Annotated in this window: 92 protein-coding genes (1 of these 92 running past the window's edge); 44 read left to right on the top strand and 48 right to left on the bottom strand. The window is 64.2% G+C overall.

Features of this window, described 5'->3' with window-relative positions; all coding sequences use genetic code 11:
- Window positions 1-698, bottom strand: partial view of an MFS transporter gene (locus VXJ37_RS04730; protein WP_331321914.1) — the 5' portion only. 745 nt of this gene lie to the left of the window's left edge; the window shows 698 of its 1,443 coding nt (coding positions 1-698); its start codon is at window positions 696-698; the stop codon falls past the left edge of the window.
- 155 nt (window positions 699-853) lie between these two features.
- Here VXJ37_RS04730 and VXJ37_RS04725 point away from each other — a divergent pair, with 155 nt between their 5' ends.
- The 3 genes from VXJ37_RS04725 (at window position 854) to VXJ37_RS04715 (ending at window position 3,219) form a co-directional block, all read left to right on the top strand.
- On the top strand, window positions 854-1,723 hold the full coding sequence (locus tag VXJ37_RS04725) for a ribokinase (RefSeq protein WP_331321913.1): 870 nt from the start codon (window positions 854-856) through the stop codon (window positions 1,721-1,723).
- A 5-nt stretch (window positions 1,724-1,728) separates the two neighbouring features.
- Entirely contained in the window at window positions 1,729-2,214 is a 486-nt protein-coding gene (locus tag VXJ37_RS04720) for a GNAT family N-acetyltransferase (protein ID WP_440589778.1), read from the top strand.
- Between the two features lie 162 nt (window positions 2,215-2,376).
- Window positions 2,377-3,219, top strand: coding sequence for a hypothetical protein (locus tag VXJ37_RS04715; RefSeq protein ID WP_331321911.1), 843 nt, complete (start codon window positions 2,377-2,379; stop codon window positions 3,217-3,219).
- A 784-nt stretch (window positions 3,220-4,003) separates the two neighbouring features.
- Here the strand turns inward: VXJ37_RS04715 and VXJ37_RS04710 are convergent.
- Complete coding sequence (locus tag VXJ37_RS04710) at window positions 4,004-10,453, bottom strand: DUF3320 domain-containing protein (RefSeq protein WP_331321910.1); 6,450 nt, start codon at window positions 10,451-10,453, stop codon at window positions 4,004-4,006.
- A 560-nt stretch (window positions 10,454-11,013) separates the two neighbouring features.
- Here VXJ37_RS04710 and VXJ37_RS04705 point away from each other — a divergent pair.
- The 10 genes from VXJ37_RS04705 to VXJ37_RS04660 all read left to right on the top strand — a co-directional run bounded on the left by VXJ37_RS04705 (window position 11,014) and on the right by VXJ37_RS04660 (window position 27,173).
- A complete protein-coding gene (locus tag VXJ37_RS04705) occupies window positions 11,014-11,583 on the top strand; it encodes a hypothetical protein (RefSeq protein WP_331321909.1) in 570 nt (189 codons plus the stop codon).
- A 152-nt stretch (window positions 11,584-11,735) separates the two neighbouring features.
- On the top strand, window positions 11,736-13,793 hold the full coding sequence (locus tag VXJ37_RS04700; RefSeq protein WP_331321908.1) for a type I restriction-modification system subunit M: 2,058 nt from the start codon (window positions 11,736-11,738) through the stop codon (window positions 13,791-13,793).
- Window positions 13,790-15,109: a restriction endonuclease subunit S gene (locus VXJ37_RS04695; protein WP_331321907.1), complete on the top strand. Its 1,320-nt coding sequence runs from the start codon at window positions 13,790-13,792 to the stop codon at window positions 15,107-15,109. Before VXJ37_RS04700 ends, VXJ37_RS04695 begins: the two co-directional genes overlap by 4 nt.
- Before the next feature lie 2 nt (window positions 15,110-15,111).
- Complete coding sequence (locus VXJ37_RS04690; RefSeq protein WP_331321906.1) at window positions 15,112-16,044, top strand: restriction endonuclease; 933 nt, start codon at window positions 15,112-15,114, stop codon at window positions 16,042-16,044.
- A 10-nt stretch (window positions 16,045-16,054) separates the two neighbouring features.
- On the top strand, window positions 16,055-19,132 hold the full coding sequence (locus VXJ37_RS04685) for a type I restriction endonuclease subunit R (protein ID WP_331321905.1): 3,078 nt from the start codon (window positions 16,055-16,057) through the stop codon (window positions 19,130-19,132).
- Window positions 19,129-19,677 (top strand): hypothetical protein, encoded by a 549-nt coding sequence (locus VXJ37_RS04680; RefSeq protein ID WP_331321904.1) that lies wholly within the window; start codon window positions 19,129-19,131, stop codon window positions 19,675-19,677. The genes VXJ37_RS04685 and VXJ37_RS04680 overlap by 4 nt, the downstream gene beginning before the upstream one ends.
- 296 nt (window positions 19,678-19,973) lie before the next feature.
- Window positions 19,974-21,182 (top strand): DUF6361 family protein, encoded by a 1,209-nt coding sequence (locus VXJ37_RS04675; protein ID WP_331321903.1) that lies wholly within the window; start codon window positions 19,974-19,976, stop codon window positions 21,180-21,182.
- Window positions 21,175-23,052: a phospholipase D family protein gene (locus VXJ37_RS04670; protein ID WP_331321902.1), complete on the top strand. Its 1,878-nt coding sequence runs from the start codon at window positions 21,175-21,177 to the stop codon at window positions 23,050-23,052. The genes VXJ37_RS04675 and VXJ37_RS04670 overlap by 8 nt, the downstream gene beginning before the upstream one ends.
- Complete coding sequence (locus VXJ37_RS04665; RefSeq protein ID WP_331321901.1) at window positions 23,042-26,194, top strand: helicase C-terminal domain-containing protein; 3,153 nt, start codon at window positions 23,042-23,044, stop codon at window positions 26,192-26,194. Before VXJ37_RS04670 ends, VXJ37_RS04665 begins: the two co-directional genes overlap by 11 nt.
- A 136-nt stretch (window positions 26,195-26,330) precedes the next feature.
- Window positions 26,331-27,173, top strand: coding sequence for a hypothetical protein (locus VXJ37_RS04660; protein ID WP_331321900.1), 843 nt, complete (start codon window positions 26,331-26,333; stop codon window positions 27,171-27,173).
- Window positions 27,174-27,236: 63 nt separating this feature from the next.
- On the opposite strand, the gene VXJ37_RS04655 is transcribed toward VXJ37_RS04660, so the two are convergent.
- The 3 genes from VXJ37_RS04655 to VXJ37_RS04645 all read right to left on the bottom strand — a co-directional run bounded on the left by VXJ37_RS04655 (window position 27,237) and on the right by VXJ37_RS04645 (window position 38,941).
- Entirely contained in the window at window positions 27,237-30,356 is a 3,120-nt protein-coding gene (locus VXJ37_RS04655) for a DUF3427 domain-containing protein (RefSeq protein WP_331322147.1), read from the bottom strand.
- 141 nt (window positions 30,357-30,497) lie between these two features.
- Window positions 30,498-35,846 carry a DEAD/DEAH box helicase gene (locus tag VXJ37_RS04650; RefSeq protein WP_331321899.1) on the bottom strand — a complete coding sequence of 1,783 codons (5,349 nt, stop codon included), beginning with the start codon at window positions 35,844-35,846 and terminating at the stop codon, window positions 30,498-30,500.
- Window positions 35,843-38,941 carry a hypothetical protein gene (locus VXJ37_RS04645; protein ID WP_331321898.1) on the bottom strand — a complete coding sequence of 1,033 codons (3,099 nt, stop codon included), beginning with the start codon at window positions 38,939-38,941 and terminating at the stop codon, window positions 35,843-35,845. Before VXJ37_RS04645 ends, VXJ37_RS04650 begins: the two co-directional genes overlap by 4 nt.
- 251 nt (window positions 38,942-39,192) lie before the next feature.
- Between VXJ37_RS04645 and VXJ37_RS04640 the strand changes: the two genes are divergently transcribed.
- Window positions 39,193-40,941: a nuclease-related domain-containing DEAD/DEAH box helicase gene (locus tag VXJ37_RS04640; protein ID WP_331321897.1), complete on the top strand. Its 1,749-nt coding sequence runs from the start codon at window positions 39,193-39,195 to the stop codon at window positions 40,939-40,941.
- A gap of 198 nt (window positions 40,942-41,139) precedes the next feature.
- Here the strand turns inward: VXJ37_RS04640 and VXJ37_RS04635 are convergent, their stop codons facing one another.
- The 4 genes from VXJ37_RS04635 to hisC form a co-directional block, all read right to left on the bottom strand.
- Complete coding sequence (locus VXJ37_RS04635; protein WP_331321896.1) at window positions 41,140-41,514, bottom strand: hypothetical protein; 375 nt, start codon at window positions 41,512-41,514, stop codon at window positions 41,140-41,142.
- Window positions 41,515-42,148: 634 nt separating this feature from the next.
- Complete coding sequence (locus VXJ37_RS04630; protein ID WP_331321895.1) at window positions 42,149-43,450, bottom strand: hypothetical protein; 1,302 nt, start codon at window positions 43,448-43,450, stop codon at window positions 42,149-42,151.
- 346 nt (window positions 43,451-43,796) lie between these two features.
- Complete coding sequence (locus VXJ37_RS04625) at window positions 43,797-45,209, bottom strand: amino acid permease (protein WP_331321894.1); 1,413 nt, start codon at window positions 45,207-45,209, stop codon at window positions 43,797-43,799.
- A gap of 46 nt (window positions 45,210-45,255) precedes the next feature.
- Window positions 45,256-46,365: a histidinol-phosphate transaminase gene (hisC, locus tag VXJ37_RS04620; protein WP_331321893.1), complete on the bottom strand. Its 1,110-nt coding sequence runs from the start codon at window positions 46,363-46,365 to the stop codon at window positions 45,256-45,258.
- Between the two features lie 93 nt (window positions 46,366-46,458).
- Between hisC and VXJ37_RS04615 the strand changes: the two genes are divergently transcribed.
- The gene (locus VXJ37_RS04615) at window positions 46,459-46,962 is read left to right on the top strand and encodes an Lrp/AsnC family transcriptional regulator (RefSeq protein WP_331321892.1); all 504 of its coding nucleotides are present in this window, start codon (window positions 46,459-46,461) and stop codon (window positions 46,960-46,962) included.
- A gap of 119 nt (window positions 46,963-47,081) precedes the next feature.
- Window positions 47,082-48,740 carry a thiamine pyrophosphate-binding protein gene (locus tag VXJ37_RS04610; RefSeq protein WP_331321891.1) on the top strand — a complete coding sequence of 553 codons (1,659 nt, stop codon included), beginning with the start codon at window positions 47,082-47,084 and terminating at the stop codon, window positions 48,738-48,740.
- Window positions 48,741-48,804: 64 nt separating this feature from the next.
- Here the strand turns inward: VXJ37_RS04610 and VXJ37_RS04605 are convergent, their stop codons facing one another.
- Together VXJ37_RS04605 and VXJ37_RS04600 are read right to left on the bottom strand one after the other, a co-directional pair.
- Window positions 48,805-49,383 (bottom strand): hypothetical protein, encoded by a 579-nt coding sequence (locus VXJ37_RS04605; RefSeq protein WP_331321890.1) that lies wholly within the window; start codon window positions 49,381-49,383, stop codon window positions 48,805-48,807.
- A gap of 18 nt (window positions 49,384-49,401) precedes the next feature.
- Entirely contained in the window at window positions 49,402-50,079 is a 678-nt protein-coding gene (locus VXJ37_RS04600; RefSeq protein ID WP_331321889.1) for a hypothetical protein, read from the bottom strand.
- A 569-nt stretch (window positions 50,080-50,648) separates the two neighbouring features.
- On the opposite strand from VXJ37_RS04600, the gene VXJ37_RS04595 reads away from it, so the two are divergent.
- Together VXJ37_RS04595 and VXJ37_RS04590 are read left to right on the top strand one after the other, a co-directional pair.
- A complete protein-coding gene (locus tag VXJ37_RS04595; protein ID WP_331321888.1) occupies window positions 50,649-51,254 on the top strand; it encodes a hypothetical protein in 606 nt (201 codons plus the stop codon).
- Window positions 51,255-51,689: 435 nt separating this feature from the next.
- Entirely contained in the window at window positions 51,690-52,406 is a 717-nt protein-coding gene (locus tag VXJ37_RS04590) for a hypothetical protein (protein ID WP_331321887.1), read from the top strand.
- Window positions 52,407-52,424: 18 nt separating this feature from the next.
- On the opposite strand, the gene VXJ37_RS04585 is transcribed toward VXJ37_RS04590, so the two are convergent.
- A complete protein-coding gene (locus tag VXJ37_RS04585) occupies window positions 52,425-52,856 on the bottom strand; it encodes an SRPBCC family protein (protein WP_331321886.1) in 432 nt (143 codons plus the stop codon).
- A 256-nt stretch (window positions 52,857-53,112) separates the two neighbouring features.
- Between VXJ37_RS04585 and VXJ37_RS04580 the strand changes: the two genes are divergently transcribed.
- From VXJ37_RS04580 to VXJ37_RS04565, 4 genes are all read left to right on the top strand, one after another.
- Window positions 53,113-53,868, top strand: a complete 756-nt coding sequence (locus VXJ37_RS04580; protein ID WP_331321885.1) for a hypothetical protein — start codon at window positions 53,113-53,115, stop codon at window positions 53,866-53,868.
- A 50-nt stretch (window positions 53,869-53,918) separates the two neighbouring features.
- Window positions 53,919-55,466: an HD domain-containing phosphohydrolase gene (locus VXJ37_RS04575; RefSeq protein WP_331321884.1), complete on the top strand. Its 1,548-nt coding sequence runs from the start codon at window positions 53,919-53,921 to the stop codon at window positions 55,464-55,466.
- Window positions 55,467-55,629: 163 nt separating this feature from the next.
- Window positions 55,630-56,046 (top strand): SRPBCC family protein, encoded by a 417-nt coding sequence (locus VXJ37_RS04570; RefSeq protein ID WP_331321883.1) that lies wholly within the window; start codon window positions 55,630-55,632, stop codon window positions 56,044-56,046.
- Window positions 56,046-56,567, top strand: coding sequence for a MarR family winged helix-turn-helix transcriptional regulator (locus tag VXJ37_RS04565; RefSeq protein ID WP_331321882.1), 522 nt, complete (start codon window positions 56,046-56,048; stop codon window positions 56,565-56,567). The genes VXJ37_RS04570 and VXJ37_RS04565 overlap by 1 nt, the downstream gene beginning before the upstream one ends.
- Window positions 56,568-56,667: 100 nt before the next feature.
- On the opposite strand, the gene VXJ37_RS04560 is transcribed toward VXJ37_RS04565, so the two are convergent.
- The 7 genes from VXJ37_RS04560 to VXJ37_RS04530 are packed head-to-tail and all read right to left on the bottom strand — an operon-like array spanning window position 56,668 to window position 63,013.
- A complete protein-coding gene (locus tag VXJ37_RS04560; protein WP_331321881.1) occupies window positions 56,668-57,771 on the bottom strand; it encodes an NADH:flavin oxidoreductase in 1,104 nt (367 codons plus the stop codon).
- The gene (locus tag VXJ37_RS04555; protein WP_331321880.1) at window positions 57,764-58,105 is read right to left on the bottom strand and encodes a hypothetical protein; all 342 of its coding nucleotides are present in this window, start codon (window positions 58,103-58,105) and stop codon (window positions 57,764-57,766) included. The genes VXJ37_RS04560 and VXJ37_RS04555 overlap by 8 nt, the downstream gene beginning before the upstream one ends.
- A 41-nt stretch (window positions 58,106-58,146) precedes the next feature.
- Window positions 58,147-58,893, bottom strand: coding sequence for an SDR family NAD(P)-dependent oxidoreductase (locus VXJ37_RS04550; protein ID WP_331321879.1), 747 nt, complete (start codon window positions 58,891-58,893; stop codon window positions 58,147-58,149).
- A 24-nt stretch (window positions 58,894-58,917) separates the two neighbouring features.
- Window positions 58,918-59,685 (bottom strand): SDR family NAD(P)-dependent oxidoreductase, encoded by a 768-nt coding sequence (locus tag VXJ37_RS04545; protein WP_331321878.1) that lies wholly within the window; start codon window positions 59,683-59,685, stop codon window positions 58,918-58,920.
- Complete coding sequence (locus VXJ37_RS04540) at window positions 59,672-61,063, bottom strand: MFS transporter (RefSeq protein ID WP_331321877.1); 1,392 nt, start codon at window positions 61,061-61,063, stop codon at window positions 59,672-59,674. The genes VXJ37_RS04545 and VXJ37_RS04540 overlap by 14 nt, the downstream gene beginning before the upstream one ends.
- On the bottom strand, window positions 61,060-61,950 hold the full coding sequence (locus tag VXJ37_RS04535; protein WP_331321876.1) for a polysaccharide deacetylase family protein: 891 nt from the start codon (window positions 61,948-61,950) through the stop codon (window positions 61,060-61,062). The genes VXJ37_RS04540 and VXJ37_RS04535 overlap by 4 nt, the downstream gene beginning before the upstream one ends.
- 43 nt (window positions 61,951-61,993) lie before the next feature.
- A complete protein-coding gene (locus VXJ37_RS04530; protein WP_331321875.1) occupies window positions 61,994-63,013 on the bottom strand; it encodes an asparaginase in 1,020 nt (339 codons plus the stop codon).
- Window positions 63,014-63,285: 272 nt separating this feature from the next.
- On the opposite strand from VXJ37_RS04530, the gene VXJ37_RS04525 reads away from it, so the two are divergent.
- Window positions 63,286-64,341, top strand: a complete 1,056-nt coding sequence (locus tag VXJ37_RS04525) for a LacI family DNA-binding transcriptional regulator (RefSeq protein WP_331321874.1) — start codon at window positions 63,286-63,288, stop codon at window positions 64,339-64,341.
- On the opposite strand, the gene VXJ37_RS04520 is transcribed toward VXJ37_RS04525, so the two are convergent.
- Window positions 64,338-65,783, bottom strand: a complete 1,446-nt coding sequence (locus tag VXJ37_RS04520; RefSeq protein ID WP_331321873.1) for a PucR family transcriptional regulator — start codon at window positions 65,781-65,783, stop codon at window positions 64,338-64,340. The genes VXJ37_RS04525 and VXJ37_RS04520 overlap by 4 nt on opposite strands.
- A gap of 100 nt (window positions 65,784-65,883) precedes the next feature.
- Between VXJ37_RS04520 and pxpA the strand changes: the two genes are divergently transcribed.
- The 6 genes from pxpA (at window position 65,884) to VXJ37_RS04490 (ending at window position 71,222) form a co-directional block, all read left to right on the top strand.
- Window positions 65,884-66,648 carry a 5-oxoprolinase subunit PxpA gene (gene pxpA / locus VXJ37_RS04515; RefSeq protein WP_331321872.1) on the top strand — a complete coding sequence of 255 codons (765 nt, stop codon included), beginning with the start codon at window positions 65,884-65,886 and terminating at the stop codon, window positions 66,646-66,648.
- A 13-nt stretch (window positions 66,649-66,661) separates the two neighbouring features.
- Entirely contained in the window at window positions 66,662-66,901 is a 240-nt protein-coding gene (locus VXJ37_RS04510) for an acetyl-CoA carboxylase (RefSeq protein ID WP_018770516.1), read from the top strand.
- Window positions 66,902-66,910: 9 nt separating this feature from the next.
- Window positions 66,911-68,260, top strand: coding sequence for an acetyl-CoA carboxylase biotin carboxylase subunit (locus tag VXJ37_RS04505; protein ID WP_331321871.1), 1,350 nt, complete (start codon window positions 66,911-66,913; stop codon window positions 68,258-68,260).
- Window positions 68,257-69,162: a 5-oxoprolinase subunit B family protein gene (locus tag VXJ37_RS04500; protein ID WP_331321870.1), complete on the top strand. Its 906-nt coding sequence runs from the start codon at window positions 68,257-68,259 to the stop codon at window positions 69,160-69,162. Before VXJ37_RS04505 ends, VXJ37_RS04500 begins: the two co-directional genes overlap by 4 nt.
- Window positions 69,152-70,138: a biotin-dependent carboxyltransferase family protein gene (locus tag VXJ37_RS04495; RefSeq protein WP_331321869.1), complete on the top strand. Its 987-nt coding sequence runs from the start codon at window positions 69,152-69,154 to the stop codon at window positions 70,136-70,138. Before VXJ37_RS04500 ends, VXJ37_RS04495 begins: the two co-directional genes overlap by 11 nt.
- Before the next feature lie 154 nt (window positions 70,139-70,292).
- Complete coding sequence (locus VXJ37_RS04490) at window positions 70,293-71,222, top strand: NADP-dependent oxidoreductase (RefSeq protein ID WP_331321868.1); 930 nt, start codon at window positions 70,293-70,295, stop codon at window positions 71,220-71,222.
- Window positions 71,223-71,733: 511 nt separating this feature from the next.
- Here VXJ37_RS04490 and VXJ37_RS04485 read toward each other — a convergent pair.
- Complete coding sequence (locus VXJ37_RS04485; RefSeq protein ID WP_331321867.1) at window positions 71,734-72,054, bottom strand: GYD domain-containing protein; 321 nt, start codon at window positions 72,052-72,054, stop codon at window positions 71,734-71,736.
- A gap of 275 nt (window positions 72,055-72,329) precedes the next feature.
- Here VXJ37_RS04485 and VXJ37_RS04480 point away from each other — a divergent pair, with 275 nt between their 5' ends.
- Both VXJ37_RS04480 and VXJ37_RS04475 read left to right on the top strand, forming a co-directional pair.
- Window positions 72,330-72,797, top strand: a complete 468-nt coding sequence (locus VXJ37_RS04480) for a hypothetical protein (protein WP_331321866.1) — start codon at window positions 72,330-72,332, stop codon at window positions 72,795-72,797.
- A gap of 120 nt (window positions 72,798-72,917) precedes the next feature.
- Window positions 72,918-73,520 carry a TMEM175 family protein gene (locus VXJ37_RS04475; protein WP_331321865.1) on the top strand — a complete coding sequence of 201 codons (603 nt, stop codon included), beginning with the start codon at window positions 72,918-72,920 and terminating at the stop codon, window positions 73,518-73,520.
- A gap of 87 nt (window positions 73,521-73,607) precedes the next feature.
- On the opposite strand, the gene VXJ37_RS04470 is transcribed toward VXJ37_RS04475, so the two are convergent.
- Window positions 73,608-73,874: a hypothetical protein gene (locus VXJ37_RS04470; protein WP_331321864.1), complete on the bottom strand. Its 267-nt coding sequence runs from the start codon at window positions 73,872-73,874 to the stop codon at window positions 73,608-73,610.
- 144 nt (window positions 73,875-74,018) lie between these two features.
- Here VXJ37_RS04470 and VXJ37_RS04465 point away from each other — a divergent pair, with 144 nt between their 5' ends.
- Complete coding sequence (locus tag VXJ37_RS04465) at window positions 74,019-74,789, top strand: YoaK family protein (RefSeq protein WP_331321863.1); 771 nt, start codon at window positions 74,019-74,021, stop codon at window positions 74,787-74,789.
- 14 nt (window positions 74,790-74,803) lie between these two features.
- On the opposite strand, the gene VXJ37_RS04460 is transcribed toward VXJ37_RS04465, so the two are convergent.
- Window positions 74,804-75,652, bottom strand: coding sequence for a GmrSD restriction endonuclease domain-containing protein (locus VXJ37_RS04460; RefSeq protein WP_331321862.1), 849 nt, complete (start codon window positions 75,650-75,652; stop codon window positions 74,804-74,806).
- A gap of 184 nt (window positions 75,653-75,836) precedes the next feature.
- Here VXJ37_RS04460 and VXJ37_RS04455 point away from each other — a divergent pair, with 184 nt between their 5' ends.
- Window positions 75,837-76,505: a hypothetical protein gene (locus tag VXJ37_RS04455; protein WP_331321861.1), complete on the top strand. Its 669-nt coding sequence runs from the start codon at window positions 75,837-75,839 to the stop codon at window positions 76,503-76,505.
- A 78-nt stretch (window positions 76,506-76,583) separates the two neighbouring features.
- On the opposite strand, the gene VXJ37_RS04450 is transcribed toward VXJ37_RS04455, so the two are convergent.
- The 4 genes from VXJ37_RS04450 to VXJ37_RS04435 all read right to left on the bottom strand — a co-directional run bounded on the left by VXJ37_RS04450 (window position 76,584) and on the right by VXJ37_RS04435 (window position 82,274).
- Window positions 76,584-77,783, bottom strand: coding sequence for an alkaline phosphatase family protein (locus VXJ37_RS04450; protein ID WP_331321860.1), 1,200 nt, complete (start codon window positions 77,781-77,783; stop codon window positions 76,584-76,586).
- Window positions 77,784-77,915: 132 nt separating this feature from the next.
- Window positions 77,916-79,976 carry a phosphocholine-specific phospholipase C gene (locus VXJ37_RS04445; RefSeq protein WP_331321859.1) on the bottom strand — a complete coding sequence of 687 codons (2,061 nt, stop codon included), beginning with the start codon at window positions 79,974-79,976 and terminating at the stop codon, window positions 77,916-77,918.
- Window positions 79,977-80,155: 179 nt separating this feature from the next.
- The gene (locus VXJ37_RS04440; RefSeq protein WP_331321858.1) at window positions 80,156-81,184 is read right to left on the bottom strand and encodes a TerC family protein; all 1,029 of its coding nucleotides are present in this window, start codon (window positions 81,182-81,184) and stop codon (window positions 80,156-80,158) included.
- Between the two features lie 220 nt (window positions 81,185-81,404).
- A complete protein-coding gene (locus VXJ37_RS04435; RefSeq protein WP_331321857.1) occupies window positions 81,405-82,274 on the bottom strand; it encodes a DUF1295 domain-containing protein in 870 nt (289 codons plus the stop codon).
- Between the two features lie 243 nt (window positions 82,275-82,517).
- Between VXJ37_RS04435 and VXJ37_RS04430 the strand changes: the two genes are divergently transcribed.
- Window positions 82,518-82,949 carry a DUF2177 family protein gene (locus tag VXJ37_RS04430; protein ID WP_331321856.1) on the top strand — a complete coding sequence of 144 codons (432 nt, stop codon included), beginning with the start codon at window positions 82,518-82,520 and terminating at the stop codon, window positions 82,947-82,949.
- 20 nt (window positions 82,950-82,969) lie between these two features.
- Here VXJ37_RS04430 and VXJ37_RS04425 read toward each other — a convergent pair whose 3' ends face one another.
- From VXJ37_RS04425 to VXJ37_RS04415, 3 genes are all read right to left on the bottom strand, one after another.
- Entirely contained in the window at window positions 82,970-83,116 is a 147-nt protein-coding gene (locus VXJ37_RS04425) for an MFS transporter small subunit (protein ID WP_255174672.1), read from the bottom strand.
- Complete coding sequence (locus VXJ37_RS04420; protein ID WP_331321855.1) at window positions 83,113-84,504, bottom strand: OFA family MFS transporter; 1,392 nt, start codon at window positions 84,502-84,504, stop codon at window positions 83,113-83,115. The genes VXJ37_RS04425 and VXJ37_RS04420 overlap by 4 nt, the downstream gene beginning before the upstream one ends.
- A gap of 164 nt (window positions 84,505-84,668) precedes the next feature.
- Window positions 84,669-85,478 carry a slipin family protein gene (locus VXJ37_RS04415; RefSeq protein ID WP_331321854.1) on the bottom strand — a complete coding sequence of 270 codons (810 nt, stop codon included), beginning with the start codon at window positions 85,476-85,478 and terminating at the stop codon, window positions 84,669-84,671.
- Window positions 85,479-85,638: 160 nt separating this feature from the next.
- Here VXJ37_RS04415 and VXJ37_RS04410 point away from each other — a divergent pair, with 160 nt between their 5' ends.
- Window positions 85,639-87,315, top strand: a complete 1,677-nt coding sequence (locus VXJ37_RS04410; RefSeq protein WP_331321853.1) for an FAD-binding dehydrogenase — start codon at window positions 85,639-85,641, stop codon at window positions 87,313-87,315.
- 70 nt (window positions 87,316-87,385) lie between these two features.
- Here the strand turns inward: VXJ37_RS04410 and VXJ37_RS04405 are convergent, their stop codons facing one another.
- The 3 genes from VXJ37_RS04405 to VXJ37_RS04395 are packed head-to-tail and all read right to left on the bottom strand — an operon-like array spanning window position 87,386 to window position 89,138.
- The gene (locus VXJ37_RS04405; RefSeq protein WP_331321852.1) at window positions 87,386-87,958 is read right to left on the bottom strand and encodes a DUF1254 domain-containing protein; all 573 of its coding nucleotides are present in this window, start codon (window positions 87,956-87,958) and stop codon (window positions 87,386-87,388) included.
- Entirely contained in the window at window positions 87,955-88,629 is a 675-nt protein-coding gene (locus VXJ37_RS04400) for a DUF1214 domain-containing protein (RefSeq protein WP_331321851.1), read from the bottom strand. The genes VXJ37_RS04405 and VXJ37_RS04400 overlap by 4 nt, the downstream gene beginning before the upstream one ends.
- On the bottom strand, window positions 88,626-89,138 hold the full coding sequence (locus VXJ37_RS04395; RefSeq protein ID WP_331321850.1) for a GNAT family N-acetyltransferase: 513 nt from the start codon (window positions 89,136-89,138) through the stop codon (window positions 88,626-88,628). The genes VXJ37_RS04400 and VXJ37_RS04395 overlap by 4 nt, the downstream gene beginning before the upstream one ends.
- A 59-nt stretch (window positions 89,139-89,197) precedes the next feature.
- Here VXJ37_RS04395 and VXJ37_RS04390 point away from each other — a divergent pair, with 59 nt between their 5' ends.
- The 3 genes from VXJ37_RS04390 to VXJ37_RS04380 all read left to right on the top strand — a co-directional run bounded on the left by VXJ37_RS04390 (window position 89,198) and on the right by VXJ37_RS04380 (window position 91,456).
- Complete coding sequence (locus tag VXJ37_RS04390; protein ID WP_331321849.1) at window positions 89,198-90,085, top strand: potassium channel family protein; 888 nt, start codon at window positions 89,198-89,200, stop codon at window positions 90,083-90,085.
- A 39-nt stretch (window positions 90,086-90,124) separates the two neighbouring features.
- Entirely contained in the window at window positions 90,125-90,631 is a 507-nt protein-coding gene (locus VXJ37_RS04385; RefSeq protein ID WP_331321848.1) for a DinB family protein, read from the top strand.
- Window positions 90,632-90,718: 87 nt separating this feature from the next.
- The gene (locus VXJ37_RS04380; protein WP_331321846.1) at window positions 90,719-91,456 is read left to right on the top strand and encodes a hypothetical protein; all 738 of its coding nucleotides are present in this window, start codon (window positions 90,719-90,721) and stop codon (window positions 91,454-91,456) included.
- Between the two features lies 1 nt (window position 91,457).
- On the opposite strand, the gene VXJ37_RS04375 is transcribed toward VXJ37_RS04380, so the two are convergent.
- The 6 genes from VXJ37_RS04375 to VXJ37_RS04350 form a co-directional block, all read right to left on the bottom strand.
- A complete protein-coding gene (locus VXJ37_RS04375; RefSeq protein WP_331321845.1) occupies window positions 91,458-92,375 on the bottom strand; it encodes a CPBP family intramembrane glutamic endopeptidase in 918 nt (305 codons plus the stop codon).
- A 224-nt stretch (window positions 92,376-92,599) separates the two neighbouring features.
- Window positions 92,600-95,044, bottom strand: a complete 2,445-nt coding sequence (ppsA, locus tag VXJ37_RS04370; RefSeq protein WP_331321844.1) for a phosphoenolpyruvate synthase — start codon at window positions 95,042-95,044, stop codon at window positions 92,600-92,602.
- 145 nt (window positions 95,045-95,189) lie between these two features.
- Entirely contained in the window at window positions 95,190-96,023 is an 834-nt protein-coding gene (locus tag VXJ37_RS04365; protein WP_331321843.1) for a pyruvate, water dikinase regulatory protein, read from the bottom strand.
- 9 nt (window positions 96,024-96,032) lie between these two features.
- The gene (locus VXJ37_RS04360; protein WP_331321842.1) at window positions 96,033-96,671 is read right to left on the bottom strand and encodes a LutC/YkgG family protein; all 639 of its coding nucleotides are present in this window, start codon (window positions 96,669-96,671) and stop codon (window positions 96,033-96,035) included.
- Window positions 96,668-98,215 (bottom strand): LutB/LldF family L-lactate oxidation iron-sulfur protein, encoded by a 1,548-nt coding sequence (locus VXJ37_RS04355; protein ID WP_331321841.1) that lies wholly within the window; start codon window positions 98,213-98,215, stop codon window positions 96,668-96,670. Before VXJ37_RS04355 ends, VXJ37_RS04360 begins: the two co-directional genes overlap by 4 nt.
- A complete protein-coding gene (locus VXJ37_RS04350) occupies window positions 98,212-99,015 on the bottom strand; it encodes a (Fe-S)-binding protein (RefSeq protein WP_331321840.1) in 804 nt (267 codons plus the stop codon). The genes VXJ37_RS04355 and VXJ37_RS04350 overlap by 4 nt, the downstream gene beginning before the upstream one ends.
- Before the next feature lie 175 nt (window positions 99,016-99,190).
- Between VXJ37_RS04350 and VXJ37_RS04345 the strand changes: the two genes are divergently transcribed.
- From VXJ37_RS04345 to VXJ37_RS04320, 6 genes are all read left to right on the top strand, one after another.
- Window positions 99,191-100,954 carry an L-lactate permease gene (locus VXJ37_RS04345; protein WP_331321839.1) on the top strand — a complete coding sequence of 588 codons (1,764 nt, stop codon included), beginning with the start codon at window positions 99,191-99,193 and terminating at the stop codon, window positions 100,952-100,954.
- A gap of 67 nt (window positions 100,955-101,021) precedes the next feature.
- Window positions 101,022-101,774, top strand: coding sequence for a FadR/GntR family transcriptional regulator (locus VXJ37_RS04340; protein WP_331321838.1), 753 nt, complete (start codon window positions 101,022-101,024; stop codon window positions 101,772-101,774).
- 17 nt (window positions 101,775-101,791) lie between these two features.
- On the top strand, window positions 101,792-104,635 hold the full coding sequence (locus tag VXJ37_RS04335; RefSeq protein WP_331321837.1) for an FAD-binding and (Fe-S)-binding domain-containing protein: 2,844 nt from the start codon (window positions 101,792-101,794) through the stop codon (window positions 104,633-104,635).
- A gap of 90 nt (window positions 104,636-104,725) precedes the next feature.
- Window positions 104,726-105,358: a hypothetical protein gene (locus tag VXJ37_RS04330; protein WP_331321836.1), complete on the top strand. Its 633-nt coding sequence runs from the start codon at window positions 104,726-104,728 to the stop codon at window positions 105,356-105,358.
- Entirely contained in the window at window positions 105,358-105,519 is a 162-nt protein-coding gene (locus VXJ37_RS04325; protein WP_331321835.1) for a hypothetical protein, read from the top strand. Before VXJ37_RS04330 ends, VXJ37_RS04325 begins: the two co-directional genes overlap by 1 nt.
- A gap of 47 nt (window positions 105,520-105,566) precedes the next feature.
- On the top strand, window positions 105,567-105,794 hold the full coding sequence (locus VXJ37_RS04320; protein ID WP_331321834.1) for a PLDc N-terminal domain-containing protein: 228 nt from the start codon (window positions 105,567-105,569) through the stop codon (window positions 105,792-105,794).
- Here the strand turns inward: VXJ37_RS04320 and VXJ37_RS04315 are convergent.
- From VXJ37_RS04315 to VXJ37_RS04275, 9 genes are all read right to left on the bottom strand, one after another.
- Entirely contained in the window at window positions 105,791-106,063 is a 273-nt protein-coding gene (locus tag VXJ37_RS04315; protein WP_331321833.1) for a hypothetical protein, read from the bottom strand. The genes VXJ37_RS04320 and VXJ37_RS04315 overlap by 4 nt on opposite strands.
- Window positions 106,064-106,235: 172 nt before the next feature.
- Complete coding sequence (locus tag VXJ37_RS04310) at window positions 106,236-107,348, bottom strand: DUF2891 family protein (protein ID WP_331321832.1); 1,113 nt, start codon at window positions 107,346-107,348, stop codon at window positions 106,236-106,238.
- Window positions 107,349-107,369: 21 nt separating this feature from the next.
- Window positions 107,370-108,341 (bottom strand): DUF979 domain-containing protein, encoded by a 972-nt coding sequence (locus VXJ37_RS04305; protein WP_331321831.1) that lies wholly within the window; start codon window positions 108,339-108,341, stop codon window positions 107,370-107,372.
- Window positions 108,338-109,051 carry a DUF969 domain-containing protein gene (locus VXJ37_RS04300; RefSeq protein WP_331321830.1) on the bottom strand — a complete coding sequence of 238 codons (714 nt, stop codon included), beginning with the start codon at window positions 109,049-109,051 and terminating at the stop codon, window positions 108,338-108,340. Before VXJ37_RS04300 ends, VXJ37_RS04305 begins: the two co-directional genes overlap by 4 nt.
- Before the next feature lie 211 nt (window positions 109,052-109,262).
- A complete protein-coding gene (locus tag VXJ37_RS04295) occupies window positions 109,263-109,940 on the bottom strand; it encodes a GntR family transcriptional regulator (protein ID WP_331321829.1) in 678 nt (225 codons plus the stop codon).
- Between the two features lie 83 nt (window positions 109,941-110,023).
- Window positions 110,024-111,781, bottom strand: a complete 1,758-nt coding sequence (locus VXJ37_RS04290) for an acetyl/propionyl/methylcrotonyl-CoA carboxylase subunit alpha (protein WP_331321828.1) — start codon at window positions 111,779-111,781, stop codon at window positions 110,024-110,026.
- Window positions 111,774-113,441 (bottom strand): 5-oxoprolinase/urea amidolyase family protein, encoded by a 1,668-nt coding sequence (locus VXJ37_RS04285; RefSeq protein ID WP_331321827.1) that lies wholly within the window; start codon window positions 113,439-113,441, stop codon window positions 111,774-111,776. The genes VXJ37_RS04290 and VXJ37_RS04285 overlap by 8 nt, the downstream gene beginning before the upstream one ends.
- Window positions 113,442-113,443: 2 nt before the next feature.
- The gene (locus VXJ37_RS04280) at window positions 113,444-114,202 is read right to left on the bottom strand and encodes a LamB/YcsF family protein (RefSeq protein ID WP_331321826.1); all 759 of its coding nucleotides are present in this window, start codon (window positions 114,200-114,202) and stop codon (window positions 113,444-113,446) included.
- Between the two features lie 83 nt (window positions 114,203-114,285).
- The gene (locus VXJ37_RS04275; RefSeq protein WP_440589774.1) at window positions 114,286-114,747 is read right to left on the bottom strand and encodes a phosphotransferase family protein; all 462 of its coding nucleotides are present in this window, start codon (window positions 114,745-114,747) and stop codon (window positions 114,286-114,288) included.
- Window positions 114,748-115,343 lie beyond the last annotated feature (596 nt).

The following is a 115,343-nucleotide window of genomic DNA, read 5'->3' as shown; positions in this document are numbered from 1 at the left end:
AGGAACAGCGAGAGCGAACCGGCACCCCACCAGTCCATCGCGCCGCGGATGCCGGAAGGACGGCCGGCGGGGACCAGGCGGAGGATGCACAGGGCGGCCACCGCCGTCAGGACCAGCACCACCACGAAGATGGAGCGGAAGCCCAGGGTCTCGGCCATGAGGCCGCCCACCCAGCCGTCCACTCCCCCGATGCCGCCGTTGATGGCGGCGATGATGCCCACGGACGTGCCGAACACTTTGGCCTGCAGGTTCTCGCTGAGGACGATGTAGGCGAGCGCGAAGACGGCGCTGGAGACGCCCTGCAGGAACCGGCCGGTGACCAGCAGTTCCAGGGTGGGCGCGGTGATGCAGAGGATGGTTCCGGCGGCCATGATGCCCAGGACCAGGAGCAGCGCGGCGCGGCGGCCGATGAAGTCGCTCCACCGGCCGATCACGGGCCCGGCGATGGCGCCGGCCAGGAAGAACATGGACTGGACGGGGGCGGTGGCGTCGGCGCCCCTGCCGAAGTCCGCGGCGATCTGCGGCAGTGCCGGGGTGACCATGCTGGCGTTGAGCTGGAAGGACAGCACGCCCAGCAGCAGTGAGGAGATCAGCAGGGCGGCGCGGCGGCCGGAGAGCCTGGCTGCCTCGTCGGGAAGGACGACGGCGGCAGTTGCGTCCGCGGGCGGCGCGGCTGCCGCGGTGGTCGGGGTGTTCACATCAAACTCCTTTGTTCGTGCAGGTTTGGGGTGGACCGCTTCTCGGGGTCGCGGTCGAGTTGTTATACAACCACGTATGACTCGCTAGTACAACCATGCGCTACACTTTTTCTCCAACCGGCCGCTTAGCCGGCACCCCGCGAGAGAGACTTCCCATGAGCAATGCACTTCCTGCCGTCACCGTGGTCGGCAGCATCAACCTGGACCTGATCGCCACCGCCGGGCGCCTGCCGACGGCGGGCGAAACCATCGGCGGCGCGGTGCTGTCCGAGCAGCCCGGCGGCAAGGGCGCGAACCAGGCCGCGGCGGCTGCCCGGCTGGGTGGCCACGCCCGGATGATCGGCGCCGTGGGCGATGACGCGTCCGGGCAACGGATGTTGGACGCCCTGGCTTCTGCAGGCGTGGAAACCTCCGACGTTGCCGTCCTGCCGGAGCGGACCGGGACCGCACTGATCGTGGTGGACCGCGACGGCGAGAACCAGATTGTGGTGTGCCCGGGCGCGAACTCGCACCTGTCGCTGGACGGGGTGGAGTTCGGCCCGGAGGAGGCGGTCCTGTGCCAGCTGGAGGTGGGCCTGCCGGTGGTACTGGAGGCTGCGCGGAAGGCGCGGGGGTTCTTCGTGCTGAACGCGGCGCCGGCCATGGATCTCCCGGCGGAGATGCTCGAGCGGTGCGACCTGGTGATCGTCAACGAAAGCGAGTATGCACTGATCCCGGCCCTCGCCGACGCGAAGCTAGTGGCGGTGACGTACGGCGGGGACGGCTCGGCGATGTTCGAGCACGGGAAGAAGGTGGCCGAAGCTCCTTCTGTTGCCGTGCTGGTGGCGAACACGGTGGGTGCCGGCGACGCGTTCTGCGCCGCCCTGGTCCTGGCGCTGCGCAAAGGACTCGACTACGCCCGGGCGCTTGCCGCGGCGAATGCTGTTGGTGCTGATGCCGTAGGTGACCCGTCGTCGCAACCGGATTTGGCACAGCTGGGCCACTATGTGGAGCAGACGGCTGCCGCTTCCGGCGCTTCCTCGTGACTGTGATATTGCGGCGGGCGGTTCCGGCTGACTTCCCTGAGGTCCGCCGCATCACCCGTGACGCCTATTCCCGGGCGGGTCACTTCGCGGCCGACCACCCCTACATGAGCGTGCTGGAGAACGTGGAGCACCGTGCCGAGCATGCGCAGGTGTGGGTTGCAGAGTCCGCCGGAAAGGTGATTGCGGCGGTGACGCTGACGTTCGCCGGCCAGCCCTACAGCGAGATCGCGCGGGACCGGGAGCTGGAGTTCCGGATGCTGGCCGTGGACCCGGCGCACCAGGGCGGCGGAGTGGGCCGGGCCGTGGTGCGCGAGATCGTGGAGCACGCCCGGCGGCTGCCCGAAACCGAGGCGATCAGCATCACGAGTGCCACGTTTATGGAACGCGCCCACAATCTGTACCAGTCGTTGGGCTTCCGCCGCGCACCCGAACGGGACTGGTACGTGCCGGGCGAGGACGTGCTGCTGTGGGTGTTCACCCTGGAGCTGTAAGGACTGGGCCGGGTTCAGCCTCCTCGGACTGGCGGCTGATTCTTTTTCTACTCAATATGCATGTGATTTCGGCTCCGGAGCATTTGTCCAACGCACTCAAGATCTACGCAATTTCCGCCAAACATTGAACAAAGGGACGAACCGATTTCATAAGCTGCAGTCATGAGCGACCTATTGCAGAGAGACCCGCGTACCGCATGGGCTTGGCACGAGTACAACCAGTCACGGCATGCCCGACAAATTCCCGACAAATTAGCCAGAAATATCCTCAATGCGATCCCGGCGGGAGACCATGTGGAGGTTTTGGCAGATGGTGACATTTGGGCCGAATCTAGCGTTTTTTCCGCCAAAGACCGGCGTCTTAAGCGGGCGGATGCAAACTTCCTGGCGAGAACGATGCGTCGCTGGATTATGGTCACGCCTCGGTTAGATTTGGCGGTCATTGTAGACGGGCCCCCTTCGGGTGGCACGAGCATCAAGTCTGCTCAGATTGATGCAGAGCCAAGTTGGATTACGACGATCAACGATGAATCGATCAAGGTATTCCTCGACAAACGCGATTCGCCTGTGCTGGAGCGTATAGAAGGGGGCGCGGGCTGGGAGATCCTCCGGCTGCCCCACATTGACGATGTTCCAGAACCTCCCCAGCTGAGAGAATCGCAGCAAGAGGGTCAAGAATCCGAGGTTGCCGCTTATATGACCGCGGTCGGACAACGGGTCCAAACGGCCTTCAATAACTATGGTGCAGATGCGGCGATCAAGCGGATCGCCCAGGAAGATGCGGCTCGTAAAGAGGTTGCACGCCGTGCGCTCGGATATCTTCTGACGGCGGAGCACAAGCTTAAAAGGGCACCTCAGATCGGCGATGCCACCTTAAAGTCAGTCTTGAACTACTATCGCCACACGGAGCTACTGGCCGCCGTGTGCTGCAGAGAGATGGGCTACCCTTACCCGGGCAATTCGCCACTGGGACAGAAAGTGATGTCGCTGGATGACTTCTACTAAGTAGCTTCAGCAGCGGCGCTCAGAACCGGAGGCCACACGGTGGCCTCCGGTTGCAAGCAGTGTAGAGCGAAACTCGTCCAGGACCTGACGGACTGGGCAAGGAGAATTCTGCCGACTCACACCTTCTATTTTCCGACCCGTCTTCCTGGCTGACGGCCTCGTAGGTGGGCGAACGTGCTGGCCAGCTGGTTTTGGAGTTCATTGCCGATCGAATCCGCAACACTGGGCCCCTCCGGACTTCAACGCTTTATCGTGGGCGGCACATCCGGAATACCAGGCCTAAGTCTGGAAGGGCACCAAAAAGTACGTGAAAACCGGCAAAACTAGGCTGAGTGGTCATCTGGTCCTTTCTGATTCAAGGCGCTCCCCACTGAACGACTTATCGGGATCGCGTGTGAGGAGGAGTTCGAACAAACTCGGTTTCATCCCATCCGATAATCGTGGCAGCGGCGCCCAGGCCTAAGCATTGTAGAAGGCTTCCGACGGCGTATTCCGCGTCTCTCCGCTCGTCCATATACGGCGTGACGCGATAGAGACATGAGCCTTCGCCCTTCCCGGCTTCGACTTCCACACACCACCCCTCGCCCTCTCGCTGGCCCAGCGACACACTGAATACGTGGTGATCGGGGATGTAGACCGCTTTCCCGCCATTAGTCTTGGCGGGAATGAGTAGGAATGCCATGTTCATCCCGCTAACCTACCAGGCTGCAGGATCGAGTATTACGGCGGTGCCGGGCTATCTCAGCCTCCGTCTGCTCCAGCGCATGTAGTTGGGCGACATCTGCTAAGGCAGATGCACGGAGTGCCCTTGAAGGTGGAGCCGTCCGTTATCCACGCCGTACTGCAGACCCTGATTCAGGCGAGCCGTAATGCCAGCCGTCCTGCGTTTCCCGCCGAACGTCTGAATCGTTTCCCTATGCAGCTCATCCACCGCAATGCCCCCCGTCGCCTTCACGATATTCACCATGGCATTGCATAGCTCCACAAGGCTGATGTGCTCCGGTTTGCGAACGATCTCAGAGTCGTTTGGCCGGAAGACCTTCCAGGCCCGCCTGTCCACCGTCGCATCCCAGACGAAGCCATCATCATCGATAACGTGAGCCGACGGTTCGACGAGACGAAGTACCGCGTTCGCACGGGAACTGTTGACCTTATTGAGGCCGAATGCAGCACATACGAGTTTTGCCAGCCGATCCTTGTGCACGGGTCCCTCAGCCGCGACAACAACACCAATGGCATCCCGGACAGCGGCCATGGAACGACGTGAGTGCAGGCTGTCGAGGATGTCGGTGCCTCCAAATCTCTGGATAGTCCAAGGTTGGTAAGTCTGGACCCCAGCATCAACACGTTCTGACGACAGCGAGGCCACAGGTTTCCGAATCTCCTCGAAGAGTGGCAACGTCCCCAAGGTGTCTGTGAAGCTGTCGTCCGCATTAGCGCGGTACGGTTCGTCAACTACTTCCGGGTTGGCGACCAGCCGGGACTCAGGCTCTACCGTCAGTTCGTCCAGAACATCGTTGGCGGCTTCCCGCAACGACAGTTCCAGCCGATCGAGGACAGCCTCACTATCGGCTAGCCATGCCGGCAGCCAGACACGCTCCACTGACCGCCACCGCATCATCCGCGTCAGGACATCCCGGGGAAGGCCGTCCCGGTCGCCCGCCGTCCGGCGCGCAGCCCACGCGGGGCTGTCCAAAAGGACGGCCATCAACGGGCGGTTCGGGTTGTCGGGAACGGCAACGCTGATATCAACTTTGAAGTCGGACAGTCCCACGTCTGTTGCAACCACGAACCCGCGGTCCCGCAGTGCATCGGCAATCTCTTCCCGGTGCAGGTCAATACTGGCGGCGCGCCGCCCATCGTAAGGCAGGGCAGCGGTCCCCTGCTCGGCCAGATCGAGGTAGGACCGCAGGTGCTTGATGCCAACGGAGCTGGTTTCCTCAGAGCGCAGATCGGCCGGGTTGAAGCTGGAGAAGACAATAACCTGCCGGCGTGCACGGGTGACGGCAACGTTGAGGCGCCGTTCCCCACCAGACCGGTTCAAGGGGCCAAAGTTCAGCGGCAGGTAGCCCTTGTCATTTTTGCTGAATCCCGTGGAGAACAAGATGACGTCCCGCTCATCACCCTGCACATTCTCAAGGTTCTTGACGAACAGCCCTTCTGCATCCTCATCAAGGGCAGCGACGATACGAGGATCCTCCGTGTCACGCAGCAGGCCTTCGATCAGTGCGCGTTGCTGCAGGTTGAATGTCACCACGCCCACGGAGGGAGTCCCTGCGGGATCAGCATCAAACCTGCGGCGGATCTCGGCGACCACCGCAGCAGCCTCCACAGGATTGGTACGAAGGACCTTTGACGGCCCCGAACGGTGGAACTGGCCATCAACCCGAACGAAGTTCACGCCGTGCCCGCGGACACCCGCATTTGCTGCGCCGTGGGACGGGCCCGGGAACGAGGAAAGCTTGCTGTCGTAGTACTGCTGGTTACTAAACGCGATCAGCGATTCGTCCTGGCTCCGGTAGTGCCAGGACAGCCACTGCCGCGGCACCCGCGCTTCCACACATTCGGACAGGATCGACTCCATATCCTCCACCACCGAGATCTCAGCGTCGCCGTCACTGCCGGCGTCGGAGGAAATCTCCGCGAACGACGTCGGCGGCATCTGCTTGCTGTCACCCACAACCACCACGGACGCACCGCGGCCCATCGCACCGACAGCGTCGGCAACGCGGATCTGTGAGGCTTCATCGAACACCACAATGTCGAACAGACCGGCCTTGGCCGGGAAGAACCGCGCCACCGAATCCGGACTGACCAGCGTGCAGGGCATAATCCCAGTGATGAGGTCGGCGTAGTGTTCCATCAGTTTCCGGACGGATAAGCCACCCCGCTGCCTGGTCAGTTGCCGTTGCAGCTCGCCCATGCGCCCCGAGACCGACGACGACGAGACCGTCCGAGAGCGCAGAACCCCCGCTGGGAGGTTGGTTTTGAGCAGATCGCGCACGGTTTCGGCGCGCGAGGTGAACCGCTCGATGGTGCGCTCGTGCACGGCGGCATCAAAGTCGGCCAACCCTGTAGCAATGCGCCGTTCGGCCAGCGACCCTTCAGCCAAGCCGCGTTCAAAAGCTGCTGCTGCGTCATCCGCTTCCAGCTCGCCGTCGAGGATGGCGATACGCGCGTCCACCAGCCCCGCGGCACGAAGCGGCTCGACATGACTGACCAGCTCAAGCCACCGCGTCAGCGGGACCGACCCCGACGCATCCAGTCGCCTCGCCACGGACGTTTCCCACCACCTAGCCAGAAAACCTCGCTCCCCGGTCCACGCACACAGGTCATCGCTGCCTACACCTTGGATTTTCAGGAATTCTTCCCAAGCCTGGGAAAGCTCCCGCAACCAGCCGACAACGTTCTGGTGGACGTCTGGGGCATCCTTCAGGAACGTGCGGAGCTCAGTCTGAAAGCTCACGGCGTCACGCTCCGGGCTAGGTTGCACCGCCTGCGCGGCCCAGCGAAGCCAGGAAATACGGTCTCTCAGGTCGGCTTGCGCGTCCGGCGTCAGCGGATTCCATTGCCGGTCCGCAGGTAGCCCAGGCAAAGAGCCCCGCGTTGCCCGCAGGCTGGAGACCTCCTGCTGGACGGCCACCAGTTTCTCCAGCAGCGGCACCAGCTCCTTATGGCGGATTTCAGCTCCAGAGACAAGCACTGGAGACAGTTCGGCGGCCACTGCCAGCAGCCGCTTCTTGCGTCCCCAGAACCCTGATGCTGAGGCCTGCTGCGCACGGTCGAGGATCTCTGGCAGAGGAAGATCCATAGCCCCCGGCGCTACGCGTTCAAGGCCGGGATGCTGAACGGACGCAAAGGCCGTAATCAGCTTCTCCAGCTGTTCAGCATTAACCGACCAGTCGCCGGAGCGGACCACATCCAGGGTCCCCAACGGGACGTCCCGGTCCTGCAGCAGAGTAGCGAAAGTTACGACGTCGGCCGGCGTTTGCGCTGCGTCCAGAACAGACGAAAGCCCAGGGGTTGGCCGCAGGGCCTTCAGCGCCTCATTAAGGCGGTGACCCACAGCCAGCAGCTGCTGCTCCTGCTGGTCTCCCGCCGCAACCGAGACGAACCGCCATGGGTGGTCCGGCTCAGGACGGACAGGGTCGGTGAATTCCGGAAGTTCCCGGAACACCTGACGAACCGAGTCCAGGGTGGAGTCATTCAAGGACGCTGTCAGTTCCGGGCTGAGCGGTACCGTCGCGTGGTCAGGTTCATAGGTCAGCGCCTTGGTCCGCGCACTGTAGAGGGAAAGCTGCGCGCCATTCTCCTCATGGACGTTGTGGGCATAACGGACCAGTCCACGCCGGGCTGAGGCAAGATCGGTGGAGGCAGTCTCAAGCTGCTGCTTATTGGCAGTCAGGGTCAGCTCCAGGGCATGTTTGATTTGCGCCCGCACCACCGCCGGCTTGCTGCCCTTGTCATGCAGGTCAAGGGAGAACGGTCCCATTCCTACGTCGTCGAGCCGCTTCTGGACAACGTCGAGTGCTGCCCGCTTCTCGGCGACGAACAGAACCCGTTTGCCGTCGACAATGGCGCGGGTCAGGAGGTTGGTGATGGTCTGTGACTTGCCGGTGCCCGGAGGGCCTTCCAGGACGAACGTGTGGCCGGCGACCGCAGACGCGACTGCCTCCAGCTGCGACGAGTCCGCTGGTATTGGACACTGGGCAGCCAAGGCGTCCAGGTCGACGTCGGGCGAGACGGCAACGCTGTCTGAATAGAGTTCCGTGGGGGTGCTGATCAGGTGTTTGACCAGGCTGTTGGCGCTGAATTCCTTCCAGTTTTCGTCAAGGTCCTTCCATAGGCGGAATTTGGCGAACTGCAGCATAGACAGATCCACGGTGTTTTCAACGCGGAAGGCCAGTCCCTTGGCCGAAACGGCGGCGCGCACTGCGTCGAAGGCAGCGTCCAGATCGATTCCAAATCCGTCTTCCACCGGCTCGGCAAGGCCCGGGATGCGCAGGTCGTGAGACTGCGCCAGCTTCTCGAGGAGGCAATAGTTCGGCGTTGACTGGCCGGTCTCATCGAGTGTGACCCGGTACAGACCGTTCTTCCCTGCAGAAGTCAGCTTCACCGGGACCAAAACCAGCGGGGACCGAAGCGCCCGGCCGTCCAGCTCCCACATCAGGCTGCCAATGGCCAGGTAGAGGTTGTTGGCTCCCGTTTCCTCCAGCTGGGTCTTCGCCTTGTAGGCGAGCCCGCGCATCTTGGCGCTGTAGCCGTCTTCGCTGACTTCGGCGAACACGGCCTTTTTTGAGCTGAGCAGGTCAGCGAGTTCATCCTGGGGAAGGTCTCGCCCGAAGCGGACGCCGCGCTCCTGGTGGATGGCACTGATCTGGTTTGACGGAAGCAGGCTGACGGACGTGCCCTTGCTGATGAGGTCCTCGAAGGCGCCCATCCACGCGGTGGGCACTGCGAGCGGGAACCGTGCCGTTTCAGTGAAGTTGATGAGCCTGTTCCGCAGGCTCAGGTCCAGCAGGGCGTTCTTCCATTGGACCACCCGGGATGGAACATCGGATGTGGTCCGGGCCGCTCCCCCGCTTGAGGCCGCTTTCTTCGGCAGCGCCGGCGCAGTCTTGGCTTCCGGGACGTAGTTGACCACGGTGTAGGTTCCGGCGTTGGACGTGGTCCTGGCCGGCAGCGGGTAAATGCCATCGAGGCGGGCGCGCCTGATGTCGGTCACCGCGTTGATCTCATCATTGCCACTTTCCACGTAACGGTTCAGCGGGCGGCTGCGGAGTGCGACCGCCGAGATCGGCTGACTGCCGGTGAGGAGCGTGGTTTCCACGAGGCCGATAAAGCCCCTCTGTACGAGGCTGACCAACTCGGGCACGTCGTCGGAGGCCGCAGTGCTGAGGCTGCCTTCCTCGCGCCAGTAGCCGAGGAAGGCGTGGCCGTCCACCAGCCAGAGCAGAGGCCTGATTCCGCAGAATTCCAAAGCGGCGGCCAGGACCAGCGTGGTGTCCAAGCACGTGCCCAAACGGTCGTCAAGGACCTGCGCTGGCGTGCGTACCTGCTGGCCTTCGAGTCCCCAACTGGCGGGTGGCATGCTGTAGCGGACGTCACGGGCGCTCATGGCCTGGGCGATGGCGAACACGATCTGGTCGACCCGGTCCCCGTCTTCCATGTACCCGTCGAAGCTGCCGCTGCCCGTTGTTTGGGTGAGGATGTCGGCGGCCTCGGACATGAGCTTGGCGATGCTGGGGTGGTGCGGCTGCACGTACGCGGCCAGGAATTCGTAGGAAACGAGCCCCCGTCCAGCAATCCACAACTGGGCGGGCAGGAGCGTCAGGTCTGTCTGTGCACGGCCCAACTCCACCCCGGCAGCATCGGCGCCCGGTGATTGGACGGTCACCAGCACCTTGCCCGTCTGGCGGTCCGCAAGTTCATACATGGTGGCAGCCTCAACCGGGACGTTGAGGTCATCGAGCGTGAGGGTCTGACCGGCCGCCAGGTCCACGTACTGCTGAAAGTCGCCGGAGATCCGACCCGACTGAGCGGAGGCCTCCACCCGGACAATGGCACCACGAATTTCCGCGCCCCCGTTGGTGATCTTGACCTGCCTGACGAAGCGGAAGCCGTTATGGGCCATTGCGTAGCTCAGTGCATCTGCAGTGGTCAACTCGACAACAACCTGAGCAACGGATGCCGCCGGTGCAGGGAGCGCGGATTCACCCAAAACACTTGCCTCCGGCAGGTCGGGCTGCGCGACGGCGGCCGGCAAAGTTTGCTGGTCTTCTTCCGGTTGTTCCCGGTTGGGAGAAGACCGGTCCTGGTACTCGGCGAGAAGAGCAGCCAACTGGCTGTGCGTTCGGTCCAGCCCGATCACTTTGGCCAGCCGATCGGCAGTGTCGAGTGCCCGGAAGGTATCGGCGTCGTCGAAGATTTCATTGTGCGCCCAGCGGTTGCGTGCCTGCCGCAGCTCGGAGGTGTGGCTGCGTGCATTGTGCGGGAGGTTGAAGGGGTAACCAAGTGACCCCATGGATTCAGTCATGATGCGCAACTGCAGGCTGAGATCAGTGCGCGAGTACGTTTGCGCAGCGCGTCCGGCGTTCTCGTCCTTGTGCTGGATGATCTTGGTCCATTCCACGCCGGGGGCCACCTCACAGAGCACTGTTGCGATGTAGGGCTCGAGGCCGACCGCCAAGGCCTCAAGGGCCCGGCCCACATACTCGCGGTTGGACAGACTCATCGAATTCCCCCATCTACGGCACGGCATAAGTACCGTCATTCAATCAATGCAACCAATGATGGCATCCGGGGCCGACAATCACGCCTGTTTTCGGGTGACCGCCGTACATTACTGGTCAAAAGCCTCTGTGAAGGAGTTTTCCACCAAGGGAAAGACCATCCACAGGCCTCCTTGGGCTCCCCCGAGAAGTTGTATTGAGCCTGTTGAGCTCCACTTCGGAAAGCTGCTCCGCACGGTCTTGCCGTCCGAAAACAGTCTTTGGGTCCTCCTCGGCCTCTCCCGCCAGGTCAACATGTGCGTCGACGGTGCCAACCGGAACGAAAAGAGCTCCCATACTTGGGATGTGCGCTCGTCGGCCGGCTCTGTAATTGAACGCTCTTCAAACTGCCACGCATGGCAAGGCTGGCGCCCATTCTTTATAAACAGCAGAGATCACTCACCGGCAGTTTCACGCTACGCTACCGATTGAATTACCTAAAGGGTCGCAGGACACGAGGCCTGAGGGTCTACTAGCACCTATACCACTGGGGGAAGAAATGAGAGCGGTCACGGAATCCGGCATGGCTATCGACCTCAACGAGGATGGCACTTGGACTCCAACAAGACATGGAGCAGCGCCTTCCACAGAGGGCTTCAGAAAAGCCTCGTGGGGTGCTTCCCATTCAGAAGTCAAAGCTTCCGAAAGCAGTGAGCCCCAACTGGAGCAGGACGAATACCTGGACTTTGAAGTGAGGCTGGGGAGGTTCAAGTGTCTTGCCGCTTACATTTTCGTAGGCGATCAACTCGTTCGCGGGAAATACCTAGTCACCGAGCAATATCAGAATCAGACGCAATACCTCACCGTTTACGAAGAGCTCAAGGGCTCACTAAGCAAGAAATACGGCTCACCATACAAGGATGAGACGTACTGGCTCAACGACCTCTACAAAGACGATTATTCAGAGTGGGGCATGGCAGTTGGCTGTGGGCATCTCAGCAAGTTTTCATTCTGGGAGACCTCAGACTCAACGATCAACATTGGCCTGTTTGGCGAGAATTTCGATGTGCAGGTGTCTGTTGAGTATGCCGGAAAGATCTTTGATGGCGTCGAAGATGCCCTCAAAGAAGCTAGGCTTCTCGACGATTTATAAGCCACCACCGGTTCTCCATCACCCTAGAAGCTCGAGCTTGCCGTCTTCGCCCTCGCAACCCAGTCAGCCTAGATGCGAGCGCGCCGGCGGGGATCATCAGCGCCAAAAATACGTTGCCCGTGTACCCCATACAATGCATAGCAAGTACGTGCGTGATCGAAGAACGCTGCACGGCAATGGGGACACCGTCAGCGACTCGAGGGCTCACCCCGCTGCCCGCAGCAAAGGAAGTGGGAGCAGTGGCCGGCAACAACAACGCCAACCTGGTGTGGAGCATCGCGAACATCCTGCGGGGCACCTATAAACCGGCGCAGTACGGCTCGGTGATTCTCCCGTTCACCATCCTCCGCCGCCTGGACTGCGTCTTGGAGAAGACGAAGGACGACGTCCTCGCCGAACAAGAGGCCAAGAAAGACCTGAACATCCCGCTGGATACCTTCCTGCAGAAGGCCTCGGGCCACAGCTTCTTCAACACCTCCAAGTTCAGCTTCGCCAAGCTCCTGGACGACCCCACCAACATCAAGGCAAATATCCTCAACTACGTCCAGGGCTTCTCGGAGAACACTCGGGACATCTTCGAGCGCTTCGAGTTCTACAAGACCCTCGAAAAGCTGGACGCCGCCGACCTGCTCTACCACGTCACCAAAGACTTCGCCGCGATCGACCTCCACCCGGAAACCATTAGCAACATCGAGATGGGTCTCATGTTCGAGGAGCTCATCCGCCGCTTCGCCGAGGCCTCGAACGAGACCGCCGGTGAGCACTTCACCCCGCGCGAGGTCATTCAGCTCATGGTCCAGCTCCTGCTGAACTACGACGACGAGGTCCTTACCAAAGAGGGCATCGTCCGGTCCATCTACGACCCCACTGCCGGGACGGGCGGCATGCTCACCGTCGCCCAGGAACACCTACACGCACTCAACCCCAGCGCCTCCCTGGTCGCCTACGGCCAAGAAATCAACGACGAGTCCTACGCCATCTGCAAGTCGGACCTGCTCATCAAGGGCCAGGACATCGCCAAGATCTCCGTCGGCGACACCCTGGCCAATGACCAGAACATCGGACAGCAGTTCGACTTCATGCTCTCCAACCCGCCGTTCGGCGTCGAGTGGAAGAAGATCCAGCCGCAGATTCAGAACGAACACGAGCAGTACGGCTTCGAGGGCCGCTTCGGCCCGGGCCTTCCGCGCGTGAGCGACGGCTCGCTGCTGTTCCTGCTGCACCTGATCCGCAAGATGCGCCCGGCTCACGACGGCGGCTCCCGCATCGGCATCGTCCTGAACGGCTCGCCCCTGTTCACCGGCAGCGCCGGTTCCGGCGAGTCCGAAATCCGCAAGTACTTGATCGAGAACGACCTCGTCGAAGCCATCATCGCGCTGCCCACCGACATGTTCTACAACACTGGCATCGCTACCTACATCTGGATCCTCTCCAACAGCAAAAAGCAGAAGCACCCGGAACGCACCGGCAAAATCCAGCTCATCAACGGTGCCGACTTCTTCCAAAAGATGCGCAAGAGCCTCGGCTCCAAACGCAAGGAACTCGGCCCCAAGGACATCGAGCGCATCGTCCAGCTCTATGGATCATTCGAAAACGACGGCGAGACCTCCAAGATCTTCAGCAACCAGGACTTCGGCTACTCCACTATCACCGTCGAGCGGCCGTTGAAGCTCAACTTTGCCTGCACGCCCGAGAGAATTGACGCGGCACTGGCGCAAAAACCCGTCGAGAAATTGTCCGACGACGACCGGCAGCTTCTGGAGAAGACGCTCACCCGGCTCGGCGAAGGCGAAACGAAACGCTGGAAGAGCCGTGAGGCCTTCCTCAAAGTCCTCAAGCCGGCCCTTGCCGGCGCCGGACTCAAGCTCGGGGTCCCGGTCCTAAAAGCCGTGTTCGCAGGGCTCTCCGAACGCGACGAGACCGCCGACGTGTGCAGGGGCCCCAAAGGAACACCCGAAGCAGACACAGACCTGCGCGACACCGAAAATGTGCCGCTCGGCGAGGACATCAAGGCCTACTTCGAGCGCGAAGTCCTCCCCCACATCCCCGACGCCTGGATCGACGAGTCCAAGACCAAGGTCGGCTACGAGATCCCGTTCACCCGCCACTTCTACAAGTACGTCGCGCCCCGGTCGCTGGACGAGATCGACGCGGATCTCAACCAGCTCATCTCCGAGATCACGACGCTGCTGGCCGAGGTCGAGAAATGACAGGACCCACGCCGTACGACGAGTATTCCGGGTCCGGTATCGAGTGGGTGGGACCGATTCCGGCGGGATGGAAAACCTGTCCTCTGTTCGCAGTAGTTCGGGAGAACACTGCGTCGAACAAGGCTGGCACCGAGTCGAACCTTTTGTCCCTCAGTTATGGGCGAATTGTCCGCAAAGACATTGCGGGGAATTACGGACTCTTGCCAGCGTCCTTCGACACATACCAAGTTATTGGCCCCGACGACATCGTTCTTCGACTTACTGACCTTCAGAACGATAAGCGAAGCCTCCGGTCCGCGATTTCGCCAGAACGAGGCATCATCACCTCGGCATATCTGGCGGTTACTCCCACGGCGATTCGTCCCAAGTTCTTGAGCTATCTATTGCGTGCCTACGACCTTCAGAAAGTGTTCTATTCAATGGGCGGCGGTTTGCGGCAGTCGATGAAGTACTCCGACATGAAGTGGCTGCCCGTGGTTCTTCCGCCAGAGTCTACCCAGCAGGCAATCACCGAATATCTCGACCGCGAAACCGCCCAGATCGACGAGCTGATCGGCAAGCAGGAGCGGCTCATCGGTCTGCTCGCCGAGAAGCGCCAGGCCTTGATCACCCACGCGGTCACCAAAGGCCTAGACCCCAGCGCCCCTACCAAACCCTCCGGTGTTCCTTGCCAGGGCCCCGTTCCGGAGCACTGGACCGTTCAACCGCTGAAGAATCTGATTCGAATGCAGACCGGCGTCACACTCGGCAAGGACTTCTCGGGTGTCGAGACTGAGACGTATCCGTATCTGCGAGTGGCAAACGTTCAAATCGGATATGTCGACCTCAATGAAGTCAAGGAAATCAACTTGCCCAAGGAGGTGGCCGCAACGTCCATTCTCCGGGCTGGTGACGTGCTCATGACCGAAGGCGGGGACCGAGACAAGTTGGCCCGCGGCTGCATTTGGGAAGCTCCCATAGCCCCATGCGTGCACCAGAACCATATCTTCGCCGTTCGAACTGGTAATCAATTGCTCAATGAGTTCTTGGTTCTGGCTCTGGACGCTGATCCCGCGCGATCCTACTTCTATCTCACCGGTAAACAGTCGACCAATCTGGCATCAACAAACTCTACGACGGTCAAGAACTACAGATTCGGCGTCCCACCCATGGATGAGCAGCACCGCATCGTTGATCATCTCGGACGAAAGACCCGCCATATCGATGACCTCGTGGATAAGGCAAATGCGGTTATTTTCAAACTGAAGGAGCGCCGGTCCGCCCTTATCGCCGCTGCCGTGACCGGCAAGATCGACGTTCGAGAAGGAGTTGCTTAGGTATGACTTTGCCCCAGTGGCATGGATTTGTCGACCCTGTTCTGCGTGTAATGACGGACGGCCAGATCCGCCGAAATGCTGAAATCAGGACTGCCGTCGCGGAGCGCACCCGGCTGACCGAAGAAGACATGGCAGAAGTAATGTCTTCCGGCGAGGCCCGCTGGTCCAACCGTATCAATTGGGCGGTCTTCGATTCCATGAAGGCCGGCTTGCTCGTGCGCGAGGCACGCGGGCAATACAAGATCAGCGATGAGGGCCTCCGCCGAGCGTCCTCCACTGCCGAAATCACATACCAGACGTTGATGGAGTACGAGTCTTACCGCGCTTACCAGAACACGTCAAAGGCACCCAAAAAGACGGTCATCCCCGGAGTGGAAGCGGCTATGGTCTCCGAGGTAGCGGTAGACGCCGACCCATCTGAGGCCCTCGAGCAGTCCGCGGACCAGCTCAACCGCGTGGTCATGGACGAGATCTACCGCAACCTGCTCGAACTCTCTCCCGACGCCTTCGAACGCCTTATTCCCTTTGTCGTCCGGGCGCTCGGCTACGGCACGGACCGGGAAGACAACCTGAAGCCCACGCAGCGATCCGGCGACAAGGGCATCGACGGCATTGTCTGGCAGGACGCCCTCGGATTCGACCGGGTCTACCTCCAAGCCAAGCGCTATTCCGAAGGCAACAATGTCGGCGCACCCGAGGTGCAGGCCTTCAGCGGCGCTCTAGGCCAGTTCCGGGCCACCAAGGGCATCTTCATTACCACCTCGACATTCACCACCGGGGCGCGGGCCGTCGCCCGCGACACGGCACACTACACGCTGATTCTCATCGACGGGCAGCGGCTGGCATCGCTCATGTTCGAATACGGCGTCGGAGTCCAAGTCGACCGCACGGTGGTCGTGAAGAAGCTGGACCAGGACTTTTTCGACAGTTTCTAGGGGGAACCACATGGCGCAGCACAATGAAGTGACATTCGAGGACGAGATCTGCCAGGCCCTTGCGGCCGATGGCTGGATCTACGAGCCGCACCGCAAAGCCAGCGAGCTGTACGACGCCACGCGCGCCCTTGTTCCGGAGGACGTCTTCGCGTGGCTTGAGGACACCCAACCTGAGCAGCTGGCGAAGGTCCTGAAGCCAACGGACTCCCAGGCCGAGCACGAGCTCGCGAAGCGGCTGCTTCTGGACCGGTTGTGCAAGGTTCTAGACAAGCCGGCGGCCAAGGAAGCCGGCATGCTATCCGTGCTGCGCGCCGGGTTCAAGGACGTCGCGGTCAAATTCGAGATGTGCCAGTTCAAGCCGGCCATGGGCTTGAACCCGGAGACGCTGGAGCGCTACGGAAAGGTCCGCCTCCGGGTGATCCGGCAGGTGCACTACTCCACGGTCGACACCCTAAAGAGCATCGACCTGGTGCTGTTCGTCAACGGCCTCCCGGTCGCGACCATCGAGCTTAAGACGGACTTCACGCAGAACATCAATGACGCCGTCGAGCAGTACCGTAGAGACCGGCTGCCCCGCAACGGCAAGAACAAGGACGAGCCGCTACTGTCCTTCGGCCGCCGCGCCCTGGTGCACTTCGCTGTCAGCAACGACGAAATCCAGATGACCACCGAGCTCAAGGGCAAGGACACTTACTTCCTGCCCTTCAACCTCGGCAACGACGGCCATGCCGGCAACCCGGTCAACCCGAAGGGTTCGGCCACGAGCTACCTCTGGGAACAGGTCCTGCAGCGCGACTCCTGGCTGAATATCATCGGAAAGTTCCTGCACCTGCAGATCAGCGACAAAACCAACCCCGTCACCGGCGAGCGGGAAGTCCGCAAGTCCCTGTTGTTCCCCCGCTACCACCAATGGGACGTCGTCAACCGACTCATCGAGACTGCCCGAACCGAAGGTCCCGGCCATCGCTACCTGATCCAGCACTCCGCCGGATCCGGGAAGACCAACTCCATCGCCTGGACCGCGCACCAGCTCAGCTCCCTGCACGGTTCCGGGAACCAGAAAATCTTCGACTCCGTCATCGTCGTCACTGACCGGACCGTGCTGGATGCCCAGCTGCAGGACGCGATCTACCAGATCGAGCACAAGTCCGGCGTCGTCGTACCCATCCGCGGCACCGCCGGCTCCAAGTCCGCAGAACTTACCGCTGCGCTGGCGGCGCGGACACCGATCATCATCGTCACCATCCAGACTTTCCCGTTCGCGTTGAAGGCCATCGCCGAATCCCAGGCGCTGAAAGGCCGGAACTTCGCGATCATCGCGGACGAGGCGCACTCCTCACAGACGGGCTCCACTGCGAACAAGCTGAAGAAGGTCCTCTCCGCAGAGGAACTGGCGGACGTCAACGACGGCGGCGAGTTCGACATCGAAAGCTATCTCGCCGCCGAGATGGCCGAGCGGGCCGACGCCAAAAACATCAGCTACTTCGCCTTCACCGCCACGCCCAAGGCCAAGACCCTTGAGCTGTTCGGCCGCAAGGGCTCTGACGGGCTGCCGCAGCCGTTTCACCTGTACTCCATGCAGCAGGCCATCGAGGAGCGCTTCATCCTGGACGTGCTGCAGAACTACACCAGCTACAAAGTGGCCTACCGACTCACCCACGAGGGTCGGGACTACGACTCGGACGATGCCCAGGTGGAGAAGTCCGAGGCGCTGAAGTCCCTGATGAACTGGGTGAAGTTGCACCCTTACAACATCAGCCAGAAAGTCCAGGTGATCGTGGAGCACTTCCGCGCCAACGTCGCCTGGCGCCTCGACGGCAAGGCCAAAGCCATGGTGGTCACCGGCTCCCGCAAGGAAGCGGTCCGGTACAAGCTCGCGATCGACAAGTACATCCACGATGCCGGCTACTCCGGCTTGGGCACCATGGTCGCCTTCTCCGGCGAAGTCAACGACGACGAATCCGGTACTGAGGCGTTCACCGAGCACAACATGAACCCGGGTTTGAAGGGCCGCACGCTGCCCGAGGCGTTTTCCACGGACGAGTACAAGATCATGCTGGTGGCCAACAAGTTTCAGACTGGCTTCGACCAGCCGCTGCTCGTGGCGATGTACGTGGACAAGAGACTGTCCGGCGTCTCCGCCGTGCAAACCCTGTCCCGGCTGAACCGGACCGCTGTCGGCAAGGACCAGACATTCGTGCTTGACTTCGTCAACGACCCGGCCGAGATTCTTGCCTCCTTCCAGCCGTACTTCCGCGAGGCTGGGCTGGAAGGCGTCTCCGACCCCAACGTTGTTCACGACCTGCAGGCCAAGCTCGACGCCGCCCAGATCTACCTCGAGTCCGAGGTGGACGGTCTGGTGAAGTCCTACGTCCTGGAGGCCGGCAACAACGCGCTCTCCGGCTGGGTGGCCCCGGCGAAGTCACGCTTCAATACCCGGTACAACGCCGCCGTTGCCGAGGCCGACAAAGCCGCCCAAGACGAGCTGGACCTATTCAGGAAGGACCTCGGCTCGTTCGTCCGCGCCTACGACTTCCTCTCCCAAATCGTCGACTTCGCGGACACGGATCTGGAAAAACGCTCGATCTACTACAAGCACCTCCTGCCCGTTCTCAGGGTGAACGACGCCAAGGTGGCACTGGACCTATCCGGCGTCGTGCTGGCGAAGTACGCCCTCAAGGACAAGGGCCAGGCCCAGCTGCAGCTCTCGGGCGAAGGGGAGTTATTGAAGCCGTTAACGGAGCCGGGTACCGGCCAAGCCAAGGATCCAGTCCTGGCCACGTGGGAAGAAGTCATCCAGCAGGCAAACCTGCCGTTCGAAGGCGAGGAACTGGATGCGGTGGCGCACTTTGTGGAGGGCGTGCGTCGGGAGCTTGTAAAGAACGAGACGCTCCAGAAACAGGCACAGAACAATACGCGCAGCCATTTCAACACGAGTCCCGAGCTTCATGTTGCGCTGAGCACTGCTGTCATCAATTCGATGGAGAGCCACCGAAATCTCAGCATTCAGGCACTGGGCGATAAGACGAAAATGCAGGCTTTGCTAAAGATGCTGAGCGAGCTGGTCTACGAGGACATGCAGTCATGACCGCGGGGTGGGAATGGGTTGAGATCGGCGCGCAGTTCGCGACTATCGTAACTGCGTTGGCTGTGTTCCTTGCTCTGCTGCAGTTGATCCACGGTCGCGCGGCAAAGCACCGCGACTTCGAGAACTTATATGTACAGCGCTATTGGAACCTAATGGACCGATTTGAAGGCAATCCCTGGACGGCGACGTCCGTGGATGACCTCGTTGAAACCGACAGATCCAGGGTCTCGGCATACCTCCAGCTATGTGAAGATGAACTCGATCTGCGACGCAATGGTTTTGTTTCAACCAAAACGTGGGGAATTTGGGTCGATGGCATGAAGAGTCAGTGCGCTCGCCCGGCCTACAAAGGCTCCTTGGACATGATGGATCCGTCCGAACTTCCCGCGCTACGCGACTTCCTCGACAACGAAAATCATGACCCGTTGAAGATGAATCCGCTCCTGAAGTGGTGGACGGGCATCGGAAATACTGGCCGAAAACCAGCCACAAGGCGATCAACTACCGATGAACGAGAACGGGAGGCCTCGTCACAAGAACTGTGATGCAGGGGCCAGAGGCGCAGTCAACAACGTCGTGGTAGACCGGCAATCTTCACGTTGGATGTAGTTGGACAGCGCATCTCGAAGCACCCAAGGGGGTGGCTTGCCTCTTAATCTGAAAGAGTTGCTTTTCTCAAGATTTCAAATTCACTGAAAACGAAAGATTCGCTCAAGATCGCCACAGCTTCAAATTTTGCCGGGCCTAAGTGCCTTAAGGTGCTGCTTGGGGGACGAAACGTAGTTGCGAAGTGCCACCAGTACAGATGTTCGGCACTATTGCAGAATCGAGTCCTCACTTAATGGCTTCCCTTATCTCCTGGCTCGACGCTTCCACCGAAGAAAACTCGAGGATGCGCGAGCTGGTGAAGCTGTTCGGCACGCCGGAGACCACCGATGACCTCGGAATGGGACAGCTCCGCGACGCGATCAGCAACAGCCTGTTCCCAGGAACATCGGTCCTGCATCTCGGTGCCCGCTACCTGCTCCTTGTCCCCTGGGCCTACCAAACCGCACAGCATGGCACCAGAAGCCCGGATGACCTGCGCAAGCGGGCGGAACAATCCGAGCGGCAACTTATCGGCCGGCTCAAAGAGCTCGGTGTGGACAGCTTCATCGGACGCGACGCCGGAAGCAGCGTCCGGCAGCTCCCATCAGCCGCCTATTGGTCGGCCCTTCGTCGTTACGAGATCGTGAACCCCGAAACGGACCGTTCCGCCGTCGCCCAGCTGATGTGCGCTGACGCGTCTGCCCCCGAAGACGGCGAAAGCCACTACTCAGTTTGGAACCAAACACTGCCGCAGCCGCCCCTCGGCTTCCCGCAGGCTGAAGAACGAGGGCTCACCCTCAGCCACGTAGAAGCACGCTGGCTGCAGGAACGCATTCTTACCACCTGCGCAGGGACAATGTTGGCCCACGTAGTCGGCTCCAAGACGAGCCCTACGCCGGGCCTCGGGGCTCCGTGGCTGGATCCTGCCTGCCGCAGCGCAGAGGGGGAACCTGCTCGGTGGCTTCAAGACGCAGAGGCCTTCTCCTTCGTCCACAACGGCGCCACGATCCTCTATCAGCACCTCGTGGCTGTACTCTCCATGCAGCGGTTCGCGTCCGGACCGGCAACCCCGGAGCCCACACAGATTCTCTTGGAAGAGTGGGAAGCCAAACGGAAAGGCAAGCGGGACCTCCTGGCCACTTGGGATGTGGACGATTATCTGGCGCGCGCCAAGGCGCTCAACAAGGGCATCAACCACAACACCGCGGAGTTCGCACGCACAATGGTCGCTGCAGCCTTGAGCCCCAACAAACTCATCAACAACCCAGACTTCCGCGCCGCCGTCGAAACCCGCGAAAAACTGATGAAAAAGTCCAACTCGCGGTTCCGCAACGAACGGCGACTCCGTGCCTGGCAGCCACCAACCGGGGTCGGAGCACTGTCGTTCCGTTGGGCCCAAGTCCGACGAACCGTCCTCGACATCCACGCGGGGCTCGACCTGGAAGGACAGTCCCATGCTTGAGGCAGCCAACCGGCAGGCACTCACCCAGCAGCTGCGGCCGCCGGCCGGGTTCAGGCTGGCACACGCTGTGGGCACCACCTTCACCCTGGACATGACCAGTGCGCTCTCCGTGCCGTTGAGCTTCGTAGCGGGTTCCGGCGAAGAATTCACAAACCCCGTGGCAATTCTCAGCGCTCTGCGGAAAGTCTCGGACCGCGTCGACATCTTCTGCCAGGCGGGCCACATCAAGGCGCCGAAGGACGCATCGGACTTGCTCGCGCTGCTGGAGCCCATGGTCCACCAAGTCAGTGTTAAGCGTGGCCTCTTCCACCCCAAAGTGTGGCTCCTTGAATTCGACAACGACACCGCGCGCTGCTACCGCTTCCTTTGCAGCAGCCGCAACCTCACCAGCGACGCCAGCTGGGACCTTCTGGTCCGACTGGACGGTGAACCAGTAGGAAGCAGTGAGGACGCCAGCCCTGATAGCGGTCCACTGTCCCGTTTCATCGCCGGGCTCCCCGAGCTATGCACGGTAGCGCCCGACGCCGGCCGGCTGGCTAGAGTGCGGGGCCTCGCTTCCCGTCTGGCTAACGTCCGGTGGGAACTGCCGGAGGACATCCACAGCTTGGCCTTCCGCCCGATGGGCATGGGCGAAGAGTTCGAGCAAGGCTCAATCGCGGCCCACCTCCGCGATCCCAAGAATTTCGCCGCACTCAATAAGAAAACCGGAGACGCAGCCCATCTTGGCCGCGACAAGCTCGTCATCTCGCCCTTCCTCGATGACGTCCTGATCGGCCGGCTCCGGGACAAATGGACCGACAACCTTTACGTCTACTCGCGGGGCGACCAACTGGACCTCCTCAACCCCAAGACCGTGGCTGATGCCCGCACGTCCTTCCAGGCCTTTGACGAGCTGGGCATCCCGGAATCGTCCACCACCGGAGTGACTGAGACAGACGCGTCCGGGATCCCGAGAGTCAGCGATGATCTGACAGGTCTTCACGCCAAGGCTTACTTCTGCGACTACGACCACCACACCTATGCCCTCCTCGGATCAGCTAACGCTACAGAGGCAGGATTCACGAAAAATGTGGAGTTCCTGCTGGAAATGCGCGGCGCCAAAAAACGTTTGGGTGTGCAACGGATCAAGGACAGCCTCAAGGACGTTCCATTCGAGGTCTATGACGGAGCCGGGGGCGAAGAGCCCACGGACGAAGATAAGGCGGCCGTCCGTCTGGAGAACGCGCTCCGGGATGCGGCAGCAGAGAGTTTCATCCTGGATGCCATCCCAGATGGAACGGCTGGGCACACCTACAAGGTGACCGTTTCGCACTCGTGGTCGCCAACCGCTGACTTCAAGGCGGAATTAAGGCTACTTTCCCTTCCGCAGCCAAGCGTCGCCGTCGAACCTTCCAGCAGCCAGGAGCACTGCTTCCACGCAGTGCCACTCGCTGACGTCACTCCGTACCTGGTGCTCACACTGCACGACCCCGCGGCCAATCTCTCCAAGAGCACAGTCATCCAGGGCAGTCTGCGCACCGATCCTGCAGGGCGGCTGGACGAGATTATTGCCAGGCAGCTCGACGATCCGCAAAAACTCCGCCAGTTCCTCCTCCTGTTCCTCACCCCGGAGGATGCGCTGCCCGGCTCCGGGGCAGGCACGGGATGGTTCGCCGGCTCCGGGTTCGGGGACGGCTCAACGGCCGGACTTTACGAGGCAATGATCGGGGCAATGGCCGGTCCGGATGCCTCGTCAGTCTTCCCTGATCTGAAGGTAGTTATGGACCGGTTGCTCGCTCTTCGCGGTAATGATCCCGAAATCCAGCAGCTGCATGTGCTGTGGACAGCAGCTGCGGAGGCACTAGACCTGGAGGAACTTCGTGGGGTTTGACGCAACACCTTCACTGGAGGGCCTCCGCGGTTTTCAGCGCCGGACGGTGGAACACGTCTTCAAGCGCGTGTACCTGGATGACCAGCCGGCGGACCGTTTCCTCGTTGCTGATGAAACAGGGTTGGGCAAGAGCATGGTTGCCCGCGGCGTCATTGCGAAGGCCATCGAACGACTTGATGAGCCTGACTCCGGTGTGGACCGGATCGACGTCGTCTACGTCTGCTCCAACGCCGACCTGGCCAAACAGAACCTCAGCCGGCTGAACGTCACGGGACAGAAGGACATTATCGAGTCCGGCAGGCTGACGCTGCTGCCTCTCGAGTTGGGAAAGCTCAACGCCCCGGCAGCTGACGGGACGCGGAAACGCGTCAACTTCATCTCCCTGACTCCTGGTACCTCATTCAATGTCGGTGGGGCGACCGGACAGGCCCGAGAACGTGCCGTTTTGTTTCGGATCCTTGAGCAGGTTGGCTGCATCGTGACTGAGAGTCACGCTACGGCCATTGAGCTGCTCCGGGCCACCGCTGGAGTTCCCAACTTCTCTTGGGAAGTGCGGCGCCTTGAAGAGCGCTTCGAGGAAGGCTTTGAGCCGTCCGTTTGCGAAAGGTTCATAGCCGGCTCCCGGAAGAGCGGCAACCTGCAGGCATTTGAAGAGGCTATGGAGGAAGCGGAAAGGTTCGGGGCTGAGGGCGTGAGGCCTCGCATGGCTGCCATTATTGGCGGCCTGCGTGGAGACCTTGCCCAAGCCGGCATGGACTGCCTGGAGCCGGACCTCATCATCCTGGACGAGTTCCAGCGCTTCCGTGACCTGCTCTATTCCCCCGGCTCCTCCGCCGATGACGAAGATGCCGCGGCGGAACTGGCCCGGCAGTTCCTGAACTACAAGGGCGCCAAGCTCATACTGCTGTCCGCCACCCCATACAAGGCGCACACTGCAGCAAACGAGGCCGACGGCGACGATCACGCCGCAGATTTCCGGCAGCTTCTGCGGTTCCTGAGCAATGAACGCTCCGGGTACATGGAAAGCCTCGAATCCGACCTGGATGACCGGCGCACGCAGTTGTTGAAGCAGGCCCCCGACGAGGAATTGACGCATCGGATCGAGACCCGGTTGAAGATGTTCATGAGCCGGACGGAACGGCCGCAGCTGGGCAAGGACGACATGCTGTCGATCATCCAGATGGCGCCGACCGATGTCCGAGCCGGTGACCTGACCAGCTATAAGTCCCTGTCCGCGTTGTTCCGTGCCACCCGTACCGGGAATCCCATGGAGTACTGGAAATCTGTGCCGATGTTCGCCCACTTCCTGACTGACTACAAGGTGGGCAGGATGCTGGACGGGCGGATCCAGTGCGACCGGGACGCCGTCGACCCGTTCCTGCCAGCCCTCGCAACTATCGACGCTGAGGCTTACAAACGGTACGGCGCGGTGGAGACTGACAGCCCGAAGTTCCGGGCTGTGCGCGATCACACGATAGGCCAAGGCTGGTGGAAGCTACTGTGGATGCCGCCGTCGCTCCCCTATGTTGAGCCGTCAGGTGCTTTCGCCGAGGTAGGGCCTACCGTCACTAAGCAGCTAGTTTTCTCCGCGTGGAACGCCGCACCCACCGCGATCACCACAATGCTTTCCTATGAGGCTGAGCGGCAGATCCTTGAAGGTTCTCCTCTGCACGGGGAGAACACTGCGGAGGCACGCAAGCGCTTCCGGGGCCGTCTGCGTTTCCGCGTACGCGACGGGGAGCCGCAGGCCATGTCCACTCTCGCTCTGTTCATCCCCCATGTCTCCTTGGCTATGGCGGGTGACCCGCTGAGGAGCGCCTCTTTGCGCGGGTCCGTGGTGTCGGCAGACTCCGTACGTCAGGAGGCGGCAGCGGCTGGGCGGGACTTGGTGGGTGGCGCCGTCGTCGACCCCGCCAGCCGTCTCGGCGCCTGGGCGTCCTACTTCTCGGTTCCGGGTGCCCTGCCCGCTGAGTGGACGAATGACGCGAAACTGGCCGCACGCAAGTTGCGGCAGCTGGACGAGTGGGCCCAACAGCAGGGTAAAGCCTCGAACGGAGGCGACGCGGAACAGGACGGCGGCTCCGAGGCCGGACTCTACCTTGCCCACGTGGACCGGATGCTTGAGGCAACCAGCGGCGACCCAGCCGGATGGGAGGACGGTCTGGAGGACCTGGCCGTAAACTCCCCCGCCAATTGCCTCTACCGTGCCTTTCAGCGGGTGGTTCCGGAGGACTTCGACGGAGCCGAGCTCTGGAAAGCTGCAGTCTTTGCTGCAAGCGGGCTCCGCACGCTGTTCAACCGGCTCGATGCCACGGAACTCCTGGACAAGCTCTACCCCGAAGGCGACTACTGGCAGAAGGTCCTGCGCTACTGCGAGGAAGGCAACCTTCAGGCTGTGCTGGACGAGTACGTCTTCCAGCTGCGCAGCCAGCAGGGGCCCGAGGCTATAAGTAATGACCAGCTATGGACGCTGGCCGGTGACATACGGCGCGCGCTGTCCCTCAAGCCGGCGCAGATGCTTGCCAAGTATCCCGACGAGTCCCACGACGACCTGCGCATGGGTGTCCGCTTCGCTGTTCGCTACAGCAACGCCAAAACAGACGACGGCGACAGCAACCGCATGCCCGACGTCCGTCGCGCCTTCAACAGCCCGTTCTGGCCGTTCGTCCTGGCCTCGACCTCGGTAGGCCAAGAGGGCATCGACTTCCATTGGTGGGCACACTCGGTCATTCACTGGAACGTTCCTGGGAATCCCGTCGACTTCGAGCAGCGTGAAGGGCGGGTGCACCGGTATCTGGGGCACGCTGTTCGGAAGAACGTGGCTGCTGCCCATGGGGCTGCGGTGCTGAAGCCTGGGGTGACAGACCCTTGGACGAGTCTCTTCGAGGCGGCGGCAGCAGACGTCGCGGCACGCCCTTCGGATTCCAGCACGGAGTTTGCCCCGCATTGGATTCACCCAGGCGCACACAAAATTGAGCGCCGGCTACTGGACCACCCGTTGAGCCGCGACGTGCCACGGGCCAAACAGATGCTTGATGGTCTGGCGAAGTACCGGCTGACCTTGGGGCAGGCGCGGCAGGACGACTTACTTGGGCTGATCAAGGACGGGGCTGAGTTGAAGCCGCTGGATTTGCGGCCGTGACTTTTCGGGGATGGTTCCCAGTCCTGAACGACCTCCTGCGTGTATGCCCGGTCTCGCCCGCATAACATGACGTGCCTAAATGTCGGTCACCTCGCATAGTCTCGACTGAGGTCAACTCAAGGAGGTTCTGCGATCCGTGAACAACGATGCACTCACAGTCGTCCTGACTATGCTCTCGCTCAACGTCGCCTACTTGATCATCGCCCAAACGGTCCTTGCGATTTCGTACGTCGCTAGAGCGGTAGCCCGTAAAGTTCGACCGCATTCACGATTGGCCACTCGCGCAGGTCTTCGCTACATGATTCTAGTACCAGCAAAAGTTGCCATGCCAATTTCACGAAAGGATGAATGGAGACTCGTAGACAGTCTCTCCATCGCTGGTAAGGTCAACGTCGAGCTATTACTGATACTGCCTTTAGCAAACACCTTGTCCGTGGCAGCCGTCTTCCTGTTATCCAGGACTGCTTTCTCGTCACTTCTGAATGCATTTGCAACTTACGTGGTGATCGAAACTTTGGCTTTTATGTTGTTTTCCCCGGTTCTCATGCACATGCGGTATCGTCTGACACCGATCGACAGCATAGGTGAAGCAGCGCGGTACTTGTCGCTAAGCGCGCAGAAGTATAGAAGGTCCGAATCATATTGGGCCAAGCAAGCATATGCGACTAATCTTCGGCGCTTTCTGTATGTCGCTTCCAAGTGCGGTGTTCAGAACAGCAATCGTTACGTGGGCAATCTAATACGCACGGCACAAAACGACAAACGTACTGCAGCCGAGGTTCACAGAAATATTGGCGACGTCTTCCAGATCGCTAGCGGTATATACAGCGGCGACTACGTGTGGTCCAGGACAAGCAAGGGCTGGTCACTTCAGAATGGACATTGGGGCTCCACTGCATTGAAAGTACTCGCTTTAGTCCCTGGGCTTGCCCTAATTTGGCAGGTCGTTCTCGGCATCATGACCCTCACCAGAGGGTAGGCATAATTTGGCATGAACTGATGACTGGTAGTGCACCGGCTATTCTGCGGTGCCCCCTGCACATCAATGCGCCATGGCAGCAGCCGTGGCGAAGACATCCGCTGGCATAGGCCGATGCAGCTTCCAGGTAATCGCGATCGGTTTCTCCCCCGAGTGCTGCACGTAGTCCACTTGCCCCAGACATGTGTACGGAACCGTCAGCCCTGTCTCGTCATCTGCCGTGTCCCTTGTGAAGATCAGAATCCTTGAGCTGTGGGAGGCCCGGTCAAGATAGCGCCGTCCCGTCGGGCTGCCAGGCGAGGTAGCGTTCTGCGACTCCCAGTGGAACAGTTCCGGACTGATGGCGTAGTCCTTGTACATCGTGGTCGCGGAGTGTTTCTTGTCGTCCTTGTTCAGGGTGACAAAAAAGGCGTCAGTGGAAGTAGCAGGACACCATGCAACGCCCTCGCGGTGCTGCACGTTCTTGCCCTGTTCCAGCGAGCCGTACTGCAACGCCGCCAACACCTCCTCGCGCCGGTAGGTTGCATGTGACAGCAGCGGGATGTGCTGCAACCCTGCACCAAGGCTCTTCGCTGCGTGTTTCGATGCGGCCACTCCCAGCTTCACCACCTGGCGGATCTCGCGGCACACAAACTGGTAGCCGCGCAGGTGGTCCAGGCCGTCGTCGTACGTCTCGAATCCTCCGCCGTCATCCCACAGCGTGTAGAACAGCATGCGTGCAAAAGCCTGCTCGCGCATGCCAAGGTCCGCATAGCGGGGCGCGTCGGGAGCGACCAACATGGAGTATGCGGCGGCACGTTCCTGATCGTCCACATGAATCAGTGCGGCCATGCGGCCCAGCAGCTTCTTTTCCTCCGCGTCCGACAGCTCCTCGAGCTTGCCGCGCAATGCGGTCTCCAGGGGTGAAAGCCCCTCGATCAGGCCAGCCTGCCGGAGGTAACCAGTCCACGAGTCTCTGGTGGACCGGTAGATCGTCTTCACCTCGTTCCCGGACCGCTCCAGATAGGCCTCCAGCTCGGTCTCGGCGTATGAGGCGATGTCCCGGACCAGCTGTGCCCGGTTGAACCGCAGCTGTGCCTTGATGTTGTTTAGCACCACCTTCTGCGCCACCCGGTCCAGCACGATCTGCGAACCGGACGGCAGGTACGGGAACTCGTCCTCGACAGCCTTCTCCAGCTCCTTGCGGCCGTAGCCGGTCAGCGCCCGGTAGCGCAGATCAAAGCGAAACTCCCGGCGCTGCTGGCCGATGAAGTCCAGGACCGTCAGCACCGCCTTCCCCTCCGCACGGCGCAGCCCGCGTCCCAGCTGCTGAAGGAACACCGTGGCACTCTGCGTGGGGCGGAGCAGCAGGATGGTGTCCACCTGCGGCAGGTCCAGTCCTTCATTGAACAGGTCGACGGCAAAAATGCAGTTGATCTCCCGCTGCCCCAGGCGCCGCAGGGCCTCCCCGCGGTCAGCATCGTCAGTGGTTCCGTCGACGGCAACGGAGGCAATACCCGCCCTATTGAACACCTCGGCCATGTAGCGGGCGTGCTGGACGGAGACGCAGAAGCCGATGGCCCGCATCTGGTCGGTGCTGGTGACCTTGTCCCTGAGTTCGCGGATCACCTTGGCGGCGCGGGCATCGTTGCCCGTATAGAGGGCGCTCAGCTGGGTGGTGTCGTAGTTGCCGCGTTTCCATTCCAACTGGCTCAGGTCGACGTCGTCGGATACGCCGAAGTAATGGAAAGGCACCAGCAGGTCGGCGTCGAGGGCGTCCCAGAGCCGCAGTTCGCTTGCTGTCCGGCCCTCGAAGAACTGCTGGGCGACGTCGACGCCGTCGCCGCGTTCCGGAGTCGCCGTCAGGCCGAGGAGCTGCTGCGGTTTCAGGTGGTCCAGCAGGCGGCGGTACGTGGGCGCCATGGCGTGGTGGAACTCATCGATGACGACGACGTCGAAGAAGTCCGGTTCCAGCTGCTCGATACCGAGCGAAGACAGCGACTGGACGGACGCAAAGATGTGCTTCCACTCATGCGGCTTGTGCTCCCCCACGTAGAGCTCACCGAAGGCGCCGTCCTGCATGACGTCACGGTAGGTGCGCATCGCCTGCTTGAGAATCTCCTGGCGGTGGGCAACAAAGAGTAGTTTTAGGTCTGTGCCAGCAATTTCGCTCAGCCGCTTGTAGTCCAGCGCTGCGATGACGGTTTTTCCGGTACCGGTGGCGGCAACCAGGAGGTTGTGGTTGAAGCCCTTGAGCCGCTCCGCTTCCAGGTCCTCCAGCATCTCCTCCTGGTGAAGGAACGGCTGAACCTCAAGACCAGTAGTTGCATCCGGCGCCGCTGTGCGACGGCCGCCGTTACGCTCCAGTGCAGCGTCCAGCTTTTCGCCGTCGCGGTCCGGATCGTAGCTTTGGAAGGCGCGCTGCTCCCAGTAGCTGTCGAAGGTGACCTCGAACTTCTGCAGGAGGGCGGGCGTTGCGACGGAACTGAGCCGGACGTTCCATTCCAGCCCGTCTAGGAGGGCAGCCTGGCTCAGGTTGGAGCTGCCTACGTAGGCGGTGTCGAATCCGGTGTTACGGCGGAACAGCCAGGCCTTGGCATGCAATCGAGTTGCCTGCGTTTCGTAGCTAATCTTTACCTCGGCCCCGTACCGGTTGACGAGCTCGTCAATAGCTCTGCGTTCGGTGGCGCCCATGTAAGTTGTGGTGATGACCCGGAGCTTGGCGCCGCGCTCCTTGAGTTGCTCAAGGGCAGGCTCCAGGAGCCTGAGGCCAGTCCAGCGGACAAAGGCGCAGAGAAGGTCCACTGTGTCGGCGGACTCAATCTCGGCCCGAAGCTCGGCAGCAAGGTTGGGATCGTCCTTGCTGTTAGTCAGCAAGGCGGAATCGCTCAATTTGGTGTTGGGGCGGCGCAGGTTGCGACGTTTGAGCTTATCCGGGCGATGGAGAGACTGGAGCTGAGTTGGACCCGGTGCGATGCGGTTTCGGGTGTCCAGTTCCTGGAGAAGCCTGTTCGCGAGGGCGACTCGATCGGTGGGTCTGGCTGACGCGAGGGCTCGCCGGACGGCGTCGGCGACGTGGCGGGTGAGTACGTCCGGTGAGTCTTCGTCCTCTATGTCCGCGAAGACTGGCTGGAGTCCTTGCTCTTGCTTCAGACGGTCACCGAGCAAATCCGTGTTGAGCAGCTCGTACAGGCCCTCGGGCAGCCGCTCCGCTGCCAATCCCCCAAAGAAACTAGTCACTGCGCCAGGCTACTAGCGATCACAGTCGAAGCACGGAATGGCGCGGATCAGCCAGCCAACGAACTTGTTGGGCGAGCTGACCCGCGCAATCCTCGGCCAGCCGTTTTAGAGAGCGGAAGCCTCGCGTTCGATTGCGGAAACGAGAACTGGGAGTGCACGTCTGTCGAACTCAAAATGATCGCTCATAGAGAGTCGGTAGCCGGGTAGCTCCATTTTTGCCTCGGCTATGGCGGTTTCCCTTCGTGGATCTTTGACATCGGCAGCGCCTCGGAACCACAGCGGATGTCCCACAAGAACTCCGACTTTCTCATCTGGGATGAGTACGACCGGAACATTCAGAGATCCCACCGGCACGACATCGCATGCGGGATCGATGGACTCTGCCGCGGACTGAACCTCCTGCCTGCGGTCGAACCATCGAGCAAGTTTCAGTTCATCCCCCGCGCATAAATCAAGCATGTCGAGCGCCAACCGCCAGTCAAGTACGCCGTGGAGCCGTTGGTTGTCCCACGACCTTAAACAGTCCGGGCAGGACGTGGAACATCCGGCATGACTGCCGTCCTCGTACATGAGCCGCAATGTCTCACGAGTAGAGCGCAGGAGGTCCTTGAAATTCTCCGCTTTGGCGATCTCCACCGCGTATCCGGCTCCGTTATCCAGGCTGTCGGCCAAAAACACTCTTGCGGTCGGCTCTCCCGAAGTAGTCAGGTGCTGAAGGCCCGCCTGCATCTCCTGTGGGTCGATATCCAACTGGGCCTTAGCTCCAGCGCGCATCACCTCAGCGAGTGACCATAGGGCAGACATTCCTGCTGGTAGTACTCCTGCAGAGGTGGGAATGCTGCCGCTAGGCGTCTTCAGCCGCGTGAATGCGATGGTGACAGCATCCGTCGTGCGGATCTCCCCGATGGCGCTCTTACCAATCTCTATGCCTGAGGTTGGCATGTCCTTCCAACCACGCGTATAGATCAGCTTGTCTACAGCCACCACAGAACCATCGCCCTGCCGCTTAAGATCGAAGAGACGTCCCCGGTTGTCGTTGTACTGAAGTAACTTGCCCTGCTCATACAAGCGGACATCGACGCCTAAGACTTCTTCGAGCGCCGTCTCCTTTTGGGCGGAAACGAATGTAGGAAGGCTTTTAGATTGCGCACGCGAGCCGTCAATACGGTAGGGGCGGGGCTTGTACGTCGTCCTGAACCCCCGAGGCTCAAACATGGAGAACCGAATCACTTCAGAGCCGCAGTTCTCACATACGTCATTCACTTTTCGGTCGATGAAGGTTGTTGCGCACTCCGTACAGGAAACAACTTCATGGGCAGCTCCAAGCGGGTCGACAGGTAACCATGCTTTGCCTGCCTTCTCGTAATGTGCGAAGCCGGCTGCTGTATGAACCAGCCCGTCCCGGACAACTTCGGCGCCCGGCGCGTAGTTTGTAACAGCCATGGCAAGGGGTCGGTCAGCAACAACGTTGTCGTCCAGCACCCGGCCCATCACCTCACCGTCATACAGATTGCGCACTCTCGTCGGAAATCCAAAGAGCGGAAGAAGACCGCCCAGCGCCAGGACCAGGCTAAGTTCGTCGTCGCTTCGTTCCGGAAGTGCAATTATTCGATCCACTTCTGCGACAAGGTCCGTACGCGCCCAACGCTCGATCTCCAAGACTTGCGCCTCAGTGAGCTTGGTGTAACGGCTCAGCTGGCGGACGATCTCGCCCACGCTCGAATGCGTACTCAGCCACTCCGCGACGCCTGGCCGATAGTCAACCCACGAGTCGACTTTTCCGAAGGATCCATGAAGGCTCTCCGGAGTCCACTCTGGACCTCCCGCAACGGATGAGAAGGCCTGTTTGAGCAGCTCAGACGCCGCGACCCGCTGTACGATTCGTGGACGCCCTAGGTCCAGGAAGGGCTGCGGCGGAAGATCACCCGTCATTCTGTAAGCATTGTTGTAGTAGTACTCATCGTGGGCCGAGTCGCGGCAGGATGTGATGGCAAATGAGAACGCTTGCCCCGCGCGGCCGGCGCGTCCAACTCGCTGCTGGTAGTTGAACCGTTGGGGCGGCATGTTGGCCATGAGAGTAGCGTTGAGCGCACCAATATCGACGCCGACCTCCATAGTCGTCGTAACGCTCAATACATCGAGCTGGCACGTTCGGGAGTTTTCTTTCGGCGCTGGTAACTGGATGCCCTTAAACCAGCGCTGGCGCTTACGTTGTTCAGTGGCTGGCTTGGTCTGGGCCGTTAGCTCTGCGACCGCTATTCGCCTTAGCTCCTGGCTGGCAAGCCACCTGTAGTAGTCCCCTCCGTATGCTGCCCCATCGTGTCTTGAAAGTGTCGAGGACTCGCAGCCCTTATTGGCGCAGACTCCAGCGGAGCCGTGGAGGTGGACAAAGCCACAGCGGTCGCAAATCCAGACGTGCCCGCGTGGAGGGGCAAAACGTATGTGGTTGGTTGGTCCGTGTATTTTCAGGATCCAACCGTCGTGAGTCAGCCCCTGACTCCTCAGGGCGGCGTATGCCCATGCCTCGAGAGTTCCACTATCGACGGCGTGAAGGGCCGAAACTCGTTTCAAGTAGTCCCGGACAGCGGTAGGCGTCTTGATTCCGTCCGCCCTGGCGGCGAAAGATCCCTCGTAGTTGAGATCGAGGCCCAACAACCGCACGCAGCTTGCAGCAACCTCGCTGGCGAGCTCGTCGTCGAGGCCGGAACCGGTCCCCGAAACCTCAGCACGGATCCAGGCAAGCCCGGTTGATTCAACATCGCGCCGACCGGCGTCGAACACTTGTCGCGCCAACTCCATGTCCAGCATGTTGCCGAGCTTTTCTTGTGCAACAGCCGAGGAAGCAGCATCAGCCTTAATCCAAAGTCCCGGTTTAGGCGGCGCGTAAAAGGTGTACCAGGGTTCCTTGTTGAGCTTCTGGGCAAAGGGCGAGGGGCCCCCCGGGCTGGTTCCCAAGTCGACCATCTGTGTTTCGATCCGAACTCGGAGGTCGTTCCATGCGATGGATTCGGAACCAGCTGAGTTCAGATCCGACAGTATCTGAAGGTCTGCCGGGCTGGCCACACCCGCAGTTGCACGCACGACCGCTGTAAGCGCCCCTGGATTCGTCTGGAGTATGTGTTGTGCTTGGGCGAGTTCAGCCGGCTTCAGACTCGATGGGTCGGAGGAGAAGCGTCGAAGAATATCCACAACATCTGTGTCCGCTGCTTCCGAGAGACCTCTTCGGAGCATTTGCACCAAGATGTCGCTGTACTGGCGGGTCGCCAGGGAAGCGGCCGTCCGGGCCGCAGAATCTCGATTGTCCGTGAACACGATGGTTCGATAGTCCGCCGGGCGCTCGCCAAGGCTCCGAGGGAGCTGACGTAAGTATATGGACGTAGTCTGCGCCGGGGATGTTGCGTGGCCCTGCAGCGGCGACGCGACCTGGCCTTGGACAAATTCGGCCGTTTGTCGTCCCTGCTGGCCGCATTGGGGGCACCTACCTGGGATGGCGGGCGTTGCGTGCGCGTCGCCCTTGCCGCTGATCTGAAGCACCCACCCATTCACCCCGTCTAGCGGCCCCACTTCAATGCGGCCACTAGTTTCCAGTCGTGCCCGGACCCAGGCAACATCGAATGAGTGACTTGACCATTTACTGCCGGCGCCAACGGGAGGCTGATCTCCGTGAGACGGCCAAAACCATCTGTACATGCCGCGATTTCGGCGTGTTACCAATCCCGGCGCGTCTGACAAAATCCCCGCGGGTGTCGCGCTCAGGCTCTCTGTTCCATCGCTGAAGGGCAAAACGTAACCGCCCAGGCTCGTATCACCACACTCGCCACACAAGATGAGCTCTAGGACTCGGCTGCCACAGTCGTCGCAGACCGACACTGGTTGTCCGAAGAGTTTCCCGACATTGCGGTGTTTGTCTCGTCGCTTAGCCGTCACCCCGCAACAATGAGCGTTGCTGCATGCCCACAACCCGGAGAGGACCCGCGCAAAGATATGCCCGCGCAGAGGGACACCAACTTGTTGCCCGAGTGCCACGGCTTGGAATACTGCCTGAAGTGCTTCCCCTTCAGGATCCTCACTGCCGAACAACCGTTGCGAAATAGTTTTGAGGAATTGAGCCCGATACCTGTCTTCCTCCTCCTGAAAGCATGCCACCGCAATTGCCTCGGAGAGTTCGGCAGAGCGATTTATCAAGGTGCCCGCCGCGTGTTCGCTGAGCACCTGGTCCCGGCTAATTGGCAGAGAACTCGTAATCGCACTGGGCTGCCCTTTAGTGACAAGAAAGCTGTTTCTCGACGATCCGAAGAACTCCTCCAGGAAGTTCAAGCCTTCATCGTCCTGATTCAGTGACGCGCTGGCGGCGATGATGCGTAGCTGCGGACTGTCCGGCTCCAGGCCTAGCCGACTCATGAGTCTGCGTAAGAGAAGTGCAACTTCGCTTCCGGCGGAGCCTCTGTAGGAGTGGAGTTCATCCACTGCCAACGTGAAAACGTGATCCGGCGATTGAGCAAGCCATTCACGTGTCTGCCGAAAAAGCGGTGCTTCAAAGTCTCGCATCAAGATCGCGTTGATCATGGCGAAGTTGGAAACCATGACGTCGGGCGGGTCCTGAACCATATCCCAGCGGGTGACCATCTCATGAATCGCCGGGTCAGTGAAGAGGGACAAATCGCCCTCCTCCACGGTTCCAGCGGACACGAGGCTCTCGTACTCTTCGGCCATCTCGCGGAGTTCCTGGATTACCCGAGAAACAGCACCCGACTTCAGGGAGGGGGCTGGGAGTTTGTTAGTTCCGGGTGTGGCGCCCGTGTACCTCCCAAACCAGAGGCGTGCCTCTGGCCGCGTCTCGGAAATCCTGCGAAAAGCAAGGCGCAGACGTGTGAGCTGATCCTCAACTAATGCGTTCGTGGGGTACAGGATCATCGCCCGGACTGCAGCCTTGCGCTTCTCGTTCTTCCGCATCGGGCTGAAAGTGTCCCCAGTCCACCATCTGTTGACAGGCCCAGGCCTGCTCCAGCCCTCTGATTCCTCCACGAGCCGCAGCAAGATAGGCAAAAGGATTGCCTCGGTTTTGCCAGAGCCAGTGCCCGAGGTAACGACAACGTTTCTTTTGCCCGCCTCCCCTGCTCCTCTGTTCGTCAGGATGCTCGTCGCTTGATGTCGCCGAACGCCTAGCCGTTCCCCCGGCCTCACATACTGTCTGAAGAATGCGTCTCCGACGGTACGTCCAACCGATTCTGAATATCCCGCGGCCATAGCTACGTCGACGAGATCATCAGTAGTCGGGTACGGGATGACAGGTTCGACCAAGGGTTCTTGAAATACTTGGCCGGGGGCAGCAAGAAGCTCGTCCCGATCTGCAGCAAGCCCTGGGGATCGAAGGCGATAATTCGTCGAAAAGTACCGTGAAAAGGCCTCTTTCAGATCATTGCTGACGCTGATTGGATTCGGGCAGTAGCTCATGATGTCAGCTTTCCAATAATTGCCTCTGCAGCGGCCACGGGTACGTTGAAATAGTGCACGGATCGGTCGGCAGGCACCATCTCCGGTAGATCCCCATCGCCCATCACCGCCGCTCTGCCATATAGGCCAGGAAGTTCGGCTCCGACCGGGACCGACAGAGTCTCCGCTGCTGGGTCATAGGCGATCAGGGGACGTTTGGCTTCGAGAGCGGCAAGGTGTTTGCCCAGGTGCACGGTCACAAGGGCTGCCGCGCCGTTGGCTATGTCCTTTGCATTGCGATAGTAGTAACGCGAGCTAAAGCTCCGAGAAACGCGGTAAAGGCCCGGAAATTGTGCAGCCTCAACCTCTAACCAAGCGGCAGAGCGAGTATCGAAATACTCATAACTATTCGCGAATGGCATCTCCCGCCGCTCTAACCCAGCGGCGACGGATGAGAGCGCAGGCAAGACCAGCGCAAGTGAATGTGAGGCGTGTGGCACGAAATCGAACTCGAATTCATCGGCGACTTCGGCCAAGTCCTGGACCGAAAGATCGGTGACCGTACGCTGGGCCTGGCGGTGAGGCGCTTTGATGGTCACCGAAGCCCCTAAATCTTGAAAAGCTCTCATCGCCTTGTTTTCCAGGTCTTTGGGCCAATAACCGGTCAGCAACCACGTCCCATCCGACAACTCACCCATGCACGTTGCTGCTGCTTCCCAACGGATTGCTTCGAGGTCCGCATTTCTTTCAAACTCGAGGATCCCCAAGGCCTCAAGGTCGAGCAGGAGCTGATTCTCGAATATGGCGGAGTCTTCGAGCTGGCGCGCGAGAACCGAAAATTCGTGACGCGAACCTGCACCAAGATAGAACAGCGAGTCGATTAGAGCTGTCCAGGGAACAGAGGCCGTCCGGAGTGCCGGGAGAGCTGTTTTTTGGCGAGGCGCTGCCCCGGTTCCATTTTTGCTCTTCATTGCCCGCGTCGGGTAGCGCTTACTCATCCCGCACTGCGTGCAGACGCCATACATCCATCTTGATTTCGGCCACTTCCCGTCGAAAAGCGGCAGACTCCAGCGATGGCGCCCCGTGACGACGCAGGAATCCGCCGCCGGTCCGCGTACGATCAGAGCCGACGGTTTCGGGGCGATTTTCCCTTCCCTGTTCCAGTCAGGTCGCTTGGAAATCGTGCGGCGCATATAGCCAACTTCGGGTGCCGAGACAGCGATCCCGTCAATACCCGGGGCTGCGGCTTCTGCACTAGGGACGCTTCGGATTACCCACAGCTCGTCTTGCAAATCATGGCAAAGGGACCTGAAGCGTTGTGAGCAGTCAGGACTCGGTGCCAACGAGCTTCTGAGCTTCACCGCCACTGTCTGCAGGGTGGTTTTACCCCGTCGAAGAGCAAGGGTGAAGTCGTCCACTCCCCGCGGGATCACGTCCATATCAACCACGGCGGGCACAGCGAGTCCGGAGCTGATAACCGTCTCTTCAGTCTGAAGAGACTCTGCGTTACGGGTCAGCATTACTAGGTCAACCGGCTCGTCAGTTTCAGAAGCGATTATCACCTGGATTGGACTCAAAGCGCTCCAACGCGGTACCCGTCCTGGCAGTTTAAAGCCACCCGAGACCGTCATCTGAGTAGACAGCCTCGGCTGAAACGCGGATAGATCGGCTCCCATCGCAAGGGAGGAGTCCGGCGTACGTAAGAGCATGACGTCTTTGTATACGGTCCAACCGACGGGTACACCTTCGGCGCCCCCTGGAACTGCCACGTAACCCGGCTGGGCTGCATCGGCCAGAATCTTGGAGACGGCGGCTATCAGCTGCGGCTCGTCCTTTACCAGAATGCGCGAAAGGGCAGCTGCATTAATCCGGTCTGATTCTACGTAAGCCGCCGAAAAGGCATCTCGAGTCAAAATAATGACATTCTTGGGAACTCGCTGCAATTTGGCGCCACTAGCTGTTTGGATCTGCAAATCGCCGCCCAGGGCTGAGCGCACATCCACGCCAACCACTCGTAAGTCGAAGCCGGCGGAATCCACTCCTATGAGATCTAGTGCGAACTCCCGCAGAGCCCCATCAATGCCCTCTATACGGCAAATATCTCCCTGAGACGCGGAAGATCCCACCGTAACTCCGAAGCGCATTTCAGTACGTAGCCCTGCCCTGCTGTCTCGCAATGTCAGGAGAGCACGAAGGTTCCTCTTGCCGGTGCCGTTTTGGACGCTGGTGTTTGTTTCGGAGCCTTCCCAAGTGGCGAGCTCCGCAAGCGCGATTTCAACAATTCGGCTCTGCAGCTCTGGTGAAGACCACATCTTGCGGAGTGCTGCGTTCGCTGAAGTTCGCGACGATGCGACCCAGACCTCCATAGCGCCATGCATATCGACATGGGACACCGTTGTTCCCGCCGTAAACCCTTGTTCCTCAAACATCTTCTTGAGATTGCGGCGTTCCCGCTCACGAACCAGCGCCTGAGAGATTGGGAGTCCAACGTAGCGATGCATCAGGGCGTAGGCGCTGGGCAACCCTAGCTGACCGTCATGGTCCTCCAGCCACAAAGAAAGAGATTCCCAGAATGCTTCGCTTGATTTCGTGAACGAAACGCGAAATCGGCTAGATTCCTGTGGAGGCACGGTCAAAAGCCCTTCTAGGCTCGCGTAGTAGCTCGACTCAGAGCCCCCCGAATTAACATTTGCGCCGCCCATGCGCTCAGCTGCTGACGACAGCAAAACCAACAGCGCGATGTGAGGAGGAGGCGGTACTGCAGCTGATTCTCTGAGTGCCTTTCTTCTCTTGGCCACCCAAGACTTAGTTAGAAGTTCGAAGTTAGCAAAACATGCCCGACCAGAATCCTTCCAGCAAAGATAAGCTCTGACGGCCCGGGCTAAAGATTCATCACCATGCTCCGGTAATACCCCCATAACCCGACAGGCATTCGAAAAAGCCAGATCGTCCTTATCCAGGTATACAAGCTTGCCGGCATTTTCCTCGTTGAAGAACGCCTCGGCGAGAGCCTCATTCCAGTCCTCATACTCAGTCATCATCGCCCGCTCGGCGCCGGGGGTCGTAGCCGATGCGCTTGAAGGTGTCAGGCCCAAGAGCGCCTGGTAGTTCGACATGATGCCCCCAATTCGCTTGGGGCCCATAACGATGCCCCGAATTTGCCGAGCCATCTGCTTAACCTGACAAAGCTTTCCCGTACCGAGCATATTTCTTGACTCGCCAGAAAACGCCGACGACCGGAAACCTTGGGCGAAATTGAGCTCATCTTGATGCAATAATGCGTTCTTACTCTGATTCCGTGCGGTCACCGCACGGCGGACTTCACGACTCCGCAGACGTTCGACCCGTGGCGCAGCGGCAATCGCGAATGGTCCAGCTAACGTTGGATCAGCGAATGTGGGAGACCGGATTATCAATAGGGGCGGCAATGCGGTGCATTCCGGAAGAACCGGAGTTCAATGAAGGACAGCTGGCGGAAAAGGCCGTCTGGACTGCTCTGAAAAACAGCCTCCCAGATGACGTTGTCTTGGCTCACTCCGTCCAGGTCCGTGACGGCCGAAGCGAGCACGAAATAGACATCCTGGTCCTCTGGCCGAATGTGGGGATAGCCGCCATCGAGGTCAAAGGCGGCCAAGTCAGCATTAATGACGGCCAGTGGTACCAGTCGGACCGTTCCAGAAAGCGCAAGATCCAGAGCCCAGTGGCGCAGTCCCAGAGCTCACTTCACGCCCTCAAGAATTGGCTCGAGGAACAGCTCGGGTCCCGCGTCAGCAGCCGCTGTGTCTACATGGTGAGCCTGCCGTACTCCAATGTACCGAGGACCTGGACCATGGCCGGCTGCCCCCGGCCGCTCATCCTCGACCAGACGGGCAGCAAGTCTCCTACCGAGCTCGTGCGTTTGGCGATCGAAAACGAAGGTGGCGGCGCTAGCCCGCTGGCGCCGTCCTTCCTGGAACGGATCGTCCGCAAGCTGGGCGGGAACCTAGACACCGCCGTCGTGCCTTCCACCACGTCCAAGGAAGACGAAGCAGCCCAGGACTACCTCACGGAGCGCCAGTCCATACTGCTGCAGGCAACACGCTCACTCCCCCGGATACGCTTCACCGGCGGTGCGGGCAGCGGCAAGACGTGGCTCGCCGTCGAGAAGGCCCGCATGCTCAGCAAGCAGGGAAAACGCGTGGGCCTGTTCTGCTACAACAAAGGCCTGGGGCAGTACCTTCAGGACCGTGTGGCGAGGTGGCGCCAGGCGAAGCCGGTGTTCACGGGCGAGTTCCACGAGTACGTGCGCGGGCTGGGCGTCCCCGACGGGCAGGGGCAAGACTACTTCGATGTGGAGATGCCACGTCTCCTGAAGGAACTCGCCGCTCAGATGAACCCTCAGGAACGCCTGGACGCCGTCATCGTCGATGAGGCACAGGACTTTGCGCCCCTTTGGTGGGAGGCGCTGCTCGCCTGCACCACCAGTCCCTCCGCTGGCGAGGTGTACGCGTTTATGGATGACCGGCAGGACGTATACCGGCGGCGGGGAGGTGCGACGGCGGACTTCGCTAACGGCCCGATGGCCTCTTTAGTGCCGATCCACATAGATGATAATCTCCGCAACACCCGGAAGATCGCCGAGACGTTCAAGCCGTTCGCGGGCGAACACTTCACGCCCCGGGGAAGCACCGGCCTGGCCGTTCGGTTCGTGGACTGCCCCACCGAGGACGCGCTTGAGGTCGCCGGGTACTGCGTCGAGGCCCTGATCGAAGAAGGCTGGGCGAACAACCAGATCGCGCTCCTCACTACCAAGGACCGCCACCCCATTCACCTGGACTATTTCCAACGCGGAGCCACCGAGGAGTACTGGCGTGAGTTCCACGCAAACGAGGCCGAGTTCTACGGCCACGTCCTGGGCTTCAAGGGCCTGGAACGGTCCCTAATTGTTCTGTGCGTCAACGGTTTCAAGGACATAAACAGGGCACCGGAACAGCTGTACGTCGGGCTGTCCCGCGCGCGAAGCCTGCTGGTAGTTGTTGGTGATTCCGCGCTGCTGGAGGAGGCAGGCGGGCGTGAACTGAAGCTCGCGCTCTCTCGTACGGAGGCTTGGAATCCACTGAAGCTCGCCTTGGGGTGAAAGCCGTTCCTGACCGTGCGACCAACGCCAGCCTGAAGAGGCGCGGTCCGATTTGTATGGCGAGGAAGGTAGCGCCTGTCCTAGCAGTTCGAACGTGCACGAACGGCGGCTCGACGAGCGACTCCGTCGTACTAGTCCCCTCTCCGAACCTAGCAGCACTTGTAACCCGTGCGGCCAGGACGGGGCACTCAGGGGGATCTACTCGGAGAAGACAAAGTCGAGGGTGACTTCCGGATCAACGCTTGCGACGATTCCTGAGTAGAAGACCTTGGCTTGCTCTTTCAACGCATCTTCGTTTTGGGCGATGTACTCCTGCTTGTTCTCGTCGCTGAGAATGCTGTTGATCATGCGGGTTTGGACGGCTGGCGGCGTCAGCCAGCCGAGCGCGTTGTTGCTCTCGAGGGCGTCCTCGAACACGGGGCTGTTAAAGCCGATGCCGACGAATTGAGGGATGGTCACTCGAAACGACCTTGAGCCGGTGGGTTCGATCTTCACCTGTGACCCATCGACGCCTAATTTTGCGTTGAACTTGTACTGGATCAGCGTCGTTTTCTCGCTTGCGGGTATGGCCACGCCGAGAATCTCTCCATTACTTTCGTTCCTCGTGACACCCTCGATGTGAAGACTGAGCAGGGCGACCTCTTGCACCCGCGTGACGGATCGAACGACTTGGGAATCACGTTCGCTGGAGCTAGTACTGAAAAGGGATTTGAGCGCTAGGGCGTTTAGACCACCGGATGCGAATGCTACAACCGCTCCCCCGACCAATAGCCCAAGGACTAGTAGGACCGGCCAAAGCAGAACTCGTGTTCTGAAAAAGTTCATAACTGCTTTGAAAAGAATCACGACGACTCATTCTCCGATTTCTTTCGTCATCAGGACACGCTCGGAATTCCGCGGCGTTGAAGGGTTGACATGCATAACGGACCACCGCGGCAAGTTCCTTCAAATCATATATGTCTGCAGCTCAAGCCAATAATGATGCCCCTCACCACTCTGGAAATTTGTGAGGACAAGATTTTGCGTTGCCGTATGCAAAGCGCGGCGGCTAAGCCGTCTCGCGAGACAGGCATATTCGCGAGTAATTAGCTGGAGAACTCTCTGCACGAAAGAATTGGTCCGAACAGTTCAGCGATCCCCAGACTGTGTCTCTTCCTAAGAAGAGAGGGCCTCACCTCCGCCGCCTGCCATGGGCGCAAGCTCCAGGTTATTTTTCGGCTGCTTCCTGGTGGCCTTCCTCAGATCCGTCCGTCGCCTGTTCGCTCCGCTTCTTCCGCTTGAACAAGCCTGCGACGCTCCCGCCGACGGTGCCTGCCTTACCAGCAATTGTGCCGCCGATGCCCTTGACCGCGGTGAGGGCCTGAGGCTCGTCCGGTATCCCGTCCCCATCTATGTCTACACTCCGGAACGCCCGCGAAACTGTGTCGGCTGCAGTTGCAACCCCCGCACCGACAGCCGCAGCTCCCGTCGCGACGCCGCCTCCAACGGTGCTCGCAGTTCCTGAAATCCAATTGCCCGTCAGCTTCGCGGCCTCTTCCATGGCTGCAAGAGCTCGGTTCTGGTCGGCGTCGCCGTCCTCTGACTCAGGTCCGGCAGGAATGGCAAGATGTTCGGGGAACGTGTCTGGCGCTTCAGCAAACGCGGCCCGAGCCGCGGTCACGACTTCGCGACCGAACACGAAGCGCGTGACCCCTCCCGCTATGGCTCCGACTCCATATTCAATCGTTGCCTGCTGCTTACCGCTCAGATTTTGGCGCACGGTGTCCAGCTCACCAGTCTCAATGGTCCGAACCAAACTCTGCGCAGCGCCTCCAGGGAGGGTATCCGCGAGCGTGTTCGCCCAGTGCGACCAATCCGCGCGGCCAGCAGCGACGGTATTGCCGTCACCGACAACGACTTCAGCCGACGAGCTTGATAGGTCTGTCGCCATCGCCGCGATCTGTTTCTGGCTAACGCGTTCATTCGAAAGCCCGTAGACAAGGGCAAGGGCCTGGTCTTTGTCTAGATCCATCCCGTGAATATCGGCGATAGCGAGCGCGAAAACGGCTGTGATCTCGAACTGCAACTGCTCATCGCCCGCGGGAAGGAGAGCAGCAGCTCGCTGTGCACCGTTCTTCGCAGTACCCATCGCCATGTTCTTGGCGGCCTGTTTCGCAGCGCTCTTGGCGGCCAACTTGACGGCTTCCTTGCCGGTCTTCTTGGCGGCCTGTTGGCCCGCACTCTTCATACCTGCTGCTGCGGCCCCTACTCCAGGGATCATCGCGATACCAATATCAGCCGCGATGGCGCCGGCGCTGATAAGGGCACCAGCAGTGGTGATCGACGTTGCGTAGTGACGCTCCAACATCTGGATAACCTCAGCCGGCGTCGCCTCCGGATGCCGCCGACGGAGCCTCATGACGTACTTGCGAGCAATGGTGTGACGAGCGCTGACCGCCTTGGCAATGTCACGCGTGGCGTCCTCTCCGACGAGCTCCGCCTCCAACGTGATGCTTTCAATATCGGTCATCGCTTACTCCTCGGGGTTGCACCTCACAGGAGGTATGAACGCTGCGCACAGGCGGAATCCCATAGTGCCGCATTGGATCTATGGCGATTGTATTCATGGATACGGGGCTAACAGGTCGCGGCGCGTGCAAACTCCTCAACGAAGTGACTATCGTCTGCGCAATCAATATAGGCCTGCACCCTTCTGACTGGCCGACGAGCAGGCAGCCAAACGACGTCACCTATCACCCGTCCGGTTTCATGCTCGCCATGGCCCATCCGGCAGCACAGGACGGAAGGCGCGCTCGGTCAGACCGGACGCGCCCTCCGCATGCGCCGAACCCGCGAGGCGGGTCAGCATCCCATGTTCAGTCGATCAGCGCCGGCTCCTTGGCCCGCCCCGAGGATTCCATACCCGGCGTAACGTTCCCGGACCGATGGTTCATCCAGCACCCCGCTGCAAGGACAGCGACGAGCGCGAACGTGCTCAGGAGTTGGGGACGGGAGTCCTCGCCGATGAAACCCACCGTGAAGATCGCCGCCAGGATCAGCAGGCCAACGCCCGTCAGCCACGGGAAGCCGGGCATCCGCAGGGGCAGTTCCGTCCCCTCGCGGTCGGCAGGGAGGCGAAGCGCGAGCTGGGCCAGGAGCGCGGACGTCCACACCAGCAGGCACGTCGAACCCACGATGTTGAGCAGGATGGGAAGGACCATCTCGGGGAAGGCCAGCTCCAGCACCACCGTGACAACGCCGAAGGCGACGCTCGCCAGCACCGCGGCCACCGGAACCTTCGCTTTTGAAACGGAAGCGAGCCAACGCGGCGCTTCACCGCGCTCGGCGAGGGAGAACGCCATCCGCGAAGCACCGTAAAGGTTGGCGTTGAGTGCTGAGAGTAGTGCCGCGACGGCCACCAGCGTGATGGCGGTGGCCGCACCGGGCATACCTGCGGCGTCCAGCACGGCGGCGAACGGGCTCTTCAGCCCTGCTGAACCCACGGGCACCACTGCGGCGATCACAAAGATGGCGCCGATGTAGAAAACCAGGATGCGCCACAGCACCGTCCTGACTGCCTTCTTCACGCTGCGCGCGGGTTCCGCCGTCTCGGCTGCGGCCACGGAGACGATCTCGGTGCCTCCGAACGCGAATGCCACCACGAACAGCGCCGTCGCAATCCCGCCGAAGCCACTCGGGGCGAAGCCCTCCCCCATGAAATGCGCCAGGCCCGGCGACTCCACGCCAGGCAGCCATCCGAACAGCAGCGCAAAGCCCACCAGCAGGAACCCGACGATCGCCGCCACCTTCAGCAGGGCGAACCAGAATTCGAACTCGCCGAAGTTCTTCACGCTGGTCAGGTTCACAGCAGTCAGCACCACGATGAACACCAAGGCCATCAGCCACACCGGCAGGGCCGGGAAGATAGTGGCCAGCAGGCCGGCCGCACCCAGCGCCTCGGCGGCGATGACCACCACCAGCTGGATCCACCAGAGCCAGCCCACCGTGGCGCCGGCCACCGGCCCGTAGGCCTTGGCGGTGTAGACGGAGAAGGCACCGCTGTCCGGGTTGGCGGCGGCCATCTCGCCGAGCGCCCACATCACCAGGATGATGAGTGTGCCGGCCACGAGGTAGGAGATCAGCACCGCCGGCCCGGCGGCCTGGATGCCGGCCCCGGAGCCGATGAACAGTCCCGCGCCGATGGCACTGCCCAGGCCCATCATGGTCAGCTGCCGGGGTTTGAGGGCGGCGCCGAGGGCGCGGGCAGACGTCGTTGTCTGGTGTTCCATAAAGGGATTCCTCTTGGTTGGTAGGTGGAACGGAATGAGAAAAAGGTCAGGAACTTGCGAGGGGCACGTAGGCTGCGAGGAGCCGGAGCACGCGGTCGTTGGAGGCAGGGTCGGCCACGGTGATCCGCAGGCCGTCGCCCTGGTACGCCCGGACCAGAATTCCCGCGGCATCGAACGCATCCGCGAGCAAGGCAAGAAGCGGGGCGTCGGTGCGGATCCACAGGAAGTTGCCCTGACTCGGCTGCAGTTTCCATCCCTGGGCCTCCAGCTCGGCGGCCATCCGGGCGCGTTCCTGCTTCACCAGGGAAACCCGCGCTGCCATCTCCTCCCCCGCGTCCAGCGATGCGATGGCGGCCTTCTGGGCCAGCGCGCTCACGGCGAACGGCAGGGCGGTGCGCCGCAAACCTTCGGCGATTGCCGCCGTCGTAATGGCATACCCGACGCGCAGGCCGGCGAGCCCGTAGGCCTTGGAGAAGGTGCGCAGGATGCAGACGTTCGGGTAGCGGCGGTAGAGCGCCAGGGAGTCGGGGCCGCTGCCGGCGTCGGCGTATTCCACGTAGGCCTCGTCGATCACCACCAGGATGTCGGGGCGGACAGACTGCAGGAAGGCCTCGAGGCGGCCATGGCTGATCGGCACGCCGGTGGGGTTGTTGGGGGTGCAGAGCAGGATGACCCTCGTGCGCTCGGTGACGGCGGCGGCCATGGCGTCCAGGTCGTGGCCCTCGGCGTCATCCAGCGGCACGCGGACCGGCCGGGCACCTGCCAGCTCCACCAGGATGGGGTACGCCTCGAAGGAGCGCCACGCGAACACCACTTCATCCCCGGCGTCGCACAGCCCGGTGATGATCTGCTGCAGGACGCCCACGCTGCCAGGCCCCACCGCCACCTCCTCCGCGGTGACGCCCAGGTGCCGGGCGATCCGTTCGCGGAGTTCGACGGCGGCCATGTCCGGGTAGCGGTTCATCCTGCCGGCCGCTTCGGTAACGGCGGCGGTGGCGGCGGGCAGGGGCTCGTAGTGGCTTTCGTTGCTGGCGAGGGCGGCAGTGTCCGCGCCGAGGCTGCGCCTGCCGGGGACGTAGGCCGGGAGTCCGGTCACCGCGGCGCGCAGGGCGGGCAGCGCGGTGGCGGGTTCGGCCAGGAGTTGTTCAGGGGTCATGAGGACCGATCATGGAAGTGACCCGGACCACATTGCAAGATACGCTTTTGTGCTTGGGACTTCTGCTCAACTTCTAGTACCTCTGGTGAAAATATGACCATCACAACATCCCGGACCCTCGATTCGCTCGACGGCAGGATCATCCTTGCCCTGGACAAGGACCCCGAAGCGAGCGCCCTGGCTCTCTCCCGGACGCTCGGCGTCGCCCGCAACACCGTCCATGCACGGCTGGCGCGGCTGGAGCGCAGCGGCGCGCTCCGCTCCTTCAGCCGCAGGCTTGACCCGGCCGCGCTCGGCTACGAGCTGATGGCCTTCCTCTCCCTGTCGATCAGCCAGACCCGGACGGGCTCGGTGGAGGACGGGCTCGCCGCGATCCCGGAGGTCATCGAGGTGCACGCCACCACCGGCGACGCGGACCTCATGGCCAAAGTGGTGGCCCGCGGCACGGCCGACCTCTACCGCATCACCAATGAAATCTTGGAGATCGATGGGATCGAGCGGACCAGCACGGCCATCTCGATCCTGGAACTCATGCCGCCGCGATACGACGGCCTCATCAGCCGGCTGTCCGAGCAGGAGTCCCGCGTTTCGGACTAAGTATTGGTGATGGGCGCCACACGTGCGCATTTTGTCAGTCACTGCTTCTCCTGCTGCCAAAAGTCCCAGTGGAATTCCGGCCTCTTGCTGATCTGAGGCGCAGGTCACAGGATTCCTGCATGACTTCACTTACCGTCTCCGGCCGCGTGGCACAGGTTCTCAGCAGCTATGTCAGCGACGTCTTCGGCGTCATGGGCAACGGCAACGTCTACTTCCTCGACGCCGCGGAGCAGCAGGGCTTGCGCTTCACCCCTGTCCGGCACGAGGGCGCCGCCATCGCCGCGGCCGACGCGTACTACCGCACCTCGGGACTGCTCGCCGCAGGCACCACCACCTACGGCCCCGGCTACACCAACGCGCTCACCGCCCTGGCCGAGGCCGTCCAGGCGCAGATCCCGGTGGTGCTGGTCACCGGGGACGCGCCCACCAGCGGCGCCCGGCCCTGGGACGTGGACCAGGCCGCCATCGCCGCCGGCCTCGGCGCGGCCACCTTCACCGTCACCCGCGGCGCCGGAGGCGCCATCACCCGGCAGGCGGTGGAGTACGCACTCACCCGGCGCACCGCCGTCGTGCTTGCCATCCCGTACGACCTCGCCGCGCTTGAGGCTGCGGACGAGGACCTTCCGGAGCCAACGGCTTTGAAGGTGACGGACGACGGCGGTACGGACCTTGCGCGGGTAGCCCGCCTGCTCGCCGGTGCCAGGCGGCCACTGATCCTGGCCGGCCGGGGCGCACACCTCGCCGGCGCCGGCCCGGAACTCCGCGAACTCGCCGACCGGCTCGGCGCACTGACCGCCGGAACCGCCCTCGCGCTCAACCTCCTCAACGGCGAGGGGTACCTGGGCGTCGCCGGCGGTTTCGGCACCGACACCGCGGCCGGGCTCATGGGCGAGGCGGACGTGGTCCTGGTGGCCGGGGCGAGCCTGAGCCCGTTCACCATGCGGTTCGGGCACCTGCTGGGCACGGACGCCGCAGTCATCCAGATCGACACCGCGGTGGAGCCGACGAATCCGCGGGTGGACCTGTTTGTCCAGGTGGATGTGAAGGTTGCTGCTGGCCGGCTGCTTTCTTTGCTTGATGGTGAGGACGCTGCTGGCGCGTGGCGGGCGGAGGCTGTCCGGCGTCTTGCTGCGGGACCCGGGCATTCTGCTGGATCCGCTGAGTCGGTGGACGGCCGGCTGGACCCGCGCTCCCTCGCCACCGCGCTGGATGCCGTGCTGCCGGAGCGCCGTACCGTGGTCCAGGACGGCGGGCACTTCATCGGGTGGGCGCCCATGTACTGGAACATCCCGCGGCCGCAGGACCTGGTGATGGTGGGGACCGCGTTCCAGTCCATCGGGCTGGGGCTTGCGAGTGCCGTCGGGGCAGCCCGCGCGGTGGAGGACGGGCGTACCCTGGTGCTGGCCGCCGGCGACGGCGGTTTCCTGATGGGCCTGTCCGATCTCGAGTCGTTGATCGGCGCCGCCCGCAGCGCGATCGTGGTGATCTACAACGACGCCGCCTACGGTGCCGAAATCCACCAGTACGGCTCGCAGGGCCTGACGGAGAAGCCGATGCTGATCCCCGAGGTGGATTTCAGCGGCATAGCCCGGGCACTGGGTGCTGAGTCCGCCGTCATCCGGTCCCTGTCGGACCTGTCCGAACTGCAGGACTGGATCGACGCCGGGGCTCGTGGGACCTTCGTGGCGGACTGCCGTATCACGTCCTCTGTCCGGGCCCCGTGGATCACCGAGTGGATGAACGCCACGCGGGCGGCGAAGGCGGCGGTGGCGGGGTAGCAATGCGGGCACCCCTGCCGGGACGACAAAAGTCAGGACTGCTTGGCTCAGGAACCCAGACGGATCAAGCGGCGCTCTTCTCCCGCGCGAGCCCAAGGCTCAGGAGGATTACGACCGGCGTAGCCAGAAGAACCGCGAAGAAGAGCACAGCCCCGCCGAGAAACGGGACCGCCAGAAGGGCCGTCAGCAGGGCGAATCCGGCGAAGCTTAGGGAGGTGACCGGGGCACCGCGATTGCGACTGCGCTGACTCGCTAACAGCACAATTCCGGTAGTAATGTTCCCCAGTGCAGCCACCAACAAGAGGAAGCCAGCGATCACGTTGTGGGTGAATCCCGCCAAGGCCGCGAAAAGCATGAGGGCACCGAGCACGATGCCGACAATGCCGGCTGCAACCCGTAAGCCCGACGATTTGGGTTCTGGCGCCGGCGGGTACCACTGCCGCGCATGCTGCAGGGGCGCTTGGCCGTACTGAGGATGCTGATATTGGGATTGCTGGCCGTTGGCGACGGGGGGAGGCACGTCGTAGGGCTGCGGCGTTCCGTAGGCCGCCTCATTGCCCCTGATGGAGCCAGAAGGCGGGCGCGAAGGGTAGTGCGGCCCAGACCTCGGCGCCGGCGGTATAGACGGGATGTTCTCAGTCATTGGTCCCCCATCATTGTGCTATCTCAGTCCCCAATAAATTCTGGACTTGCTATTCGTGGAAAAGCTTTTCTGGACGAAGATCTTGCCACCTTCAATCGCACCGGTGGGCACGTCCATGCAAACCTGATAGTTTGCCTGGCCGCCCTTTTCGAGGGTCGGTACATTCATTGCACCATTGTCGAGAGAGGCTCCGCACGCGCTGGCGTCGTATTGCCTCGCATCTGTGCCTACAAACGTCGGCGACAAGTCAATCCAGGGATTCCCCTCTTTAGCCCCTGCATAGGTCACCGCAAGATCGACGAGGACATACGTCCCCTTGGGAGGCTTGTTAAACATGTTGTTGGCGACTACCTCGTCAGTCGCGTTGAGCTTAACGCTAAGAACTTGAACTTGATATTCGTTTCCCACGATGGCCGCCGTGCCAAGGGAATGAGGCTTTTCAGCCGACCCCTCCACCGCCACAACTGGTTCGGGGCTGGTAGTTCCCGACGGTGTTGAATTAGCCGGCTGCGTAGCCGACTGCGTGGCAGCTGATGCAGCGCTTGCGCCGTGTCGTTCGTTCGAAGCTGAAGAGTAAGCCATCTGAAATGTAATAACGCCGATTAGCGAGACGCCTCCGATAGCGAGGGCGGCTACAGTCATGCCCTGGAGCGGGAATCCAGTACGTCGCGTGGTAACCAAGTCAACGATGGCCATAACCACTGCACTAAGTCCCAGGAGGAATCCCAGGATGTTGAGGATCGGGATCCAACACAAGACGATTGCCACAGCCGCCAGCACGAATGCTGTGGTTGTAAGCTCCTTACCCCGCGGCTCCGGAGGAAAAGCCGTCTCAGGAACTTCAATCCAGAATTCATGTCCCGGGGGAGCAGGTCCCCACACAGGATCCGGGTGCCAGCCCTCGTGTGGCTGCCAGCCAACGGGCGGTGAAGGCCAGTTGGCTGGCGAGTTATAGACTTTCAAATCTCCCCCTGGAAAAACAATGGAATGAACTCCATCCCGCTCGGGGAGCATACCCCGTTGGCCTCTTCGTCATGGAAGCTTTGGCACAGTTTTCCCCCAGGATTGAATCAATTCGGCTGTTCAGGGCTCCATTATCAAATGGCCACCCGACACAATTCAGCAAGTTCGCAAAAATGCATGTCATTGTCTTCAAAAGTACATACACTGAGATCGCCGTTGATTGGGGAAACGAGCTATCTTGTCACTCCGCCTGAATTGGTTGACAGCGGCATTATCTAGACCGCATCACACAAAGGACAGTCATGAGTGAACCCTACTCCCCTCCCCTCGCCCAAGGTTCTTCCGCGCAGGCCATTAACCAACCAATGAAGGGTAACGGGTTTGGGACCACGGCCCTGGTCCTCGGCATTGTCGCCGTCGTCTTCGCAATCATTCCTATTCTGGGAACTGTTGCATTCATTCTCGGCCCGCTGGCCATAATCTTCGGCGGCATTGGCCTGACCCGGAAACTCACTAAGAAGGGTACTTCTATCACCGGCCTTATCCTGGGCGCGGTCGCCATCATCGTTGCCATCATTGTCACGTCGCTGGTCGCTGCAGCCGCAAACGGGGTCAACGATGCGCTGAACAAAGAACACAAGATCGAGTATGTCGTGACCACCACGGGCCCTGCGAAGGTCACCTACTGGAACGGGGATGGCTCCTCGAACGAGGACATTGCCGGCAACTGGAAGAAAGACCTGACCGCGAAGGGGATCAGCTTCAGCACGCTCAGCGTCACGGGCGACTTCAGCGCTGCTACTTCTGTTACCTGCGAAGTCCTGGTTGACGGTGCGAGCGTCTCCAAGAACAGCGGCTCTGGCACGGGCGCGATGGCTTCCTGCTCCGGAAATTCCAGCGCCAAGTAGCATAGCGAATTTATAAAAAGAACGTCGGGGTAGGAAACGACCCCGACGTTCTTTTGCGTGGTTTATCGACTTACCCCTAGGGTTCGCTCGAGATCCCGGCGACATGTCCTCGCTGCGGCTAAAGACTCCTTCGGAACTCCATTCCTAATCCTCCCACCACAGACCGCTCAGCCTCTCACGCCCGCTGACTCAGACCGCTGGCCGTGAGCACCCGCAACAACTGCACTAAGCACAGCTGATCTGAGCAGAGCGACCTCAAGGCTTCCTTGGATTCCTCAACCTCGGCTCAAAACGTCAAAGGTTTCGCCAAGAATTGCGCTTTGCGCCCGCGGCCTCGCCCACAATATTTTCAGCAGCCAATGCGAAGACTCCTGTTGGCGAATAAAAACGCAATCTAGGGCCACTGCCTCGGCGGAGGCCTTCTTTGGGGGAACCATGAGCAATGAATACCTACTCGCCGACGGCTCGCCACGCTATGGGCACCGCACGGCCCCAGCGGGCGCAGTACAGCCGACGACAACCATTGCTGCTCCGGCCGAGGTGGCAGAGGAGGCTGCGAAACTTAGCCTGGACGTGATGGCAGCTGCCATCGACCGCCGGCTGAGGAGTGCCTGGGCCGATGAACCAGACCCGGCTGTGGAAGCACTTCGTCGCGACAACCCCGAAGAACTGGCTGCCGCCCGCGCCCTCGTCCGGCTTCACCTCGGCTCCCAGCGGCATTGGCGTATAAAAGCCCAGGCTGTCCGGGATAAGCAGCTGGCCGGTACTTGGTCGCGGCGCAGGGCGGCCGGCCGCAGCCGGGAAGTCCTGGCACTGCGGTTGGGGCTGATGGCCGCGTTGATCGCTCCTCCTGCATACATCGTGGCAACCAGCGCGGACGACATCCTGAGGCTCCTGCTTGCCGGCATCGCCTGCTTTGCCTTCGCCGTTGTCGCCGGACACTTCCTGACATGCCGGGCCCGTGTGCCGGTCATGCCAACCATCCGGGGCCCGTGGCTCGCTGAGCTACGGGAGGACGTGGTCAACGCAACCTTCGTGGCCATTCTCGAAAACAAGGGCACGCCGCCGGATTCCGGCACTGCAGCGGCTGCCCGCCGCGGCTGGGAAAGCATCCAAGCTGCTTCAAGGGTCATCGACTCGCTGAACTCCTGACGCCCGCCAACCGGAATATCAGCCTTCGAGAACAGCCTTCAGCCGGGCCAACTGCGCCACTTCCGCGTCCATGGTGCGCTGGACCATTGGACCCATGATTTTCATGAGTCCCTTGGGCTGCAGGTCGAGGGTAAACCTCACCCTGGTGCCTTCCGGTAACTGGCCGAAGTGGTATTCCCCGCTGGGCCGGGCAGGGCCGGCCACCACCTGGAAGGCGAGGAGCCGGCCGGGTTCGGCGGTAGTGATCTCGTAGTCGCCGTCGATGGCGCGGCCACCCGGGCCCGAGAGTGTCTGCCGGTAAACGGAGCCCACGGCACCGGCAGCGCCGCTCTTCAGCGAGATGGACTGCACTCCGGCGCGCCACTTCCGGTTGTTCAACCCGTCGGCCAGGAAGGCGTACACATCCTCCGGCGAACGGCTGATGGTGATCTCATTCTCGGCGTGAGCCACGGCTGCCCCTTTGGACGGTCCGGCGATGCGCGGGTGCAGTTGCCGGATGGTGTCATCACTGTACGTCGCGCCCGGGCCCACCGCACCAGGCCGGCCAGCAACGTTGGAAACAGGAGGCGCAAAGCCAGCCAGCCGTCGTCGTAATTCCCCGGCGACGCCCACCCACCGCGCAAAACCATAGCCAAATGGGGCACTTGCCCCATGCCCCCGACGCGGGCCGCTCCTAGTCTCAAGGCATGGAGAAAAGGAGGCGGCCATGAACACCTACCAGCCGCAGTCATCAGCCCAGTCCACACCCACCCTCGAGGAACTCCCGGACGACCCCGCCGAGCATTTCGCCGGCTCGGCCGTCTTCGGGCAGCCCTTCACCAGCGGCCACTACCTGGCCTTCCGGGACTTCCCGGTGAGCTCCGTGGGCCCCGGCTACCGCTCCGTCTGGCACCGCGCGCCCGGCGGCGAGTGGACCCTCTACGCCAACGTGGCGCCCCAGTTCAGCTGCGCCCGTTACTTCGGACTGGCCTTCCACCGCGTGGTGGAAGCCGACGTCGACATCCAGTGGAGCGGCCCGTCCAGCGCCGTGATCACGGTCCCGGGCGTCCTCGACTGGGACCTTCAGCTGGACACCTCCCCCGCCACCACCCTGCTGACCGCCATGGCCATGCGGATGCCGGAAAGCCTGTGGCGCAGCGAGCCCGTGCTCCGCGCCATGGGGGCATTCGCCGGGCCGCTGCTGAACGCCGGCAGGATGAAGGTCTCCGGTGTGGTGCCCAACGGCCAGACGTTCCAGGCCCAGCCCCGGCAGTTGTGGCTGGTCACGGATTCACGGGCGACCATCCTGGGTGAGGACGCGGGACAGCCCGGGCCGCTGGAGGTGCAGGACCACCTGGCGGACTTCTGGCTTCCGCAGCGTGGACTGTTCGGAGCCCGGGTGGGCGTACGCTTCCCGTCCACCGCCAAACCCAACAGGCCGGAATCCGCCGGCGTCCGCGCAGGGAAGAAGCAGGCCGCATAACGGCAGAGCATCCCTACTGCCGCGGTGGTGGCGTCCCTAGAATGGCAGGTGTGAAGCAGTCACCGGCTGGACCCCGCCGCAGTGAAGTCCTGGCCGCGCTGTCACTCGCCATTGACCTGGGCCTCGGGCAACCGATGGAGCATATGCTGCGGTCCTGCCTGCTGGCGCTGCGGATCGCCGGGGCAGCGGGAGTCGACGCCGCGGGCCAGGGCAGGCTCTACTACGCCAACCAGGTGGCGTGGATCGGCTGCCACGCGGATTCGTTCGAACTGGCGGCGCTGTTCACGGACGACATCGCGTTCCGCGCCGATTACTACAACCGCGACCAGCATGGACTGCCCATGTACGCCGGCATGTTCAGCCATGCCGGCGCGGGCCTGCCGCCGCTCGCCCGCCTTGCCTACTGGACGCGTTTCGCGGCGACGGGCAGCGCCGCGGTGCGGAACATGATTGCCTCGCACTGCATCTCCGCCGGGGTGCTGGCCAGCAATGTAGGGCTCGACGGCGGCGTGGCAGGACTGCTGGCCCACACCTTTGAGCGCTGGGACGGCAAGGGGCTGCCGGAGGGCGTTGCGGGGCCGGACATCCCGCTGGAAATGCGCATCATGCACCTTGCCGATACGGCGGAGGTGTTCCTGCGTCAGGAGGGCGTGGCCGGTGCGGTGGCGATGGTTCGGGCCCGCCGCGGCACACAGTTCGATCCGGCCCTGGCCGGGCTGTTCATCGACCAGGCCGCGGCGCTCACCGAAGGACTCCTCGAGATCGACTGCTGGCAGGCGGCCCTGGACCTGGCTCCCACTGACGCTCCCCTGTCCGGCCCCCAGCTGGACGCGGTACTCCAGGCAGTCGGTGACTTCGCAGACCTCAAGTCTCCTTACACCGCCGGGCATTCGCGCGCCGTGGCTGCCCTCGCGGCCGCCGCGGGCGAGGAGTACGGGCTGCCGGCCGACGACGTCACTGAGCTCCGACGCTCAGGATGGGTTCACGACCTGGGCCGCCTGGGAGTATCCAACCAGGTGTGGGACAAGAAGGAGCCCCTCTCCCGGGCGGAGCTGGAACGGATCCAGATGCACCCCTACCTGGGGGAACGGATCCTGAGCCGGGTGCCGGGGCTGAAGGGCGAGGCGGCCCTGACGGGTTTGCACCATGAGCGGGTGGACGGGTCCGGCTACCCGCGCGGGATCGGCGGACCGGAGTTGGGGATCAAGCAGCGGATCCTGGCCGCTGCAGACTCCTACCATTCCTCCCTGGAGCCCCGTCCGCACCGGGCCGCGCTCGCCCCGCCCGATGCAGCTGGCAGGCTGCGGCGGGAGGCTTCAGTCGGCCGGATCGGCCGCGAGGCTGCGGACGCCGTGCTCACGGCAGCCGGCCAGCAGCCCCATCACCGGCCTGCCGCTCCGGCCGGGCTCACGCCCAGGGAAGCGGAAATCCTCGGCATGCTCTGCCGCGGAATGACTCCGGCCCAGATCGCCGCCACCCTGTTCCTCTCCCGCAAGACAGTCCGCAACCACGTGGAACACATCTACACCAAGATCGGTGCAACCAACCGGGTGGGTGCCACGCTGTTCGCGGTAAGGAATGGCCTTATCGAGCAGTGAACCTTCCGCTGCTCCGGCGACTGTGGCACCCGCACGGCTTCCGCCGTCGTACTCGTTGAAAAGGCGCCCCGACCCGGCGCAGTGGTTTATCGGTCCCGTCTGGACATAAAATAATCTGTGGGTAGATAATCTACGCACAGATTATTTCATTAGGAGGCTTACCGTGTGGGAATACGAGAACAGCATCGAGACGGCAGCAACACCGGAGGCAATCTGGCGGCTCTGGTCGGACGTGGAGAACTGGGGCAGCTGGAACAAGGAGATCGAGAAGATCGAGATCAACGGCCCATTCGAGCCCGGCACGCAGATCCTGATGACGCCCCCGGGGGAAGACCCGATCCCGCTGTTCCTTGCCGAGGCAGTTGAAAACGAACGCTTCATCGATGAGGCCCGCTTCGGGGACCTGCTCCTCCGCACCACCCACCTCATCGACCCGATCGACCAGGACCGGATCCGGGTGGTGTACCGGATGGAGATTACCGGCAGCGGCGCCGACGAAGCCGGCCCGGAGATCGGGCCGGGCATCACTGCCGACTGGCCGGAGACGATGGTTGCGCTGGTAAAGATGGCTGGCGGCTGATGCCGCTCAACCCCGGCGAAAGCCCTGGATTCCTGCTCTGGCACGCCACACTGCGCTGGCAGCGCGATATTGCAGCAGCTTTGGCTCCGCTCGATCTGACGCATGTGCAGTTCGTGTTGCTCGCGTGTGCCTGGTGGCTCAACGAGCAGGGTGAACATCCCAACCAGCTGGCCGTGGCCCGCCAGGCCGGCACCGACGTCAAGATGGCTTCCCAGGTCCTGCGCACCCTGGAAGGCAAAGGACTCATTGAACGGGACGTCGACCCCGCGGATACCCGCGCCAAACGGCTGCGCGTCACCGCTGCGGGAGCCGAGCTGGCGCCCCGCGCCATCGCCGCCGTCGAACTCGCCGACGCGCAATTCTTCCAGCCAGTGCCTGTTGCGGATGCCATCACCATGCTCCGGAGCCTGTCACGGCCCGACCTTGCCACGCTCCCAACGACAGCCGGAGCCGCCAGCGGTCCGGAACCTGCCGGTCCGCCCACCCGGCCTGACACGAAAAGCCGTTCCAAACGCTTGTGAGGGGAAACGTCCACACGGCCGGGTTGTGCGGAGGCGACGGCGCCGCTGACGCGAGGAGGCGGGTCCCGTCCGGGCCCCGCCTCCCATCAGTGCGCGCCGCTTACACAGGATCCTCCAGCTCCCAATCCTTAACGTCCGCGAACGGAGCGAACACGGAAGGATCGAGTTCCCCGAACTCCAGATCGTGGCGGACAAGGTGCGGCCAGTTCCGGTTGGCCAAGGCTCCCTTGCCCAACGCGATGACATCGGCTGAGCCGTCGGCCAGCATGTAGACGGCGGTGTCCGGATCATCGAGCTTGCCGTTGGCGATCACCGGGACCCCGGAGTACCGCTTGGCCAGCGCGGCCAGGGTTTCCTTGGCATCGGCGAAGGCCGGCTCGGTGGCGCGGTATTCGGTGGTGTGCACGAAATCGATCCCCGTGGCGCCCAGGGTGCTGAAAATGACTTCGGCTTCCGCCACTCCCCCGCCCCACTTGTGGTCGTTGTCGCTCACTTTGGCCTGGGAGAGGCGGATCCCCACCGTCATATCCGGGCCAACGGCTTCACGGACGTCGCGGCAGATTTCCGCGGCGAAGCGCACCCTGTTTTCCGCTGAGCCGCCATAGCGGTCCTCACGTTGGTTCAGGTAGTCCGTGAGGAACTGGTCCAGCAGATAGCCATTGGCGCCATGGATTTCGACGCCGTCGAAGCCGGCCTGCTGGGCCCGCAGCGCCGCCGAGACGAACCCGTCCCTGACCTCCTCCATCTGGGCCTCGGTGATTTCGGAAGGAACGGGATACGGGCCCTCACCCCGGTAGAACCCCAGCTGCTCCCCCTTGGGCGCCACCGCGGAGGGTCCCACCGAGGAGGTCACATACCGGTTGCCCTGGCTCTGCGCTCCGGCGTGCATCAGCTGCGCGAAGATTTTCGCGCCCGCTGCGTGGACGCCGTCCACCACTGTGGCCCAGGACCGGGCCTGTTCCTCCGTAGCGATGCCCGGCTGGAAGTGGTAGCCCTGGCTGTGGGCGGTGTCCGGGTAGATGCCTTCAGTGATCAGCAGCCCGAAGCCCCCGCGGGCGAACCCTTGGTAGTAGGAAGCCATTCTTTCCGTAGCGTGCCCGTCCTCCGTGGCGCTGATCCGCGTCATCGGAGCCAGCGCCACCCGGTTCTCCAGCTCGGTGGATCCGATCCGGATGGGTGACCAGAGCGGGGAATAATCAGTCATTCAAAATCTCCTTGGTAATGTTCGGGTCGGCCAGCAGCCCGGCCGCCCGCGCCGGAAGGCCGGCATTGGCAGGGTCAGCGGCATACGCCCGACGGCGGCTGTCCAGCCGGTCCAGGACGGACGGATCGGTGAAGCAGCCGAGCACGGCCCGCCACAGTTCATCGAGGGTTTGGCATTGCCTGGAAGCGCCCGCCGGACCGGTCATCAGCCAGCCGTCCTTGAGGGCTGTCACCTTCGGCGCGCCGGGGAGGCCGGTGCAGACCGTGTTGACTGCGCCTGCCACGATCAGGTGTTGCCGCATGGTTCGCACCGGCCCCAGGGCAGGGTCGGCCACGGTGGTCCTTCCGCAGGCACCGCACATGTCGTTCCCGTTCCTTACGGCATGACGTCGCCGGAGTTGGGCCCCAGCGTTTGTCCGACGAACAGGTTTCCGCCCGGGTCGCTGGCCAGCAGCACGGCAGCGGGTGCTACTTCCTCGGGCGTCCCGAATCTCCCCAGCGGCAGCTCGGCACGCTTCGCGGCCTTCCAGCTTTCCGAGATGCCCTCCACGAGCGGTGTCTCGATCGGGCCCGGCGCGATGCAGTTGACCAGCACGTTGTCCGCAGCCGTTTCCAGGGCAAGGGCCTTGGACAGCCCGACGACGCCGGCCTTGGCGGCGCTGTAATGCGTTAGCCCTACTCCGCCCTTGATGGCCAGCTGGGAGGCGATGTTGATGATGCGGCCCCACTTGCGCTGCCGCATCTCCCCCACCACCTCCCGGCAGCACAGGAACACACCGGTCAGGTCCACCGTGAGGGTCTCGTTCCACATGGCCAGGGACATGTCCTCCAGCGGAGACTCCGTCAGCAGGCCCGCGCTGTTGACCAGGACGTCGATCCCGCCCAGCCTGTCACGGGCCTCGGCGAAGGCCGCCCGTACGCTGGCTTCGTCGGCCACCTCCACGCGGATAGTGCCGTCCCCTCCGGCGCGGTCCAGCACGGCCACCCTGTCCCCGTTGGCCAGGAATGCCTCGGCAATGGCTTTGCCGATTCCGCTGCAACCGCCGGTGACCACCACCCCGCGGCCGTTCCCGGCTGGAGCATGACCGGAAGCCTGGTCATCAGCATGAGTCGATGTGTTCATGGTGTCCTTTCCTAGCGGGCGCCGTCAGGCGCGCATCTTAACGGTGAGGCCGCCGTCCACCACCAGGGCCTGCCCGGTGATGTAGCGGGACTCGTCGGAGGTGAGGAAACCGATCACGCTTGCCACTTCCTCCGGCTTTCCCACCCGGCCCCACGGGATGTCATTCCCTGCCCGCTTCAGCCCTTCGGGGCCCAGCGAGTTCACCGGGTCCAGGGATTGCGGGGTTTCGATGAGGCCGGGGATCACGGCGTTGGCCCGGATCTGCCGCGGGCCGAGCTCTACCGCCACGCTGCGGACCAGGCCCAGAACGCCTGCCTTGGCGGCGGCGTAGTGGGCGTGTTCCTCCCACCCGTAGACCCCGCCGGCGATGGACGACACCGCAACCAGCGCGCCGCCGTCGGTCATTCTCTCCGCCCCTGCACGCAGCGTGCGCAGCACGCCGGTGAGGTCCACGTTGAGCATGTCGTGCCAGCGCTCGTCCGTCATCTCCCCCAGCGGGGAATTGCGTAGGATCCCGGCGTTGGCGATGGCGTAGTCCAGCCGGCCGTACTCGTCCACGGCCCGCTGGGCAAGGGCGTCCACGGACGCAGTGGTGCGGACATCCACCTCGTGGATCACCGCTTCACCATTGGCGTCCTTGACCAGCCGCAGGGTTTCCTCCGGATCGTGGGGGTCGCCGGGGAAGGTGCCGATGACGGACTGCACCCCCTGGCGGGCGTAGTGGACGGCAAGGGCACGCCCGATGCCACTGGCGGCACCGGTGATGATAGCGACTTTGTTAGGCGACGTCATGGGGGTGGTCCTCCATCAGGGCTTCAGCAGGGGGCTTGGCGGCGAACATCAGGAGCCCGGAGAGCAGGGTGCCGGCGGCACCGACCCAGAGGGCGGCGGTGCCGGTGCCGCTCCCGGCGGCGATGGCGGTGAAGATGGCACCGCCAAGGATGGTTCCGGGCTGGCTCATGGCGCCGATGAACGCGGTTCCGGTGGCCCGGCAGCTCACCGGGTAGCACTCGGCCATGAAGTACTGGATGGCCGCGTACGGGCCCACCAGGAAGAAGAGGCCGGCGCCGTAGGTGATGATGATCATGACCGGGCTGGTGGCGATGGGGCTGAGCATGATGGCGAAGGAGATGCCGGAGAGGATCCAGCCGCCGATGATGGTCCGCTTCCGGCCGATCTTGTCACCGAGCCAGCCGTGGAAGACGTAGCCGAAGTAGGCCAGCAGGTTGATGACGATCAGCATCCAGAAGGCGTCGGAGAGTTCCACGCCCTTGGCGTTCTTCAGCACCGAGCTGCCCAGGACGCTGAAGATGGTGATGCCGAAGAAGTTTACGATCCAGGCGATGGAGAACACGATGGTGTTCCGGCGCAGGTGCGGCTCCCAGATGCGCTTGAGCGGGGCTGCCGAGGAGTGCTCCACACCGTAGGCGTGGGCCAGCGCGTGGGCATCCCCTGATTTCCCGTGCTTTTCAAGCTCGGTCAGTTTGTGGTGCAGTTCAAACTGGGGGGTTTCCTTGAGCTTCCGCATGATGGTCCACACGATGATGGCAGCGGGAATGGTGGCCATCAGGTACAGGGCACGCCAGCCGAGCGAGGGCAGGAAGGCCAGTGCCAGTGCGCTGGCCAGCAGGAATCCGAGGGGCCAGCCGCCCTGGATGAAGGAGTAGTGGAAGCCGGGACGCTTGCGCTTGTCCGCGACTTCGGTGACCTGGTAGACCTCGTTCATGTAGGTGGCGTTCACGGCCTGTTCGGAGAATCCGAGTCCACCGAAGGAACGGATGACCACCAGGAGGGCGTTGCTGAGGACGGGAATGCCGGTGGGGATTGCGGCCGTCAGGGCAGAGACGACGGCGGTGCCGCCGATGGTGGTCATCATTCCTTTGCGGCGCCCCAGCCTGTCAATGACAGGCCCGATGCCGAAGCAGACGATGGCGGTGCCCACGGCGATCCAGGTGTTGATGGCGTACGCTTCCGGCGCTGACCAGCCGAACTCCTGCTGCATGGCCGGCAGCAGGGTGCCGAACAGGCCGTAGTCGAAGACGGCCACAGTCCAGGCGAGCAGGGCAAGTACGGTGGCGGTGCTGGTGTTGCGCTTGGAAAAGACCGGGAAGCGGCGCTTTTCATCCGGCCTGGGCTGCGTCAGGTCAACAGCGGGTTCTTGAATGCTCATGACGTGCTGTCCTTTCGGGGGCTGCGTGCGAGGAAGGAGTCGGCGATCTGGTCGAAGGTGCACCAGCTGACACCCTCGTGGGAGTTGATGTGTTCGATAAGGCGCTCAAGCATGAGGAGCACCTGCGGGCGGCCGGAGACGTCCGGGTGGATGGTCATGGTGAAGACGGCCTGGTCCATTTCGCGGTAGACCCAGTCGAACTGGTCCCGCCACATCTCTTCGATGTCCCGGGGATTGACGAACCCGTGCGAGTTCGGGGATGCCTTGATGAACATCATGGGAGGCAGGTCGTCGAGGTACCAGTTGGCCGGGATCTCCACCAGGTCGGTTTCCTGCCCGCGCTTCAACGGCTCCATCCAGGTCTGGGCGTCCTTGGTGTAGTCGATCTTCTTCCACGAGTCCCCTACCCGGACGTAGTACGGCTCGAAGTCGCGGTGCATCAGCGAGTGGTCGTACTTGATGCCGCGCTCAAGGAGGATTTCGTTGGTGACGGGCGAGAATTCCCACCAAGGCGCGACGTAGCCCGTGGGCCGGCGGCCGGACACCTTTTCGATCAGTTCGATGGCGCGGTCCAGGATGGCGGTTTCCTGTTCCCGTGTCATGGCGATCGGGTTCTCGTGTGAATATCCGTGCACGCCGATTTCGTGTCCGGCATCCACGATCATCTGCGTCAGCTCGGGGAAGGTTTCGATTGAGTGGCCCGGCACGAACCACGTTGCCGGGAGGTTGTACTTCTGGAACAGACGGACCAGGCGGGGGCCGCCGACTTCGCCGCTGAACAGGCCACGGCTGATGTCGCACGGGGAGTCCTCTCCTCCGTAAGAGCCGAGCATGCCTGCCACTGCGTCCACGTCCACGCCGAAGGCGACTTGAATGTCCTTAGCCATGAGATTTTCCTTTCAATTCGTTTAATCCGTGATGTTTGGGGTGTCAGGCGGAAGGTTCAGGAGGCCTCCCTCGTTGGGTGAAGATTTCGGTGATCCGCTCCCGGTCAGGGTTGATCCTGAGCAGGAGGCTGAGCAGGATCAGCGACTGTGACGGGCGGAGGTGGCCGGAGCTGATGGCCCCGGCGACGCGCAGGTCTTCGCCACCACCGCCGGCCCCGTAGATCGGGACGACCGGTCCGGCGTCCACACGGGTGCTGGTCACCACCACGACGCCGGACGCCACCGCGGCGGCGACCTCGGAGCAGATGCTGGTATTCGCATTGCCGGTTCCGGTACCTTGCAGGACGATGCCCTCCGCTCCTGCTTCAAGGGCGGCGTGCATCAGGGTGGAGTCCGCGCCGGGGTAGGCGGCAACGAGGTCCACCCGGGGGGAGCCGCCGCCCGGCTGGGGCAAGGGCAGGGCCTCGAGCCTGCGGCCCTTGCCTGCCATGGCGACTTCTCCCTGGGCTGATACGTGGCCAAGTACCCCAAAATCGGGGTTTGCAAAGGCGTTGAGCCGAAGAGTTTGGTTTTTCCGGACGCCTGCGGCGGGAAAGATGGTGCCTGCAAACTGCACCATGACGCCTTTACCGTTCCCGTCCTTCGAACCGGCGACGGCGATGGCCCGGGCCAGGTTGTCCGGCCCGTCGGGAGTGTCGGAGTCAGCGGCCCGTTGTGCGCCGGTGAAGACAACCGGCCGTTCGTCGCTGTGCGTAAGGTCTGCGAGGTAGGCGGTCTCCTCCATGGTGTCCGTTCCGTGGGTCACCACCACACCGAGGACATTGGCGTCTTTGAGGACTTCCTTGATGGTGGTGCAGATCCTGAGCATGTCGTCGAAGGTCAGGAGGTAAGAGCCCTTCTGGAATACGTCCAGCACCCGGACTGGGTGCGGGACGGGTGTACCGAGGGCTTTGAACACCTGCTCGCCGGTATCGGAAGCGACCGCGCCGCCGGTCTCGGAAGCCCGCGACGAGATGGTGCCTCCTGTGGCCAGCAGCACCACATGCGGGTCGGTAAGAGTCATTTCAGCTCCGGTTGTTTGCGCGAGAGGGGCAACCCAATCGATTGGGTTGCGTTCCACGAAAAGGCGGGCGTTGCTTTGGACAAGGAGTGGCGGCACCCGGGATGGGGGTGCCGGAAAGGCTTGGGGAGGATCTACCCAAACGTTTGGGTTGCGCTGATGAACGACTATAGGATGTGAAGGGGGTCACGTCAAGAGTTATCCCGGGTGCCGTTTTTGACGAGGCCCACGCGGCAAACCTGGGCTACAGTGACCCGCGGGGGCAGGAGAGGGACATGAAAGAAAACACCGACGGCGGCAGGAAAGTTACGCTGAAGGACTTGGCGCGGGAGCTGGGCGTCCACCCCTCCACGGTCTCCAGGGTCCTGCATTCCGGGACCGACGTGGCCAAGGGAGCGGCTTCGGCCGCCACCGCCGAGCGCGTCCGTGACCTGGCCCGCAAGCTCGGCTACTCCCCCGATCCGCAAGCGGCCAGCCTCCGCACCCGGCGGACCAAACTGCTCGGCGTCATCGTCCCCAGGCTTTCGGACCTGGTCCTGGCCATCATGTACGAGGGCATCGACGAGGCCTCAGCGGAGGTGGGGTACTCCGCTTTCGTGATGAACTCCCGCGATGATCCCGAAGAACAGCGGCGGAAGATCGACCTCATGCTGGCCCGCCGGGTGGACGGCCTGATCATTGGTGACGCCCACCTGGACGGCGGCCTCCTGCAGGAGCTGACCGACCGGAAGGTGCCGTTCGTGCTGATGAACCGCCGGGTGCCCGGCTACCCGTCAGCCACCTGCGACGACGTCGTCGGGGGTGAACTCGTGGCCAGCCATCTGTGGGACATGGGCCACCGGCACGTTGCGGTGATAGCCGGCGAGCCCTACGCAAGCACCGCCGTCGACCGCACCGCCGGCTTCGTGGACCGCTGGCGGTCCCTGGGCGGCACCATCTCCGATGACGACGTGGTCTGGTCCAGATTCGACACCGCCGGCGGCCGCGATGCCGGGGACAAGATCCTCGCCAGCGCCGGCCCGCGGCCCACCGCTATCTTTGCCGTGAACGATTTCGCCGCGATCGGAGCGATGGGAGCCCTCCGCTCCCACGGCCTCACAGTGGGACAGGACGTGGCTGTTGTGGGCTACAACGACACCTCACTGGCCGCGGAACTCCCCATTCCGCTGACCTCGGTCCACTCCCCCATGGCGGACATCGGACGCACTGCAGTGGACCTCATTCAAGCCGTACTCAGGGGTGAAAAACCTGAACCCGCACGCCTGAAGCCCACACTGTTCGTCCGGGAAAGCAGCGCTGCCAGGGCACCTGTGGAACTCGCCGCCAACTAGGTCCGGGAGGCAACGATCCGCAGGGCCAGAAGACAGGTTGCACGCACCTCGCCGTCGTCCAAATCGACCCGCAGCAACTCCTCAATCTTGCGCAGCCTGTACGTAAGGGTGTTGCGGTGGATGAAGAGCTCCCTGCAGGCCTCGCGGGTATTCCCGCTGTGGCGCAGGTAAACCTCAAGCGTGTCCCGCAAGGCCGAGCCGCCGTCGGACATTAACGGGGCCAGGAGCCGCTGCGACATCGCCACCAGCCCGGCTCCGGGCAGGCCCTCCACCACGCCGGCCAGGTCTGCAACCGGCCCCTGATGAAGGCCCGGTTCGCCAACCCGGCGGCGTGCAAGCTGCAGCACCAGCGGCAATTCCTCCAAGGTGGCGCACTCGGAGACGACGGCGGACAGTTCCGCCGCGCCCTGGAAGGACTTGCGGACAGCTTCCATCAGTTCCATCCCTGCCTCCCCGCGCTGCACCAGCACGGTGGTGAGCCCGGCCTCCTCCATGAACCGCACGGTCCTGAATTCAGCCTGGAGGCCTACCCGCACCCGCCATGCGATGGTCCTCAGCTTGACCGGAGCAGCCTCCCCTGCCAGGCCGAGCAGTACCAGCCCCCACTCCCCGTCAGGCTCGAATCCGGCCTCGGCGGCGTAGCGGTGCAGGACCGGCGACGGCGTCCCCCTGGCCTCGTACAGCGCCTCCATGAACCGTGCGGCTTCCCGCGAATGCAGGGGTGACCGGGATCCAAGGGTGTAGCTCAGCTGCATGGCTATGACCGCAGCTACCGGCCCCAACAGCGGCTGCAGCACCAGGCTGCTCTTGATTCCCTCGATCGCAAGCCTGAACCGGAGGGTGCCCCCGCTGGGCAGGCTCAAAGTGGTCCGGGCCGTTCCGCCCCCGGCTGTTCCCGCGGAGATCAGTTCAAAGCCATTGTGGTCAAGGACCGCCACCCGCGCCCGTATCTCAGTGGCCACCCGCTCCAGCACCTGGGCCAGCGAGTGGCCACCTGCCGCCAGGCGCGTGCACTCATCGGCCAAATCCCAGCCGGCGCGCAGTTCGGCGTAGCGCTCAGCCGCGATGAGCTGGTCAACGTGCCTCATGACCTGGATGAACGGCACCTCCGGAGGCAGTTCAAGCAGCGGAAGGCCATGCGCCTCACAGGCCTTCACCAGGCCTGCCGGCAGTTCGCGGTGCGCTGCACCCAGCCCGAAAACCAGGCCTGACACCGGCACGGACATCAGCCGCTCAACGTAGGCATCCCAGATGCGGTAGTCCTTCACGTTGAGGCCCATGCCGTTGGTGAGCAGCAGCGCATTGACGGTCAGGAATGGCGTGGGGTCCATGTGCTCGGTGGGCGCACACCAGGCGATAGGCCGGGTGAGACGGCCTGGACCGCCGGGCACGGCAAGCCGAATGTGCAGCGCGGAGTCCGCGACAAGATCAGCAACGCGCATGGCAACACCTCCCTATTAGTGCAAAAAGCATAATCCGAGTGCTCACATTCGGCGATCCGCCCAATTCCGACGGAGTCGTCGCCTCGGTACCGTTGCCTGCATGCAAAACACTGTGACGGAAACCACGCCTGCCCAGGTGCTCCTGAATTCGGACATGGGTGAAGGCTTCGGATTGCACGAATTCGGCAATGACGCCGCCTTGATGGAAATCATCGACGTCGCGAACGTCGCCTGCGGCTACCACGCCGGGGACCCCGACGTCATGAACCGGACGGTGGCCCTGGCCGCGGAACATGGCGTGGCCGTGGGAGCCCATCCCGGTCTCCCCGATCCCATGGGTTTCGGCCGCCGCCGCATGGTCCTCACCCCGGAGGAGGTTGAATCCATCATTCTGTACCAGACGGGGGCCCTGACTGCTTTCCTCGCGAAGAACGGGCTGTCCCTCAACCACATCAAACCACACGGCGCCCTCTACGGCATGCTCGCCGGAGACGAAGACCTCATGCAGGCAGCCGCCGGAACCGCAAAACAATTCGGGGTCCCCTTCTACGGCCTGGCCGGCACCGCCCACGAGTCCGTATGCCGCGCCATGGAGGTGGAGTTCGTTGCGGAACTCTACGTGGACCTCAATTACGGCCCCGCCGGAGAACTCCTCATCCAGCGCCGGCCCGCACCCACCGACCCGGCCGCGGCCGCAGAACGTGTCATCCGGGCCGTGGCTGGTGAGCCCGTGTCCGCCGTCGACGGCACTCCCCTGAACATCGCGTTCCAGAGCATCTGCGTCCATTCCGATGCTCCCAACGCCGTGGCCGTCGCCTCGGCTGTGCGCAAGGCACTCGATTCATCCCCATCCACCCACTCCTGAAAGCGAGCAGCACATGGCCACGATCGTTTCACCCCTTCCCGGAGTCTTCTACCGCAAGCCCGGCCCGGGCAAACCCCCTTTCGCCAACGAAGGCGACACCATCGAAGTCGGCCAGACTATCGGCATCGTGGAGATCATGAAGCAGTTCACCGAGATCCAGTCCGACGTCGCCGGCACCCTTGAATCCTTCGAAGTCAACGAAGGTGACATGGTCAACCCGGGCGACTCCATCGTCGTCATCCGCGAAGGATAAAGGCAGCCCATGAAACTGTTCATCGCAAACCGCGGCGAGATTGCCGTACGCATCGCCAGAACCGCCCGCGACATGGGCATCGAGACAGTGCTGGGGGTTAGCGAGCCCGACGCGGAGTCGCTGGCAGCCAAGTCAGCCGACCACTACGTCGTGGTTGGCCCGGCCCAGGCAGCGGCCAGCTACCTGAACCAGGACGCCCTTGTGGCCGCGGCCCGAGAGCAGGGATGCGACGCCGTGCACCCGGGCTACGGTTTCCTCTCGGAGAATGCCGACTTCGCCCGGAAAGTGGCGGAAGCGGGCCTGACCTGGGTGGGGCCGAACGCCGACACCATCGCCATGATGGGTAATAAGTCGCTGGCCCGGGAGGCTGCAGCCAAGGCCGGAGTCCCCGTGCTCCGGGGATCGGACGGCCCCCTGGACCCGGAGGCGGACGCCGTAGAGATTGCACGCGGCATCGGATACCCGCTGGTGGTGAAGGCTTCCGCCGGTGGCGGCGGCCGGGGCATCCGCTTCGTGCACGAGGAAAGCGAGCTCCTGGAAACCATCGAAATGGCCCGCGGCGAGGCCGCTGCCGTCTTCGGCGACGCCACGGTCTACCTGGAACGCTTTGTGGAGCATGCGCGCCATGTTGAGGTGCAGGTCCTCGGCGACGGAACCAACTTCATCCACCTGGGCGACCGCGATTGCTCCATGCAGCGCCGTTCCCAGAAAGTGCTGGAGGAAGCCCCCGCCCCCAATCTTCCTGAAGCCGTCCGCAACACCATCCGCGAATCATCCGTGGCTCTCGCCCGCCAGTGCGGATACCACGGCGCGGGAACCGTGGAGTTCCTGTACGACCCCGCTGGCCACGAGGCGGCATTCATTGAAATGAACACCCGCATCCAGGTGGAGCACCCGATCACCGAGCAGATCACCGGCGTGGACCTGGTCCGGGAGCAGCTGCTGATCGCCTCCACTGGGTCGATGTCCATTTCGCAGGAGGATGTGCAGTTCAGCGGCCATGCCATTGAATGCCGAATCAATGCAGAAGACCCGAACCACCACTTTTTCCCCAGCCCGGGGACCATCGAGTCTCTTGAGTGGCCCTCCGGCAAGGGAATCCGCGTGGACACCGGGGTGGAGGCAGGCTCTGTGGTGAGCCCGTACTACGACTCCCTCCTGGCCAAGCTGGTCGTCCACGCCGCCGACAGGGATGCCGCCATTGCGGCCACCTTGGCTGCTTTGGAGTCGACGCACATTGAGGGAATCAAGACCACCGTCCCCGTCCATCTGGCCCTACTGGCGCGGCCCGAATTCGCCGAGGTCAGCCACCACTCCAAGTTCATCGAAACCGCAGCCGATCTGTTGGGGGCAAAATGACTACCGAAGCAGCAGCCCTCCCGGGCGCCCGTTATACCTGGGGCGGCGATGAGTTCCTGTTCGTCGAAGTCTCCGAGGCGATGAGCCTGCCGGCAAACTTCAAAGTCATGTCCATCGCCGGAAGGCTTTCCGAGGCCCGGCTCCCGGGAATCGTGGACATCTGCCCCGCCAACGCATCCCTGCTGGTGCGCTTCGATCCAGACGTCCTGCCCCCTGACCAGCTGGAAACGGCCGTGCGTGACATCGAGCGCGATCTGACGTCCCATCAGGAAAAGGCGCTCGAAACCCGGATCATTGAAGTTCCGGTCTGGTACGAGGACCCTTTCACCGCCGAGGTGGCACAGCGGTTCCGCGAAGGTTTCCACCAGGAGCCTGAAGGCAGCGACATCGATTACGCGGCGAAGGTCAACCATCTCAAGGACGCCGCGGAGTTCATCCAACGGCATCACGAACAGCCGTGGCTCGTATCCATGGTCGGGTTCGTTGCCGGGCTGCCGTTCCTGTTCCAGCTGGTGGACCGCGAGAAGCAGCTGGAGGTCCCAAAGTACCTGAGCCCACGTACCGACACCCCCAAACTGACCGTGGGGCACGGAGGATGCTTCGGCTGTATCTATTCCGTCCGCGGCGCCGGCGGGTACCAGATGTTCGGCGTGGCCGCCGCCCCCATCTTCGATCCCGGCCAGGAACTGGCTGACTTCAAGGATTTCATGGTGTTCTTCCGCCCCGGCGACATCGTGAAGTTCAGGCCGGTCACGGAGGCGGAATACAACTCAATCCAGGACGAGATTTCCGCCGGCACCTTCCGCTACCGGCAGGCGCCCGTGACCTTCGAGCTTTCCAGGGCACTGGCCGACCCAGAAGGCTACAACCGTGAACTCATGGAGGCCCTCAATGGCATTTGAAATTGGAAACCCGGGCCTGGCCACCACAGTCCAGGACCAGGGGCGCACGGGCCACTACAACGTGGGTATCCCGCAGAGCGGTTCCATGGACCAGTACTCCGCTGAGCTGGGAAACGCCTTGGTGGGAAACACAGCACGGGAAGCGGTGCTTGAGTGCACCTACCTTGGCCCCGTGCTGACTACCGACAGTGACGCAGTCATCGCCGTCACGGGCGCGCCGGTTGAGGTGAAGATTAATGGTGAGTCGCGGCCGCAGTGGGCCCGCCTGCAGCTGAAAGCCGGCGACCAGCTCTCCTTCGGTGTGATCCGGGGCGGCACCCGGTACTACATCGCGGTCCAGGGCGGCATCGATGTACCGGAGGTGCTGGGCAGCCGGTCTACGTACAGCCTGGGCGCGATCGGCGGGTTCAAGGGCCGGAAGCTTGAGGCGGGTGATGTGGTCCCCGTCGGCGCTCCTTTGAACAGCGGAAGGCTGCCCCAGGCCGAGAGCGTTCCGGAGGAGTTCCGGCCTGTTTTCGCAAAAGAGCAGGAGGTCCGGATTGTGCTGGGGTTGTACGACCACCGCCTCACTGACGAAGGCCTGGGGAATCTCCTCAATGAAGAGTGGAAGGTGACGCCCGTGGCCGACCGGATGGGCCTGCGTTACTCCGGCCCAGGCGTGAAATGGAAGGAGCGGGAACAGCCTTTCGGCGCCGGCTCCGACCCCTCCAACATCGTGGACGCAGGGTACGCAGTGGGATCCATCCAGATTCCCGGCGGAACCCAGCCGATTATCCTGCACCGCGATGCCGTTTCAGGTGGCGGCTATGCGATGGTGGGCACCGTGATCAGCGCCGACATGGACCTGGTCGCCCGCGCGGCACCCGGGACGGCAACCAGGTTTGTGGCCGTCAGTCTGGCCGACGCCTTGGAAGCGCGCCGGGACCTCGCCGAACGCCGGAACAAAGCATGGGCGGCACTTGGCGCCACCCGCTGAACCATGCAGGTGGCCCCCGGTTCAAATTGACGTGGCCCTGAAATGAGAGGCAGGCCGGCGCCTATAAAGGCGTCGGCCTGCGCGCTCCCGTGCGATACGCCACTTCGCGGCCAAAATCGGAATAGCCAGCCGAAGCCCACTGGTTGTGCCAGGCATGAAGGCAATCACTTACAGCGAATACGGAAACCCTGACGTCCTCGAATACGGCGACCAGCCCATGCCGAAGGTCGGACCCGGAACGGTCCTGGTCAAGGTCAAGGCAGCCGCAGTGAACCCGGTGGACTGGAAGATCATGGCCGGCGGACTGGATGCCGTCATGGACCTGCAGTTCCCCGCAATCCCCGGCTGGGATGTGGCAGGGGTTGTGGAGTCGGTGGGAATCGATGCCCCTCAGTTCCAGCCTGGCGACGAGGTCATCGCCTACGGCCGCAAGGACTACGTCCAGGGGGGCAGCTTTGCCGAATACATCGCGCTGCCGGAGCGGCTCCTGGCCCGGAAGCCCGCCTCGCTCGGGTGGAACGAATCGGCCGGCCTGCCGCTGGCCGGCCTCACCGCCTACCAGGTGCTCAACCGGCTCGGTCTGAAGGCTGGCGAAACCGTCCTGATCCACGGCGGTTCCGGCGGCGTGGGTTCGCTCGGCATCCAGATCGCCATGGCCATGGGCGCCAGCGTCATCGCTACCGCTTCTGAAAAGAACCACGATTTCCTCCGCTCCCTGGGCGCCGAGCCGGTCGCCTACGGGGACGGGCTGGCAGACCGCGTACGCGCGCTGCGCCCGGACGGAGTGGAGGTCGTTGCCGACTTCGTCGGCGGAAACCTCCAAGCCACCCTTGCCGTGCTGGCCGACGGCGGCCGGCACGCCTCCATTGCCGACAGCGAAGTGGAAGAGCACGGCGGCACCTGGATGTGGGTCAACCCCGTCGCAGCCGACCTGCAGGCACTCGCCGATCTGGTGGACAGCCGGAAGCTCCGCGTGGAGGTTGCCGAGGTCTTCCCGCTGGAGAAGGCCGCCGCGGCATTCCGGTCCAACATGGAGGGCCACACCCGCGGCAAGATCGTGATTGCCGTGGACCAGGCTTCCTGATCCCGGAATTAACCAACGAAGGCTCCGTCCCAAGGGACGGAGCCTTCGTCTTGGGCCCGTAGCCGGGAAGCCTTTCGCCGGGATCCTGCTGGGCAGTCCGCGCACCCCGTTCCCTCAAGATTGAGGCAATTTATCCCGCCGGTGGACAAAAGTCCTTCCCGGATTGCGCCCCGCCTTCCTAAGGTGGCCACACAAGCCTCACCAGGGAGACATCTTGAACATAGAGGATGCATCTAAAGCCGACAGTCGCAATGAGACCAGCGCGGGCGAACCCGCAACCGAGGCACCGCCGAAGGTGTGCCGGCCCGTTCCTGCTCCACCAAGCAAACGACCCTCTGCCTTCCAGCCCGCGTCCTCCAAGGCCAGCCGCCGCCAGCATGAAGTGCAGCGGCTTATTCACGATCTCGCCCTCCTTGCCGCCCGGCAGTGTCCGCAGTAATCCGGACCAAAGCCAGTGGGCCGCCGTCGTAATTCACGACGACGGCCCGGCTGGTAAAGGCGGCCGCCTCCCCTACTGCCCCGGCGCCCGGTATGAGGGGGTCTTCTTCACGGCTTCGTCCAGGTCTTCCACGCTGAGCAGTGGCTTCAGCCGGACGTTGACGTTTCCCGTCGAGTTGATCAGCAGCGACAGTGCTGCGGCACTTGCATCGTCCGGTGCATCGCAGACGCCAATGACGTCGTAGTACCCAAAGGCGTAATAGAAGCTGTCCAGCGTCCCGCCGACGGACTTGACGGCTTCCGCCACCTGGTCCCGCCGGGCGGTGCCGCCCTCCTCCATGAGCCCCTTAATGCCCTGGCCCACGTACGTTGCTTCAAACAGATACTTCGGCATGATGTTTCCTTCCCTGGATCGCCAACACGTGTTCCGCGGCCATCGGAAAGGCACGCAAGGATTCCGGGCAAATCTGCAGCAGGACGGCGTCCACCGAATCCTCCTCGCCTGGCTCCATGGCCGTGCAGGAGCGGCCCAGATCCGGCCCCTTATTTCGTGGAAACGGGGTACATGGCCCCGCTACCGCAGAGGCTATTCCTCGGGCTCGCGGCCGTCAATAAGCCGGGAAATGGCGCCGCGTAGGAAGAGGCGGGGGAAGGGCGCATAGTTAGACAATGACAGGTCCATACACCCGCGGCGATTCGTTCAGCAGCGAAGCGTCGCGGAAACACATCAGGCAAGCGCTCGCCGACTCCGGGGCCACAGACGTCATCTTCAGCCAAAGGGGGAACCTGGGCGCCGTTGCCTTCCGGGGCGGCGGACGGCAGTTCCGGATTGTCATGCCACTGCTGCAGTCTGAAGGGGCATTCGCCCTCCGCGGGGATGTTGCGGACGGCCGGCTCCACGAAGCCCACGCAAAAAACCTCGAACGCGCCAACCGCAAGTCCTGGCACGCGCTGGCCCTGGCCATCGACGGCAAGCTGGGAGCAGCGGCGGCAGGAATTGCCACCCTCGAATCGGAATTCCTGGCGCACGTGGTTCTCCCGGGAAACCGGACGGTGTTGGACCAGCTCGAACCCATTATCGACTCCGCCTACCGGTCCGGCCTGCCGCCGTCGTTCGGCCACCCGGCCGTGCCCTAGGAGCCGTCCGGCACAGCTTTCCCAAAGGTGCCCACCATCGGATGCGCGTGGAGGGCGACGCCGGGACGGTGGCCGTCCTTTGATGCCCTGCCTGCGCGGCTTTGCGTGCATGATATTCGGGTGAACAAGAACCGGCTCGAAGCCTTCAGCGACGGCGTACTGGCCATCATCATCACCATCATGGTGCTGGAACTGCACACTCCCGAGGAACCCACGTGGGCCGGCGTGGCCGCCATCCTGCCCACGCTCTTCACCTACCTCCTGAGCTTCGTGTACGTGGGGATCTACTGGAACAACCACCACCACATGATCCACCTCGCCAGCAGGGTCAACGGTGCCATCCTCTGGGCCAACCTGCACCTGCTGTTCTGGCTGTCCCTGTTCCCGTTCACCACCCGGTGGATGGATGAGTCCGGCTTCATGCAGGTCCCCGTGCTGCTGTACGGGCTCAACCTGCTGTGCGCCGCGATCGCCTACTTCATCCTGGAACGGCGGCTGATCGCGGTGCAGGGCAGGGACGGGGCGCTCGCCCAGGCAGTGGGGCGGGACTGGAAGGGCAAGGCCTCCCCGGTGATCTACCTCATCGGGATCGCCCTCACGTTCCTTCAGCCGCTGCTCGGAATCGCCGTCTTCACCATCGTGGCGCTGATCTGGCTTGTCCCGGACCGCCGCGTGGAACACTTCGTCGCCAGGGCCCACGAAACCGGCACCAGCGCCGGCTAGGCCGCAAACGCGGTTACCGGGCCGCGCCCGCAGACCGCGCCGCCGTCGAACGCCGACGCCGCAACCTGGGGGCTGAGGCCGCTCCGGCTACTCCCCCATGCCCGGGTGCACGGGAACAAAGTCCACCTTGTTGCCGGAGTTGGTCCGGCTTGCCGGGGCGCGGTTGAAGCCCTTCGCGTCGAGGCCGTTCCTGGCGCGGAACTCTGCGACCGCGGCGTCGTAGGCGTTGTTGAGGACCCGGCCGGAGAATTCGCCGGTGCTGCCGTCGTTGAAGGCGATCCGGATGCGGACGCTGGCCGGGTAATGCCGGGTCATGCGGATGAAACCGTCGGCGTCCTGCTGGAGGGTGATCACGGGGTCCTGCTTTCGTTGATGGAAGCCTGGTGGGAAGCAGACTCCAGTGTGCCCCAAATTTGGCGGGGGCAGCGCGCGGAGGATACTGAAAGAACATCCCCGCAAGCAACAACCGCGCAGCCCCAGGCCGCCGAAAGGTACCGCATGCCCGCCCGTTTCCTACCCGCCCATCCGCCCAAGCTGCACCTGGTGCTCATGCTGGCGCTGACGTTCTCCACCGGGGTGCTGGACGCCGTCGGCTATTTGGGCCTGGACAGGGTGTTCACGGCGAACATGACCGGCAACGTGGTCATCCTGGGCATGGCATTGATGGGCGGCGACAACCTTCCCGTCCTCGGCCCCATCGTGGCTCTGGCGGGGTTTATGTCCGGCGCCCTCATTTCGGGACGGACGCTGCGGGTCAGCACCTCCGGCTGGAACCACCGCACCACGGTGCTGTTGGTAGCTGTCAGCAGTGTGATGGCAGTTGTGGCAGCCCTCCTTCTGGGCGGCGTGAACCCCAGAAGCAGCGAAACCCTGACCGTGGCCGTCACCGGCACCCTGGCGGTGGCCATGGGCCTGCAGGCCGCCACCGCCCGGCACCTGAACGTCAAGGACGTTCCCACCGTGGTGGTCACCTCCACGATCACCGGGCTGGCCGCGGATTCACGATTTGGCGCCGGGACGCATCGTTTTTGGGGCCGGCGCCTGGCCGCGGTGGGGCTCATCATGGCCGGCGCGGCAGTGGGCGCCGGGCTGGTGCAGCTCCATATGGGGCTCGGCGTAATGCTGACCGCCCTGCTCACCCTCGCTGTCGCCTTGCTCGGCAGGAGCGCGACGAACCGGGCGTCGCGCGGGCAGGGCTTGCCGGGAGCGACGGCGGCACCGGCCTCAGGCGCAGCCGTCGCAGGCCCCGACGCGGAGGCCGGTCTGTAATTCCTGGCCGTGGCCTATCCCTCGCAGGCCACCCCGTCGCCGTCACCGTCCAGACCGGAGCGGTATCCGGGGCTGCCGGCGTAGAGGGGTGCTGCCCCGGCGGCGGCTACCTCCGTGCAGTTGGCGTAGTAGACGGTGCTGGCAGCGGATGCCGGCTGCACGGTGGTCGGTGCCGGCTGGCCAGGGCAGGTAGCGAGGATGCCGGCGATGGCATCGTGCTCTGCCTGCGTCACCCACAGACTGTACCGCGCCTTCACCGAAACCTGCCGGGCCACGTACTCGCACCGGAAACCCTTGACCGGAGGCAGCCAGGTGGCGGCGTCGCCGTCGCCCTTTTGCTGGTTGGTGGGCCCGTCGGTTGCCTGCAGATTCAGCGGGTCGTTGGCGAAGGCCGTCCGTTGCTCCGTGGTCAGCTGCTGGGCGCCCTTCTGCCAGGCGTCGCTCAGCGCCACCACATGGTCGATCTGCACGGCGCTGCTGGTGGTGGTGCCGCGGACGAAGTCGATGACGGTGCCTGTGTAGGGGTCCGCGAGCACACCGGTCTTAACCGTGCACGGGACGCTGTTCACGTAGGTGATGTCCGTCAGGTCCCGGTTGAGGATGTCGTTCCGGGTGTCGCAGCCGTTCTGGTCCACATCCGCCCACGTGGGTCCGAACAGCGAGCGCTCGTACCCGGTCTTGGGTGCCCGGCCCTTGACAGGCAGGGTTTCCAGCAGGTCAGCGGCCTGGACTGTTGCCGTCGTGGTGGTGCTGTCGGCGGCGAAGGCCGGGAGGTTGGCGCCGAAGAGCGCCAGCAATACAGACAGGACGACGGCGGCCGCCCAGCGGGTGCCGGGCGCAGGCGTTGTTACGGGCAAGGACATGCAGTTTCCCCCGGTTTATGCATGAAGTGTTTGGTGCGTCAGCCCCCCATGATGCTGACGCCATGGAAAGCCTAGCCGCGGCGCTTTCCACAAAATGCCGGCTTGGGGCAATCCTTCCCCACTCCTGCGCGAATCCTGCGGCCCAGGCCGATTACGGCGAGAATCAGGCCCCGATAATGGACCGGTGGTCACCATTTTCAAAATTCTTCACAACATCCTGTTTTTTGCGGGCTATCTCGCAATACTTGTGCTCGCCATGGTTATCGGCCAATTCGGCCGAAAGGATGTGGAACTGGCAATCTTTGCAGTTGCCGCGTCTCTGTATCTGGCCCTCATGATTGTTCAATCAATGGTGAACCGCAGGAACAAGAGGATCAGGCTCATGCAGGAGACATCAGCGGCCGCCGCCAACCTCCCGGGAAAATTCCATAGCCTGCAGGCCTCTGCGTCCTACCACCACGACGCCCAAACGGTCTGGTCCTTGATCCGCCCGGCTGAAAGCGCCACGTTCCTCTCGGACGCACAGCGCGCATTCACCGTTCCAGGTACACCTCGGGGTGTAGGCGAGCAACAGTGCTTCATCGGGCGGGACGGATCGGCATCCATTATTGAAGTCATTGGTGAGGAAGGCCCTTGGTGGGCGACAACGCGTCCTATTGCCCGGAACGGCAATAACCGGCGCACCACGTATCGGCTTGAACCGACTGCTACGGGATGCACGCTGACTGTGGGGGCTGTTATTGAACTTGCCGCGAATAGTGCCTTCGCCTCCGACCCTAACCAGTGGTGGGAAAGCCATATCCGGCCGTATCTGGACCGAATTGGGGAAGTCCTCTCAGCCCGCCAAAATTGACCTCGCCATTGTCTGCTAGCTAAAAGCACGAGCGGCGGCACCCAAGCCGGGTGCCGCCGTCGTGAACTCTCATAGTGGCTAGGGGCGGAAGAGGTTCTCGAAGGTGCCCGATGTGGTGGGTGAGCAGGTGTTGGCCAGGCAGCCAAGGTGCCACATGTGCTCGATGGTGGACAGCAGGGTGTAGTGGTCCGAAAGCTGGTCCGTTGTCTTGTGCGGACCCGCCGCGGAGTTGATGACGATGGCGGGTGCATGGCCGCCGCCCAGTACTGCGCCGTTCTGGCCCACCGGGCTGCCCGGGCCGCCATCAGATCCGGAGTAGTCGTTCTCGTCCCAGGCCAGGACGATGCTGGACTTGGTGGTCTTCCAGGTTGGGGAGTCCATGATCTGCTGGACGGTCTGCTTCACGTAGTTGTCGCCGAGCTGGATGGCTCCGTGGTCCAGGCCGGAGTCAGGGAACCCGCACTGGGGAATCCCCACAAGCGCCGCGCCCGACGGCGAGACGCCGTGCATGTCGTGGCACTGGTTGGGGCTGATCCACGTGAAGTTAGGCACGTTGCCGCTGGACAGGTCTGCCTTAAGGTTGTTCTCCTGGGGCACGATGTTCTGCAGCCGCGGGCTGCCCGGGTAGTTGATGTCCGAGAAGTACATGAACGGGTTGTGCTTCTGGGCGTAGAGCTTGACCGTTGAGGAGCCGATGGTGGGTGCGTACTCCACCTGGGAACCGGTGCTGGGAAGGCTTTCCATGTAGGCCTTCCAGCTCAGGCCCTTGTCCTCGAGCTGGTCCACGATGTTCCTGCCGGCGAACATGTGCGGGGTGGAAGCGGCGCTGGCGGCCTGCGCCGGGGTCAGGAGCCCGGTGGCCCCGGGGTCGCTGGAGCCGGGGACGAACTCTTCGGGCGCACACGTGACGTCCGCGCCGGCTTTGCAGTCATCCCAGACCCCTTGCGAACTTCCCGAGATGGCGGCCAGGTAGTTGGGCATGCTGGGGTGCGTCACGCCGTGGTAGTTCGTGGCGGTGTTGTACCGCTGGGCCAGGCTGTTGATGTACGGCGCGTCGGCGGTGTTGCCGATGACCTGGTCGTAACCGTGGTTCTCCATCATGATCACGAAAACATGGTCAGGGCCGTTCTCCCCCTGCGCGCCGGCCTGGGCGGCAGCGCCCGGCGTGGCCTGCGCGTCCGCAGGCACAGCAGCGCCGACGGCGGCGAAGCCAGTGATTGCGACGGCGGCAGCCAGCGCCAGGGCGCTTGTCCTCCGGTTCTTAAGTGCATTGGGCATGGCGAAATCCTTTCAATGTGCGGGCGCGACGGAGCGTCCCGGTTTCTCGGGCAGTGCAGCAAGGTGGGGGCGAGTGTGTGGCAGTGGCAGGGCCGAAGACAGCGGGCGGCCCTGCCACCGGTTCCGGCCGGGTTAGCGGCCGAGCTGGGGGTCGCTGGTCAGCGGGCCGCCGTTTTCGAGGCGGCCGGCCAGGACACGGATGAGTTTGGGATCAGCGGCGGAAGTGACGGTGAGGTCGTACCAGCCGCCGGGGGTCGGGATGACGACGGTCTTCGCCTGGCCCGGGTTGAGGGAAAGCGCCTGGGAACCGGAGCCGTACGCGTCCTTCAGGGTGAGGGTTGCACCCGTGGCGCCGGTGTTCTCAATCCGGAACTGCGCGTGCGGTGCCTTGCCGTCAGCGGCGACGGTCGCGCGGATGTCCGCTGCCGCCGTCGTACCTGCTAGGCGCCGGAACCATCCCGCCGGGCCATGCATCTGTACGTCGTATTCGGCGCCCAGCGCCCACGACGCATCCAGGGAGGCCCCTGCGCCGATGGTGTAGGAGTACGGGCCGTCCGGAAGCATGTTTGAGCGGACCTGCACGTGCGCGCCCAAGGTGCCCCGGTTGGTCCACCGGCTGGTGAGCTTGCCTGACGCAACCTTTGTTTCGAGGTCCAGGGCGTAGCCCAGTGGCCGGGACGGCCGGGTGCCTTTCTCCTGTGCGGGCATCGAGTTCGTGGCCGGGGGCGTCGGAATGTAGCTCGGGTGGCGTGCGTGGTCCGCCGGTTTGTAGGCCGAGGTGTCCGGCAGCGCAGGCGCGGCCCCGCCGGCCGTGGAGAAGTCGAACGCGCTCGTGAGGTCGCCGCTGACGGCCCGGCGCCACGGCGTGATGTTAGGTGAGGCCACCCCGAACCTGGTTTCCAGGAACCGGACAATCGAGGTGTGGTCGAACGTCTCGGAGCAGACCCAGCCGCCCATGCTCCATGGGGACAGGACGAGCATGGGCACGCGCACGCCCAGGCCGAAGTGGCCGGGAACGTCCTTGTCGCCGTAGAACGTGGGGGTGCCGTCGTACCATTCACCGGCAGTGGAGACTGTGGAGGCGCCGGGAATCTGCGGGGTGTTGGGGTGCGGCGGGACGATGTGGTCGAAGAAGCCGTCGTTCTCGTCGTACATGAACAGGACGGCTGTCTTGCTCCAGACGTCGGGCGTGGAGGTGAGGATGTCCAGGATGTTGGCCGCGTACCAGGCGCCAAAGTTCGGCGGCCAGTTTGAGTGCTCGGAGTAAGCCTCGGGTGCCACGATGTAGGACACCTGGGGAAGGGACCCCGACTTCACGTCGTCGCGGAAGATGCGGAAGAGGTCATCGCCGGTCTTCGCGGAGGTGCCGGTGCGGGCCTTCTCATACAGCGGGCTCCCGGGCTTGGCGTCCTGGTACTGCTTGAAGTACAGGAGGGAGTTGTCCCCGTAGTTGCCGATGTACGCGTCCTGGGTCCAGCCTTCATAGTGCGCCGGGTCAAGGCCCTCCCCGACGTCCTGGTAGACCTTCCAGCTGACGCCGGCCTTCTCGAGCTCCTCGGGGTACGTGCTCCACCAGTAGCCCTTCTCGCTGTTCCACAGGTCCGGGCCGCCGCCCTTGCGGCCCGGGTCGTCGCCGCCGGCGAACATGAAGTACCGGTTCGGGTCGGTCGGGCCGAGGACTGAGCAGTGGTACTGGTCGCACACCGTGAATGCGTCAGCCAGGGAGAAGTGGAACGGAATGTCCTGGCGGCCGTAGAACGCCATGGTCGCGTCCGTTTTCTCCGGCAGCCATTTGTCGTACTTTCCGTTGTTGAAGGCCTCGTGGGTGAGCTTCCACGAGTGGTCCAGGTCCTCCATGAACTGCATGCCCAGGTTGGGCGCGTCCGGGTGGAACGGCGTAACCTCCCGTGTGGCATTCGCCTGGTGGAACGCGTCCTTGCCTGACGGCAGAACCGCCGGGTGCGGGTCGGAGAACCCCCGCACACCCTTCAGCGTGCCGAAGTAGTGATCGAACGCCCGGTTTTCCTGCATGAAGATCACCACGTGCTCAATGTCCTTGATGGTCCCCGTGGCGCGGTTCGCCGGGATCTCCGCGGCGCGGGCGATGCTCTGGCCGAGCATCTGGGAAATAGCGGTACCGGCCGCACCGGCGGCGGAAAGTTGAAGAAAACGACGGCGGTTGAGACCTGCCATGAGGGAGCTCCTAATGCGTTGACTTTTTGATGTCCCCCGCCGGGAAACTCTGCCAGCGCTTGGTTACGCCACCGTGTACGCGGCCTGAACATGCGGGCGCCTCCTGTCCACCCTCCGTTCCCCTGTCAACGCACTGAGCCGGGTGCCGCCGTCGTGCCTCCTGCAAAGCCGCCCGGCGGCTACCGCAGCGTTCCGGCCGTGGAGTCGGTGTCTTCGCCGGCCGGGACCTCGTCCCCTCCCGTCCCGGGGGCGCTGCGGGTCTTGGCCAGGCTGGCCACCGTGGCCGCCAGGATGGTGGCCCCGATAAATAGCAGGGAGAACCAGATGGGGATCGCCGGCACCCAGAGGAGCGGCTGGCCGCCGTTGATGAAGGACAGCTCGTTGACGTGCAGGGCGTGGAACACCAGCTTCACGCCGATGAAGGCGAGGATGACGGCGAGGCCCTGGGCCAGGTACACCAGGCGTTCCAGCAGTCCCCCGATGAGGAAGAACAGCTGCCGGAGGCCCATCAGGGCGAACGCGTTGGCGGTGAAGACGATGTACGCCTCGCTGGTCAGGCCGTAGATCGCGGGGATCGAGTCGACGGCGAAGACCAGGTCCACGAAACCGATGGCGATGATGGTGAGCAGCATCGGCGTCACGTAGCGCTTGCCGTCCTGCTTCACGGTGAGCCGGTCCCGGTGGTAATCCGGGGTGACCGGCAGGACGCGGCGCACCAGCTTCATGAACCTGCCGTCAGCCGGGTTGGCGTCGTGCCCGCCGAAGGCCTGCCGGTACGCGAGGAACAGCAGCAGCGCGCCGAAGATGTAGAACACCCAGGAGAAGTTCTCGATCAGCGTGGCGCCGATGGCGATGAACCCGCCGCGCAGGATGAGGGCGATGATGATGCCCACCATCAGCACCTTCTGTTGGTACTTCCTGGGGACGGCGAACCCTGACATCACAATGAGGAAGACGAACAGGTTGTCCACGGACAGGGCCTTTTCGGTGAGGTAGCCGGCAAAGTATTCGCCGCCGAAGGTCCAGCCCGAGGACATCCCGATCCCGACGCCGAACAAAAGCGCGAGTCCGATGTAGAACGCCGACCAGCGGGCGGACTCGCCGATGGACGGCTCATGGGGTTTGCGGACGTGTGCGAAGAACTCGTAGACGAAGAACAGGATGGTCACGGCAATGGTGATGATCCAGACGAGCGGGGTGACCTGCATGTGGGTACTCCAAGGGGTAGGCGCTGACATGTACGCCAAGGTCTCCTCCGCCCGGCTGGAAACCGGAGCCGGTGGCCCGGGAGGCATCGCTGCATCCGTATTGACGGGCCACTCACAGTCGGGAGTACTCCCCTTGATGGGTTAAATCGTAACTGAACAACGGGCGACGGCGGCGCCCGGTTCCGGATGCCGCCGTCGTGAATCCCTGCTTGGGAAAGCCCTACTTCAGTTTCGGTACCAGCACCGGAGTGTTCTTCTTGTACGCCTCGTAGTCGGCCTGGCCGCCCCACTTCCGGTCCGCCTTCTTCTCCAGAGGCGGCACGCCGCTGCCCTTGATGAGCAGCAGGGCCACGAACACCGGGGAGACCAGGGCCGCCCACTGCCAGCCCTGCAGCACGGGAAGGGCCATGATGGCAACGCCCACCCACAGGGTGATCTCGCCGAAGTAGTTGGGGTGGCGGGACTTTGACCAGAGCCCGGTGCTGATGAAGCGGTCCTTGTTGGCGGGGTCGTCCTTGAAGCGGGTCTTCTGCAGGTCCGCAACCGTCTCGATGGTGATGCCCGCGGCCCACACCAGCAGGCCCACCCAGAAGAACCCGTCCAGGCCCACCTTCTTGTCCGAGGTGATGGCCACCCACGCCAGCGCGGCGGTCAGCACCACCCACAGGCCCTGGATGGTCCAGGTGTTCAGGAAGCGGAAGAAGTCGCCCTTGAGCTCATCGAAACGGTCGTCCTTGCCGTGCTTGCTGATGCGAAGAAACAGGAAGCTGCCCAGCCGTGCGGCCCACAGCACCACCATCGCCGCCAGCACCATGCCGCGGGCATCGACTCCCGGCGAAGCGAGCACCAGGAACACCGTGATGGAGATGTAGGTCAGGGCGCCGGTGAGGTCATAGAACTTCTCGGTCTGGGCCTTGAAGGACGGGAGGAACACCAGCCACTGGATCACGAAGGCGATGGCCACCCCCAGCGCAAATACCGGGAACCCGCCGATCCTGGCCCCGCCCTGGCTGCCTGCGAGGGCGATGAGGACCGCCACCACCACGGCAATTGCAGTACTGATGAGCGCTTTGCGGCTCTTTTCGTTCACGGACGCATCCCTTTCCCCTGGCCCGCCGCGCGCTGCTGCACGGCAGATCCTGACCGCACCCTTCCGGGTACAACCGAATTCAACACCAACCCAGCCGCGAGGGCCTTATTTGTTCTTCGGAGCGGGGACGGGCCTGTATGGGTGGAGCGGAACGTCCGCGGTATGGAAGCTCCTGAAAGCAGTCCGGCCACCGCCGCGGCACCGAACAGCTTGTGCACACTCCCCCGATGCAAGGAGCCAAGCATGAGCCCCCGCACCAAGAACTGGCTGGCCGCGTACGCTGCCGGCGCCGTGATTTTCGCGGTGCTGGACGTGGCGTGGATCCTCCTGGTGGCCAACCCGCTGTACCAAAACCAGATTGGCGACCTGCTGGCGCCGAAGGCCAACCTTCCCGCCGCGGTGCTGTTCTACGTCATCTTCGTGGCGGGAATGGTCCACTACGGCATCCGGCCCAACGACCCACGGGCCACGCTGCGGCAGCGGATCACCGGCGGCGGCCTCTTCGGGTTCTTCGCCTACGCCACCTGGGCGCTGACGGGGTTCGCTGTGCTCAAAGACTTCACCGCGCTGGTTGCCGTGACGGACATCCTGTGGGGTGCCGCGGCCTGCAGCCTGGTCACCTGGGTCACGGCAACCATCCTGCGGGGACGGATCACCCGGCCCGCCGCAGCCTGACGCCAAAGCCGGGTGCCGGGCTAACCGAACAGCGCAGCCACCTGGGTCAGCGTCTGGAAGACCCCGTAGGCCAGCGGGATGCCCACCAGGACCCAGGCCAGGACCAGCCTGCCGGTGGACTTGCGGACCGGCTCGTGTGCGCCGTGGGTGTGTGCAGTGCTGCTCATTTCAGGCCTCCCTGGGAAGTTTGGTGCCGCTCGGGGCGGTGTTCATGGAACCGTTCGTCGACCGGCTTGACCAGCAGGTTGGCCACAAACCCGATCACCAGCAGTGCCACCATGGTCAGCAGCGCGGGCTGGTAGGACGCCGCATTCAGCTGGCCGGGCTTTCCCTGCGCGTCCAGGATGCCGTTGACGATCAGGGGCCCGGCCACACCGGCGGCGGACCACGCGGTGAGGAGCCGGCCGTGGATGGCACCCACCTGGTATGTCCCGAACAGGTCCCGCAGGTAGGCCGGGGCGGTGGCGAACCCGCCGCCGTAGAACGAGATGATGATGAAGGCCAGCAGCACGTAGAGGACGGTGGCGCCGGACCCGGCGAAGGCCAGGAGGATGTAGAGAACGGCACCGACGCCCAGGTACACCATGTAAATCCGTTTGCGGCCGGTGACGTCGGAGGTGGCGGACCAGGCGAACCGGCCCGACATGTTGCCGATGGAGAGCAGCCCCACGAAGCCCGCGGCGACGGCGGCGCTGACCAGGGACTTGCCGTCGGACTGCCGGAAGAAGTCCTGGATCATGGGCGCCGCCTGCTCCAGGATGCCGATGCCGGCGGTGACGTTACAGAACAGGGCCACCCACACCAGCCAGAACTGCCGGGTCTTGATGGCATTCCTCGCCGAGACGTTCTCCGTGGTGACGAGCTTGGCCGCCTTGACCTTGCTGGGATCAAACCCGGCGGGGCGCCATCCGTCGGCGGGTACCCGGACAGTGAACGCGCCGAAGAGCATGTAGACGAGATAGACGACGGCGAGGGTCAGGAAGAGCTTGCCCACGGCGTCGCCGCTGGCCACCCAGCCCTGGGCGCCGGAGTTGGGATCGTACGCCTTGAGCAGCGTCTGGGAGACCGGGCTGGCGATCAGCGCGCCGCCGCCGAAGCCCATGATCGCCATGCCGGTGGCCAGGCCGGGCCTGTCCGGGAACCACTTGATCAGGGTGGACACCGGCGAGATGTAGCCGATGCCCAGGCCGATGCCGCCCACCACGCCGTAGCCCAGGTAGACCAGCCAGAGCTGGCGGGTGAAGATGCCCACCGAGCCGATCAGGAAGCCGCCCGCCCAGAACATCGCGGACGTGAACATTGCCTTGCGCGGGCCGTTGGTGTCCACCCAGGTGCCCATGACCGCGGCGGACAGCCCCAGCATCACGATGGCGATGGAGAAGATGACGCCCACCTCGGTCAGGCTGGCGCCGAAATGCTTGACCAGCGCTGTCTTGTACACGCTGGTGGCGTACGCCTGCCCGATGCACAGGTGGACGGCGAGCGCCGCGGGCGGGACCAGCCAGCGGTTGAAGCCCGGCGGGGCGATGGAGTGGTCACGGTCCAGGAAACCCATGGTTGATTCCTTTTGCTTGTCGATGACGTCGATGTCTGATCGATCCAGAGGCGGAAGGCCTTGTTAAAACCCTGGCCCCTTGCCTTGGGCAATCATCATGCAAATGATCAGTAAACGTACTGTTGGCGCGCCGAACGGCGGGGAATTGTCGGCGAGCGGCGGCGTCAGGCCGCTTTGATGGGTGATGTGCTGCCGGACGATGCCGCCTGGCCCTCCCGCGCCAGGAAGGCGGACAGTTCGCCGATGGTGCTCATGAGCGGCGCCGGGAACACCACCGTGGTGTTCTTGTCCACGCCGATTTCCACCAGGGACTGCAGGTTGCGCAGCTGCAATGCCAGCGGGTGGGCCATCATGGTGTCCGATGCGTCGCCGAGCGCCGTTGCTGCGATGGCTTCGCCTTCGGCGGCGATGATCTTTGCCCTCTTCTCACGTTCGGCTTCAGCCTGGCGGGCCATGGCGCGCTTCATGCTTTCGGGCAGCTGGATATCCTTCAGCTCCACCAGCGTGACCTCCACGCCCCACTCGACGCTGAGCACATCGAGTATCTCCCGGATGTCAGCGTTGATCCGTGCGGTCTCGGACAGGGTCTGGTCCAGGGTGTGCTGGCCCACGACTTTCCGCAGGGTGGTCTGTGCGATCTGGTCGATGGCCGCGGCAACGTTTTCGATGGCCACAATGGACTTCACGGCGTCCACCACGCGGTAGTAGGCCACAGCCGAGACGTCCACGCTCACGTTGTCCTGGGTGATGATGCCCTGGGACTGGATGGGCATGGTCACGATCCGCAGGCTGACCAGCAGCAGCCGGTCGATGACGGGAATGATCAGCCGCAGCCCGGGATCCCGCACGCCGACCACGCGGCCAAGCCGGAAGAGGACGCCTTTTTCGAACTGCCGCACGATCCGGACCGCCATCCTGGCGACGATGAGCAGCAGGATGACCAGGACGATGACTACCAATGTGGTGGGGTCCATCAGGATCCCCTCCTGACGTGCTGGATGGGAGCTGCCGGAGCCGGGCCGGCGCCGTGACAGATGTCCTGGCTCCATTCTCCCACCAACCACGAAAGAGAGCTCTAAACCTGCTGTAGGTTGATGCTGGACTCTCACTTATCTCAGGCAGGGCGGGGAACGCATGGACGCGGACGTCTTCATCATCGGCGGCGGGCTGGCCGGCCTGGTGGCCTGCAACGAGCTGGTCCGGGCGGGCAGGCGGGTGGCCGTCGTGGACCAGGAGAACGAGGCCAACCTGGGCGGCCAGGCCTTCTGGTCCCTGGGCGGCCTCTTCCTCGTCGACACTCCGATGCAGCGCCGCCTGGGCGTGAAGGATTCCTTCGAGTTGGCGTGGCAGGACTGGCAGGGGTCGGCCCAGTGGGACCGGCTCTCCGGCCCACATCCCGAGGACGAGTGGGCGCAGCAGTGGGGACGGGCCTACGTGGAGTTCGCCGCCGGTGAGAAGCGCGTGTGGCTTCGGGAGCAGGGCGTCCGGTTCACGCCGCTGGTGGGCTGGGCCGAGCGCGGCGACGGCAGGGCCGGCGGCCACGGCAACTCGGTCCCCCGCTTCCACGTCCCGTGGGGCACCGGCACGGGGGTGTCGGAGCCCTTTGCGGACAAGGCCCGGGAGGCGGCGACGGCGGGCAGCGTCCGTTTCTATTTCCGGCACCGGGTGGACGGTTTAACGTACGACGGCGGCACGGTCACCGGGGTGCGGGGCACGGTGCTGGCACCTGATGCATCCCCGCGCGGGGTTTCCTCCAACCGGGATGTGGTTGGTGAATTCGAACTGCAGGCTCAGGCCGTGGTGATCGCGTCCGGCGGCATCGGCGGCAACCACGGGCAGGTGCGGCGCTGGTGGCCCGAGCGGCTGGGGACGCCCCCGCGGAAGATGGTCACCGGGGTGCCGCAGCACGTGGACGGCCGGATGCTGGACATCGCGGACCAGTCCGGCGTCCGGCTGGTGAACCGCGACCGCATGTGGCACTACACGGAGGGCATCCAGAACTGGGACCCGATTTGGCCGGACCACGCCATCCGGATCCTGCCCGGCCCGTCCTCCCTGTGGTTCGATGCCCTGGGCCGTCGGCTCCCCTCGCCCGGCCTGCCCGGCTACGACACCCTGGCCACACTCCGCCTGCTGCGCACCACCCCTGGCATCCAGGAGCACGACCACTCCTGGTTCATCCTCAACCAGCGGATCATCGAAAAGGAGTTTGCCCTCTCCGGCTCCGAGCAGAACCCGGACATCACCAACCGGGACCTCAAGCTCCTGCTCAAAACGCGGCTGGGCCGCGGCGCCTCCGGTCCCGTCGAGGCGTTCAAGGAGCACGGTGCCGACTTTGTGGTGGCGGACAACCTGGCAGACCTGGTCCGCGGAATGAACGCCCTGACGGAGCAGCCGCTGCTGGACTACGCCCAGCTCAAGCGCCAGATCGGGGAACGCGACGCCGAGATCCGCAACCCCTACTCCAAGGACGTCCAGGTGGCAGGCATCCGGAACAGCCGGCGCTTCCTGGGTGACCGGCTCTTCCGGACCGTGAAACCGCACCGCATCCTGGACCCAAAGGCCGGTCCGCTGATCGCCGCGCGTCTGCACGTGGTCACCAGGAAGACCCTGGGCGGGATCCAGACCAACCTTGCCGGCCAGGCCCTGGGACACGACGGCTCCCCCGTCCCCGGCCTTTACGCTGCCGGGGAAGCTGCCGGTTTCGGCGGCGGCGGCGCCCACGGATACAACGCCCTCGAAGGCACTTTCCTGGGCGGCTGCATCTTCACCGGCCTCACCGTGGGCCGCGCCCTCGCCGCCGCTCTGTAGCCCGGGACGCACCCAGGACTGGCCTGCCACCCGGCCCTGTGCCGCCGTCGTCCGCTGTGCGTCCTTGAAGTTACGGCAGGGGCGCCAGGCGCACCTGCGTCGAGAGCCTGTGGGCTGCTGCCAGGTCGGCGTCGTCGTAGACAAGCACCCGGCCGATGAGCAGCACCGAGCGGCGGGGCGAGGCAATGTGCCCCATCCCGTCCGGGACGTCCCCGGTCCAGCCGGGCCCTGTGATGAGGAAGTCACCCGGTCCCGTGCCGGTGGTGCGCTTGCCGACGTAGGCGAAGTTGGTGTTGGTGGACGGGTTGGTGAACTGCACGCTGTAATACCGTCCTGCCATGTCCGGTACGTGGAGCACCAGCGGCCCTTTGGCGAGGTCCAGCCAGCCCAGGGTCAGCAAGGTGTCGCGGTTGACGCCCGACGACGCCACTTTCGAGGTGCCCGCCGGCAGATTAAGGAAGTCGGCGAAGAGGTCCTCCGACTGGGTGTAGAGGGTATTGACGGGAACAGGACCGTCGCCGAATCCCTTGACCACAATGGCCCGCTTGAACACGGAGAGGAGCATGCGCGGCCAGAAATAGGTGGCAGCGAACCACGTGGCCACCATGACCAGGCCGAAGATGAGCAGGTGTTCCAGCCTCATGGCGTCGGGCCTCCCGCCCTGGCCACCGGCGGGACAACGTAATGTCCGGCCAGGATCCCCGGGCCGGGCTCATAGACCCGCAGCCACAGAATGAACTTCCCGGACGGGGCGGGGAGCCAATTGGAGGTGCCTTCCTTCGGAGGGGTGGCCTGGAGATACACCTCAACGGCGCCGTCGGGGCCGGGGACCAGCCCCGACCTGTCGCCCACGCTGTACCTGCTGAGGGGATTGGCGACGAAGCGGTTCCTGGCGTCCCCCATGGTCAGCGACCAAAAGGCGTTGTTGGGCGGCAGTCCGCCGGGCGGGAACCGCAGGACGTAGCGGTTCCGGCCGGTCAGTTCCCTGCCCGTGGCGTCCGTATTGGCCCACCAGTACACCGCCTCTTCCCGGGAATTCACCGGGCCGGGAAACAGCTGGGCACAGGCAGCGCGCATCAGCACGCCGTTGCCGGGGTCCCCCAGGGCGGGCATGGTGGTCCAGCCGTTGACCCTGACGGCTTTGAGGCGGGCGTAGGCGTGGGCCGTGACGAAAGCCAGGCCGAAGCCGATGAGGAAGCCCTGCAGCACATCGCTGCGGACGGTCCGGTTCAGGGGGAGGAAGAGCATGGCGAGGATGAACGCCACGCAGACTGTTCCTACCAGCGCCGCGAAGTAGCCATAGGTTTTCCTCAACTCCCCGTGGCCTCCTGCGCCCTCCGGACCAGCCGGAGTTCGGGCAGCGCCTCCCACTCGGGCGGCAGGGTGTTGCGCTTGCCGTCAGGCCGGAACCCCTGTTTCAGGTAGAAGGCCAGGGCGCGCGGATTGTCCTCCAGCACCCAGAGATAGGCAGCGCCGGAGCCGACGGCGGCACGCACCAGGGCTGCCCCCAGCCCTGTCCCGTAAGTGTGCCGGAGAGTGTAGATCGAGTAGAGCTCCAGCGTTTCAGGGGCGTCGTCCTCCCGTCCCGGGCCCGCGTCCGCGTACCCCGCCAGCTGGTTGTCGGCGTCGAAGGCGAGGATCCGCGGTTCCCCGGTGTCCAGGAACGCCCGCCGCCGCTCCACCCGCTCCGGGATGCCGGCCCTGCGCCGCTCGAAGAAGGCCGGCGACAGCAGGTGCCGGTAACACTCCTCGTGCGCCTGCGTCTGCATCAGCACCACCGCTTCGGCGTCCTCCGGCGTTGCCTGGCGAAGTAGAAAATCCATGGCGCCAGCCTAGCCACCGGAGCGGCGTTACCGGCAGGGTGCGCCACTTAAGATGAGGCATGGACTTCGAGGGCGTGCTCTTCACCGCGGTAGGCGCCGCGCTGATTCTGCTGATGGTGGCCGACGTCTTCCTTACGCTGCTGTACCCCCACGGGTCGGGACCGGTGGGGCGGACCATCATGCGCGTGTTCTGGCGCGTGTCCAGCAAAGTCCGGGGCGGAGCGTCCTCCATTGCTGCCCCGCTGGCCATGGCCGCCGTCATCGCCGCGTGGGCATCCCTGGCTGCGGTCGGATGGGCGCTGCTGTATCTCCCCCACCTGCCGGGCGGGTTCTCCTACTCAGCTGACATCCCCCGGAACGCCGACTTCGCCGAGGCGCTCTACATTTCGCTGGTGGCCCTCTCCACCGCGGGGTTCGGCGAAATCGTGGCCATCCATCCCGTCCTTCGGCTGGTGATGGCATTCCAGGCCGTGGCCGGTTTTGGCCTCCTGACCGCCACGGTGTCCTGGATCCTGCAGACCTACCCCGCGTTGAGCAGGCGCCGCGCGCTTGCACACCAGCTGAACCTGTTCCGGGAAGCCGCGGGACCCTCCGGCATCTCGTCCCTGGAACCCGGACACGCCGCGGGGCTGCTGGAATCGATGGCCGAGAACGTAGCCTCCGTGAGCATCGATCTCCTGTCCTTCAACGAGACCTACTACTTCCACGAGGTGGAGCAGCGGGGTTCGCTTCCGGCCACCCTTGCCTACGCCCACGGGCTGGCTACCGAGGCCCAGGGCAGCGACAACCCGGAACTCCGGTTTGCCGGCAGGATGCTCTACGCGGCGCTGGAGGACCTGGCCGAGGTGCTGCGCGGGAAGTTCGGCCATGTGGGAGACACCTCCTCGGATGTGTTCGACCACTACGAGCTCCACCACCGGCACCGGCGGCCTTCGGAGCGGACGTGACGCGGCGATACTTCGGGGCCGGCTTGCTAGGGTCTGCGTATGCCTTCCCACATCCACTCCATGGACGATGTCATCAATGAGCCTGAGCGCGTCCAGTTCGAGTTCTTCCTGGACGAACACCGGGCCGCGCTCAATGAGTGCCTGGACAGGCTGAGCGAGGAGCAGGCCCGGCGCCGGCTGGTTCCTTCCCGGACCACCCTGCTGGGGTTGGTGAAGCACGCCACCTTCGTGGAGAAGGTCTGGTTCGATGAGGCCTTCACCGGCCGGCCCCGGAACGAGATCGGCATCCCGGCCACGCCGGACGAATCGTTCATCCTGGACGACGGCGACACCATCGCCTCCGTCCGCGCAGCACACAGCGAAGCGTGCGCCGCATCCCGGACCGCTGCCGCCCGCCTGAGCCTGGATGACGTCGTGACCGGTAACCGCCGGGGGCCACTGCCGCTGCGCTGGGTGTACCTGCACATGCTGCGGGAACTGGCGCAGCACTGCGGCCACGCGGACATCCTCCGCGAGCAGGTCCTGGCAGCGGAAAGCTTGGACTGACCCCGCATTGCCGGCGTGGCACAGTCCGTTGTAGCGGCGGGGGGCCAGGCGTAAACTCAGCCTCCCACCCATACGGAGGCGGAAGCCATGAAGACCATCCGGACGCGGGCCCTCGAAGCAGAACACCACGCCACGCTCACACCCGGCGATGACGAACGCTTCTCCGGATACGGCGTGATGGGACTGCCGTTCAGTTCCGGCTACGTCCTGGCCATGCGGCGCTTCCCGGTCACCAGCGTGGGCCCCGGCTACACCTCGGTGTGGCTGCGCCGGCCCGACGGCTCCTGGACCATCTACGCTGACGCTGCACCGGACGTTTCCTGCGCCCGCTATTTCGGTGCAGACCTGAGCGAGGCCGTCCAATGCGATGTTGGCGTCAGCTGGACCCGGGACACGGCCTTCACCGTGACCATCGGCCGGGGCGTGGACCTCACCTGGGACGTTGAACTCGAGTCGACGCCCGTGACAGCTGCCATGAGCGCTGTCATGTCGGCGCTGCCCCACGCGCTCCTGGCCAACAAGGCGTTCCTGAAAACCATGGGTTCCGCCGCAGGGCCCATCCTCAGCGCCGGACACCTCGGATTGGCGGGCAACGTACCCAACAAACAGGGCTTCCGGGCCAAGCCCCGGCGCATGTGGTTCATCTCCCGCAGCTCGGCAACCCTGGGTGGCGAGGACCTGGGCACCCCGCAGCCACTCCCTGTGCAGACCCGCCTTGGAGACTTCCGGATTCCCCAGCGCGGCATCTTCGTGATCGGCGCATCGGCCTTCGACCGGTTCGACCCCGCCCAGCATCTGCCCGCCACCGTCCGCCGGACCCCGTAGCCTACCTCCGCCGCCGCCTCGGCCGGTGCAGTGACCGGACGTGGATTGGCAGGAACCGCCGTGGGCCCACCATCTCGCCCCGGCTTGTCAATGCCACCGCGGCAACCACCAGCCACATGGTGGCGGCCTGCCCCCACGGGTAGACCTGCTGGGGTACCCCGGGCGTCAGCGGGTTGAGGATGAACTGGAATGCCGACAGGCTGGCGTGCATCAAGGCCGCCACCAGCACGCTCCCAGTATGGTCGTAGACCCAGACCATGAGCACCCGGTAGGCCGTCAGCTGTCCGGCCACGACCGCCGCGACCCACAGGGACATGAAGACGGCGAGCGGCACGCCGCCGTTCGTCCCGCCGCCGCCCCAGTAGTTCACGAAGAAGTGCCAGGCGCCCCACACCACCCCCACCAGGACCCCTGTCCAAAGAACGCTGTAGTGCTGCCTGGCCCGGGGAATGGCGAACCCGGTCCAACCGATCTCCTCAAGCAGCCCGACCACCAGCCCCAGTACAACCGCCGTGCCGAGTGTCCCCGCCCTGTCCGGCTCCGTGGCAATCCTCGGCGCATAATCCAGGGAGGATATCCAGAGCACCAGCACCGGGGCCGCCAACGTCACGGGCGCCACCAGCAGGGCGAAGAGGTACCAGCGCCCCTCGACCCGCCAGGTGAGCAGCCGCGTCCAGAGATCCCGGTACCCCTCCCGCCCCGACAGGACTCCCGTCAGGACCAGGCTGGCTACCGCGGGCCCCAGCAGCATGGCCGGCACCGTGGCGGGAATGGTGCGCTGGAACTGTTCAGGGGTGGGTGAGAGGCCGCCGGTGACCAGCCACACGGCGGTCACTATGGCGCCCCAGGACAGGAAGAGGGTGACGGCGAAGTACCACGGCAAAGGGTGCCGGCGCATGGAAGCCGTCAGGGCAGGCATCGGATCCCTCCGCCGTCCAGGCCGCGGGGCGGCCCACCGGCTCTCCCCTGCTCGACGCCGGTCCGGCATCCCTGCTCGAACGGCACCTCCCACATACGTCCAGTATCGCCCCGGCAGCCGGTGCGGCAATCCCCCAATTTGCAGGGCTTTCCACGCAAAGGGGCGGTTCCGTCACCGGCCGGTTGGCAGGTGGCGGAACCGCCCCTTGGACTACGGGTTAGGGGCTACGCAGCGCCGGCGGCAACCGCCGCGCCCTGGACCCCGGTGTCCGAAGCCCCGGTGTCCGACGCGCTGTCCGCTGCATCTGCCAGCCGAAGCCAGGTGTCCACCACGGTGTCCGGGTTGAGGGAGACGGAGTTGACTCCTTCCTTCACCAGCCATTCGGCGAAGTCGGGGTGGTCGCTGGGGCCCTGGCCGCAGATGCCCACGTACTTTTCCCGGGCCCGGCAGGCCTTGATGGCCATGCTGAGCAGCTTCTTCACGGCCGCGTCCCGCTCGTCGAAGCTGTTGGCCACGATTGCGGAGTCGCGGTCCAGGCCAAGGGTCAGCTGGGTCATGTCGTTGGAGCCGATGGAGAACCCGTCGAAGTGCTCCAGGAACTCGTCTGCCAGCAGCGCGTTGGAGGGCAGCTCGCACATCATGATCACTTCCAGGCCGTTCTCGCCGCGGCGCAGGCCGTTCTCGGCAAGCAGTTCAATGACGCCCTGCGCCTCGTCCAGGGTCCGCACGAACGGAATCATGAGCTTGACGTTGGTCAGGCCCATCTCGTTGCGGACAAAGGACAGGGCCTCGCACTCGAGGTCGAAGCAGTCCCGGAAGGAGGGCTCCAGGTACCGGGAGGCGCCACGGAACCCGATCATCGGGTTCTCCTCGTGCGGCTCGTACGCCGGGCCACCGATCAGGTTGGCGTACTCGTTGGACTTGAAGTCGGACATGCGCACGATCACCGGCTCCGGCGCGAACGCCGCGGCGATGGTGGCCACGCCTTCGGCCAACCGCTTGATGTAGTAGTCGCGCGGGCTGTCGTAGGCGCTGATCCGGCCGCGGATTTCGGCGGCGACATCTTCCGGCTGGGTGTCCAGGTTCAGCAGGGCCTTGGGGTGGATGCCGATCTGCCGGTTGATGATGAACTCCAGCCGGGCCAGGCCCACGCCGTGGTTGGGCAGCTGCGCGAACGTGAAGGCCTGCTCCGGCGTGCCCACGTTCATCATGACCTTCACCGGTGCCTCGGGAAGGGTGGTGATGCCGGTTTCCTCCACGCTGAAGTCCAGCAGGCCCTGGTAGATGGCTCCGGTCTCGCCGTCGGCGCAGGACACGGTGACTTCCTGGCCATCGGACAGGGCGTCGGTGGCGTTGCCGGTGCCCACGACGGCGGGAATGCCCAGTTCGCGGGCGATGATGGCTGCGTGGCAGGTGCGTCCGCCGCGGTTGGTGACGATCGCGGAGGCGCGCTTCATGATCGGTTCCCAGTCGGGGTCGGTCATGTCCGCCACCAGGACGTCGCCGGTCTGGAACGAGGCCATCTGGTCGATCGCGGTGAGGATCCGGACCTTGCCGGCCCCGATGCGCTGGCCAATGGCGCGGCCCTCCACCAGCACGGGGCCGGTGCCGTTGAGGCGGAACCGGCTCATGCTGCCGGGCGCGCGGCGGGACTGCACGGTTTCCGGGCGGGCCTGCAGGATGTATAGGCCGCCGTCGATCCCGTCCTTGCCCCACTCAATGTCCATCGGACGGCCGTAGTGCTTTTCAATGGCGATGGCGTGCCGCGCAAGCTGCTCCACGTCGTCGTCCGTCAGGCTGAAGCGCGCCCGCTGGGACTCCTCCACCGGCACGAAGTCGATGGTGCGCCCCACCTCGCTGCTGTCGGTGTACGTCATCTGGAGGGCCTTCTCGCCCAGGCCGCGCTTGAGGATCGCCGGGCGGCCGGCCTCCAGGGCGGGCTTGTACACGTAGAACTCGTCCGGGTTCACGGCGCCCTGCACCACGGCTTCGCCCAGCCCGTAGGAGGAGGTGACGAAGACGGCGTCCTGGAAACCGGATTCGGTGTCCATGGTGAACATGACGCCGGACGCGCCGACGTCGGAACGGACCATGCGCTGGATACCGGCGGACAGTGCCACCTCGGCATGCTCGAACTTGTGGTGCACGCGGTAGGCGATGGCGCGGTCGTTGTAGAGCGAGGCGAAGACGTCCTTGATGGCCTGCAGGATGTTCCCGATGCCGCGCACGTTCAGGAAGGTTTCCTGCTGCCCGGCAAAGGAGGCATCGGGAAGGTCCTCAGCGGTGGCGCTGGACCGGACGGCCCAGGACAGGTCCGCGGAGCCGGCATGCTTGTCCACCAACTGCTGGTATGCCTCACGCACCTGCGCCTCGAAGTCGGGCAGGAAGGGGGTATCGCGGATCAGTGCACGGATTTCCTGGCCCGCGGAGGCCAGCGCGGTCACGTCATCGGTGTCCAGCCCGACCAGCCTGTCGGCGATCTTCTGGTCCAGTCCGGAGTCGGACAGGAACCGGCGGTAGGCGTCAGCCGTGGTGGCGAACCCGTCCGGCACCTGGACGCCGGCGGAGGTGAGGTTCTGCACCATCTCGCCCAGGGAGGCGTTCTTGCCGCCCACCTTGTCCAGGTCCTTCAGTCCGAGTTCAGAGAACCAGAGAACGTCTGTGGTCATAATTGCTGCTCCTTTGCAGTGGGGTGGCGTGGGCGTGGCCGGCCGCCCACGGTAGTGGGCAGCCGGAGGAAATTCCAGTCAACAGTGGCAGGTTCCCGGCACACTTTCCACATGATGTGCGCCATGCCACATTTGTGAAACGGCGCTAGTGCTTGAGGTTCATCCGCTGCAGGATGGTGGCCGCCATTTCCTCCACGGAGACGGTGGCCGAGTTCAGGTACGGGATCCGGTGCGAGACGTACAGCTGCTCGGCGCTGCGCAGCTCGAAGCCGCACTGCCGCAGCGACGCGTACGGCGAGCTGGGCCGGCGCTCGGTGCGGATCTGGCTGAGGCGCAGCGGGTTGGAGGACAGGCCGAAACACTTCGACACGAAAGGCCGCAGCGGCTTGGGCAGCCCGTCCCGCTGGAAATCCTCATCCACGAGGGGGAAGTTCGCGGCAAAGATCCCGTGCTGGAGCGCCAGGTACATGGTGGTGGGGGTCTTGCCGCACCGGGACGGCGCCACCAGGATCACCTGGGCCTTCTCCAGGGCACGCAGGCTCTGGCCGTCGTCGTGCTCCATGGCGTACTCCACGGCGGCCATCCGGGACTGGTAGCGCGCGGCGTTCCCCAGCCCGTGCGCCCGGCCCGGCTCCCCGCTGGCCGGCGTGCCCAGCGCCTTCTCCAGGACGCCCACATGGGTTCCGATCAGATCCACGATCACGCCCTTGCAGCCGGCCAGGATCTGCCGGATTTCGCTGCTGACAGCCGTGGAGAAAACCAGGGGCTGGGGGCCGCTTGCGGCCAGGCCGTCGATGGTCCGCACCACGGACCGCGCCTGTTCCGCCGTGGTGATGAACGGGATGGTGACCCGGTCAAAGTTGTCCACCGGGAACTGCGTCAGCAGGGTGTTGCCCAGCGTTTCCGCGGTGATGCCGGTGCTGTCCGACAGGAAGTAGACAGGCCGCAGGGCAGGAGTGTTCAGAGCAGCAGTGGTCATGGCACGACTTTAGCGGGCGATGATGACATCAAGCCTCCGCGGGCCGTGGACCCCCTCCACGCGTTCCAGCTCAATGTCACTGGTGGCGCTCGGCCCGCTGATCATGGTGATGGGCCGGGTCCCTTCGATCCTGCGCAGCGCCTCGGGCAGGATGCCGGCGATGTCCGCGGCCTTCACCACGCAGATGTGGTGGTCCGGGACCAGGCTGATGGCGCGGCGGCCCTGGGTGGCGCTGCCGTCCAGGATGATGGTGCCCGTCTCGGCCACGGCCACGGCGCTGCCGGTCACCACCGCGTCCGTGGCGTCCAGGTCGGCAACGCTGAGCGGATCCGCCGGAGAATCCGTCCGACGGCGGGAGGTGCCGGCGCCGTCGTCGTCCATCCCTGCCAGCCAGGCGGCCTCGAGCCCTTCCGGCACAACGTACGTCTTCGCACCTTCCAGGAGCGATGCGATCCGGGCGGGCACGTCACTTTCCGGCACGACCGCCACCTGCGCCTTGTAGTCCACCAGCCGGTCCACCAGCAGTTCAATCAGTCCGTCTGTACCCATCCCGGACGCTGCCCGGTACTCCCGGGGGATCTGCGGCGCCTCGGGGCTGTCCTGCAACGCGGTCCGGATCCGCGTGAGGATGTCTTCGCGTGCACTCATTGCTGGGCTTCCTTCTCGTCTCGTGACGGTTCGTGGGAGTGTCCGGGGTCCGGCTGTCCAGGCGAGCCGGCGTCCCGGTGTTCCTTGGCCCACCAGTCCCGGAACGACTGCGCCGGGGGTGCCGGAATGTCGCGGCTTTGGGTCCAGCCGCCGGCGATGCCGGGAAGCCTGGTGATCTTCCGGTCGGGCCCGGCGGCCAGGCGGCCCAGTGGCAGGCCCTTCTCCACCAGTCCCAGGCGCTTGCCGGAGGACAATGCCCAGGACGCCGCCTTCATGCCCACATCCATCTGGCTGGGGAGCTTCTTTGTCCCGCGCTTGCTGTCCACGTCCACGCTGCGAAGGTGCACCAGGATGTCCGGGATGTTGATCTTCACCGGGCAGGCGTCATAGCAGGCCCCGCAGAGGGAGGAGGCGTACGGCAGCGAACTGTTTTCCTCCGCCTTGATACCGGTCAGCAGCGGGGAAAGAATGGCGCCAATGGGGCCGGGATACGTGGAGCCGTAGGCGTGGCCGCCCGTGCGCTCGTACACCGGGCAGACGTTCATGCAGGCGCTGCAGCGGATGCAGTGCAGGGCGGAGCGGCCCATCTGGTCTGCGAGCGCGGCGCTGCGGCCGTTGTCCAGGAGCACCAGGTGCACGTTCTGCGGTCCATCGCCCTCCATGACACCGGTCCACAGCGAGGTGTACGGGTTCATCCGCTCCCCGGTGGAGGACCTTGGGAGCAGCTGCATGAACACTTCCAGGTCCTGCCAGGTGGGCAGCAGCTTTTCGATGCCCATCACGGTGATCAGCGTTTCCGGCAGGGTGAGGCACATGCGCCCGTTGCCCTCGGACTCGACGACGGCCAGGGTGCCGGAATCGGCGATGGCGAAGTTGGCCCCGGACACTGCCACCTTGGCGGTGAGGAACTTGCGGCGCAGGTGCTCGCGGGCTGCCATGGCCAGGACGGGTGGGTCGTCAGTGAGCGCAGGATCGGCGTCCGGCATTTCACGGAGGAAGATGTCCCGGATTTCGGTGCGGTTCTTGTGGATGGCAGGGACCAGGATGTGGCTGGGCTTGTCGTGGTCCAGCTGGACGATGAGTTCAGCAAGGTCCGTTTCGAAGGCCTGGATTCCCTGTTCCTCGAGGTATTCGTTGAGCCCGATCTCCTGGGTGGCCATGGACTTGACCTTGACCACCTCGGTTTCGCCGGTCTCCCGGACCAGTGCGGCCACGATTTCGTTGGCCTCCCTGGCGTCGCGGGCCCAGTGGATCACGCCGCCGCGGGCCGTGAAGTTCTTTTCGAAATCCTCCAGCAGTTCGGGCAGCCTGGCCATCACGGACTCCTTGATGGCGGACCCGGCATCGCGGAGCTGTTCCCAGTCGGGCAGTTCGGAGACCACTGCCTGGCGTTTGTCGCGGATGGTGTGCGTGGCATGGCCAAGGTTGGCCCGCAGCTGGGCATTGTCCAGTTCGCGGTGCGCGGCGGCGGGAAAGGTCTCCTCCGCGAAGAGGTTGCCCGAGCCGTAGGCCGGAAGGGCGGGCATTCCCAAAAAGGTGGTCATCGGAGGGCCTTTCCGGTGGAGACGCGGACTTCGCCGGTGACGGACGCCGGCTCTTCCAGGGTGCTGGCGAGGATTTCGGCCAGGTGGAGGGTGGCGGTGGAGCTGCCCTGCCGGGACAGGCCGCCGCCGATGTGCATCAGGCAGGAGGCATCACCGCCGGTGCAGAGCTCGGCCCCGGTGGACTCGACGTTGGCCGCCTTGTCCCGGAGCATGGCCGAGGAAACATCGGCATTTTTCATGGAGAACGTACCGCCGAAGCCGCAGCACTGGTCCGCCTCGGGAAGCTCGGCAAGGTCGATTCCCTGCACGGTCCGCAGCAGGCGGGACTGCCGGTCCCCGAGCCGCAGCAGGCGCATGCCGTGGCAGCTGGGGTGGTAGGTGACCCGGTGCGGAAAGTAGGAGCCCAGTTGGGCGCCGGCGTCGGTCACACCGAGCACGTCCACCAGCAGTTCGGACAGTTCGTAGGTTTTGGCGCCGACGGCGGTGGCGCGGGCTTCCAGCGCGGCGTCACCGCAGGAGCGGGCCACCATGGGGTGCTGGTGCTTGACGGAGGCAACGCAGGATCCGGAGGGGGCGACGGCGACGTCGTAGTCCGCGGTGTCGAAGGCGGCCACGTGGTTCGCCACGACGGGAACGGCTTCGTTGAGGTAGCCGCTGTTGACGTGCATCTGGCCGCAGCAGGCCTGGCCGGAGGGGAACACCACTTCGTGTCCCAGGCGCTCCAGGATCTTGACCGTGGCCTTCGCCGTGGCCGGGTACATCGCATCCACGATGCAGGTGGCGAACAAGGCAATTCTCATGGCGGCCTTCCGGAATGGTTGGGAATGCTTCTATGGTCTGACCACAGTAGACCACGTGAGCACCGCCACCCACAAGCCCATCCGGAAAGGTGAAGCGGCTCACACATTCGGGGAAAGATGGGCTACACTTCCGTGGTCAGACCATTGTGGTCTGACCAAACAACCCTCGCCCTCAATGTGGAGGAACTCCGTGGACCACTTCACCCCCAGCACTGATCCGGTGCTGAACAGCGTTGCCTGGTCGGCCATCGTCGGCCTGTTGCCGCTGCTGACCTTCTTTGTCCTGCTCGCCGTCGCCAAGACCAAAGCCCACGTGGCCGGGGCGTTTGCCCTGCTGGTGGCCCTGGCCGTGGGCATCCTGGCCTTCAAGATGCCGGCTGGCCTGGCCCTCCTGTCCGCAACACAGGGCGGGGTCTTCGGCGCCTTCCCCGTGCTGTGGATCGTTGTCATGGCCGTCTGGCTCTACCAGGTGACGGTGCTCAGCGGCCGCTTCGAAGACCTTCGACGCGTCTTCGACGTAATCGGCGGCGGCGACGTCCGCCTGCAGGGTGTCCTCATCGCCTTCTGCTTCGGTGGCCTCCTCGAGGCACTTGCCGGATTCGGCGCACCGGTGGCCATCACCGCCACCATGCTGCTGGCCCTGGGCCTTCCGCCGCTCCGGGCCGCCGCCGCCGTGCTGGTGGCCAACACCGCTCCGGTCGCGTTTGGCGCCATGGCCATCCCGATCACCACCGCCGCCGGGCTCACCGGCCTCCACGCCACGGACATCGGCGCCATGGTGGGCCGCCAGGCGCCACTGCTGGCAACCTTCGTCCCGCTGATCCTGCTCTTCATCCTGGACGGACGCAAAGGCTTGAAGGACTGCTGGCCTGCTGCGCTGGTCATCGGGTTCTCCTTCGCCGCCGCACAGTTCCTCTGCTCCAACTTCTTCTCCTACGAACTCACCGACATCATGGCCTCGCTGGTGGGCCTGGGCGCCGCTGTGGTGTTCTTCCGGCTGTGGAGGCCCAGGGGCACTGCGGCGGCACGCGACCGGCTCGGCGTCGCCGCAGAGGCCGTTGCCGCCGGTGCCGCACAGGGCACCCAGGGTGGTGGCAGCACTGTCCGTAAGGGCGGCGTCGCCACTGCAGAAGCTGCCGACGGCGAGGCCCTCACCCCCGCACGCACGTGGCTCGCGCTGTTTCCCTACTTCCTGGTCATTGTGGTGTTTGGGGTCGCCAAGCTCTGGAAGCTCGGCGTCGACCTTCCCGCCGCCCTCGCCGCCACTGACATCAAGATCCCGTGGCCGGTCCTCCATGACGCCTTGGTGGGTACCGATGGCAAACCGCTGTCCTCCACCACCTACGTCTTCCAGTGGCTGTCCAGCCCCGGCACCCTCCTGCTGATCACGGGCCTCATTGTGGCTATCGTCTACGCCCGCTTCGATGACCGCGGCCGCTTCCACATGACCGTGGGTGACGCCGTGGCTGAAATCGGACGGACCATCTTCAAGATGCGCTGGGCCGGCCTGACCATCATCACGGTGCTCGCCCTTGCCTACGTCATGAACAACTCCGGCCAGACGGTCTCGATCGGCGTATGGCTTGCCGGCACCGGCAGCTTCTTCGCGTTCCTCTCCCCCGTGCTCGGCTGGCTGGGCACGGCCGTGACCGGATCGGACACCTCCGCGAACGCCCTGTTTGCCAAGCTGCAGCAGACCGCCGGCGTGAACGCGGGCATCGACCCCAACCTGCTGGTGGCCGGCAACACGGCCGGCGGGGTGGTGGGCAAACTCATCAGTCCGCAAAACCTCGCCATTGCCGCCACCGCCGTCAACCTTGACGGCCAGGAATCGGTGCTTCTGCGTAAGGTAGTCGGATGGAGCGTGGGGTTGCTGGTGGTGCTGTGCACCATCGTCTACCTGCAGTCCACTCCCGTCCTGGGCTGGATGCTTCCCTAGCCCAACTGCCCGCGCAAAACGGGGTGCGGGTCATGAGGCCCGCACCCCCCACCCCTGAGGATCGCCCGTGACCACCGCCGCAGCCGCAGCAGCCCCCCGCCGTCGAACGCATGACACGCTGCTGAAGGACATTGAAGCTGACTTGCGGGCCGGCAAAATCAAGGTCGGCGACCGGCTCCCCGGCGAACGGACCCTGGCGGAAAACTACGGCATCTCGCGGGCCTCCGTGCGCGAGGCCATCCGGATTCTCGACGCCATGGGCGTGGTCCGCAGCTCGGTGGGTTCCGGTCCCACGTCCGGTGCCATTGTTGTCTCCGACCCGTCCGCGGGGCTTTCGTCCGCCCTCCGGCTGCACGTTGCCAGCAACCGCCTGCCGGTCCAGGACATCGTCCAAACCCGTATCCTCCTGGAAACCTGGACTGCCCGCGCAGGGGCGGAGCGCGAGGGCGGCGACGCGGAGCGGGAACAGGCGGCCCAACTGCTGGAGGCGATGGACCACCCCGGGCTTGAGCGGGCAGCCTTCCATGAGCTGGACGCCAGGTTCCACGTGGCACTGAGTTCACTCGCGGGCAACGAGGTGATGGCCACCATCATGGAGTCGCTCAGCGGCTCGATCGTCGGCTACGTCAAGGGCGCCATGGACGCGATGGAGGACTGGCCGGACGTCCTGGAAGTCCTGCGCGCCCAACACCACGGAATCTTCGATGCCGTCCAGTCCCGGGACGGGGAGCTCGCCGCCCGCCTGCTGCGCGAGCACATCGAATGGTTCTACCAGCGGGCAGGGGACGCCACCGCGCCCCAGCCCGGCACAGTTACCTGAAATTTTTGGAGCCCCGAATGCGAACCCCCACGGCAGGAGCCGGAACACCCATCGATCAACTGGACCTGGACACCGTAAGCACGCGGGACCTGGACCGCCATGCCCTGGCACACGATGCATCGCACTACCTCCTGGTCCCGCAAGGAATAGCCACGCCACGCAATGCCGCCGACGTCGGAGCACTGTTGCGCCGCAGCCGGGAGCTCGGGATTCCCGCCACCTTCAGGTCCGGCGGAACCAGCCTCTCCGGCCAGGCGCTCAGCGACAGCCTGCTGATCAACACCCGCCAGCATTTCCGCGGCATCGAGGTGCTCGACGGCGGCGCCCGGGTACGCGTCCAGCCCGGCGCCACGGTGCGCAGCGTCAACGCCCGGCTCGCCGCCTTCGGCCGCAAGCTCGGACCCGATCCCGCCAGCGAGATCGCCTGCACCGTGGGCGGTGTCATCGCCAACAACTCCTCCGGAATGGCGTGCGGCACCGAGTTCAACACCTACCGGACGCTGGAATCGATGGTGCTGGTACTGCCTTCGGGTACCGTCGTTGACACCGCCGACGCCGATGCGGACAACCGGCTGCGCGCGCTGGAGCCGGAACTTCATGAGGGGCTGCTGAGGCTGCGCCGACGGGTGGTGGGCAGTGACGAGTCCGTCCGCATCATCCGTTCACTGTTTTCGATGAAGAACACCATGGGCTACGGCGTGAACTCCTTCCTGGACTACGAACGTGCAGTGGACATCCTCATGCACCTCATGATCGGCAGCGAGGGCACGCTCGGCTTCGTGGCCGAGGCCGTCTTCCGGACCGTCGAGGTGAAACCGGCCGTCGCCACCGGGCTGCTGGTATTCAACACCCTCGAGGCGGCGACGACGGCCCTGCCGGACCTCGTCTCCACCGGCCTTGCCACCATCGAACTCATGGACCCGGCGGCGTTGAAGGTTGCCCAGCGTGCCCCCGACGCCCCTGCTGCCATCCGCGCGCTGCCGGTGCAGGGACACACCGCACTGCTGGTGGAACACCAGGGCTCCGATGCCGGGGAGCTGTCCGGTAAGCGGGCAGCCTCCCAGCCGCTGTTCGACTCGCTTGATTTGGCCGCGCCCTTCGCACTGACGTCGGACCCGAAAGACCGGGCTGCCCTCTGGCACGTCCGCAAAGGCCTGTACACAGCCGTGGCCGGGGTGCGCCCCTCGGGAACCAACGCGCTGCTGGAAGACATCGTGGTCCCGGTCCCCGCCCTGGCGGGCACCTGTGGCGAGCTGACGCGCCTCTTCAATGAGCACCGCTACGAGGAATCCGTGATCTTTGGCCATGCCAAGGACGGGAACGTCCACTTCATGCTCAATGAGCGCTTCGACGATCCGGCCCAGCTCCTGCGATACCAGGCCTTCACTGACGAAATGGTGGACCTGGTCCTGGGTGCTGGCGGCTCGCTCAAGGCCGAGCACGGCACGGGCCGCATCATGGCGCCTTTCGTCCGCCGCCAGTACGGCGACGAACTCTATGCCGTCATGCAGGAGATCAAGCGGCTGATCGACGCACCCAACCTCCTGAATCCGGGTGTCCTGCTCGCCGACGGGCCGCTCTCCTACATCGAGAACCTGAAGGTGGCCCCCACCGTCGAGGAGGAGGTGGACCGCTGCGTCGAGTGCGGCTACTGCGAACCGGTCTGTCCCAGCAAGGACATCACGCTGACCCCCCGCCAACGCATCGTGCTTCGGCGCGACATCGCTGCCGCAGAGCAGCGCAGTGACCATGCCCTTGCCGCCGCCCTGCGCAAGGACTACGACTACGACGGCGTGCAGACCTGCGCCGCCGACGGCATGTGCGTCACCGCCTGCCCGGTACTGATCAACACCGGAGACCTGGTCCGGAGGCTGCGCAAGGAAAACGCCAACGCCGTCGCCGCGGCCGGCTGGAACAAAGCCGCCGGAAACTGGGGTGCCGTCACCACTGCCGGTGGGCTGGCCCTAACGGTAGCCAAAGCCATGCCGGCTCCACTGCCCAAGGCCGCGACCGCCGTCGGCCGTTCCCTGCTGGGACCGGAGGCAGTGCCCGCCTACGCCACGGTACTGCCCGGCGGTGGTTCCAAGCGGCGTGCACGCGCGGAAGCAGGCAGCATCGCTGTGTTCTTCCCTGCCTGCATCGGCACCATGTTCGGCCCGGCGGACGGACCGGAGGGCCAAGGGAAGGGTTCTGCCCAGGCGTTCCTGGACCTCTGCGAACGCGCCGGCGTCCGGATCACCGTTCCGGAAGGCATCGAGAGCCTGTGCTGCGGCACCCCGTGGAAATCCAAAGGCTTCTCCCAGGGGTACGAAGCCATGACCGCCAAGGTCCTGGACCGTTTATACGAGGCCAGCGACCGGGGCGAACTGCCGGTGGTGTGCGATGCCGCCTCCTGCACCGAAGGCCTGGACACCATGAAACGCCTTGCGGCGGCGGACGGCGAACGGTACGCGGGGCTGCGCTTTGTTGACTCGGTGGAGTTCGTGCACCAGCACGTCCTGGGCCGCCTCACGGTAACGGCGCCGCTGGGTTCGCTCGCACTGCACCCCACGTGTTCGTCCACCCAGCTGGGGACCAACCCCGCCCTGCACGAGATTGCCGGGGCCGTCACGGATGAGGTGTTCGTGCCACTCAACTGGGGTTGCTGCGCCTTCGCCGGCGACCGCGGCCTGCTGCATCCCGAACTGACCGACTCGGCGACGGACCGGCAGGCCCGCGAAATCAACGAGCGGGAGTTCGAGGCCTACGCCTCCACCAACCGCACCTGCGAGCTGGGCATGTCCAAGGCCACCGGCCACTCCTACCGCCACTTGCTGGAGATCCTCGAGGAGGCCACGAGGCCCCTGAGGGATCACCGCTAGACTGGCCGGGCAAGGACGGATTGGGGGATCCAGGGCGGCGCTGCCGCTGTTCCGCTGGTCGGTCGCCGCCAGCAGACCCAAGGACCACCGATGACCTTCTTCCAGGACTTTCCCGTCCCTCCCCTGCCGCCTCGGCCGCGGTCAACCAGGCACGTCCCGCCCCCTTGGGTGGCTGCACCCGCCTACGAACTGCCTGCCGTTGTCCATCTGGGCCTGTTCGTGAGCCGGACGCCGGGAATGGTGGTGGCGGTCAAAGGTGCCGAAGTCTTCTCCAGCGGGTGCCTGTTCAGTCTGTCCTGGCTCTTCCGCCGGACCGATCAATCGGATAGTGACTGGGACGATTTGCAGCCGCTGTTCTTCCAGCCCGGCAGGGGCTTTCGCGGGGGCAGCGGGCGGCAGACCGGACTGATGTTCGGCGTCCAATTCCCTGACGGTACAAAAGCGAGCACCGGCAGCCAAAATCCGTACGGGTTGGTGGAACCGGGCACCGACCCGGAGCCTCCGGTCCTCGCCTTGAACGGCGGCGGTGGCGGCGGGGGCGATGAGGAGTTCTCCGGCAGCGGCACCCTCTGGCTGTGGCCGCTTCCGCCTGCCGGCGACCTCCGGCTGGTGTGCCAGTGGACGGATCTCGGCCTGGAGGAAAGGTCATTGATGCTCGACGGCGGGACCTTGCGTGCGGCAGCCGGCAGCGTTCAGCCCTACTGGCCGAAGAAGGAGCACTGATGGGCGACCTGACTGGGCTTGTCCTGTTTGCGCTATTCGGAGCGGTCTTTTTCTACATCCTGTACGGCGTGATCCGCGCCGCGGTCCGCGACGGGATCCTCCAGGCCGATGAGCGGCGCAGGCACCGTGCCGCCGAACAGCCGGAACGGCTCGGCGGGTAGTGCCACCGGCCCGCGCTGGAGGGCCGGAACCGGCGCATACTGGTCCTATGAGCGCGGCAAGTGTTAACGCGTTGCTCCCCTGGCTGGTCCTCATTCCTTGCCTGGCCGTCTGGGCATACAGCCTGGTCGACTTCAGCAACACCGACGAACGGGACATTCGGACCTTCAGCAGGGAGGTCTGGCTGGTGCTCCTTGTCCTCGGCAGCGTGGTGGGCGGACTTGCCTGGCTTGTGGCCGGACGGCCACGCCCACCTGGCGTGCGCCGTCGTACCTAAACGCCGTCCTCCAGCACGGTGACGATGCTTCCGTACCCCTGCAGGAACATGCGCCGGCCCTGGCCTTCGTCCGTCCACACCCAGATGACGGAGTAGTCGGAGGTCACGGCATCCACCACGCCGGTACCGGACACGGTTCCCTCCGCAAAGCGGACCCGGTCCCCCACGGCCAGCCGTGGATGCCTGGTCCGTTTCCTCCTGGGCTTGAGCGTGGCGGTTTGCCCTGCCGTTGCAGGGTCTGAGGTGCAGGTGCTGACGTGCTGGCGCATGGGCTTCCTCTGGGCTCGCGGGCGGACGGTCAGCTCATTACGACCCTGCCCGCTGCTCCCAGGTCACGCACTTGGCGTGGTGGGAAAAGACTAACGCGGCGGTGCCCAGATGGGCACCGCCGCGTCCGTTCAAACCGAGTGTGACTGCTTCTTCCCGCGGACTGCCCGACGGTCAGTCCAGCGCCGCCACGGATCCCAGCGCGTCCCACGCAAAGCTGGCCAGCCAGTGGGTGGACATGAAGTCGCCGCTTTCCAGCCCGCGGAGCCCGGCCTTGAGTAGCGGATCCAGCGCCTCGCCGAGCACTGCGGCGGCGGCGGAAGCCTCAGGCTTGGCGGATTGGCCAAGTGTGGCGATGATCCGTGCCACCTGTCCCGCACGGGTCAGGTTCAGCCCGTGCAGGTGCACCAGGTAGCCGTCGGTCTCGTCCGTCACGCTCACCGGCTGCAGGATCCGCGACTCCGCGGAAAGGCCAAGGAGGAACGCCGCGAACCAGGCGGCGAACTCGTCGGCGGACAGGACGCGGCGCATCAGGTCCGCCTCGCTCAGGCCGGCGGAGAGGAAGTCCTGCCCGCTGAGCTCCCAGTCGCCCGGCCAGTTGCGGTCATCAGCGAACCAGGTGCGGGCCGCGTCCTCGCACGCCGCGGCGGCATCAGCGCGGCCCAGCGAGCGGAACGCGTCCAGCATGTAGCCCACGCCGAACGCGGCGTTGGTGTGCAGCCCGTGCCGCACCGGATACTGCGCCTTGGCCATCCAGGCGGCGCTGAGGTTGGCAACGGCATCCACCAAGGGCTCCAGGGCGGTGCCCCATTCACGGAGCTGCGCATCGGAGGACGCGGAACACGTGGCGGCCAGCCGCATGAGCCAGGCCCAGCCGTAGGGCCGTTCCCAGGACGGGTTGGCCAGCAGGTAGTCCCGCTCCACCGCCAGCTTGGCCGGGGTGAGGTTGGCCCCCAAAGCTTCCCGGAGCGCCGCCTCGGTGGAGGCATCCACCCAGGCCGCCGGGCCGCCGTCGGACGCCCCTTCTCCAGCAGCCCCGTCCCCCGCAGCCCCGACAGAAGGTGCTCCGGGGGTGCCGCCCAGGAGGCTGGCCCCCAGCCAGTGCATGTGCACGCATGAGTGCCAGTCGAAGGAGGTGTAGAAGGCGGGATGGATCTGCTCCGGGGTGGGCCTGTCGTCCGCGGACACCTGGGTGTGGTGGGCCGAATGCGGGAAGGGCTCGGAAAGGTTGCCCAACACCACGGTTGCGTAGTCCGGGGCCGCCTGTGCGCGGAGGTCGTTGTCCATGGTGCTCCTTTGCGGGAAGGGTTAGTGGAAGGCCAGGAAGTACATCAGCGCGATGTTGACCGCCAGCAGCGGGATGGCCGTTCCCACCTGCGCCGTGATGACGCCGTATTTGTTCTTCATTTCCAGCAGCGCTGACGGCACCAGGTTGAAGTTGGCGGCCATGGGGGTGCAGAGCGTGCCGCAGAAACCGGCGAGCATGCCGATGGCGAAGACGATGGCGGGGTCGCCGTGGAAGGTCTGCACCAGCACGGGCCAGCCGATGGCCGCGGTCATGATGGGGAAGGCCGCGAAGCCGTTGCCCATGAGTACCGTGAACAGGAACATGCCGATGCAGTAGACCAGCACGCCGGCGATCAGGGAGCCCTTGGGCAGCAGCCCGGAGGCCAGGTTGCCCACTGCAGTGCCCACGCCGGCCTTGGTGAAGAGGATGCCCAGGGTGGTGAGCATCTGCGGCAGCAGCGCGGCCCAGCCGATGGACTCGAGGATGCGGCGGCTTTCGAAGATGGGCGTCGCCGGGTTCTTGGGCTTGAGGATCAGGAGGGCGACGACGACGGCGGCCACGGCGCCGATGGCCAGGGCTACCAGCGTGGTGTTCTTGGGATCGAGCAGCGGGGTGCCGCCGATGGTCAGCACGGGGGCGGCGAGCACCAGGATCACGGTGACCAGCGGGAGGGTCAGGGCCGGGATGAAGAGCTTGTTTCCGAACCGCTTGGCGTAGGACTCCCGCTCGGGACCGGTGGAGGACCGGTGCTTCCCGTGGCCCAGCAGGCCGGTGGAGGCCAGCACCACCAGGATGAGGACGGCGACACCCAGGATCCAGCCCGGTGCTGTGCCCGCCTGGACCCAGGTGCTGTAGAAGAAGCACAGGCCCAGCAGGCCCCAGAAGGCGGAGCTGCCCCAGCGGCGGGGATGGTGGGTGTCGGCGGCAATCAGGGACGCCCAGGCGACGAACAAGATGCCGATCAGCCAGTAGACGGCTTCAACGTTGATCATTTGGCTTCTCCTGCAGCTTCCTTCTGGGCGGTGAGCTCGTATTCGCGGTATTCCTTGTCCAGCTGCTTGTCCAGGCGCAGGAGCCGGAAGCCGTGGATGAGGAACGCCGCGATGGCGGTGGGGATGGCCCAGAGGGCCAGCTGGAGCGGTTCCAGGTGCAGATGGTAGGTGGTGTCCACGAACGTGGTGATCAGCAGGATGGAGCCGACGGCCACGAACACGTCTTCGCCGAAGAACACACCCACGTTGTCCGCACCGGCGGAGTGGCCCTTGATCTTCTCGCTGATCTTTTCCGGCACGTGGCCGTAGCGGCGCAGCGCTGCGCCTTCAGCCATGGGGAACACCAGCGGGCGCACGGTCTGGGCGTGGCCGCCGATGCTGTTCAGGCCTACGGCGGCGGTGATCTGGCGGACGGCCAGGTAGCCAATCAGGACGCGGCCTGCGGTGAGCTTGGCGAGCCGGCCGATGAGGATCTTGGCTTGCTCCTGCAGACCGAAGAACTCAATGATGCCCACCACCGGAAGTACGGCGACGAAGATGGTGACCGAGCGGCTGCTGGCGAAGCCGGTGCCGAAGGCATCCAGGATCTGCGCCGGGTTCATGCCGCCCAGCAGCGCGGTGACGATGCCGGCGACGGTCACGACAATCAGGGGGTTCAGGCGGATGGCGAAGCCAACGATCACCAGCAGCACCCCGATGAGTACAAGCATGATTATCCCTTCCCAGGGGACCCGTGGTGGGTCTGCGAAAGTGGGGGCCGGCGCGTTGATGCCTCGTTTGGCGGGTGGGGCGGCGCCGAGGGGCGGACGCCCCGTCACGTTGGCGCTGCAGGATTAAGTGAGCTGCAGAACAACGGTGTGATCTAAAGCATAGCTTTTTGTTCAACAATCCTGCAACCCCCTTTTTTCGCGGGGATGCGGCTCAGCGGCCGACGGCGTCCAGCAGCTGGGCTTCCGCCCGGTCCAGGTAGGCGGCCAGGAAGTCCGCTGCCGCGGCCAGTTGCCCGGCTTCCAGGAGGTCAACGATCTTGGCGTTGTCCTCCACGTAGGGCTCGTGGAAGGCTGGATTTGCGGCCATGGAGTGGAACACCAGGCGCATCTCCGCCAGGACCTGGTCCATGAGGCTGTTGAGCCGCTCGCTGCCGGCGCGGTCCACGATGGCGCGGTGGAAGTCCTGGTTGGCGCTGGCCATCCCCGGGATGTCACCCTCTGCTGCGGCGGCCCTGGCGGCCTTGATGATTCCCGCCAGCGCCTCCGTGGAAGCCTCGCCGGACCACAGCACCGCGGCCGGCTCAAGGAAGCGGCGTACCCGGTAGATCTCTCGGATGTCGTCCGCCGTGGGATGGGCCACGAACACGCCCCGGTTGGGGATGCGGGTGACGATGTGCTCGGCGTGGAGGGCGGTGAACGCCTCCCGCAGGGTATTGCGGGACACGCCAAGGGCCTCGCGGAGGGCTTCCTCGGCGAGCTTGGAGCCGGGCTTGAGCTGGCCGGCCGCGATGCGGCTGCGCAGTTGGGCGGCAACCCAAAGTCCGGTTTCGGCGTGCTTTGTGGTCCTGGCCTGGGCCTGCAGGTCGGCCAGTACCTCCTCAAACGTCATGGCTCCACGATATCGGCCCGGGACTGCGTCAGAGGTTCACTGCCGCTGTCCCGGGCCCGGCTCACCGCCATCCGCCCCGGGGCTCACTCGATATTGGCGAGCACCTGGCCTGGCGCCACCGGGTCGCCCGCAGCAGCGAACTGCTCACCCAGGGTCCCCGCGCGGTGGGCGGCCACGGCTGTCTCCATCTTCATGGCTTCGAGCACCAGCACCGTTTCGCCCTCCTCGACCGTTGTCCCGGGCTGCGCCAGCCACTTCACCACGGTGCCGGCCATGGTGGCCAGCAGGTCGCCGTCGTTCTTCTCCGCCTGGGTGTCCGCGTGGCTGTCCGCACCGTCCCTGTCGCTTGCACTGCGCCGGCCGCCGCCGTCGAGCAGCGAATCCAGCAGCGCCTTGGGAAGTCCGAGTTCCATCCGCTTGCCGTCCACCTCGATCCCGATGGTCCGGCGGGGTTCCTCCGGCGCGGCGGGGCTGAACGCGGGGTCCGCGTCGAGGGCCGTGGTGAACTCGTTTTCGATCCAGGTGGTGTAGATGTCCAGACCGTCCGCGCCGATGAAGTCGGGAGCTTCCACCACCGCACGGTGGAACGGCAGCACGGTGGCCAGGCCGCCGATGCGGAGCTCCCGCAGGGCGCGGCGGGCGCGGCGGAGGGCCTGCTGCCGGTCGGCGCCGGTGACCACCAGCTTGGCCAGGAGCGAGTCGAACTGTCCGGGAACCACGGATCCCGCGCGCACGCCGGTGTCCAAGCGGATGCCGGGCCCGGTGGGTACCTCGAAAGACTCCACCGTGCCCGGGGACGGCAGGAAGCCCCGGCCCGGATCCTCGGCGTTGATGCGGAACTCGAACGCGTGCCCGCGCGGTTCCGGGTCTTCCAGGATGGGCAGCTTCTCCCCCGCCGCGATGGCCAGCTGGGCGGCCACCAGGTCCACGCCGGACGTCTCCTCGGTGATGGGGTGCTCCACCTGGAGGCGCGTGTTGACCTCCAGGAAGCTCAGGAAACCGCTGCCGTCCAGCAGGTACTCCACGGTGCCGGCGCCCACGTATCCGGCTTCGCGGCAGATGGCCTTGGCCGAAGCATGGATTTCCGCGCGTTGTTCGGGGGTAAGGAACGGGGCCGGCGCTTCCTCAACGAGTTTCTGGTGGCGGCGCTGCAGCGAGCAGTCACGGGTGCCCACCACCACCACGTTGCCGTGCGTGTCCGCGATGACCTGGGCCTCCACGTGCCGGGGCCGGTCCAGGAACTTCTCCACATAGCACTCGCTGCGGCCAAAGGCGGCCAGGGATTCGCGGACGGCGGAGTCGAAGCTTTCCTCGATGTCGGCGAGGTTCCGGACCACCTTCAGGCCGCGGCCGCCGCCGCCGAAGGCCGCCTTGATGGCCACGGGCAGGCCCACCTGCTCGGCGAAGGCGCGGACCTCTGCGGCGCTGGCCACGGGCCCGTCGCTGCCCGGGGCCAGCGGAGCCCCGGCGCGGACGGCCACCTCGCGGGCGCTGACCTTGTCGCCGAGGAGCCGGATGGTTTCCGGGGACGGTCCGATCCACGTCAGGCTGGCGTCGAGTACGGCCTGCGCGAAGCCGGCGTTCTCGGACAGGAAGCCGTAGCCGGGGTGGACGGCGTCGGCGCCACTTTTGGCTGCGACCGCGAGGATCTTGTCGATGTCCAGGTAGGTTTCCTGCGGCCTGGAGCCAGCCAGCGAGTAGGCCTCGGTGGCGGCGGAAACGTGCAGGGCGTCGGCGTCGGGGTCGGCGTAGACGGCAACGCTTTCCAGGCCTGCATCGTCGCAGGCCCGGGCGATCCGGACGGCAATTTCGCCGCGGTTGGCAATGAGGACTTTACGCATGGGGGGTTTCCTTAAGTGTTTCCGGCAGTGCGGCGGCGGTTTCTGCGGCGGCGAACCGCACGGGGGTGCCCGGGGGAAGCTGGGCGGCTTTGTCCAGGTCGGCATGGACGACGACGGCGATTACCGGGTACCCGCCGGTCACCGGGTGGTCGGAGAGGAACAGGACGGGCTGGCCTTCCGGGGGCACCTGGACGGCGCCGCGGACGGTTCCTTCGCTGGCCAGTTCGCCGTCCCGGTTGCGGGTGAGGGCCTGGCCCTTCAGGCGCAGTCCGATCCGGTTGGACTGCGGGGTGACGGTCCATTCCCGGGCCAGGAAGTCCTGCAGCGTTTCGGCGCTGAACCAGTCCTGGCGGGGTCCGGGGACCACGCGCAGCACGGTGGCCCCTGTTGGGTCCGGGAGGGGTGATGCCTCCGGACGGCCCACGGAGCTTCCCGGCGTGGGCGGGAGCACGGGGAGGATGGTGCCAACCTGCAGCGGCTCCGGCCCAACCCCTGACATGGTGTCTGTGGACCGGCTGCCGAGCGCCTCGGGCCCGCCGATCCCGCCGCGGACCCCGAGGTAGGAGCGAAGCCCTGCCGCGGCGTGGCCCACCGTAAGCTTCTCCCCTGCCAGCAGCGCGAAGGGGGCGCGGCACTCAGGGTGCCGGACCGCCGTCGCGCCTTTGCCTGCCTCCTGCGCCGGAGGCGTGATCTCCAGCGGAACGGCTGCTCCGGTGACAGCCAGGACCTGGTCGGTGAGTGCTTCGAGTTCCAGGCCGCCGAAGAGGAGTTCGATGCCCGCGGCTCCTTCAGCGTTGCCCACCAGGCGGTTGGCGCGGCGCAGTGCCCCGCGGTCCATGGCGCCGGCGCTGCTGACGCCGAGCGATGCGAAGCCCGGGCGGCCCAGGTCCTGCACGGTGGCCTGCAGTCCGGGTTTGCGGACGGCAAGGCCTTCGGTGGCGGGTTCTTCGGTTGATGCCGCGTCGTTACTGGTTTGTTGGTGGTGCGTCAGGGTGGCCTGCTCGCGGACGGCAGTGAAACGGACGGTGTCCCCGGGACGGACCAGGGCGGGGTTCTCCCGGCTGAGGTCCCACATGACCGCGTCGGTGCGGCCGATGAGTTGCCAGCCGCCGGGCGACTGCCGCGGGTAGACCGCAGAGTAGGCGCCGCCCAGGGCGACGGCTCCGGCGGGGACGGCTGTCCGGGGTGAACGCCGCCGCGGGACCTCCAGGCTGCGGTCTTCACCCGTGAGGTAGGCGAAGCCCGGGGCGAAGCCGGCAAACGCTGCAGTCCACAACTGGCCCGTATGGGCGCCCACCACTGCCTCGCGGCCCAGGCCGGTAAGCTCTGCCACCTCGTCCAGGTCCTCGCCGTCGTACACCACCTCGATGGTGACCAGCGCGCTCTCGGTGTCCGCCGGAGCCTCAAGGTCGAGGCTGCGCACGTATTCGGCAACGGCACGGACCGACTCAGGTGAATCGGCGGTGATAAGCACAGTGGTGGCGGCCGCGATGACGTCAATCTGCCCCGGCCGGGGATGGGCGGTGAGCTGGGCCTGGAGGCTGAGGACGGCGTGCAGGGACGGGAGCTCCACCAGGATGGCGCGGTCGCCCGCAGGGCGGATGCCGGTGAGTTCCGTGTGGGGGGCCCTGTTGGCCGATTGCTGCTGTGTGGCGGCCATGGCTAGGCGAAGCTTTGGATCTGGATGCCGGCGTCCTCAAGGGCGGCGCGGACGGCGGCGGCCATCGCCACGGCACCCGGGGTGTCGCCGTGCAGGCAGATGCTTTCCGCTTTGACGGACACTAGCGATCCGTCGATGGCGCGGACCTTGCCGTCCCCGGCCAGGCGCAGGACGTGTTCGACTACGTCACGCACCTCGTGCAGCACGGCGCCGGGTTCGCGGCGGGAGACCAGGGTCCCGTCCGGGTTGTAGGCGCGGTCGGCGAAGGCTTCGGCGACGGTCCGGAGCCCGGCCGCATCCGCCTGGCGCTGGATCTCCGAATTGGGGAGGACCATGAGGGGAAGGGTGGGGTCCACCGCGAGGATGGCGGCCACCACGGCCCCGGCCTGCTTGGGGTGGTTCACGATGGTGTTGTAGAGGGCGCCATGGGGCTTGACGTAGCGGACGGCCGTTCCGGCAGCGAGGGCCACAGCCTGGACGGCTCCGATCTGGTAGACAACGTCGGCCGTCAGTTCTGCCGGCGTCATGTCCACAAACCGGCGGCCGAAGCCTGCCAGGTCCCGGTAGCCGGGGTGGGCGCCGACGGTAACACCGGCTTTCACAGCGGCCTGGCATGTGGCCATGATGCCGACGGGGTCGCCCGCATGGAAGCCGCACGCTACGTTGGCACTGGATACACTCTCGAAAATGGCGGCGTCATCGCCGAAGGACCAGTTCCCAAAGGACTCGCCGACGTCACTGTTCAGGTCGATGGTGGGCATTGTGATCTCCGTCTCGAATTGCTGTTCATTCAAGAATGCCCTAAAAACTCAGATTGTTCAACAATCCAGCGAAGGCGACTGCTTCAGAATCTATGCACGGCATCGTGGAGCATCTGGTGGCCCTGCCTTTCGAACTCGTGATCGCCAACCCTGTATGCCCAAGCGGCCGTGGAAACGGCTTCTCGCAGCTGCATAACCTTCCAGAGCTCACTGTCCCTGGGATCGGAACCGTAGCCCGAGAAGAAGGCTGACTCCAGCAGAGGGTCCGCACGCCACTGCTGTACGGCGAGACGACAGAAATCGCTGGCAGCCGGCCTGAACCCAAACCTGCCAAAGTCGATAACCCTTATTTCACTCCCGTCAACCAGCCAGTTGCGGGGCTGCCAGTCGCCGTGGGTCGGGACAACATCGACCGGCATCGGATCATAGGTGCCGAGTATGGCTCGTGCCATTTCTGCGGCAGACGCTTCGATGCGGTGGGGTTCTCCGAGCCACGCGAGGGCCTTGGCCGTGGCGACCGGCTCATAATGCGGGTCGCTGCACACGTTTTGATCGTGAAATGCGCGAAGGAGGGCACCGGCCTGAACGTACGTCTCCGTCGTATATTTCGGCTTCGGCGCCTTCTACCAAGCGGCCTTCCAGATACTCCAATACCAGGATGTTGGTAACCCGGTCGGCATGTATGAGCTTTGGTGCACGCTTCTGACGCGACAACACATGGACCCATAATTGGTGGGCCCTAATCTCACGCTCAATGTGGTGATTGGCGGGACCGCCGGCCTTGACGATATATCTGCGGCGCCCGCTTTCCATCTCAAGAACCGCGGTATCGATGAGGCCCCAGGAAAGATCACTTACCAGACGTACCCCCGGAAGCCGGGTTTCCACCAGCCCAGCCTGCCGCGCGCTCTGCCGGTTGCCGTGCCAGGACTCCATTCCCGCAGACTACCCGGCCCGGGCCGCTGCCCAACCCTAGACTTGCAGGGTGGCCGATATTGAGGCCCAAGTCCGTACTCATTGATCCCTATCGAACCGACAGGGCCGCCACAACTCCAGGGGCGCCCCCAGGGAACGGCCGTGATGGGGTGGGGCGTCCGTTTGGGTGTGTGGTTGCTTGGTTGTTAAATGTGGGAGGCCCCAA

Source organism: Pseudarthrobacter phenanthrenivorans (genome assembly GCF_036455295.1).
GTDB lineage: Bacteria > Actinomycetota > Actinomycetes > Actinomycetales > Micrococcaceae > Arthrobacter > Arthrobacter phenanthrenivorans_C.
The sequence above is the reverse complement of the archived record's forward strand: the minus strand, read 5'-3'. Positions and strand labels throughout refer to the sequence as shown.

Bases quoted from the DNA above. Each gene is read 5' to 3' on its own strand.
- VXJ37_RS04285 (WP_331321827.1), bottom strand. From the start codon at position 113,441: ATGGCCGCCACACAGCAGCAATCGGCCAACAGGGCCCCCCACACGGAA.
- VXJ37_RS04375 (WP_331321845.1), bottom strand. From the start codon at position 92,375: ATGCCTGCCCTGACGGCTTCCATGCGCCGGCACCCTTTGCCGTGGTAC.
- VXJ37_RS04305 (WP_331321831.1), bottom strand. From the start codon at position 108,341: ATGATCAACGTTGAAGCCGTCTACTGGCTGATCGGCATCTTGTTCGTC.
- VXJ37_RS04615 (WP_331321892.1), top strand. From the start codon at position 46,459: ATGACCATCACAACATCCCGGACCCTCGATTCGCTCGACGGCAGGATC.
- VXJ37_RS04410 (WP_331321853.1), top strand. From the start codon at position 85,639: ATGGACGCGGACGTCTTCATCATCGGCGGCGGGCTGGCCGGCCTGGTG.
- pxpA (WP_331321872.1), top strand. From the start codon at position 65,884: ATGCAAAACACTGTGACGGAAACCACGCCTGCCCAGGTGCTCCTGAAT.
- VXJ37_RS04520 (WP_331321873.1), bottom strand. From the start codon at position 65,783: ATGCGCGTTGCTGATCTTGTCGCGGACTCCGCGCTGCACATTCGGCTT.
- VXJ37_RS04385 (WP_331321848.1), top strand. From the start codon at position 90,125: ATGCCTTCCCACATCCACTCCATGGACGATGTCATCAATGAGCCTGAG.
- VXJ37_RS04590 (WP_331321887.1), top strand. From the start codon at position 51,690: ATGAGCAATGAATACCTACTCGCCGACGGCTCGCCACGCTATGGGCAC.
- VXJ37_RS04280 (WP_331321826.1), bottom strand. From the start codon at position 114,202: ATGCCCACCATCGACCTGAACAGTGACGTCGGCGAGTCCTTTGGGAAC.
- hisC (WP_331321893.1), bottom strand. From the start codon at position 46,365: ATGACCCCTGAACAACTCCTGGCCGAACCCGCCACCGCGCTGCCCGCC.
- VXJ37_RS04500 (WP_331321870.1), top strand. From the start codon at position 68,257: ATGACTACCGAAGCAGCAGCCCTCCCGGGCGCCCGTTATACCTGGGGC.
- VXJ37_RS04440 (WP_331321858.1), bottom strand. From the start codon at position 81,184: ATGCAGGTCACCCCGCTCGTCTGGATCATCACCATTGCCGTGACCATC.
- VXJ37_RS04600 (WP_331321889.1), bottom strand. From the start codon at position 50,079: ATGGCCATCGTTGACTTGGTTACCACGCGACGTACTGGATTCCCGCTC.
- VXJ37_RS04390 (WP_331321849.1), top strand. From the start codon at position 89,198: ATGGACTTCGAGGGCGTGCTCTTCACCGCGGTAGGCGCCGCGCTGATT.
- VXJ37_RS04545 (WP_331321878.1), bottom strand. From the start codon at position 59,685: ATGACGTCGCCTAACAAAGTCGCTATCATCACCGGTGCCGCCAGTGGC.
- VXJ37_RS04465 (WP_331321863.1), top strand. From the start codon at position 74,019: ATGCCCGCCCGTTTCCTACCCGCCCATCCGCCCAAGCTGCACCTGGTG.
- VXJ37_RS04320 (WP_331321834.1), top strand. From the start codon at position 105,567: ATGAGCGCGGCAAGTGTTAACGCGTTGCTCCCCTGGCTGGTCCTCATT.
- VXJ37_RS04625 (WP_331321894.1), bottom strand. From the start codon at position 45,209: ATGGAACACCAGACAACGACGTCTGCCCGCGCCCTCGGCGCCGCCCTC.
- VXJ37_RS04675 (WP_331321903.1), top strand. From the start codon at position 19,974: ATGGCTTCCCTTATCTCCTGGCTCGACGCTTCCACCGAAGAAAACTCG.
- VXJ37_RS04725 (WP_331321913.1), top strand. From the start codon at position 854: ATGAGCAATGCACTTCCTGCCGTCACCGTGGTCGGCAGCATCAACCTG.
- VXJ37_RS04535 (WP_331321876.1), bottom strand. From the start codon at position 61,950: ATGGCTAAGGACATTCAAGTCGCCTTCGGCGTGGACGTGGACGCAGTG.
- VXJ37_RS04715 (WP_331321911.1), top strand. From the start codon at position 2,377: ATGAGCGACCTATTGCAGAGAGACCCGCGTACCGCATGGGCTTGGCAC.
- VXJ37_RS04460 (WP_331321862.1), bottom strand. From the start codon at position 75,652: ATGTCCTTGCCCGTAACAACGCCTGCGCCCGGCACCCGCTGGGCGGCC.
- VXJ37_RS04680 (WP_331321904.1), top strand. From the start codon at position 19,129: ATGACCGCGGGGTGGGAATGGGTTGAGATCGGCGCGCAGTTCGCGACT.
- VXJ37_RS04290 (WP_331321828.1), bottom strand. From the start codon at position 111,781: ATGCGTAAAGTCCTCATTGCCAACCGCGGCGAAATTGCCGTCCGGATC.
- VXJ37_RS04300 (WP_331321830.1), bottom strand. From the start codon at position 109,051: ATGCTTGTACTCATCGGGGTGCTGCTGGTGATCGTTGGCTTCGCCATC.
- VXJ37_RS04335 (WP_331321837.1), top strand. From the start codon at position 101,792: ATGCGAACCCCCACGGCAGGAGCCGGAACACCCATCGATCAACTGGAC.
- VXJ37_RS04405 (WP_331321852.1), bottom strand. From the start codon at position 87,958: ATGAGGCTGGAACACCTGCTCATCTTCGGCCTGGTCATGGTGGCCACG.
- VXJ37_RS04315 (WP_331321833.1), bottom strand. From the start codon at position 106,063: ATGCGCCAGCACGTCAGCACCTGCACCTCAGACCCTGCAACGGCAGGG.
- VXJ37_RS04510 (WP_018770516.1), top strand. From the start codon at position 66,662: ATGGCCACGATCGTTTCACCCCTTCCCGGAGTCTTCTACCGCAAGCCC.
- VXJ37_RS04445 (WP_331321859.1), bottom strand. From the start codon at position 79,976: ATGGCAGGTCTCAACCGCCGTCGTTTTCTTCAACTTTCCGCCGCCGGT.
- VXJ37_RS04450 (WP_331321860.1), bottom strand. From the start codon at position 77,783: ATGCCCAATGCACTTAAGAACCGGAGGACAAGCGCCCTGGCGCTGGCT.
- VXJ37_RS04525 (WP_331321874.1), top strand. From the start codon at position 63,286: ATGAAAGAAAACACCGACGGCGGCAGGAAAGTTACGCTGAAGGACTTG.
- VXJ37_RS04310 (WP_331321832.1), bottom strand. From the start codon at position 107,348: ATGGACAACGACCTCCGCGCACAGGCGGCCCCGGACTACGCAACCGTG.
- VXJ37_RS04365 (WP_331321843.1), bottom strand. From the start codon at position 96,023: ATGACCACTGCTGCTCTGAACACTCCTGCCCTGCGGCCTGTCTACTTC.
- VXJ37_RS04355 (WP_331321841.1), bottom strand. From the start codon at position 98,215: ATGACCACCTTTTTGGGAATGCCCGCCCTTCCGGCCTACGGCTCGGGC.
- VXJ37_RS04345 (WP_331321839.1), top strand. From the start codon at position 99,191: ATGTGGAGGAACTCCGTGGACCACTTCACCCCCAGCACTGATCCGGTG.
- VXJ37_RS04550 (WP_331321879.1), bottom strand. From the start codon at position 58,893: ATGAACACATCGACTCATGCTGATGACCAGGCTTCCGGTCATGCTCCA.
- VXJ37_RS04295 (WP_331321829.1), bottom strand. From the start codon at position 109,940: ATGACGTTTGAGGAGGTACTGGCCGACCTGCAGGCCCAGGCCAGGACC.
- VXJ37_RS04690 (WP_331321906.1), top strand. From the start codon at position 15,112: ATGACTTTGCCCCAGTGGCATGGATTTGTCGACCCTGTTCTGCGTGTA.
- VXJ37_RS04415 (WP_331321854.1), bottom strand. From the start codon at position 85,478: ATGGACCCCACCACATTGGTAGTCATCGTCCTGGTCATCCTGCTGCTC.
- VXJ37_RS04495 (WP_331321869.1), top strand. From the start codon at position 69,152: ATGGCATTTGAAATTGGAAACCCGGGCCTGGCCACCACAGTCCAGGAC.
- VXJ37_RS04430 (WP_331321856.1), top strand. From the start codon at position 82,518: ATGAGCCCCCGCACCAAGAACTGGCTGGCCGCGTACGCTGCCGGCGCC.
- VXJ37_RS04630 (WP_331321895.1), bottom strand. From the start codon at position 43,450: ATGACCGATATTGAAAGCATCACGTTGGAGGCGGAGCTCGTCGGAGAG.
- VXJ37_RS04330 (WP_331321836.1), top strand. From the start codon at position 104,726: ATGACCTTCTTCCAGGACTTTCCCGTCCCTCCCCTGCCGCCTCGGCCG.
- VXJ37_RS04565 (WP_331321882.1), top strand. From the start codon at position 56,046: ATGCCGCTCAACCCCGGCGAAAGCCCTGGATTCCTGCTCTGGCACGCC.
- VXJ37_RS04695 (WP_331321907.1), top strand. From the start codon at position 13,790: ATGACAGGACCCACGCCGTACGACGAGTATTCCGGGTCCGGTATCGAG.
- VXJ37_RS04610 (WP_331321891.1), top strand. From the start codon at position 47,082: ATGACTTCACTTACCGTCTCCGGCCGCGTGGCACAGGTTCTCAGCAGC.
- VXJ37_RS04595 (WP_331321888.1), top strand. From the start codon at position 50,649: ATGAGTGAACCCTACTCCCCTCCCCTCGCCCAAGGTTCTTCCGCGCAG.
- VXJ37_RS04480 (WP_331321866.1), top strand. From the start codon at position 72,330: ATGACAGGTCCATACACCCGCGGCGATTCGTTCAGCAGCGAAGCGTCG.
- VXJ37_RS04670 (WP_331321902.1), top strand. From the start codon at position 21,175: ATGCTTGAGGCAGCCAACCGGCAGGCACTCACCCAGCAGCTGCGGCCG.
- VXJ37_RS04395 (WP_331321850.1), bottom strand. From the start codon at position 89,138: ATGGATTTTCTACTTCGCCAGGCAACGCCGGAGGACGCCGAAGCGGTG.
- VXJ37_RS04325 (WP_331321835.1), top strand. From the start codon at position 105,358: ATGGGCGACCTGACTGGGCTTGTCCTGTTTGCGCTATTCGGAGCGGTC.
- VXJ37_RS04560 (WP_331321881.1), bottom strand. From the start codon at position 57,771: ATGACTGATTATTCCCCGCTCTGGTCACCCATCCGGATCGGATCCACC.
- VXJ37_RS04350 (WP_331321840.1), bottom strand. From the start codon at position 99,015: ATGAGAATTGCCTTGTTCGCCACCTGCATCGTGGATGCGATGTACCCG.
- VXJ37_RS04420 (WP_331321855.1), bottom strand. From the start codon at position 84,504: ATGGGTTTCCTGGACCGTGACCACTCCATCGCCCCGCCGGGCTTCAAC.
- VXJ37_RS04710 (WP_331321910.1), bottom strand. From the start codon at position 10,453: ATGAGTCTGTCCAACCGCGAGTATGTGGGCCGGGCCCTTGAGGCCTTG.
- VXJ37_RS04425 (WP_255174672.1), bottom strand. From the start codon at position 83,116: ATGAGCAGCACTGCACACACCCACGGCGCACACGAGCCGGTCCGCAAG.
- VXJ37_RS04640 (WP_331321897.1), top strand. From the start codon at position 39,193: ATGGTCCAGCTAACGTTGGATCAGCGAATGTGGGAGACCGGATTATCA.
- VXJ37_RS04605 (WP_331321890.1), bottom strand. From the start codon at position 49,383: ATGACTGAGAACATCCCGTCTATACCGCCGGCGCCGAGGTCTGGGCCG.
- VXJ37_RS04645 (WP_331321898.1), bottom strand. From the start codon at position 38,941: ATGTCGAACTACCAGGCGCTCTTGGGCCTGACACCTTCAAGCGCATCG.
- VXJ37_RS04650 (WP_331321899.1), bottom strand. From the start codon at position 35,846: ATGAGCTACTGCCCGAATCCAATCAGCGTCAGCAATGATCTGAAAGAG.
- ppsA (WP_331321844.1), bottom strand. From the start codon at position 95,044: ATGACCACAGACGTTCTCTGGTTCTCTGAACTCGGACTGAAGGACCTG.
- VXJ37_RS04705 (WP_331321909.1), top strand. From the start codon at position 11,014: ATGGCTATCGACCTCAACGAGGATGGCACTTGGACTCCAACAAGACAT.
- VXJ37_RS04380 (WP_331321846.1), top strand. From the start codon at position 90,719: ATGAAGACCATCCGGACGCGGGCCCTCGAAGCAGAACACCACGCCACG.
- VXJ37_RS04490 (WP_331321868.1), top strand. From the start codon at position 70,293: ATGAAGGCAATCACTTACAGCGAATACGGAAACCCTGACGTCCTCGAA.
- VXJ37_RS04530 (WP_331321875.1), bottom strand. From the start codon at position 63,013: ATGACTCTTACCGACCCGCATGTGGTGCTGCTGGCCACAGGAGGCACC.
- VXJ37_RS04485 (WP_331321867.1), bottom strand. From the start codon at position 72,054: ATGCCGAAGTATCTGTTTGAAGCAACGTACGTGGGCCAGGGCATTAAG.
- VXJ37_RS04580 (WP_331321885.1), top strand. From the start codon at position 53,113: ATGAACACCTACCAGCCGCAGTCATCAGCCCAGTCCACACCCACCCTC.
- VXJ37_RS04360 (WP_331321842.1), bottom strand. From the start codon at position 96,671: ATGAGTGCACGCGAAGACATCCTCACGCGGATCCGGACCGCGTTGCAG.
- VXJ37_RS04685 (WP_331321905.1), top strand. From the start codon at position 16,055: ATGGCGCAGCACAATGAAGTGACATTCGAGGACGAGATCTGCCAGGCC.
- VXJ37_RS04540 (WP_331321877.1), bottom strand. From the start codon at position 61,063: ATGAGCATTCAAGAACCCGCTGTTGACCTGACGCAGCCCAGGCCGGAT.
- VXJ37_RS04505 (WP_331321871.1), top strand. From the start codon at position 66,911: ATGAAACTGTTCATCGCAAACCGCGGCGAGATTGCCGTACGCATCGCC.